A 115,343-nucleotide genomic window follows, 5' to 3' on the forward strand; every position below is an offset into this window, starting at 1 on the left:
AAAATAGCTAACCTCTCGCGCTTCAATTCACTACTCCTTGCAGTAGCGGGACAAACCGAACCGGCTCTAATCGACGTTTTTCGTACACACTGCCTACCCGGCGCACCTGGGTTAACCATTGGCTGCCAGTGCTTGCTTCAATCGGCGCAATCAGTACACCGCCATCCCGCAACTGTTCCAGCAACTCGCTTGATAACGTCTGGGCACAGGCGGTCAGCAGGATGACATCAAAAGGGGCAGCGTCTGGCCAGCCGTGGTTGCCATCCGCCACGGCAAGCTTGGCTGGCACCTTAAGCCGCGCCAGACGTTGCGCGGCGCGTTCGTGGAGTATCTGGATTCTTTCCAACGAGTAAAGTTCATCCACCAGGCTGGAGAGCACCAGAGTTTGATAGCCGGAACCGGTACCCAGCTCCAGCACTCGCTTTGGCGCTTCACGCAGGGTGAGTTCTGTCATCCGCGCCACGGTCAGAGGCTGCGAAAGGGTCTGGCCAAAGCCGATGGGCAGGGACGCATCTTCGTAGGCGTGATGCGCCAGAGCTTCATCAACAAACAGGTGGCGCGGCGCCTGAGCCATGACGCTGAGCACACGCTCATCGCGAATACCCTGGCGCGCCAGACGATCGACCATCCGGTCACGGGTACGCTGAGACGTCATCCCGCGGCCACGCAGTTCAAGGGGTGATATTTCAGGCTGTAAAGGCATCCAACCAGTCCTGTACATCACTGCACGCCGTATGGCGCGTCAGATCGGTCTGCAGAGGAGTAATCGAGACAAAACCGGCCTCAATAGCAGCAAAATCAGTATCTTCACCGTCGTCAGCGTTAGCCCCGACGGCGGCAATCCAATAGCGAGTACGCCCACGTGGGTCCTGCATGGCCAGTGGTTTTTCAGCCGGACCGCGATAGCCCATGCGAGTGACCCTGACGCCACGAATCTCGCTCCACGGCAAATCAGGCACGTTGACATTGAGCAGGGTACGCGGCGGAAGGGAAAGCTGATCCGCGGCGCCTACCAGTGTCGATGCGACGCGGGCCGCCGTGGCAAAGTGGCGCTCGCCACACAATGACATGGCAATTGCCGACATACCCAGATTGCGCCCTTCCATAGCCGCCGCTACCGTGCCGGAGTAGAGCACATCATCGCCCAGGTTGCTGCCGTGATTGATACCTGAGATCACTAGATCGGGTTTTTCATCCCAGACACCATTAACGCCAAGGTAAACGCAATCGGCCGGTGTGCCATCCACGCTGTAAAAACCGTTATCCAGCGCGCTGAGCAGCAGCGGACGCGAGAGCGTTAGCGAGTTACTGGCGCCACTGCGATCACGATCCGGTGCCACAACACGTAAATTGGCATGCGGCGTGAGCGCATCGTGCAAGGCTCTCAGCCCCGGGGCATGAACACCATCATCGTTAGAAAGCAGCAATCGCCGCATTGGTTTTCTCCTGATTAAATATTGTTAATACCTGCTAGCGTATCAGTATTTGTCGGCTGGGTGATCAACTCACTCAGCACTGCGGTAGCAAAGGCACCGCGTGGCAAGGAAAAGCTCACCACCACCTCGTCATTGCGCTGGCCGCGTTCTAGTAAAGGCGCGTCAAGGCATACGCGCAGCGCACGTCTTGCCGACTTGACACCGCTTTGCGCAAGCCCGGCAGTCAGGACAGGGTGGCGCTCGGCAAGGGCGGCTTCCAGACGCTGGGCCACTGAATCATCTGCACTGAAGTCAGCGCCCCAGAGCAGGCCAGTCGGGTGAATATCACGCTTTGCCGCCCGTTCATTCAGCGTGGCATCCGGCTGTTCAACCCGAAACAGGCTATGGGTTCCCTCAAGCATGACCGTATCGCCCTCAAGCAGCGTCTGCCAATCGTCGCTAGCCACCCGCTGGCCAAGCAACTCATTGAACAGAAAACTCCGCGCGCAGGACAGCAGCATGCCCTGACGATCGTCACGCTTGCGCCAGCCCCGCGCTAACAGGGCTTCAGCACGCTGCAGATTACGCCCATTGGCACCAAAACGCTGCGGCCCAAAGTAATTGGGCACCCCCTCAAGACAAAGCATTTCCCAGCGGGCCTGAAAGTCATCCTGTTCAACCGCTTCGCCCTGCAAGCGCAGGATGAAGCGGTTGGTACGATGTACGCCGCGCTTGAGCTTACGCGGATGACGCGCCTGCTCCAGCACAGTGATACCCAAGGTGGCCAGCTGTGCGGCCAGGTCATCCGGCGCATCTCGGCCAGGCAGTTGAACACTCAGCCACTGGCGCGTTACCGCCACACGATCCTTCATACCCGAATAACCCACCTCCTTGGGCGAGACATTGCACAGCCGGGCAAGCTGCCTGACCGCTTCCAAGGTGGTCTGGTTACGTTTTTCGATCCGCAGCCAGAGGTGTTCGCCCTGCCCTTCCGGCTTGAAATCAAGCTGTTCATCGACCCTGAAATCTTCGGGTGAGAGACGGAAGCTGGCGGGGCTGGGGGCGCCCAGGGTAGCGTCCAGATAACGTGGCCAGACGGGAAGAGCGGTCATTCAGAACTCCGGGGCAGCAACAGCACCACCGCTTCCGCGGCAATCCCTTCACTTCGCCCGGTAAACCCCAGGCGTTCCGTCGTTGTGGCCTTGACGCTGACCTGATCCAGCTCGACGTCAAGATCTTCTGCAATCACCGAACGCATGGCGTGGATATGTGGCGCCATCTTGGGCGCCTGGGCCATCAGGGTGGCATCCAGATTGCCCAGCTTCCAGCCCGCCTGGCTAACTAGTGCATTGACTTTGCGCAACAGAACCCGGCTATCCGCGCCCTGATAGGCGGGGTCGGTATCGGGGAAATGGTGACCAATATCCCCTAACGCGCAGGCGCCCAGCAGGGCATCAGCAATGGCATGCAGCAGTACATCACCGTCTGAATGGGCAACGAAGCCCGCCTCAAATGGCAGCTTTACGCCGCCGATCATCAAGTGATCTCCCGGCCCAAAACGATGAACATCAAAGCCGTGGCCGATGCGCATGACAGTCTCCTGAATACGTTGAAATGAGGGTCATTTTTTAAATATATGCATGCTTTTGAGCATTCAGAATGGCGCTTGCCAGAGCGAGGTCATCCGGGTGAGTGACCTTGATGTTATCGCGCCGCCCGCTAATCAACTGCGGAAATTCGCCCATGGCTTCAAGCGCCGAGGCTTCGTCAGTCACCTGAGTGGCATGGGCCCGAGCATGCTCGAGGGCGCGTCGAAGCGGGCCATAGCGAAACCCCTGGGGCGTCAGCGCATGCCAAAGGCCTTCACGCGACTCGGTATGGGCAATGCTGCCTGAGGCCGCTGCACGCTTCATGGTGTCCGCCACTGGCATCGCCAGCAAGGCGCCACTGGTGTTGTCACGGGCGGCTTTTTCCACGGCTTTAAGGTCTTCCACTGCTATACAGGGCCTGGCCACATCATGCACCAGCACCAGGTCATCTTCTGCGGCGTTCAATGTCTGCAAGGCGTTGAGCACGCTATCCATTCGCTCTGTACCGCCCGGCACCCGCTGCCAGTGCTCAAAGGGCACCCAACTCGGCGCAAACCAGTGATCCTGAGTATCCAGACACAGCACCAGCCGGGCATCCGGCAGCGCCGCGTACAGGCGTTGCAGGGTCAGCGCCAGAATCGGCGTTCCCTGCAAGGTAAGATACTGTTTGGGAATCTCTGCGCCCATGCGCTTGCCTTGGCCAGCGGCGGGCACCACAAGCCAGGTGGTCTCGCTCACTCAGGGTTCCTCATCTGTGGAAAGTCATCCAGCGTCACGCCGGGCACCCAGAAAAACTGCTCATCAGAACGCACCATACCAATATCACTGCGCGCGCGTTCCTCAATGGCATCCAGGCCGGTTTTAAGATCCGCAATTTCGGCGCTCAGCCGCGCATTACGATCCCTTAGCGGCGCATTGAACGCTTCCTGATCGGCGACCCGCTGTTCGACCTTGTTAAGATCATACCAGCCACCCGTTCCCCACCAGAGCTGGTATTGCAGCAGCGCGAACACCACGAGAAGCACTACGACCAACCATTTTCGGGCTGGCCATCGGCGTATTTTTGTGTCTTCCTTTTCACCACTGTGCATATTGCCATCCACCTGATTATCAACTGCACCGCTTGATTGCCTGAATCACGCGGAGTCTTCGCCTAGTGGCCAGCATTATGCCACCAAGCAGGGCTAGCAGCGAGCCACCAACCCCTTTCAGCTGGCTTTTCAGGCACGCCATTATCCGGGTACTTTGAATGGCAAAGCATCCAGCGCCGCCTGGCGGTATGCCTTGACGTGCTGGGCTTCTTCCCGGCAGAACTGCGCCACACCAGCTTCAAGGCCAGGGTGCGCTACATAATGTAACGAGCACAGCCGCTGAGGGTGAAAGCCTCGCACCAGCTTGTGCTCGCCCTGGGTGCCCGGGTCAAACAAGCTCAGGCCGTTTTCCAGGCAATACTCGATACCCTGGTAATAACACGCTTCAAAGTGCAGACAGTCCGCTACCACTTCACTGCCCCAATAGCGCCCATACAGACTCTGGCTGCCTTTCAGATAAAGAGCGGCGGCTACCGGCCTTCCCTCCAGGCTGGCCTGTACCAGCATCAGGGCATCAGGCATGGCGTTATGCAGGCGTTGGAAAAAGTCCAGGTTCAGATACGGCGGGCGACCACGCTCATGGTAGGTAATCGAATAGCAGCGATAGAAGTGTACCAACGCTTGCGGCGTAATAGCCTCGCCTTCCAGCCGCTGCAGGGTAAGGCCCTGATCGGCGACCAGACGCCGTTCGCGCTTGATCATCTTGCGCCGTTTGGACGTCAGGGCCGCCAGAAAGCCATCAAAATCCCCATAATCCGCATCGTGCCACTGGAACTGCACGCCCTCACGGGCCATCAGCTCGGGCCACTGGCGCTGCCAGGCGCTGACATCCGACGCACTGCCAAACAGAAAGTGCCAGCTGGAAAGTACCTCTTCATCGCAGATGCGTTTCAGCTCACCGGCGAGCACCTCAACCACGCCGTCAACCGCAAGCTCTGACGCCACCAGAATGCGCTGCCCAGGTACCGGCGTGTAGGGAATGGCACTCAATGCCTTGGGATAATAACGCCCACCAGCACGCTCAAGAGCATCCGCCCATGCCCAGTCAAAGACATACTCCCCGTAGGAATGGTATTTACGATAAAAAGGCATGGCCCCGACAAGCGTCTGGCCCTGCCAGACAACCAGATGGGCAGGCACCCAGCCGGTCTTTTCACTAACCGAACCACTGGCTTCCAGCGCCTGCAGGTAGGCATGACGCAGAAACGGCTGGTCAGCATCTACCAGCGCGTCCCACTGACTGGCAGCTACATCGTTAATACTGGCCAGGGAAACGCATACCAGGGATTCTTCTGTCGCACCTGCCGTCAGGCGAGTGGTTGTCGACATCGGTAGCTCGCTGCCTTGTGACATAGATTGCCTCCGCCAAAATGGCGCCATGCTCAGATGAAATGATGCCGTCAGCATCGGTGAAAAACCATCAGACCCTTTCATCGTCGCCGCTGGCGCCATTTTTGACAAGACTCATACAGCCTATAATATTAGTTATACTTTTAAGCCAGACACACGTTCAAGTGCCCGCTTGATGATTAGCCCTTAGGCAGTTAACAACTTTTAATGAATTTATTCTAGAATACGAAATATTTCAGTATTGCCCGGCCGTCAGCGTTCAAAGGAAAAGTATGCAACCGCCCCCATTGCCCGACAATGAAGCACAACGCCTACAGGCATTACATCAGCTTCATGTGCTGGACACCCCGGCTAACGACGCCTTCGACCGCCTGACACAAATGGCGCGCGAGCTGTTCGAGGCCCCTATCGCCCTGATCTCTCTGGTAGATGACAGCCGCCAATGGTTTAAATCACACCCAGGGCTAGAAACCACCGAAACGTCGCGCCAGATATCTTTTTGTGCCCACGCCGTTGCCGCTAATCAGGCACTTATTGTTCATGATACGCGTGCAGATCCACGCTTTATTGATCACCCGCTGGTGGAGGCCTTCCCGAATATACGCTTCTACGCAGGCCACCCACTCAGGCCGAAAGACAACCTTCCGGTAGGTACGTTCTGTGTGATTGATAGTCAGCCGCGCACTTTTTCTGCCCGCGACCGACGTCTGCTGGAAAACCTCGCTGGCCAGGCCGAGGAACTGCTTCGCCAACATCAGCTAAGTAACGACCTGGCACGTATTGCCAACCGCTTTGAAGCACTGTTTTCCAGCAGTGCCGTCGGCAAGGTGCGCGTTGACCTTCAAGGCAAGATCATTGCCGTTAACAGTGCGGCACTTGATATGCTCGGCTACCGACAGGAAGACGTGGTAGGACACAATGTGGCCATGCTTACGCCGCCAGAAATTGCCCTTTACCATGACACCTTTATTGCCCAGTTTCTGGCAGGAGCAGCCCCCAAGGTGATAGGCAAAGGCCGTGAAGTCGAAGCGCTGCACAAGCAGGGGCATTGCGTCCCCGTTCACCTGGCTATCAATGCTATCCATGACGAACGAGGTGAAGTCGATGAGTTCCTCGGCGTCCTGACGGATTTGAGCGAGATTCACGCCACCCACCAAAAGATGCGTAAAGAACAGAGCCTACTGCGTATTCTGCATCAGGGGATTACCGACTATCAGGCGCTGATGTCCGGTGAGCAGCTATGGACCTTCCTGATGGAAGCTTTGCGCGAACTGACCGACAGCGACTACGCCCTGATTGGCGAAGTATTGCCCACCGAGACCACCAACGCGCTAAAGATACATGCCATTACCGACCTTTCCTGGAATGATCGCTCACGGGATCTGATGGTCAACCTGCGTACAGGTAATATGATGCTGACCAACCCGGACACCCTGCTCGGGCGGGTTTTTGCTTACGGCGAAGTGATCATGACCGATGATGTCAGCCATCACCCTCACAGCGGTGGCTTTCCCTCCGGGCACCCACTGCTGAGCAACTATCTGGGTGTGCCGATCACCAGCGGCGACAAACTGATAGGCATGTATGCAATATCCAATAGCCAGCAAACACTGGATCAGGAACTACTGCAATGGCTTCAGCCATTCACCGATACCTGCGCGCTGCTGATCAATCTTTATCGCCAGATGGCCGAACGTGAAACGGTAATGAACGAGCTGGCGCAAGCCAAGACACAAGCCGAAAAAGCTAACGCTGCCAAGAGTGAATTCCTGTCTTCAATGAGCCACGAGCTGCGTACGCCGCTGAACTCCATCCTGGGGTTTGCCCAGCTGCTTGCCAACGGCAAGCGTTATCCGCTAAGCGCAAAACAGTGCCGCCAGGTTAATCAGATTGAGAAAAGTGGCCAGCACTTGCTCAGCCTGATTAATGAGGTGCTGGATCTGGCTAAAATTGAAGCTGGGCACCTGCCGCTATCGCTGGAAACCTTATGCGCCGATAGCGTCATTAAGGATGCCTGCGATACGCTTGAAGCCAGCGCTGAAGCAGCGGGCATTACCTTAAACCACCCCCCTGTGCCAGAGCATTGGTGCATAAAAGCAGACTACACCCGTACCAAGCAGATCCTGCTCAATCTGGTGTCTAATGCGATTAAATATAATGTGGCGCAGGGGTCGGTGAGTGTTACCGCGCAGCGTCAGGACAACAGCCTGCGTATCAGTGTGGCCGATAGCGGCCCCGGCATTCCAGCAGACCGCCAGGGTGAACTGTTTGAGCCTTTTAACCGCCTGGACGCAGAGAACGGCGCTATCGAAGGAACCGGCATTGGCCTTGCGATTACCCGTGAACTGGTTCAGCGCATGGGCGGCGATATTGGCGTCGACAGTGAACCTGCAAAAGGCTCAACGTTCTGGTTTACTCTCCCACTGGCTGCACAAGCCCTGCCTGCGGTTCGGCCAGATCTACCGCGTGAGGAATCGCTGCCGAAGGCCAGCCGCCATTTGAACCTGCTGTATATCGAGGACAACCCGGCCAATCAGCGTCTGATGGAAGATATTATCGACGATATCGACAGCGTTGTGATGCAGATAGCCCCCAGCGCCGAAATTGGCCTGGACATGATGCGTAGCCGCCAGCCTGACCTTGTATTAATTGATATTCACTTGCCCGGCATGGACGGCTACCAGGCCCTCAATGCTATCCGCCATGACCCCAGACTATGTGATTTACCGATCATCGCACTGTCCGCCAACGCCATGCCCGGCGATGCAAAAAAAGGACGGCAGGCAGGCTTTAATGACTATCTCACCAAGCCACTGGAAATCACCAAACTGTTGGACATTTTTGAGCATTACACATTATCACTACCGCAAGGGAAGGCATCATGGACCTAGCCAACCAGCATCTTCTCATTGTCGACGATAACCCAGCCAACGTCGAAATGATGCTCGACCTTCTGGAAGATCAAGGGTTTACCCAGGTAGCAGGTCTCAGCGACTCTCGCGAGGTGCTCGGCTACTGCCAACAGAAACTGCCTGATTTACTGCTACTTGATATCCGCATGCCTCATCTTGATGGCTACGCAGTAATGGAACTACTCCACGAGCACTTTGCACAACACACGCCACCAGTGATTGTGTTGACCGCCCAGATTGACGATGCCACCCGCCAACGTGCCCTTGAAATGGGCGCACGCGACTTCCTCACCAAACCCTTTAAACATGATGAAGTACTCCAGCGCATCCGCACGACCCTGAACATCGAGCAGCGTTTCAAAGTGCGCGACCAGCAGGCCGATACGCTGGAACGCATGGTGGCAAGGCGCACCCGAGAACTCGACCACCAATCGCGCACCGACCCGGTCACTCAGCTGCCTAACCGGCGCGGACTTAATCAGATATTAAGAAAGGCAGCACTGGCCGCCAATGGAGTGGGGGTACTCTTTATTGCCATCGATGGGCTGGATGACATTGTGCGTCTGCACGGCTACCGGGTTGCCGAAAAATTATTGTCCCATCTGGGCAAGGTGCTTAACGGCTATTTGGATGAGCGTTACACGCTAGGGCTTTGGGGAGGCAATGAACTACTGGTCATCAGCTCAGCCCCACATCCAGAAGAACTCACTGCCACGGCGGAGAAGCTGCTCGACAGCCTTAGTGTCGATCAACAGCTTGATAAGCTACTACTCAATGTACACGCCCGTGTAGGTATCAGCTGGGCCGAAAGCACCTTTGATCCCGAGCGACTGGTGCATATGGCCGCAATCTCCTTGCCGCAAAACTATGCTCTGGCGATTCAGCATTACACCGCTGAGCTGGAGGAACAGCAACGCCACCGCCTGAATGTTCAACAGGCCCTGCGCGGCGCCTGCGAGCGGGGCGAAATGCTATTAGTCTACCAACCCAAGATAGGCCTTAAAAACCAGAATGTTATTGGTGCTGAAGCGCTACTGCGCTGGCATCATCCGGAGCTTGGCAATCTTTCACCGGGCCTTTTCATTCCCTTGGCTGAAGCCAGCGGTGATATTCTTGCCATCGGCGACTGGGTGATTGAAGAAGCCATTCAGCAGATCAGCGCTTGGCACAGGGATACACCTCAACATGCCAAAGCAACCTCTGGCTGGCTGAATGCTGACTTCCATATTGCCATCAATGTCGCGGCCCGCCAGCTAGGCCGTCGGGATTTCGCATTCAGATTGCTTCAGCGCCTGGAAGCCCATAACGTTCCCACTCGCCTGATCAGCATTGAAGTGACTGAATCCGGCTTGATGAGCGATATGAACAATGCACGCCACCAGCTTGCCCAACTGATACAGGCCGGCGTCAAGGTGGCGATTGATGATTTTGGCACCGGCCACTCATCACTCGCCTATCTGAAAACCCTGCCCATATCGACGCTGAAAATTGACCGTGCCTTTGTCATGGATCTTGAACAAAGCCCCACTGACAGGCACTTTTCACATACCATTACCCAATTGGCACAGGGAGTGGGGTGCGACGTCGTTGCAGAAGGCATTGAAACCGCTGGTCAAGCACACTATTTAAGTGCCATTGGCTGCGAGGTTGGCCAAGGCTACTATTACTCTCGCCCACTGCCTGCTGTAGAGTTTGCGCGATGGTGCGCGCAATGGACACCAACCATCACATTGAACGGAGACACACTGAATGGCTCACGACCTGATTGAGCGTTTACGCCAACGTCTGGAAGAACTTAACCGCTCCGAGCGCAAGGTCGCCAACGTAATTCTTGAAGACCCCGCCTCTGCCACCAGCCTGAGCATCGCAAGCCTTGCCCAGGCAGCCAGCGTCAGTGAGCCTACCGTCAACCGTTTTTGCCGTAACTTCGGGGCCAAGGGGTTTCCCGATTTCAAGATCAAACTGGCCCAGAGCCTGGCAGGCGGCACGCCGTATGTCACCCGTGCGGTTGAGCCTGATGACTCCGCCAGCCAATATACCGACAAGATTTTTGACGCCACCATTGCCGCCCTGGATGAAGCGCGTCGCGCTGTCGATATGCAAGCCATCGAACGTATGGTGGATTACCTGACCCAGGCCAAGCAGATCCACTTTTTTGGCCTGGGGGCATCAGGCGCCGTGGCTCAGGATGCCCAGCACAAGTTTTTCCGTTTCAACCTGCCAGTAATGGCCTATGTGGACGTGCTGATGCAACGTATGGTGGCGGCTGCCTGCCATACCGGCGATGTAGTGGTGGTGATTTCCTACACTGGGCGCACCCGTGAACTGGTCGATATTGCCCGCGTCGCCCGTGAAGCCGGTGCTGTAGTGCTAGGCATCACCGCCCCCGCCTCACCGCTGGCCAATGAATGCACCGCCACCCTGGAAGTGGCCACCCCGGAAGATACCGACCACTACCTGCCCATGACCTCAAGAATGATCCAGCTGACCCTGCTCGACGCCCTGGCAACCGGCGTCACCCTGCGCCGCGGCGAAGATTTCCTGCCCCACCTCAAGAAAATCAAGGACAGCCTGCGCGACACCCGCTTCCCGATCAAGAAAGCGGGTGGGTGATCAGCTGAAGGCTTCAGGCATTGACGGCGGTGGTAATGGTGACTTCCACCTTGAGCTCATCCGCCGGTAGCGGCGCGCATACACAGGTACGGGTTGGCGCATAACCTTCTGGCACCCAGGCGTCCCAGACGGCGTTCATGGCGGCAACATCATTACCGTCTTTCAGGTAAACGGTTGCACTAAGAAGTTGCTCACGGCTGGAGCCAATTTCCTTGAGCAGCGCATCGACCCGCGCCAGCATGCTTTGTGTCTGCTCGGTAATATCCCCTTCGCGGGCTTCCGGCCCTGCCACCTGGCCACATAGATAAGCCACACCATTATGGATAACCGCACGGCTCATACGTGCTTTGGTATCGTGACGCGTAATGACATTGGTTGCCGTTGACATAACTCTGACTCCTTGAAAAACATCGTAAATCACCAGCTTCCTGCTTATCAGAAATACCGGCGGCGCACCCAGAAACGCAACATAAAAATCTTACAGATACGAAAAAGCCCAGCGATGTAACGCTAGGCTCTTGAATTCGTTTGTATAACTCGTATCTAATTTGCTTTAGTTGGTGCCGGTGGCCAGACTCGAACTGGCACACCCGTAAAGGCGGCGGATTTTGAATCCGCTGCGTCTACCAATTCCGCCACACCGGCAACGAGGCGCATTATACGTTATCTGCCTTGCAGGTCAATCACATTGGCCGTTTTTTACCTGCCTGCTTTACTTTCCTGCCTGACTTTATAGGACTAAAGCGCTATCCTGTGCGCCCTGTTTTCATCGAAAGAGCTTCGTCATGCAGCGTGCCGATTTTTCCTACGAGCTTCCTGAAGAGCTGATTGCCCGCTATCCTTCCGAGCAGCGCAGCGACTGCCGCCTGTTGCATGTAGACGCTCAGGATGGTTGTTTGGCGCACCGTCGCTTTACAGATCTGCTGGAAATCCTTGAGCCTGGTGATCTGCTGGTCTTCAACGACACCCGGGTAATACCAGCAAGGCTACACGGCCAGAAAGCCAGCGGCGGCAAGGTCGAAATGCTACTCGAACGCCCGTTGGATGCCTACCGCGGCCTGGCCCATCTGCGCTCCAGCAAGTCTCCCAAACCGGGTACCGAGCTGATCTTTGAAGGCGATATTCATGCCGTGGTGGAAGGGCGTCGCGACGCCCTGTTTGAGCTGCGTTTTCTCGGTGAGACACCCATGATCGCCCTGCTGGAAAAGCACGGCCATATGCCGCTGCCGCCGTATATTACCCGCGAGGATGAGCTGAGCGACCGTGAGCGTTATCAAACCGTTTACGCTCGCCGTGATGGTGCCGTCGCCGCTCCCACAGCGGGGCTGCATTTTGACCAACCCCTGCTTGATGCTCTGGCTGAAAAAGGCATTCAGAGCGCCTTTGTCACCCTCCACGTTGGCGCTGGCACCTTCCAGCCGGTGCGGGTTGACGATATTCGCGAGCACCATATGCACAGCGAATGGGTTGACGTTTCTGAAGCCACCTGCCAGCAGGTTCGCGACGCACAGGCAGCGGGCAAACGGGTGATTGCCGTCGGCACCACTAGCGTGCGCTGCCTGGAAAGCGCCTGCGCACAAACGCCGGATGGCAGCATTGCGCCACTGACCGGTGATACTGATATTTTCATTTATCCCGGCTATCAATGGCGCTGTGTCGATGCCCTGATTACCAACTTTCACTTGCCTGAGTCTACCTTGATGATGCTGGTATCCGCCTTTACCGGTTATGACACCATCATGCGGGCTTACCGGGTCGCCGTTGACGAGCGCTACGCCTTTTTCAGCTACGGCGACGCCATGCTACTGACGCGCTGATCCTTGTTATCTCGTTCAGCCACGCCTATCGCCTTAACCGAGAATTTGACGAGTTACCTGATGCGAAATGAATGCTTTATGCGCTTTGAGCGCCTCGCCAGCGACGGCCGCGCTCGTCGCGGACGCCTACACTTCCCGCGTGGCACGGTAGAAACCCCAGCCTTTATGCCTGTGGGCACCTACGGTACCGTCAAGGGCATGACACCTGAGTCAGTCAAGCAGATTGGCGCGGAAATCATTCTCGGCAATACCTTCCACCTCTGGCTGCGCCCCGGCACTGATGTGATTGAAGCCCATGGCGACCTGCATGACTTTGCCCAATGGGACAAACCCATCCTGACCGACTCCGGCGGCTTTCAGGTATTTTCGCTGGGTGAAATGCGCAAGATTGCCGAGCAGGGCGTTCACTTTCGCTCGCCGGTCGATGGCGCCAAGGTGTTTATGGGGCCAGAAGAGTCCATGGCCGTGCAGCGCTCGCTGGGCTCGGATGTGGTGATGATCTTTGACGAATGCACTCCTTACCCGGCCACATTTGAGGAAGCTGAAAAATCCATGCAGCTATCGCTGCGCTGGGCCAAACGTTCGCGTGATGCCCACGGCGACTCACCCTCGGCGCTGTTCGGGATCATTCAGGGCGGCATGTACCCAGAACTGCGCGAGCGCTCACTGAAAGGCCTGCTGGACATCGGCTTTGATGGCCTGGCAATTGGCGGACTTTCGGTCGGCGAACCCAAGGAAGAAATGATCAAGGTGCTTGATTACCTGCCTGACTGGATGCCGGACGACAAACCCCGCTACCTGATGGGCGTCGGCAAGCCAGAAGACCTGGTAGAAGGCGTGCGGCGTGGCGTTGACATGTTTGATTGCGTGATGCCCACTCGTAACGCCCGCAACGGCCATCTGTTTACCCGTCATGGCACGGTCAAGATCCGCAACGCCAAGCATCGCTTTGCGACCGGGCCGCTTGAAGAGGGCTGTGATTGCCATACCTGTCAGCACTTTTCACGTGGTTACCTGCATCATCTGGATCGCTGCAACGAAATGCTGGGTTCCATGCTCAATACCATTCATAATTTGCGTTATTATCAGCGCGTCATGGCTGATTTGCGCGCGGCTATCGAAGCGGGTACATTGACGACCTTTGTGGAGCATTTTTACGCTGAACGTGGCTTACCAGTGCCTCCCAACCAGAATTAAGGCGCAGTGCGCATGTGGCGCACTACGCTTGGGCTTTCCCACTCACAGTGATTAATAAACTCAGGAGTTGCATTCATGCTGGATTTTTTTATCTCCCCAGCCCACGCTCAGGAAGCAGCCGCCGGCGGCGGTATTGCTCAGATCGTCATGCTGGTCGGCTTTGTGCTGATTTTCTATTTTCTGCTGTGGCGCCCTCAGGCAAAACGCGCCAAGCAGCATAAACAGCTGATCAACAGCATCGACAAAGGTGATGAGATCGTCATTGGCGGTGGTCTGGTGGGGCGTATCACCAAGGTAAGCGATGAGTTCGTTACCCTGGAAGTCTCTGAAGGCACCGAGGTCAATGTGCAAAAGAATGCCATTGCCGCTGTGCTACCCAAGGGAACCATTAAGTCCATCTGATCTTCCTTTTTGCCCCTGCCGAACAGGTGCCAGCCACCCCGGCAGGGGTGAGAGGGTCAGAAAGATGATGAACCATGCCGTGCGTTGCCCAGGTAATGCACGGCATTCCGTTTGACACTGAAGGCAGGGCTTGCATGCTCAACCGTTACCCCCTGTGGAAGTATCTTCTGATATTGGTCATTTTAGTGGCCGGCCTTATTTACTCGCTTCCCAATCTGTTTCCTGAAGATCCCGCCGTACAGATCAGCACTCGCCAAGCTGACAGCTCTCTGAACCAAGACGATATCGAACGCATTGAAGCCACACTTACCGACAACGATATCCGCGTCAAATCCACCGAAGCCAGCGGTGATCAGTGGTTAATCCGGCTAACCAACAGCAGCGATCAGCTAGCCGCCCGCGAGCTGATCAGCGAGCAGCTAGGTGATGACGTCACCGTCGCACTCAACCTGGCAGAAGCCACGCCTAGCTGGCTGCGCGCTTTTTCAGCGTCGCCCATGACGCTCGGGCTTGACCTGCGCGGTGGCGTCCACTTTCTGCTTGAAGTGGATATAGACGCAGCGGTAACCCAGCGCCTTGAAGTCAACGCCAGCGCCATGCGTGAGCTGCTGCGCGATGAGCGCATTCGCTACCGGGATACCGAGATTGACGGGCGCACGCTTTCCCTGGCATTTGTTAACGCCGAAGACCGCGCTCAGGCACGTACCCTGATCAGCCGTGAATTTCCGGAGTTCGAATACACCAGTGAAGGCGATGGGCGCGGCGCTCGCCTGCTCATGACCATGAGCGAGCAGGCCGTCACTGAGATTCAGGATTACGCCATCAACCAGAACCTGACCACCCTGCGCAACCGCGTCAATGAACTGGGGGTTGCCGAACCACTGGTGCAGCGCCAGGGGCCCAATCAGATTGTGGTCGAATTGCCTGGGGTTCAGGACACCACGGCCGCCAAGCGGATTGTCGGCGCCACCGCCAACCTTGAGTTCCGCCTTGAGGCGCGCCCAGATACCCCTGACCAGGAAACTGAAGAACATACGTTCCGTAATGATCCGAGCCGCACCGCTACCCTGATGCGCGATGTGATCATTACCGGCGACCGGGTATCCAGTGCCAACCACAGCTTTGATGAAAACGGCCGCCCTCAGGTCAACATCGACCTGGATGGCACCGGCGGCACCCTGATGAATCGTGCCACGCGCACCAATATCGGGCGCAACATGGCGGTGCTGTTCATTGAACACAAGAGCGAAGAACGCACAGTCACTGACCCGGAGACCGGTGAAGAAACCACGGTGCGCGACCCTTATGTTGAGCGCGGCCTGATCAGCCTGGCGACCATTCAGAGCGCGCTGGGTAACAGCTTCCGGATTACCGGGCTTGATTCTGCCAATGAAGCAGCTGACCTGGCGCTACTGCTGCGTTCAGGGTCATTGGCGGCGCCCATTTACTTCGCCCAGGAGCGCACTATTGGCCCAAGCCTTGGCCAGGAAAATATCGAGCGTGGGATTCTTTCCGTACAGATCGGCCTGCTGCTGGTGGTGCTGTTCATGCTGGTGCGTTACAAGATGTTTGGCGTGTTTGCCAACGTGGCACTGGCGCTCAACCTCACCCTGCTGGTGGCCGTCATGTCGATGCTTGGCGCTACTCTGACCCTACCCGGCATTGCCGGCATCGTACTGACACTCGGTATGGCCGTGGATGCCAACGTACTGATATTCGAACGTATACGCGAAGAATTGCGTAATGGCTTATCGGTACAGCAGGCGATCAACGCAGGTTATGAGCGCGCCTTCACCTCTATCGTGGATGCCAATATCACCACCCTGCTGGTGGCTATCATCCTGTTCTCAATCGGCACCGGGCCGGTCAAGGGCTTTGCCGTGACGCTTTCCATCGGCATCCTGACCTCACTGTTTACTGCGCTGCTGGTCACACGTGCCATGGTGAACCTGACCTACGGCGGCAAACCCGTTAAAAAGCTGTGGATCTGATCTCAGCGTTTGGCACAGATTTCAAGAGGTGATAATGAAACCCATCACGGATAGGCAGATCGACTTCATGGGACGCCGCAAACTGGCCTTTATTGTGTCAGCGGTGATGCTGGTGATCTCGGTCATTGCGACCTTTTCCCTACAGCTCAACCTGGGGCTGGACTTTACTGGCGGCACCCTGGTTGAAGTACGTTACGCAAGCGCTCCCTCACTGGACGCCATTCGCCAACTGCTCGAAGAACAGGGTTTTCGCGATGTTGCCGTACAGACCTTTGGTGCTTCCACTGAGGTGCTGATTCGCCTGCAGCAGGCGTTCGACCCGGACGTGGGCGATCAGGTAGTTAGCTTACTGCGCGACAGCGGCACACAGGTGGATCTTGTACGCGCTGAATTTGTCGGCGCCCAGGTGGGCGATCAACTGCGCGACCAGAGCGGCATGGGCATGCTGGTCGCTCTTGGCGTGGTAATGCTCTATGTGGCCTTTCGCTTTCAATACAAGTTTGCGATTGGCGCACTGATGGCGCTTTTGCATGACGTGATTATTGTTATCGGCATCTTTGCGCTCTTCAACATCGAGTTTGACCTGACCGTCCTGGCCGCCATCCTGGCAGTGATCGGCTATTCGCTGAACGACACCATTGTTGTCTATGACCGCATTCGTGAAGCCATCCGCACCTCGCAGATCGACGACATGCCGGCCATTTTCAACGAAGCGATCAACGCCACGCTATCGCGTACATTGGCCACGTCAGGCACCACCTTGCTGGTGTTGCTGGCCCTGCTGCTGTTGGGCGGCGACATGATCGAGAACTTTGCCCTGGCCCTGCTGATTGGCGTGGTGATTGGCACCTTCTCCTCCATCTACATTTCAGGTGCCTTGCTGCTGCCGTTGAAGCTCAAGCGCGAAGACCTGATCCCTGCGCGCAGGGATGTTGACGAGGAAGATGAACTGCCTTGAATCAGGCCTGACCTGATGCTTGATGGCAAGTAAAACGAGCCATCAAGCGCCCACAAAAAACGCCCTGCGGAGTAAGACTCCACAGGGCGTTTTTCATGGGCAGAAAGCTAACCCGCCAGACGGTTATCAGCAGCGTTTCAGAAGTGTGGCGCTAACTGCTTGATCAGTGCCTTGTAAAGGCGCGGGCCAGCGGCCATCAACAAACCTTCTGCACTGATTGTCGGCTTGCCGTCCGGGGTACCGATCAGTGCGCCGGTCTCTTTGAGCAGCAGAGTACCCACTTGCATATCCTGTTCTTCAATGCCCAGCACAAAGGCACTATCAACGCGACCGGTGGCTACTTCACAAATGTCCAGCAAACCACTGCCTGTGGCCACCAGGGTTTCCAATTGCGGCGCCAGCTGCTGGGTAAGCGTCAGGTAGGCGGGTAAATGACGCGAGCGCAGCCAGCTTTCCGGCAGGCTCATGGCGCTGCGCGTTCCAGCCACCGCTGTTGGCTTGCTGACCCGCATACGCTTACCGTTGTACTGAGCCCCCCGGCCACGGCTGGCGATGTATTCGTCATCAGCAAAGGGGGCGAGGATGACCGCATGCTCAGGGCGGTTCTTCACCAGACACACGACTGACAGCGCAAAACCTTTGCCCGCTACTGCCAGATTGGAATATCCGTGCATGGGCTCGATTTTCCAGACGACATCTGCGCCTTCATCCACGCCTTTCTTATGGTCAGTGTAACGGCCTACCAGGCCATGCTGCGGGTAACCGCGCTCAAGCTGCTGCACAATAGTGGCTTCAGCCTTGCGTGCGGCTTCCTCAAGCAAACGCTCAAGGTTGGCTTCATCGTGAGCGTTTTCGATGCGCTCACGGATTCGTAAAAATTGCTCGGCGGCACTACGCGCAGCACGCAGGGTAAACTGAACCATTGGATTCATGAGAGGGCCTTTATGCGAACTTCCGGCCTGCCCTTGAAAAGGGTTTTCAAGAGCGGCGCTAAAGAACAGAAATGTTAAAGAACGAATATCGTCAACGGCACACTACGCTGCCGTCGTGGGAGCGCATTCTAACAGAGCCCCCACCGGCTCGCCACGACCTTATGAATAACGCTGAACAACCCTCTTTTAAGCCCCTCCACAAACACCTCCACATAAGTCGAAGGGGCAAATGATTCTTAGAATGTTAATATCATTTAACCTTCGGCGTCAGACTGAAGGAATAAATCATTCAAGGGATCCCAATGAAAAAATCAATTGCCTTCATGGCACTTGGCGGCCTGCTGGTAGCAGGCTCGGCACAGGCATTCGAAAGCACACTGACTATCGGCGCGATGGCTGGCACAACAGGCATCGGGCCAGAAGCATCATGGCGTTTCCACGAGCGCTTCTCAGTCTCCGCCAACTACACCGACGGGCTGGATTACAGCGGTGATTACGAAACGGACGACGTCAACTATAGCGGTGATATCGGTCTTCAGGCAGGCATACTCAAGTTTGACTACTTCCCCTTTGCAGGCCGCTTTTACCTGACAGCGGGCGCCGCACTGCCGGATATGACGGCAGATGTAAACGGCACTTCCAACCTCTCGGGCGGCGAGTTCGAGTTCAATGGCAACCTCTACAATCAGGAAGACATTGGCTCACTCAATGGCTCCCTGGTCGTTGCCGACAGCGTTCAGCCTTATGTGGGGATTGGCTGGCGTTCGTCGCATCGTTCAGGCTTTGGGGTTTTCTCCGAGCTTGGCGTGATGACCACGGATGTTGATGTCAGCCTGAGCACTGCCAATGGCCTTGAGCAATCAAACGCTCAGTTGGCCTCGGATCTGCGCGAAGAAGAGCGCAAACTCCAGGAAGATGCCGATGAGCTGTCCGTCTTCCCGGTGGTGACTCTCGGGGTCAGCTACACCTTCTAACCCTGCATCAGGCAATACGGCCAGGCACGCTGCCTCGCCGTATTGTCATTTGAATTCCTCCCCCTTACCTTGTCTCACCGCATCCATGCTAGACTTTTGCGCTTTATAGCAGTGCGTGTGGCGGCGCTATACATGATGCGCTTATGTAGAGTTTCGCTTGCCGCGTGCTCGCTTTCCGTCACCTGCTCCTAACGCGGATCCTATTATGCTTGATCGTCTGCGCATTGTTCTGATTGGTACCAGCCACCCTGGCAATATCGGCGCCGTTGCCCGCGCCATGCACAATATGGGGCTAAGCGACCTTGCCCTTGTCGCCCCACGCTGCGAGGTGATTCATCAGGAGAGTATTTCACGCGCCTCTGGCGCGGATCACCTGCTGCATAATGCTCGTATTCACGCAGATCTCGAAGGCGCCGTGGCCGACTGCACCTTCACCGTGGGTGCCAGTGCCCGCTCGCGCACCCTGCCCTGGCCGATGGTATCTCCACGGGAGCTGGCGGAACGCCTGCCCTCAGAGTGCCAGCCGTCTGGTTCGCGGGTGGCATTGGTGTTCGGGCGCGAAGATAGCGGCCTGACCAACGCCGAGCTACAGCGCTGCAATGCCCATGTGCACATCCCCACCAACGCTGATTTCAGCTCACTCAACCTTGCCGCTGCCGTGCAGGTGGTGGCCTACGAATGCCGCCTAGCCTGGCTGGCAACACAAACCCAAGCGCCTGAGCTGTCGTCTGACGAGCACGATGACACCCTGGCCACTCACGCTGATCTGGAACGCTATTTTGAGCACCTGGAGCGCACCCTGATTGCCATCGAGTTTCATGATCCGGCAAAACCACGCCAGCTGATGGCACGTTTACGCAGGCTTTACCTACGCGCCCGTCCGGAACAGATAGAGCTGAATATCCTGCGTGGCATATTGACCGCCACCGAAAAGCAGGCAGCCAGGACAAAGGCTACCCCTGACAACCCATCGACACACGAATGAGCTGGCTTGAATAGCAGCGCCACTGCCCTCAACATTAACGTTCAAGTTTTTTAAAAACCCTTTTAACGACTGACATCGCGCTGTTTGCTCTGGCCGATGACATGTGTCGATAAACCACGATAGGACTACCGCATGTTTGAACGCCTGCGTGAAGATATCAACAGTGTGTTTGACCGCGACCCGGCGGCGCGTAATTTCATGGAGGTGCTTACCAACTATCCGGGTCTGCACGCTCTGTTATTGCATCGGTTGAACCATTGGCTGTGGAAAAAGAATGCCAAATGGCTGGCGCGGACACTTTCGACTTTTTCCCGCTGGCTGACAGGGGTCGAGATTCACCCTGGCGCCACCATAGGGCGGCGATTTTTTATTGACCATGGCATGGGCGTGGTGATTGGCGAAACAGCGATCATTGGCAATGACGTCACGCTTTACCACGGTGTGACCCTGGGCGGCACCAGCTGGAATAAAGGCAAACGCCACCCTACCCTTGAAAACGGCGTGATCGTTGGCGCTGGCGCCAAGATTCTCGGCCCTTTCACCGTCAGGGAAGGCGCCAAGATTGGCTCCAACGCCGTGGTCACCAAGGAAGTACCGGCCGGCGCAACCGTGGTCGGGATTCCCGGCAAGATCGTCAAGCGCGCTGACCCGGATGTCGAGGAAGAACTTGATATTGATCCTGCGCGCCGGGAAGCCATCCACAAGAAATTCGGCTTTGACGCCTACGGGGTCAGCCAGGATATGCCAGACCCGGTAGCACGCTCCATGCAGGCCATGCTTGACCATATGCATGCGGTGGATGAGCGGATCGAGCGGATGTGCTCAACGCTTTCCAAGCTGGACGCCAGCTACCGGGGTAGCCAGCTGCCGGAACTGCGCGATGAAGACTTTGCTGACATTCTTGACGAAGCCGATAATGGCTGCCCGCCGCTGTCAGCCCAAGGCAAGGCGACGCGTCACTCAAGCGGCGCTGACGCTCATGCAGCAGCAGACAAAGATACTGACACCGACACCACGCCCTCAAGTAAAGGTTGACCAAAGCAGTCGGGCTTTCCCATAATGGCACATCAATGTTATCCAAGGTGTCGCCATGCGATTAACGACCAAAGGCCGCTATGCGGTGACCGCCATGCTCGACCTGGCGATCAACGCGGGCATCAGCCCCACCAGCCTGGGTGATATTTCGCAACGCCAGGGAATTTCCCTGTCATATCTTGAGCAACTGTTTGCCCGCTTAAGACGCGCAGGCCTGGTTAAAAGCGTTCGCGGCCCCGGAGGCGGTTATCTGCTGGCACTACCGGCCAGCGAGATTACCGTTTCCCGGGTGATTGACGCGGTCAACGAAACCGTTGATGCCACCCGCTGTCACGGACTTTCCGATTGCCAGCAGGGCGACACCTGCCTGACCCATCATCTGTGGTGTGAACTATCCGGCCAGATTCGCCAGTTTCTAGACGACGTCACGCTGGAACAACTGCTACAGCGCAACGACGTCCAACAGGTGGCGTCCCGCCAGCAGGCGCGACTGGATGCCGGTATTTTTGCCTCAACGCCATAATCACAGCGTATTTATCACAGAGTGCTTCATGTCTTCCACGCCTACCCGCCCCATTTACCTTGATTACGCGGCCACTACCCCAGTGGATGAACGCGTGGCGACAGTAATGCAACGCTATCTGACCGTTGATCAGCTTTTTGCCAACCCGGCCTCACGCAGCCATATGTCTGGCTGGCAGGCGGAACAGGCGGTGGAACATGCGCGGCGCCAAGTGGCAGATACCATCAACGCCGACCCAAGAGAAATCGTCTGGACCAGCGGCGCGACCGAAGCCGACAACCTGGCGCTTACCGGCTTCATGCGGGCCAATCGGGCCCGTGGCCGCCATCTGATAACGTCAATTATCGAACACAAGGCCGTGGTGGATACCGCCAAGGCGCTGGAGTCCGAAGGCGTAGAAGTGACCTGGCTCAAACCAGGCAATGATGGCTGCATAACGCCTACGCAATTGCGTGAGGTCATGCGCGATGATACCGCTCTGGTTTCCTTGATGGCGGTCAATAACGAGCTTGGCAGCATCAACGATATCAAGTCGCTGGCTGAGGTTGCCCATCAGTTTGGTGCCGCCTTCCATACCGATGCGGCTCAGGCCGTTGGCCGCATTGAACTGGACGTCGTTGCCCAGTCGGTGGATCTGATGTCGCTTTCCGGCCATAAGGCCTATGGCCCTAAAGGCGTGGGCGCCTTGTATGTCAAGCGTGACCCCTCGTTGCGTATTGAAGCCTTGATTCACGGTGGTGGGCATGAACGCGGCATGCGCTCCGGCACCTTGCCCACTCACCAGATTGCCGCCATGGGGGAAGCCTTTGCCCTGGCGCAGCAGCACAGTGAAGAAGAGCAGTTGCGCATCACCCGTCTCAGGCAGGATTTTCTCAATGGCCTGCAGCAGATGGGCGGTGTCTTTCTTAATTCACCCGCTGACAATGCGGTACCCAACATTATCAACGTCGCGTTTGACGGCGTTGAGGCAGAACCCTTGTTGATGGCGCTGCGTGATATCGCCGTATCCACCGGCTCTGCCTGCAACTCAGCCAGCGTGGATCCTTCCTATGTGCTTCTGGGCGTAGGTATTCCGCGTCGGCTGGCATTGGCATCCCTGCGTTTCAGCCTCGGGCGTTACACCACCCAGGACGACATTGAGCATACCTTGCGCTTACTGGCTCACGCCGTCGACGGCTTACGCTAATATTTTCAGGAGAGACCCTCATGGCATCATTAACCATCACACCCGCCGCTGCCAAACAGATCCACCACGTTCTTGACGAGCGCGGCAAAGGGCTGGGGCTGAAGGTTTCAGTCAAGCCCAGCGGTTGCTCCGGCTTCAGCTATGTCCTCGATTTTGCAGATGAAGCTGACGCTGCAGATATCAGTTTCGAAGCCCACGGCGCCAAGGTATTTGTCGACCGTGAAGCGCTGGAGATGCTTGACGGCAGTGAGGTCGACTTCGTCAACGAAGGGCTCAACCGCTATTTCCGCTTCAATAACCCGAATATCAAGGATGAATGCGGCTGTGGCGAAAGCTTTACGGTTTAAAAGCGCCAGCGTCAAGACGCCCGTATTCATTACCGGCGGGAAACGCTATAATCGCCCCGCGCAGTTCGGGATTCCCGGCTGCTGACTTTTTTGACATGCCGCTCTGGTCATTCAGAGCGGCGATTTCTGTTATAGCCTTTTCAGGAGATCCACATGGCGACTGAACGCACGCTCTCTATTATCAAGCCCGACGCCGTAGCAAAAAACGCCATTGGCGACATCATTGCCCGCTTTGAAAAAGCTGGCCTCAAGGTAGTGGCCGCCAAAATGCTGCACCTGTCTGAAGAGAAAGCCGGTGGTTTCTATGCCGAACACAAAGAGCGTCCGTTCTTCAAGGATCTGGTTGGCTTCATGACCTCTGGCCCGGTCGTGGTTCAGGTACTTGAAGGTGATGATGCGATTAGCAAAAATCGCGAACTGATGGGCGCCACCAACCCGAAAGAAGCCGCTCCTGGCACCATTCGTGCGGATTTTGCGGAAACTATTGACGCCAACGCTGTCCATGGTTCTGATTCACCGGAAAGCGCCGAGCGTGAAATCGCCTATTTCTTCGGCAACGACGAAATCTGCCCGCGCTAAGCAGGCAGACCAGCGCCGTACCAACGCCTGTTGCCGGCCATTTTCGCGGGGGCCCAAGCCCCCGCCTCTTTTCTGAACGCTGACCATCATGACCACCACCGCTGCCCAATCAGTTCCTGCTGTATCGTCACACACGCCAGAGCAAACGCCGACGGCTGAATCCACCCCACAACGCCAGAATCTGCTCGGAATGTCCCGCGAGCAGATGGAAGCTTTCTTCCTGGCTATTGGCGAAAAGAAATTTCGCGCCAACCAGATGATGAAATGGATCCACCACGAAGGCTGTGACGACTTTGCAGCAATGACCAACCTTTCCAAGCCGCTGCGCGAAAAACTTGCCAAAGTGGCTGAGATTCGCGGCCCTGGGGTTGTCTACGAAGGCGCTTCCAACGACGGTACGCGCAAATGGGTGCTGGAAGTGGAAGATGGCAGCTATGTCGAAACCGTGCTGATTCCTGCGGATAACGGCAAGCGCCGGACTCTGTGCGTTTCTTCACAGGTGGGCTGTTCGCTTGACTGCAGCTTCTGCTCAACCGGTAAGCAGGGCTTCCAACGCAACCTGACCGCCGCTGAAATCATTGGCCAGGTATGGGTGGCTCAACGTAGTGTCGGCCCGCGCCGGGATTCAGGCAACCGCCCGGTAACCAACGTGGTAATGATGGGCATGGGCGAGCCGCTGCTCAACTACGATAACGTTGTACCCGCCATGAAGCTGATGCTTGATGATAACGGCTATGGCCTGTCAAAACGCCGAGTGACCCTGTCAACGTCTGGCGTTGTCCCGATGATCGACAAACTGGGCGACGACATAGACGTCAGCCTGGCGATCTCCCTGCATGCGGCCAACGATGAATTGCGCACCGAACTGGTGCCGCTCAACCGCAAGTATAATATCCGCTGCCTGATTGATGCCTGTCATCGCTATCTCTCAAAGTGCGCCGATAATCGCCTCATCACGATTGAGTACACCCTGATCAAGGACGTTAACGATCAGCAGCAGCATGCCGAAGAACTGGCAACACTGCTGGATGAACTGCCTTGCAAGATCAACCTGATTCCATTTAACCCGTTTCCCCATTCAGGTTATGAAAAGCCCTCACGCAATCAGTGCATGCGTTTCCAACAATGGCTTTACGATCTGAAACATACTGCTACCATTCGCACCACGCGCGGTGACGATATTGATGCAGCCTGCGGCCAACTGGTGGGCCAGGTCAAAGACCGCACCAAACGCCATGCTCGCTATATTCAGTCGATCCAGATCGATGCCGATTAAGCTGGCCATGATAGCCTCTACTGGAATACGTCATCAGGCAGAGGCTTGACTTACGCCTTACACGGCGCTTTGATGGACACATTTTGACGACTCACCCTGCACTGAGGATAGCGATGATCAATCAACGCAGATGTCACCTCCCCCGTTCAGGGGCATTGCTGACAGCGCTATTGATCACGCTGTGGTTGTCTGGCTGTGCCGCAAACACAGGCATGACAGCCCAGCAACGCCCTGAAGCTGTAGATGCCTACACACAACTGGGCGTTGCCTACTTTGAACGCAACAATCTGAGCCGCGCCCTGGATGCGTTGAGTCGCGCGCTGGAAATTGCGCCTGAGCATGCCGAAGCACTTCAGGCACTGGCCTTGGTCTATCAGCAACAGGGCGAAATGGCCCTTGCCAGAGAGCATTTTCAGGAAGCACTAGAGAATGCGCCGGATTTTACCCAGGCGCGCAATAACTTTGCTGCTTTTCTGTATGCACAGGGTGACTATCAGGCGGCTTGTGAACAGCTTGAAACAGCCTCTCAAGCCGCCAACTATCCACGCAGATCACAGCTTTTTACTAATTTAGGCCAGTGCTATATTGCACAAGATCAGATTGACCCGGCGCGTAATGCCTTACAGCGCGCCCAACAGATAGACCCGCGCTATGCGCGCAGTTATTACCTTTTAGCCGAGTTAGAGTTTTCACAGGGCAATGATTCCCAAGCCTGGCGATCCATGCAGACTTATTTGCAGCTGGCAAATCCAAACCGTGAGGCACTGCAGATGGCCATTGATATTGCTTACAGTCGTGGCGAAGATGCCATTGCCGCCGACTACCAGCGTCAGCTTGACCAGTTCGAATAATGTTGCCTAAAGCCCTGTTCACCGCTTATTTATTGAAGGATGCTCAGCCATGAGCGATACACACACCCCAGAACAATATAATCAAACGCCCACCGTTTCTCCCGGTGAGCAATTACAGCGTCAACGTGAACAACTTAACATTTCTGTTGAAGAGGCTGCCGAAGCGCTGCACCTGCGTCCTGCCGTTATTAACGGCCTTGAACACGACAATTACGACGAGATACCGGTACCTACCTATCGTCGTGGTTACCTGCGTGCCTATGCCAGGTATCTGAATATCGATGAAACGCTGGTGCTTGACGCCTATAAAGCGCGCAATGGCAGCCAGGAAACCACTGACCGCAAGGTATCGCCCGTATCAGTCAAAAAGCCGCCTTCACGCATCGGTGCCGTGCTGTTCAAACTGTTCACTCTGGCGGTAATCCTCGGCTTGATTGCGGTGACCGTGATGTGGTGGCAAAGCCGTGGTGGCAGCACTCCCCCAGGGTTGGAAGACTCCTCTCAGCTGAGCGCGGAAGATAGCAATATTGCAACCAGCAATTCGGCCGCCCGCAACGCCGATAACAACGCGGCGACAGCCATCACGGCTGATGACGACCAGCGCACAGACAACACCAGCACAGACAGCGCTGACCCAGAGGCGCCACTGAATGATTCCATGCCCCTCACCCAGACCGATGAATCTGCTGACACTACCGGCACTGTCAACAATTCCCTGCCAGACACGGATACTGCGCAGATCAGCGCTGACGCCGGCACGACGTTACAGGACGCTGACCCACAGACCAGCAATGGGCAGGCTGACGACCAACTTGACGAAGAACAGACAAGCGATGAACAGCTTGGCGAAGAAGCACCCGAAAACGTAGAAACCCTGGCTGCTTCCCAGGAAACATCAGATACGGATGCAGCAGCAGACGATAGCACGACCGAGGATGTTAGCAATCGCCTTGAACTCACCTTCAACCAGCAGTCCTGGACCGAGATATTCGATGCCAACAACCAGCGTGTCTTTGTTGGCCTTCAGGAGCCTGGCACGTCAGCAACCGTTGAAGGAGAGCCGCCCTATCGGCTGACAATCGGTAACTCCACTGGCGTTGAATTGCGCTACCAGGGTGAGGCCGTCGATCTTGGCGAGCGCGCCGGTGCCAACAACGTTGCCCGCTTCACTTTAGGAGAGTAAATCACCGTATGCATGCCCCATCCCCGATCAAACGTCGCCACTCGCGCCAGATTCATGTCGGTCATGTCGCTGTCGGTGGAGATGCGCCCATCTCAGTGCAGAGCATGACCAACACCAACACGCTGGATGTTGCGGCAACCGTGGCGCAGATCCGCCAGCTGGAAACCGCCGGTGCTGATATTGTGCGGGTTTCGGTGCCCGACATGGAGGCCGCCGAAGCCTTTGGCAAGATCAAGCGCGAAGTGCAGGTGCCCCTGGTGGCTGACATTCATTTCGATTACAAGATTGCCCTGCGCGTGGCTGAACTGGGCGTTGATTGCCTGCGCATCAACCCTGGCAATATTGGCCGTGAAGAGCGTGTCCGCGCGGTTGTCAGTGCCGCTCGTGATAACGGCATCCCGATTCGCATCGGGGTTAACGCCGGTTCGCTGGAAAAAGACCTGCAAAAGAAATACGGCGAACCCACCCCCGCGGCCCTGGTTGAATCCGCCATGCGCCATATCGATCACCTTGACCGGCTGGATTTCCAGGAATTCAAGGTCAGCGTCAAGGCCTCAGATGTGTTCATGGCCGTGGCTGCCTATCGTGATCTGGCCAGCCGCATTGAACAGCCTCTGCATCTGGGCATTACCGAAGCGGGCGGGTTGCGTTCCGGTACGGTCAAGTCCTCGATTGGCCTGGGCATGCTGCTGATGGATGGTATCGGTGACACTATCCGCGTCTCTCTGGCCGCTGATCCGGTAGAAGAAATCAAGGTCGGCTTTGATATGCTAAAAAGCCTGAAACTGCGCGCCAAGGGCATCAACTTTATTGCCTGCCCAAGCTGCTCGCGCCAGAACTTTGATGTGATCGATACCATGAACCAGCTTGAGGAACGTCTGGAAGATATCATGACGCCCCTTGATGTGTCGGTAATTGGCTGTGTGGTCAACGGCCCGGGGGAAGCCAAGGAAACCGATATCGGCCTGACTGGCGGTTCACCTGCCAACCTGGTTTATATCGACGGCAAGCCCGCTACCAAGCTGCGTAACGACCATCTGGTAGATGACCTTGAGCGAATGATTCGCGATAAAGTGCATGAAAAAGAGCAGCGCGAACAGAACACTATTGCCCGCAGCTGACAGCGGCTCCCACGCAATATTGTCTGCCCCGTCGCTAAAGGTTGCCGGTTGGCAACCTTTAGCCATTAAGCAGTGTCTGACAGTTTTATCCGGCTATCTGCACACAGCGGTATTTACTGAAGCGTCTTTGCAAAAGCGTCTTTGCAAATAAAGTCAAACAAGGAGTTATCATTGAGCCAGCCTGCTGCCAAGTCTGCCAAGAAAATCCAAGCCATCCGGGGCATGAATGATCTTCTGCCCGGTGACAGCCCTCGCTGGCAGTTCTTCGAAAGCAAGGTTCGCCAGCTAATGGCGCGTTACGGCTTCGACGAAATCCGCACGCCGATTGTTGAGCAGACAGCCTTGTTCGCTCGCTCGATTGGCGAAGTCACTGATATTGTCGAAAAAGAAATGTACACCTTCGAAGATCGTAATGGCGACAGCCTGACCCTGCGGCCTGAAGGCACCGCCAGCTGCGTCCGGGCAGCAATGGAGCACGGCCTGCTGCACAACCAGACGCAGCGGCTTTGGTATCAGGGGCCGATGTTTCGCCATGAACGCCCGCAGAAAGGTCGCTATCGTCAGTTCCATCAGGTCGGGGTGGAAACCTACGGCTTTGAAGGCCCGGATATTGACGCCGAAGTAATTCTGCTCTCAGCGCGTCTATGGCAGGAACTCGGGCTCACCCAGCACGTGACCCTGGAGCTTAACTCGCTTGGCTCGGCTGAGGCTCGCGCAGCCTATCGCGAAACACTGGTGAGTTACTTTGAGCAGCACCGTGAGATTCTCGACGAAGACTCGCTGCGGCGCCTTTCCAGCAACCCGCTGCGGATATTGGATTCCAAGAACCCGGCCATGGCCGAGATGCTGGAAAACGCGCCGCGCCTGATGGATCACCTGGATCAAGAATCCCGCGAGCACTTTGAACAGCTCAAGGCCATGCTTGATGCGGCGGGTATTCACTATGTGATTAATCCACGGCTGGTACGCGGCCTGGACTACTACTGCCGCACAGTGTTCGAGTGGACGACCCAAGCCCTGGGCAGCCAGGGTACGGTCTGTGCAGGTGGCCGCTACGATGGCCTGGTTGAACAGCTTGGCGGCAAGTCTACCCCAGCCGTTGGCTTTGCGATGGGCATTGAACGCCTGATTCTGTTGCTGGATACCCTACAACTGGTGCCTGAAGAGGCGCTGGGTGGCTGCGATGTCTACCTGCTCCCCATGGATGAGGCCGCGACCCTCACGGCTCTCACCCTGGCCGAGCAGTTACGCAGCCAATTGCCCGAACTACGTTTGCAGCTGCACTGCGGCGGCGGCAGTTTCAAAAGCCGCATGAAGAAAGCCGATAAAAGCGGAGCGACGATTGCCTTGCTGATTGGTGAGGACGAACGGCAAACCGATGCTGTTACGCTCAAGTTCCTACGCGAAGAGCGTGAACAGCAACGCCACCCCCAGGCAACACTGCCTGAACGGTTGCAAGATCTGATTGCCTGATATACCGATTTCCTGATCCATGCGCCCAAACGCCATGACAGAAGACAGATAAGGAGGCCGCCCATGGCGGAGCTGAGAACAGAAGAAGAGCAGCTGGAAGCCATCAAACGCTGGTGGAAGGACAATGGAGCCTCGCTCATTGCTGGCGTTGCCATTGCGGCCGCGGGCGTGTTTGGCTGGAACGCTTGGCAAAACTACCAGGACAATCGCGCTGAAGCCGCATCAATACGCTACCAGGAACTGGTCAACCTGACCGCCAGCAACTCAAATGATGACGCCATGCTGGCCCAGGCCCGCGAGCTGGTGACGGAAATCAACGACGAGTATGACGGCACTCTCTACGCCGAGCTTGCCCAGCTGCTGGACGCCCGTCTGGCGGTTCAGCAGCAAGACCTGGAAGGCGCTACCCGTGCCCTTGAGCAGGTGGTTGACAACTCTTCGCGCCTCTACGTACAGAGCCTGGCACGGCTGCGCCTGGCACGGCTGGCAATTGCCCGTGACGAACCACAAGAGGCGCTTGATCTATTGGATCAATCCATTGTTGATTCACTGGCAGCCCAGCGTGACGACCTGCGTGGTGATGCCCATTTTGCCCTTAACCAACATGATGATGCTCGCGATGCCTGGCAAAATGCCCTGACGCTGGCACAGGAACAGAGTCAACCGCTTTACGGCGTACAGCTGAAGCTAGATGACCTCGGCACCAAGGAGACTGCGCTATGAACGCCCCCTCTTGTCTACACCCGGGCACTTCACGCCCACGTTTGCCACGCGCCCTGCGCCTGGCGCTAGGTGCCAGTATCGTGGCACTGGTGGCCGGCTGTGCCAGTAAAAGTGAGCCTATCTATACACCCAAAGAATTGCAGGCGTTTGAAGCCAGCGCTGAACTGCAGGAACGCTGGAGCACCCGCGTAGGCGATGGCCTTGGCCGCGCCCGCTACCCGATTGCCCCTGCACGCGATGGCAACCGCCTGTTTGCCGCTGATGCTGACGGCGTCGTGGCTGCCTATAACGCAGACAACGGCCAGCGCCAATGGGAAGTTAACCTGGACGCAGACGTTTCCAGCGCCTTGAATGCCATTGCCGGTGAGCTTTATTTAGGCACCCGCAACGGCGAAGTGCTGGCACTTGACCAGGAGGACGGTAGCGTCCAGTGGCGTTCACGGGTATCCAGTGATGTTCTCGCTGCCCCGCAGGCCAATCAACAGCAATTGATCGTACAGAGTACCGACGGGCGGATTACCGCACTGAACCGGGCCACCGGTGATCAGTTATGGACCTATTCCAGTCAGCTGCCTGCCTTGACCCTGCGCGGCACGGGCACACCACAAACCATTGATCCGGTGACCTTTGCAGGCTTCTCCAACGGCCGCCTGGCCACCCTGGACAATCGCAATGGTCAGCCTCTGTGGGAACAGCAGATTGCCACACCCAGCGGGCGCAGCGATGTTGAACGCCTGGTTGATCTTGCGGGCCAGCCAGTGATCACTCCGGATGGCCGACTGTTTGTGACCAGCTATAACGGCGAAGTGGCGGCCCTTGAAGCCCTGCGCGGCGATGTCATGTGGTCACGTTCGCTGTCCAGCCGCCACACCCCTGTACTGGTGGGCGACCTGCTGTTTGTAGCCACGGATGAAAGTCACGTGGTTGCCCTGACCGCCGATAATGGCCAGGAAGTCTGGCGTAACCGCGACCTGGAAGGCCGCTGGATTACCGCCCCGGCCTTTGCCGATGGCAATCTGGTATTCGGTGATTATGAAGGTTACCTTCATCTTATTGATGCCCGCGACGGTGAACTGGCCGCACGCCATGAAGTCGACGATTCCGGCATCAGCGTTCGCCCGGTTACCGAAGGCAGCACCATTCATGTTCAAGCCGACAATGGTCGGTTGGAAACTCTGGAAGTCACTCAATGACACCTGTGATTGCCCTGGTTGGCCGCCCCAATGTGGGCAAGTCAACCTTGTTTAACCGCCTGACCCGCTCCCGCGATGCGCTGGTCGCTGATTTTCCTGGCCTGACCCGTGACCGCAAATACGGTAACGGCATGCTGGGCGGCAAGGCCTACACGGTGATTGATACCGGTGGCATCAGCGGTGACGAAGAAGGCATTGATGCGGCCATGGCCGAGCAGTCACTGGCCGCGATTGATGAAGCCGATATTGTCCTGTTTCTGGTTGATGCCCGTGCCGGTCTGAACGTGGCGGATGAAGCTATCGCCAACCACCTGCGCGTCAACCAGAAAAAAACCTGGCTGGTGGTCAACAAGACCGACGGCCTGGAAGAACATTCGGCCATGGCTGATTTCTGGGCCCTTGGGCTTGGCGACCCCTGGCCGATTGCCGCTGCCCATGGTCGTAACGTCTCGACCCTGATGGATGTGGTCCTGGCGCCCTTTCCGGAGCGTGATGAAAGCATCCCTGCTGATACCGGCACCAAGGGCATCCGCATTGGCGTCATTGGGCGCCCCAATGTGGGCAAGTCCACCCTGGTCAACCGCCTGCTGGGCGAAGATCGTGTTGTCGTCTTTGATGAAGCCGGCACCACTCGGGATGCCATCGAAATACCTTTCGAGCGGCGCGGCAAACCCTATGTGCTGGTCGATACCGCAGGCGTCAGGCGGCGCAAGAATGTCAGCGAAATCGCCGAAAAGTTCTCCATCATCAAGACCCTGGAAGCCATCAAGGAATGCCATGTAGCCATCATGGTGCTGGATGCGCGCAACGGCCTGGTAGAACAGGATCTGCACCTGCTTGACTATGTACTGACCACAGGGCGCGCCCTGGTATTGGCCGTTAACAAGTGGGATGGCCTGGAGCAGGATGCCCGGGAAAAGATTCGCGCCGACATCAAGCGCCGCCTGGGGTTTGCCGACTATGCCGAGCTGCACTTTATTTCAGCGCTGCACGGCACGGCCGTTGGTGATCTTTACCCTTCGATTGAACGCGCCTTCAATGCTGCTAATGCCCACTGGTCAACCAACCGGCTGACGACTCTGCTTCAGGATGCCGTCAGCCAGCACCCGCCGCCGATGATTCATGGCCGACGGATCAAGCTGCGCATGGCCCACCAGGGCGGCAGCAACCCGCCGATCATAGTGGTGCACGGCAACCAGACCGAATCACTGCCGGAGTCCTACCGGCGCTTTCTGATCAATACCTTCCGCAAGGTGCTCAAGGTACGCGGAACCCCCATGCGCTTTGAATTCCGTTCGGGCAATAACCCCTATGATCACATGGCAGGCGCCAGCGACAAGGAAAAGGCCAAGAAACGCGAACTCAACCGCACCAAGGAAGCTCGCCAGAAACGCCGTTAATCAGGCGCCAGAATGCAGCCGTTTGCGACCCACCCATTGGGTTGCAAACTGCCACGCTGCCCGCCCGCTGCGACCACCGCGCAGGGTGGCAAACCGCACCGCTTCAGCTCGCGCCTCGGCGTTCCAGTCGCTGGCCTTACCCAGCTGAGATACCCAGTGGCAACAGGCTTCCAGATAAACATCCTGATTGAAGGGATGAAAGCCCAGCCACAGCCCAAAGCGGTCTGACAGGGAGATTTTTTCCTCGACCGCATCGCCATGGTGCAACTCCTCCCCCACCAACCGCGACCCAGCGTTATCGTCCATTGATTCAGGCATCAAATGACGACGATTGGACGTGGCATAGAGTAGGACATTCTCTGGCGGCCCGGTCAGCGCCCCATCAAGCACGCTTTTCAGTGCCTTATAGGCATCATCATGGCCTTCAAAGGAAAGATCATCGCAATAGACGATAAAACGTTGTGGCATACTGCATAGCTCTTTGACCAGCATCGGCAGGCTGCTTAAGTCATGGCGATCAACCTGAATCATGCGCAACCCTTCACCGGCCAGAGAGTTGAGCAGTGCTCGCATCAGTGACGACTTGCCGCTCCCCCGTGAGCCCCACAACAGCGTATGGTTGGCAGGATACCCCTGCAAGAATGCCTGGGTATTATCCACCAGGGCCAGCTTCTGGCGCTCAATACCCAGCAGATCGTCCAGGCCAAGCGCGTCTCTCGGCGGCACAGGCACCAGACGGCCACCCAGTGGATGAGGTTGCCATAAGGCAGCCACATGGGTGTTCCAGTCAACCTGCTCAGGCACTGGCGGCAACCAATGCTCAACCCTATCCAGCAACAGCGCCAGACGGCGCCCTAACTCAGCATCCATACAGCCCCCTTCTTAATGATTATTCATCCTTCAACACTCGCCCTATGATACCCATTGCGTTCTGGTGCAAGGAAGCTGACAATTCAGAAGGAAATTCACACAAGTGTGACCCTGTTTCGACTACAAGGAAATGTTTATGCGCTGGCTTCGCTTGATATCCATTATCACAGTCTGTGTATCACTTACCGCCTGTTCGACATCACCTACCGGCCGCTCCCAACTGTTGCTGTTGTCAGAAGATCAGCTCAATCAGATGGGGCAACAGGCATTCAACCAATACCAGTCTGACCTGCCCGCCGCCAACGCGGCCAGTCAGCGCTATGTGCAGTGTATTACCCGCGCGATTGTGGCAGAGCTACCGGCTGAACAGCAGCAGATGGACTGGCAGGCCAAGGTGTTCGAATCCGAACAGCCCAATGCCTTTGCATTGCCGGGGGGCTACATGGGCGTGAACAGCGGCATGCTCAAGGTGGCCAGCTCCCAGGATCAGCTCGCGTCTGTGGTCGGTCACGAAATTGCCCACGTTCTGGCACGTCACGCTAATGAGCGTGCTTCCACCAAGAGCGCCACCCAGATGGGGTTGTCGATTCTGGCCAGCACCTCCGGCATGCAAACACCGGGTGGCCAGCAGCTGATGGGCGTACTGGGAATGGGCGCCGAATACGGCATTATTCTGCCCTTCTCACGCAAGCATGAAAGCGAAGCGGATGTCATCGGGCTGGAGTTGATGGCCAGGGCCGGTTTTGACCCCCGCGCCAGCATTACCCTGTGGGAGAATATGCAGCAGGCCTCTGGCGGCGGCCAGCCACCGGCCTGGATGTCGACTCACCCAAGCCATGGCCAGCGAGTGGATGAGCTGGATGCCAACATGCAAAGCGCCCTGGCAATCTATGAACAGGCGCGTCAGCAAGGCCGCACACCTAACTGCCCACGCCCCTGACAGGGGCCTTAACCACACACTGATAACGGGAGCGCCATGATTCGCCTCGGGTTGTTACTACTGATTCTGCCACTGTTTGTGCTGATGGGCGTCTACTTCTGGGAGCTCAACGACGTTCGCGCCTGCCAATTGGACGGCGGCCACTGGCACTACCTGACGGAAACCTGCCGTGAAACGCCTCAGCCCTTTGTGCCCTGGGTAGATCGCGCGCCGTTACTGGTTAACGGCGGTATGCTGCTGTCGGTGCTCGGGCTGGTACTGTGCATGATCGGGTTCTATCAAAAGCGGCGCTAAGCCGCTTTTGTACTGACAGCCTATTAGGGTCTGTTGACGTTTCATCGCGAACCGCGTTGCTGCGCCAAAGGGCGTCAGGCAAGGCGCGACACGACGGCAATGGTGGTGCCCTTACCGAGTGGCGCAACGCCGCATGGCGTCCTTTGGCGCGCAACCCGGAGGGACAGGGCCCTTTTGGCACAGCCCTGCGTTGTTCGTCGCTGATTGGGAACCACCCAACCACGCTCCTCACGCCTTGCTCTGCACCAAAAGGGCCTCTGTCGCGGCCGTGATGAAACGTCAACAGACCCTAATCGCATCTAATCGCATCGTACAGTCAATCAGTAGTTAAGCGATTGACGCAGCGCTTCCCTGACAGAGGCGGTCTCAGGGCGCACATTGCGCCACAGAAAGAAGGATTCCGCCGCCTGCTCAACCAGCATCCCCAGGCCGTCCAGCAGCCTGGCGCCACGTGGGCCTGCCCACAGCAGAAACGCCGTCGGGTCAGCGCCATACATCATGTCGTAGGCCCAGGCGCCTTTGGCAAACAGATTCTCCGGTAGCGGTGGCACTTCTCCTGCGATACTGGCGCTGGTACCGTTGATGACCAGATCAAATTGCCCGCTGATCGCCTCAAAGCCACCGCCTTCAATCTTACCCAGATCCGTAAAGTCACTGGCCAGTGCAGTGGCTTTCTCGGCCGTGCGATTAGCGATCACTACTTCACTGGGAGAAGAAGCCAGTAGGGGTTCAAGAACACCGCGCACAGCCCCGCCTGCCCCGACGACCAATATCCGTTTGCCTGCCAGCGTCAGGCGATGATAGGCCAGATCCCGCACCAGGCCGATGCCGTCGGTGGTGTCACCATAAAGGCGCCCGTTACCGCCTACAATTAGCGTATTCACCGCCTTGGCCCGCTGCGCCCGATGGCTTAGCGTATCGCAGAGCGCAAAGGCTTCCTCCTTGAAAGGCAGGGTGACATTGGCACCGCGCCCACCTTCAGCCACAAAGGCCTGCCAGGCCTTGGCAAAACCGTCCAGCGGCGCTTCAATGGCGGTGTAGTCCAGTTTCTCGCCGGTATGATGAGCAAACTCGGCATGAATCATCGGCGATTTAGAATGACTCACTGGGTTACCAAATACGGCATAACGATCCGTCATCACAAGACTCCTGGCTTAGGGGTTAGGGATTAGGGGTTGGCAGAGGCTTCGCCCAACCAGTCACGCGGGCGAAGAAATTCATCGGTGAGACGCGCTTCCGGGCTACCAGGCACGGGCGTATAGCCATATTCCCAGCGCGCCAGCGGCGGCATCGACATCAGAATCGATTCGGTGCGCCCGCCACTTTGCAGCCCAAACAGGGTGCCTCTGTCCCACACCAGATTGAACTCTACATAGCGGCCGCGCCGATAGAGCTGAAAGTCGCGCTCCTGGGCATTCCAGCTATCATCTCGACGGCGCTCCACAATCGGCACATAGGCCTCCAGAAAGCTGTCTCCGACGGCACGCTGGAAAGCAAAGCACTCCTCAAAGCTGCCTGCATTCAGATCGTCAAAGAAGAGCCCGCCAACACCACGGGTTTCGTCGCGATGCTTGAGATAGAAGTAGTCATCACACCACTTTTTGTAGCGTGGGTAGACGTCTTCGCCAAACGGCTGACAGGCAGCCTTGGCGACGCTGTGCCAATGCACCACATCCTCCATCACCGGGTAGAAAGGGGTGAGATCGTAGCCGCCGCCAAACCACCAGACCGGCGGCTCTCCAGTTTTTTCAGCAATAAAGAAACGCACATTGCCGTGGCTGGTAGGCACATGAGGGTTTTCCGGATGCAGCACCCAGGAAACGCCCACCGCATGAAAGGCCCGACCCGAAAGCTCAGGGCGTGCAGCCGTGGCGGACGGCGGCAGTTCAGCACCGTAGACGTGGGAATAATTTACTCCGCCTTTTTCAAAGACAGCGCCACTTTCAATCACCCTGGAGCGCCCGCCACCACCTTCTTCGCGCGACCAGCTTTCTTCCTTGAAGCTTGCCTGGCCATCGGCCTTGGCAAGGCCTTCGCAGAGGCGATCCTGAAGGTCCAGCAGGTAATGTTTTACGTTATCTAGGTGCTCGTGAGCCAAGATATGCTCCTCGCATTATGTCGTTGATTCGGGAGTGGGTGATAAACGGCCTTGATCAGGGGCGTAGTACCTGGCCGCTGGCCAGATCGCGAATGGTGCTGGGGCGCGGGTTATCGCCCAACTCGCCGTGGATAACAGCGCCCAGCTCATCACCAAATAGCGCTGACACTTCATAAGCCGTCATGGCCGGTGGCTCATTGGCAAGATTGGCCGAGGTAGACACCACAGGGCCACCAAAGGCGTTGCATAGTGCTTGCATAACAGGGTGTGCGGTGACCCGCAGAGCAACGCTCTGATGCGCGCCACGCACTAAAGCATGGCTACGCCCGTTGTCGGGCACCAACCAGGTATTCGGGCCAGGCCAGCTGGCCACCAGAGGCGCGTGAAGCTCCAATGGCAGACCGGCAAGCCAGGGCTGCAGCTGATCTATCGAGGCAGCGACCACAATCACCCCTTTGGCAGGGTCTCGCTGTTTCAGGCGCATCAGATGCGCCAGCGCTTCATCATTATCCGGGTCACAGCTCAGCCCCCAGACCGCTTCCGTGGGGCATGCCACAATTTGCCCCTGACGCAGGGCGTGAACCGCTGATTGTATATCGAACGCCATCGACATGAATCTCCTGACGATACGGTGGGCAGGTACAGATGTTTAACCGCTATCCTATCATGGCCTCGGCAGCCGCACCCATCCTCCTGAGCGCTGTTCTACCCGGTTATCCAGCTCCAGCATCAAAAGCCGCCGTTGGCACTCGCTTACCGCTATGTCCGCCAGTTGCACCAGACGATCAATAGGCGTGGGTGTCTCACTCAGCAGTCTCAGCAGTTCATCGGGCAGGTCTTCTTCGAGTAACGACAAAGGCTCAGGTGGGGAACCATCATTAGCGGAAGCAGCCGCTTGTTTCGGCTGCCCATTAACAGGCACGGGCGGCATGAAGTTCTCTGCCCAGTGCTGTAGCTCATCAAGAATATCCTGGCTACTGCGTGCCAGGGTCGCGCCGTTGCGTAACAGGCGCAGGCAACCATGAGCCTGAAGGTTATGTACCGAACTGGGAATGGCAAACAGCTCGCGCCCCTGCTCCAGGGCCAAGCGGGCACTGACCAGGGAACCACTCTTTTCAGCCGCTTCCACCACCAGAGTCCCCAGGGACAGCCCGGTGACAATGCGATTGCGACGCGGGAAAAACGCCGGCCGAGCCTGAGTGCCCAAAGGATGCTCAGCCAGCACCAGACCACCATCAGACTCGCTTAGACGCTGGTAGAGATCGCGATGGCGGGCGGGGTAAATAGTATCAATACCGCTGGCCAAGACGGCAATGCTGGCGCCGCCTGCGTCCAGGGCAGCGCGCTGCGCCAGGGCATCCACGCCCAATGCCATACCGCTGACCACGCACCAGCCACGGCTTGCAAAATCCCGGGCGAAGGCCTGGGCGTTCTGCGCGCCTTCCGATGTCGGGTGACGCGTGCCGACCATGGCAAGCCCAGGCAATGCCAGCGTACTCAGGTCGCCTTGTGCCCACAGCACCGGAGGCGGGTCAGCAATTTCCCCCAGCAGCCCAGGCCAGGCCGAATGCCCAGGATGCAAAATAGCACGCCGAGGGCTGGCCGCTTCCCAGGCCAGGTTGTTTTCCAGCATGGTTTGCAGCGGGCTGCGATTGGGGTGATCCAACCACAGGCGCAGCTCGGAGGCTGCTTGCCCCGGCAGCAATGCCAACCAGCCATGGGGCCATTCAGGGGATTGCTCCGCCAGCTTGGCAATCAGCTGAGCACCCAGCCCCGGTAGGGCATTCAACACCAACCATTCACTCGCTTGCATATCACCTCCTTGTTCTGAAGAGCCGCTATCCTTGCGTGATCTTACCCTCACTTCAGCGCGGCGTACGTACCGGATCACCGACTTCAAGCGTCCGCGATGCCTCCATGACCAGAGCATAGCTGACATGGTCATAAGGCTTGAAAACCATCAACAAACCGGCTTCTTCCGCGGGCATCTGGAGCACTTCCTGGGTGCGCGGATCATTCACCCGCTCACCTGCATGATCAATGCTTAGCACATGCCCCGGTTGCAAGCCATCGCGGCTGCCCAGATCAATGGCAACCACCTGCAGGCGGCCAATAAAACGCACCCCTCCAGGAACTGCCAGAATCGTACCGGAAAGCTCAGCTCGCGGCGCACGGGGCATGAAGTTGTCATCCAGTACGGCCTCTTCCCTCGGCAATATCAGGTCGTCGTTGCGTACTTCCTGATTGGCGCGGCGAACTTCCAGCTGAATAATCTCGCCTTCGCGACGCGCAACATAGGCTTCCCCGATCTTGATCAACTCCAACCCCAGCATTTTACCGCTGGCACTCTGGTAGGGTTCGCCATGTCGATAGATCTCGACTGGATCTCCGCGTACGATGCGGTTTTGGCCCGCATCAGCGTCAGTCGAGCGGGCAAAGATCAGGTCACCGGCACCGCTGATCAGGCGCTGGTTATCGCCGGCGACCACATAAGCCAACTCCTCCAGCTCCTCTTTGTTATCGATAATACGGTGATCACGCAAAAAAGCCCTGACCGTTTCCAGAGGAAGCGGTGTAATGGCTTCGCGATGGGGCAAGGTGCGTACCTGAGGAGATAGCTTGACGGTCTGCTTGCCACGCTCCATGACAATGCAAGGGCTTCCCCGGCAGTCATCAAGATTCAGATTATCACCAGGATAAATAAGGTGCGGATTCTCGATCTGCGGATTGGCACGCCATAGCTCGGGCCACTGCCAGGGGGCATACAGAAATTCCCCGGCGATATCCCATAAGGTATCCCCCTTCCTGACGGTATATTGGGAAGGCGCATCATCGCGCACACGCTCCCAGGCCTGAACCGGCAACGCTGCCAACAGCAGGCCAACAACACTGAAAATACCCAGAGCGCGGGGCGCTCCGTGAACGCTTGAGAAAAGGTTACAGCTATGCGGCTTCACCGTGATGCTCCCGATTTATCCAAGACGACAATGGCGCCCCATGCTCAGTGGTTGTTGGCATGCTATAGTGGCCAGTAAATGGAACATCGCCAGTAAAAACTGTGTGGCATGTTCACTTCAAAGATTCAGCATAACGGTAATTGTAACGCTATGGCCAAACTTGTGATTCTAGAATTTCCTGATGAGCGCCTGCGCACCAAGGCAGCAGAGGTTGAAAAGGTCGACGACGAAGTGCGTCAACTGGTCGATGACATGCTGGAAACCATGTATGACGCCAGTGGCATCGGCCTGGCAGCCACCCAGATTGATGTTCACCGCCGTGTGGTGGTCATGGATGTCAGCGATAATGGCAGCCAGCCGCTGGTATTGATTAACCCAAGCTATACGCCCATTGGGGATGACAAAGACTTCCTGTCTGAAGGTTGTCTCTCCATCCCTGAGTATTATGCTGAAGTGCCGCGCTATCTCAAGGTCAAACTCAATGCCCTCGACCGCAACGGCGACGCCTATGAGCTTGAAGCCGATGGCCTTCTGGCTCATTGTATCCAGCATGAGCTGGACCATCTGGAAGGCGTGCTGTTTGTCGACTACCTCTCCCCCCTGAAACGCAACCGGGTCGCCAAGAAAATGCAAAAACGCCATAAACAGATACAGGGTGCCTGATTGATGTCTCCACTGCGCGTTGTGTTTGCCGGCACCCCCGACTTTGCCGCCACCAGCCTGGCGGCGCTGCTTGAAAGCCCGCACCAGGTGGTGGGAGTCTTCACCCAGCCTGACCGCCCTGCTGGCAGGGGCAGAAAACTGGTACCTGGGCCGGTAAAACAGCTGGCGCTGGATAACAGCCTGCCCGTTTACCAGCCCACCTCGCTGAAAGCGGCGGATAGCCAGGCGGAGCTGGCCGCCCTGCAGGCAGATGTCATGGTGGTGGTTGCTTACGGCCTGCTGCTGCCGCAGGCAGTGCTGGACATTCCTCGCCTGGGCTGCGTTAACGTGCATGGCTCACTGCTGCCCCGCTGGCGCGGCGCGGCCCCGGTTCAGCGTGCAATAGAAGCCGGTGACAGCGAATCTGGCGTGGCCATCATGCAGATGGATGCAGGGCTTGATACCGGCGCCGTCTTCAGTAAAGCGCGTACGCCGATTACACCGACCACTACCGGCGGTGAACTGCATGACACCCTGGCTGAACTGGGCGCGGCGCTGCTGGTGGATACCCTCAATGCCCTGGCCAAGGGCGAGGCCACCGCTACGCCCCAGCCTGAAGCCGGGGTTACCTACGCGGCCAAGCTCACCAAGGCCGAGGCAGAACTCGACTTTACTCAACCGGCTGCCGTTTTGGCTGCCAGGATCCGCGCCTTCAACCCCTGGCCGGTGGCCTGGTGCGCTGCTGAAGACAAGCGCCTGCGTCTGTGGATGGCCACTGCTGGTGATGACGCCGATCAACCCGCAGCGCCCGGCACCCTGCTTTCCCCTGGCACCGACCATTTACGCATTGCCTGCGGGGCTGATGGGCGGCAGGTTCTTAATATCTATCAGGCGCAACTGCCCGGTGGCAAGGCGCTCTCTGCACGTGAACTGCTCAACGCTCAGCATGCGTTGCTGACACCGGGCAAACGGCTGGGTCAGCCGCTATCAGGAGGCCTCTCATGAAATCCACGCCATCCGCCCCTAGCGGTAGCGGTCAGGAAGTGCGCGCTGCGGCTGCACGCGCACTGTTGCCAGTATTAACCGACCAGGGGTCACTGGCTGGCCTTGATGAGCACAGCGTCATCGCGCGTGATCGTGCGCTGCTCAAGGAGCTGTGTTTTGGCACCTGCCGCCGCTTGCCGCGCCTTGAAGCGTTGGCGCGGCTGTTACTCAAGCAGCCGCTGAAAAAGCGCGACCAGGATATACAGGCACTGCTGCTCTTGGGCATTTATCAGTTGCTGTATATGCGCATTCCCGCCCATGCGGCAGTAGGTGAAACAGCCGGTGCGGCGCGCCTTTTGGGCAAGGAATGGGCCACGCGGGTACTCAACGGCTGCCTGCGGCGCCTACAGCGGGAGTCAGAGGCTCTTCAGGCACAGGTTGATCAGGAAGTGCATATTGCCCTGGAACACCCCGCATGGCTGCTAGCGGAATTGCGCGAAGCCTGGCCGGATCACTGGCAGGCGATTGCCACCGCCAACAACCAGCCTGGCCCCATGACACTGCGCGTCAACCAGCGCCATAACGACCGTGAAGCCTATATGGCCAAGCTTGATGAACAGGGCATACAGAGCCACCTCTGCCCCCACGCAGCGGATGGCATCACCCTGCAGACACCGTGTGATATCAGCATTCTGCCAGGCTTTGACCACGGTGATGTCAGCGTTCAGGATGAAGCGGCACAGATCAGCGCGGCGCTGCTCGGGCCAGCGATTGCCCCGCGCCCCGGCGCCCACGTGCTGGATGCCTGCTGCGCGCCGGGTGGCAAGACAGCGCATCTACTGGAGCAGTTCGATATTGCTCTCACCGCCGTCGATAGCGATAACGAACGCCTGGCACGGGTGGAAGACACCCTTAGCCGCTTGAAGCTGAAAGCCGATCTGCATCACGGCGATGCCACTGACCACCAATGGTGGCAAGGCACCGCCTTTGACGCCATTCTGCTGGATGCCCCCTGCTCGGGCACCGGCGTGATACGCCGCCACCCGGATATCAAGAAGCTACGCCGCAAGGAAGATATCCGCCAGCTGGCAAAACTTCAGGCACGCCTGCTTGATAACCTCTGGCCGCTGCTCAACCCGGGCGGTACCCTGCTGTATGCCACCTGCTCCGTACTGCCTGAGGAAAATGCCCAGCAGATTGACAGCTTTCTCAAGCGTACCCCGGATGCCCGGGTGACCACGCCGAAAGCGCTTGCCTGGGGCATCGAAAGTGGCGCAGGAAGACAACTTTTCCCGCAGCCGGACAGTCACGACGGCTTTTTTTATGCGAGACTGGAAAAGCAGTCGGGCATCTAAGCGATGTGACGTCGGCTATTTAATCACTAACGACTTTCTGAGGAGTCATTCATGAGCCATCATACCTACAAGCATATCGAACTTACCGGTTCGTCTCCCGCAGGTATCGAAGAAGCCGTGCAGAACGCCTTGGCCAAGGCCGCAGAAACCGTCAAGAACATGCGCTGGCTTGAAGTCACTGACACCCGTGGCCACATCGAAGATGGTCAGGTAGCCCACTGGCAGGTCACTATCAAGGTAGGCTTTACCCTCGAATGATGTGACCCTGCATTCTGGCGGCGACTGTTCATACGAGTCGCCGCTTTTTATTGCAATGTAACGTCTGCGCATTGAGATAACCGCAAACCATGAAAATTATCATCCTCGGTGCTGGCCAGGTGGGCGGCACGCTGGCAGAACATCTCGCGCGTGAAGAAAATGACATCACCGTGATTGATACCGACGCAGACAGGCTGCGCGAGCTGCACACCAAGCTGGATATTCGCACCGTGACAGGGCCGGGCTCCTACCCCATGGTATTGCGCCAGGCCGGCTGTGAAGACGCCGATATGCTGATCGCCGTGACCAGCGCCGATGAAATCAACATGATTGCCTGTCAGGTCGCTCACACCCTGTTTCGCACCCCGACCAAGATTGCTCGAGTGCGCGCCACCGCCTACCTGACGCGTAAAGGGTTATTTGCCCACGAAGCCATTCCGATTGATGTACTGATCAGCCCCGAGCAGGTGGTGACCGACCATGTGCGCCGCCTGATTGAACACCCTGGTGCCCTTCAGGTGCTGGAGTTTGCCGGCGGTCTGGTGCAATTGGTGGCCGTCAAAGCCTTTTATGGTGGCCCTCTGGTCGGCCAGGATCTGGCTTTTCTGCGCCGCCATATGCCCAATGTGGACACTCGGGTAGCGGCCATCTATCGGCGGAACCGCCCTATTATTCCCCGTGGGGATACCGTCATCGAGGCAGATGACGAAGTGTTTTTTATCGCCGCCCGCCGTGATATCCGTGCGGTAATGAGCGAACTGCGCCGCGTTGAGCGTGACTTCAGACGCGTGGTGATTGCTGGCGGTGGCAATATCGGTGAGCGCCTGGCCGAACACCTTGAGCATAGCCACCAGGTCAAGATTATCGAACATAGCCTGGAGCGTTGCACCACCCTTTCCGAGCGGCTCGACCGCACTGTGGTGCTGCATGGGAGTGCCACCAGCAAGCGCCTGTTGGAAGAAGAAAATATCGAAGACTGCGATATTTTCTGTGCGCTGACCAATGATGACGAAGTCAATATCATGTCGTCACTGCTGGCCAAACGTCTGGGCGCCAAGAAAGTCCTGACCCTGATCAACAATGCTGCTTATGTGGATCTGGTGCAGGGGGGCGACATTGATATCGCCATTTCGCCCCAGCAGGCCACTATTGGCAGCCTTTTGACCCACGTGCGACGTGGCGATATTGTCAATGTCCACTCCCTGCGGCGTGGCGCCGCTGAGGCCATTGAAGCCATCGCCCATGGTGACAAGCAGTCTTCTCGGGTGGTGGGCCGGACCATTGGCGATATCGACCTGCCTGAAGGCACCACCATCGGTGCCATTGTGCGCGGCAAGGACGTACTGATTGCCCACGATAACGTCATGGTCGAATCCGGTGATCACGTCATTCTGTTTGTCATCGACAAACGCCGCATCCGCGACGTGGAACGCCTGTTCCAGGTTGGCCTGACGTTCTTCTGAACCGCCCTTGGGCAGTCAAACTAGGAGTAAACGCTTACCATGAGCCTAAGGGTGATATTGCGGATTCTGGGGCTGTTGCTGATGCTATTCAGCCTGACCATGCTGCCGCCCATACTGATTTCGTTATGGTTTCGCGATGGCGTCTGGGAAGCCTTCCTGATTGGCATTGCCATCACGGTGCTGACGGGCCTGATACTTTATTTGCCCAACCGCCGCGCCCATAAGGAACTGCGTATTCGCGACGGTTTTATTATCGCCGCCATGTTCTGGACGGTACTGGCGCTGTTTGGTTCGCTGCCGCTGATGCTGTTCGGCGCTGATTCGCTATCGATTACCGATGCGGTGTTCGAGTCCTTTTCCGGGCTGACCACCACGGGCGCTACGGTGATCACCGGTATCGACTTTCTGCCTGAATCGATTCTCTATTATCGCCAGCAGCTGCAATGGCTGGGCGGAATGGGGATTGTGGTGCTTGCCGTTGCGATTCTGCCAACGCTGGGCGTGGGTGGCATGGCGCTCTACCGCACAGAAATCCCCGGGCCGCTGAAAGACTCCAAGCTGACCCCGCGCATTACCGAAACCGCCAAGGCGCTATGGTATATCTACGCAGCGCTGACCGTGACCTGCATGGTGGCCTATATGGCGGCCGGCATGAACTGGTTTGACGCCCTGGGGCACAGCTTCTCGACCGTGGCGATTGGCGGTTTTTCCACCTACGATGCCAGCATCGGGCATTTTGACAGCGCGACCATTGAGCTGATCTGCGTCGCCTTCATGCTGATTTCCGCCTTGAGTTTCAGCCTGCACTTTATGGCCTGGCGAGAAAAAAGCCTAAGCCACTATTTTCAGGATCCGGAAGCACGTTTTTTACTGCTCTTCCTGCTGGGTCTGACGACGATCACTGTGGTGTCTCTCTGGCTAACCGGCACTTACGATACTCAACTCGGCCTGCGCCACGGCTTGTTCGAAGTGGTTTCTGTGGCGACGACCGCCGGTTTTGCAGTGGCTGATTTTTCTGCCTGGCCAGGCGCTCTGCCCTTTCTGCTGTTTATGGCCGCCTTTGTGGGCGGCTGCTCCGGCTCTACCGGCGGCGGCATGAAGGTGATCCGCATCATTCTGATTATCAAGCAGGGTATGCGTGAGGTCATGCGCCTGATTCACCCTAATGCGGTCATTGCCGTCAAGGTTGGCAAGGTCAGCGTGCCTGATGGCATTGCCCAGGCCGTCTGGGGATTTTTCTCGGCCTACGTCATGCTGTTTTTCCTGATGCTGGTAGGCGTCATGGCCACCGGAGTGGATCAGGTAACCGCCTGGTCGACGGTTGGCTCAGCGCTTAACAACCTCGGCCCTGCACTGGGAGAGGCCAGCGGCCACTACGGCAACCTGCCGACCCTGGCCAAGTGGATTCTGGTCTTGGCCATGCTGCTGGGTCGCCTGGAGATTTTCACTATTCTGGTGCTGTTTACCCCGGCTTTCTGGCGGCGTTGATCGCAGGGTTAACGCCTTGATCAATGCCCTGATTAACGCCTGCCTGCCTTTTACTTTTTTACTGAGAATACTGCATGAGTCTCACTGATTCCTTATCAAATTCCGATTCAAGTACCTTGCCCGCGACCAGCGGGCCGCTCAAGACCCTGACCGTTGGCAATACTCGGTACACCTTGCTGGGCACCGCCCATGTGTCGGCGGAAAGTGCCGATGATGTCACCAAACTGATCGACACCGGCGCCTTTGATGCAGTAGCCATCGAGCTATGTGATGCCCGCCACCACAATATGGCCAACCCCGAGGCCATGGGCGAGCAGGATCTGTTTCAGGTGTTCAAGCAGGGCAAGGCTGGCATGGTCGCGGCCAGCCTTGCCCTGGGGGCTTTCCAGCAACGTATTGCCGACCAGTCAGGCATTGAGCCAGGGGCTGAAATGCGTGCCGCCGTTGAACAGGCACAGCGCCGCAAGCTGCCTCTGCTGCTGATCGACCGGGATGTAGGTATCACCCTCAAGCGTATCTACCGCAACGTGCCCTGGTGGCAGCGTTTTTCACTGTTTTCTGGCCTGCTGGGCAGCGTCCTGTCACGTCAGGATGTCTCTCATGAGGATATCGAGAAGCTCAAGGAAGGCGATATGCTGGAGGCCACCTTCAGTGAGTTCGCCGCCCAGTCAGAAGCCCTTTATACGCCCCTGATCCGCGAGCGTGACCGCTATATGGCGCTGCGCCTGGCCGAGGATGCACCGCCGGGACGCTACCAGCATGTACTGGTGGTGCTGGGGGCAGGCCACTTGAAGGGCACGGGTGAGCACCTGGAAGCACCGCTTCCCGAACAGCCGTCCACCGAGCGTCAGGCGCTGGAGCATTCCCCCCCGCCGGGAAAATTCTGGAAACTGCTGCCCTGGCTGATTACCGCTCTGGTACTGACCGGTTTTGCGATTGGTTTTTCGCGCAATACGGATCTCGGCTGGCAACTGGTGCTGGAATGGTTTCTGATCAACGGCGTCTTGTCCGGTGCGGCAACCATTGCCGCCCTGGCGCATCCGGTCACTGTGATTGCCACCTTCTTCGCGGCCCCGTTGACCTCGCTTAACCCGACCATTGGCGCAGGCTTTGTGGCCGCAGGCGTTGAGCTTTACATGCGCAAGCCCAAGGTGCGTGATTTCTCAACCCTGCGCCATGATGTCACCCAGCTCAAAGGTTGGTGGAAAAACCGCGTCTCTCGCACACTGCTGGTGTTTATCATGGCCACCTTAGGCTCAGCGGCGGGCACCTGGATTGCAGGCTTTCGTATTGCAGGCACCCTGTTTGGCCAACCTACCTAAACGCTGGCGCTACCCCTTGCGATCTAACAACCGCTGCATGGCAGCGGTTGGTTGAGCAATTTTGCGATAGTAGCGGCTCTCTGCATAGCTATCGTTAAAGACATCAAAGTAATCGTCTAGCACATCAGCAGCATTCTCATCGCCACTTTGGCGCAGCAGCTCAATAGCCACTTCTGCCGTACACAGGTGCGCTTTAGAGGCAGGTTTGCGGAGCCGATAGCGAGTCTCCCGCTCGGTGCGCAGCGGCAATACCGGCAGCGCATCCAAATAAGGGCTTTTGCGAAACATCCGCCGCGCCTGGCGCCACGTGCCATCTAAAATCACAAACACCGGAATACGTGCTTGCTGCTTCACCGCATGCACGGCGTTAATATCGACCACGCGTTCTGCGTAATCAGGCTGGTCATCAGGAAATATCACAAAAGGCGCGTAGCGTGGGTCTTCAAGCAGCGCTGCCAATTCTTCGTCCGGCGCGGTGCGATACCAGGTAAACACTCTGGTTTGCGTCAACACATCCCCAATTAACCGTCCCGTATTGGTGGGTTTGAAATGCTCAATAGAGTGAGTCAATAGCCATACCTGGGCGATGCTATCCGCTTTTACTTGGTAAGGGCACAGGCAGTTGAGCTCAGGAAGATTACACCCTTCGCAACGTGTGACAAAACTGCCTCGCGCCTTGAATTCACGCCGCGGTGGACGTGGATGCCCGGTAGCGGGGTCACGTTCGCCATTCTCTGAATCAGACATTAACGCCTTCACCTCTGGCAAAATCGGGCAAAAGGCGAGCAGTATACGGCAACGCGCCAGTGCCCACCATTAACGCAGGCATGGCGGATTGTCGTTAGCGGTCTTCAAGGCAGCATCAGGCTGCCCTGGCGCTGCCACTGACTGACCAGCGCGGGCACGCCTTCACCTGCTGTCGTGTTGATGGCCAGCACCCCGGGCGGGCTGAGGGCATCTGCATCAGGGTCAACAACGACACAGGGCGTTTCCATGGCCACATGGTTCAAAAGCGATGCCGCTGGCATGACCGCCAGCGAGGTGCCGACCACCAGCAAAAAATCAGCCTCACTGACAATATCGCAGGCCTCTGGAAACAGCGGTACCGATTCGCCGAACCACACCACATCCGGGCGCAGTTGGCTGCCCATATCGCAAAGATCCCCCATCCGGATGCCGCCTTTGGGCAGTGGGTAACGCATACGGTTATCCACCGACGAGCGGGCATTGAGAATCTCGCCATGCAGATGCAGCACATGGCGCGAGCCTGCCCGTTCATGCAGATCGTCGATATTCTGGGTAATCACGCTGACCTGAAACCCTGCCTGCTCCAGCGCAGCCAGCGCTTTATGAGCGGCATTGGGGCGAGACTTGCGCACCTGTTCACGGCGCTGATTGTAAAAATCCAGCACCCGCTGCGGGTCGCGCCGCCAGCCACCCGGCGTTGCCACGTCTTCAACAGGATGGTTATCCCACAGGCCATCGCTGGCGCGAAACGTCTTGATGCCGCTTTCAGCACTAATGCCCGAACCGGTAAATACCACCAGGTGCGGTGCTGCCATACCCACCTCATCGCTGTTATGTTGGAAACATCAATATACTAGCTGCCCCACACTGCCCGCAAAACGCTGCTTGTTTCGGTAGGGGTAGACATCAATCACACGCCCGTCGCGAATGGTCTGCTGCAACCCCTGCCAATAGTCTGCGTCCAGAAGCTCCGGGTGCAGTTCGAGGAAGCGTTCACGCAGTTTTGGGTTAGCAAACAGGAAGGGGCCGAATTCTTCCGGGAAAATATCGTTAGGCCCCACCGAAAACCCGGTATCACCGTCCAGATAGGATGACTTGGGAATATGGCGGAAGTTGCATTCGGTCAAGTAGCAGATCTCATCATAATCGTAGAAAATCACCCGCTTTTGGCGGGTCACACCAAAATTTTTCAATAACATATCACCGGGAAAGATATTCGCCGCAGCCAACTGCTTGATAGCATTGCCGTAATCCTTGAGCACCATCAGCGTCTCTTCTTCGCTGCACTCCTCCAGATAGATATTCAGAGGCGTCATCATCCGCTCGGTATAACAGTGTTTGATGATGACCTTATCCCCTTTCAGGTACACCGTTGACGCACACACCTCCAGCAGATGTTCCAGACACTCTGGGTCAAAGTGATCCTGACGGGCAATGAAATTGGAGAACTCCTGGGTATCCGCCATGCGCCCCACCCGATCGTGGCGTTTGACCAGACGATATTTTTCGCGCACATCCTCACGGCTCATTTCCTTGACCGGATCAAACTGGTCCTTGATGATCTTGAACACCGTTCTGGATGACGGCAAGACAAACACCGCCATCACCATGCCACGCACCCCAGGAGCAATAATGAACTGGTCTTCACGCTTGGCTACCTGATGATTCAGGGCACGGAAAAATTCTGTCTTACCGTGCTTGAAAAAACCAATCGCCGCATACAGCTCACCTTCCGGCTTATGTGGCATCAGCTGCTGAAGATAGTTGACGAATTCACCCGGCACCGGCACATCCACCTGAAAGTAGGCGCGGGTGAATGAGAAGATGATCGAGACCTCATCGGTTTCGATCAACACCGTATCCAGGTGCAGGCGGGAATCAGCGCCCTCCTGTTCGCCATACCCCTCACCGTGCAACACCGGCAGCACCAGCGGCACCTGCTCGCCGCCGCCCAGGATGCGCCCGACCAGATACGCCCCCTTGTTACGATAGAAAACCGGCATCAACAGCTCAACCTGGCTGTCATCGGCATCTAAAATCGCCTTGGGGAGATGATTTTCCAGAAAATTTGCGCCCAAGGCAGTATCACTGTCCAGGTCGGCAAACGGATTATTAAAGCCAGCGCCTTCCAGCGCCCATGCCAGGGCACCCTGCCAATCTCCATGAACTGCGCGGCGCCGACACAGCTCAATGCCCGAATGATGCGCGGCGTCTTCCCGGGAGCTATAGACGAACATCCAGTCATTACGGATATGGCGGTGATGGAAAATCGAACAGAACAGCGAGTTGAAAAAGGTTTCCGCCAGCTCGTAATCCAGCCGTTGGCTGATCAGCTGTGCATAGTGGTTGCGTGCCTCGCGCCAGCATTCGCAGTGCGCCATGACTTCATGAGGGAAAGTACGCTGCATGCGCGCCAGCGTATCCCCTACTTTTTCTTCGTACAGGTTGATACGCTCAGCCGACGCCTGCTGGGCTTCTCGCCAGGCCGCTTCACAAAAACGCCGACTGGCATCCCGGGTGATTTCCTTGAAACGTGCCCGGTATTCATCAAAACCGTGCAGAATAGTCGTAGCCAAGCGATAGGCGGGGGATAATTTCACGGCACATCTCCTAAGGTTTTTGTTCAGCTTCCCTGACGGTGGCGCTGGATGCGAGGCGAACCTGATGAAGGTCAGCCACTCACTTTAGCAATACCCGGTTGGCGTGTAACGGGGACTTTGGCTTAGACTCATGTCTTATGGGCCAGCTTCAATCACCCGCCCATTGACTGCGGGAGTCACCATGCTCAACTCAACCGATTGGAACCGTTTGCGCTATACGGCTTATGCGCCCCTCTATGATGCCGTTGCCGAACGCGCACTGCGTCGCCCAAGGCGGATTTCCGTTGGCCAGATAGACTGGCAGCCGGGCATGCGGGTGCTGTTGATCGGGGCGGGTACGGGCCTGGATATACCCTTCATCCCCCCGGATATTGAGCTGCATGCCACCGATCTATGCCCGGCCATGGTCAGGCGCAGCCAGCAGCGCGCTCAAGCGTTGCGCCGCGACGTGGCCTGTCAGGTAATGGATGCTGAAGCGCTGGCCTATCCGGATGGCCATTTTGATGTAGTGATCATGCACCTGATTATCGCCGTTATGCCCGACCCGGTGCGGGGCCTGGCGGAAGCTCACCGCGTGCTCAGCGATGACGGCCAACTAGGTGTGATGGACAAATTTCAGCCCGACGACCACCCTGCCGGAGCGCTGCGTCGCGGCTTCAACGTGGTAACCTCGGCACTGGCCACTGATATCACCCGCCAGGCGACCCCACTGCTAAACAACGCCGGTTTCAACATCCGTCACGACGAACCCGTGATGATGAACGGCCTGTTCCGCGCCCTGCTGGCCGCTAAGCAAGCAACGCCTGACGCCACTCACTGAATCAACAAGGAAACATCTTTATGCCCTCAGCGGCCATCAAGCACTTTCGTCGGCTACCGGAAGATGAACAATCCCGGATCATTGAAATGGCCTGGGAAGACCGCACCCCCTTTGAAGCCATCGAAAGCCTCTTCGGGCTAGGCGAGCCGGACGTGATCAAGATCATGCGTCACCAGCTCAAACCCAACTCGTTCAAGCTCTGGCGCCAACGGGTCAGCGGGCGCAACACCAAACACAAGGCACTGCGCTCACCAGAAGTCAGCCGCGCCTACTGCCCCACCCAGTATAAGCGTTGAGCAATGCTCAGCTTGCTTCCAGAAACCCCGACGCCCATTTACGCACATCGCGGTAGCCGCGCTGCTCAAACACGCCAAAACCGTTAATGCTGCGAGCTTTGAGCGGGGTAAACACCGGCATGCTCAGGCCGCATAGAAAGTGGGCCAGCCGCTGGGCGTTGGGTGGCTGGCCCAACTGGGTCGTGTGGCGTTCAATAAAAGTGGCCGCGTAGCGGTTGACATCAGCCTCGGTTAAACCGGGCAGAGGTGGCGCTTCGGGCAGCCGAGCGGGTTGGCCGTTACATACCGAACAATGGCCGCAGCGGCCCTGGGCGGTATCTGGTGGCGCATCAAAGGTAGTGTCGCCAAAGTGCTCCGCCAGGCGCCGCGTCAGGCAGGTATCAAATTCAAACAGCGCCAGCATGGCATTAAGCCGTTCGATCTCGGCGCGCTCGCGCATCAGGCAGTCATCGTATAGCTGACGGGCAAGCGTCTCGATGGAAAAATCAGGCTGGCGGATGTCATAAACATCGGTCATCCGTTTGCCTTCCAGGGTCAGCCAGCCTTTTTCCTGGAAGTATTCAAGGGCGGTAATCACCCGGGCGTGGGAGGCGTCAATCTGGCCTGCCTGCCCGGCCTGGTGCAGGCGATCAAAATCCACGGTTCCCCAGGTGCGGGCAATCGGAATGTTATCGACCAGCAGGCGCACAAAGACCGCTCGCTCACCTTCAAAGCGGTTGATCAGCGCTTCGGGTGCCACATGGTAGCGCAGCCGGTATTCCGCCAGGAACGCAAAGCGCGGGGCAATGATGGCGTGCATTTCCAGACGCACCAACAGGGTTTTCAGCGGCAGCAGGCGGATATTGGTATCCCGCGAAAGGGTATTCAGCAGCACTTCCCATTGGCGATCCGGCGTTCGCGCCGCTGACTGTATCTCTTCCAGCAGGCGGCAAATACCGGCGTACTCAGGGGTATCGCCGTATACAAAGTTCTCCAGCACGCGCAAGCCATCACGCCCGGCGAGGGTCAGGCAGATCGCTGGCTGGCCATCGCGCCCAGCCCGACCAATTTCCTGGCTGTAGTTTTCGATCGATTTGGGCAGATCAAAATGTACCACGTTGCGGATGTTGCCTTTATCAATACCCATACCAAAGGCAATAGTGGCCACAATGCAGGGCGATTCCCCCTGCATGAACTGGTGCTGAATAGCCTCTCGGCGAGCAGAATCCAGCCCCGCATGGTAGGCCTGGGCTGCAATCCCCTGGGCACTAAGCGCCTTGGCCAGCTGCTCGGCCGTTTGTTGCAGGGTCACGTAAATAATGGTGGGCGCTTGATTACCTGGCTGCATCTGCGGCGCTAGCCACTCAATCAACTGCTGCTGGCGGTTTTCCATGGCTGGCGTCACCCACAGCGTCAGGTTGGGCCGGTAAAAACCGGTGGTGGTGACGTGCTCCTCGGCAATGGCAAATTTTTCGCGCATATCGGCAATGACTGCAGGCGTTGCCGTGGCGGTGAGCAGCAATACCTGGGGAATCGCAAACTCTTGTTGATAAACCGCCAGCTTGAGGTAATCCGGGCGAAAGTTATGCCCCCATTCAGATAAGCAGTGAGCTTCATCCACCACCATCAGGGAAATACGCACCTGGCGCAAAAAGTGGCGAAAACGCTCGTTTTTCAGCCGTTCTACCGAGATCATCAGAATTTTCAGCTCGCCACGCCGGGCGCGCTCCATCACATCACGCGCCGTGTCGCGATCCTGAGTAGAATCAATACTGGCCGCCGCAATGCCCAGGCGTTGGAGGAAGGCGAGCTGATCCTGCATCAGCGCCAACAGTGGCGACACCACCAGGGTCAGATGCGGCAGGTGCAGCGCAGGCAACTGATAACACAGTGACTTACCCGCACCGGTGGCAAAAATGGCCGCCGCCGAATGCCCATTCAGAATATTCTCGACCACCGCCTGCTGGCCGCCGCGAAAGTCATCAAACCCGAATACATTTTTCAGCGTCTGCTGCGGTGTCGTCATCGTCATGTCGCTCCCCTTCCCTGTGGGTATTGGTGCAGGCTTAAAATGGCTTCTCAAGAGCAAAACGCGGCTGGGGTTGACCGTCCCTGGTCACGCTTTCGGTAAACATATCAAGCGGACGTACCCAGAGGCCGTAATCGCCGTAGAGCGCCCGATAAACCACCAGCGGCTCTTCACTTTCGCTATGCTGCGCCGTTCCCAGCACTTCGTAAAGTGCGCCTTTATAGTGGCGGTAGATCCCTGGAGCTGGGAGTGTCATAGTCATTTCCTCTCGTGTGAAGTGGCTTTACGGGCCAGCCGCGCCAACACCCGTGAAGCGGCGACAAAGCCAAAGGTGCCGGTCACAAAGGTAGCGGCACCGAACCCCGAGGCACAATCCAGCCGGGTGGCGTCTGCGTTGGCTGGTTTCTGCGCGCAGACTTCGCCATCCGCGCCCGGATACATCAGCTGCTCATCCGAATAGACGCACTCCACCGCAAAGCGCCGCTTGGGGTTGCGCGAAAAACCATGGTCGCGACGCAGGCGCGAGCGCACCTTGGCCAGCAGAGGGTCCTGCTCGGTGCGGGTGATATCCGCCACCTGAATACGCGTCGGGTCGCTTTGCCCTCCGGCCGCTCCGGTAACGGTAATCGCTATCTTGCGCCGCTTGCACCAGGCGATCAGCGCCGCCTTGGCCACGACGCTGTCAATCGCATCCACCACATGGTCGGCGCTATCGGGAATGCGTTCAGCCAGATTCGTCGGCGTGACAAAGGCACTGTCAGCGATCACCTCCATCTCCGGGGCAATCAGCCGGCAGCGCTCGGCCAACACCTCTACCTTGGGGCGGCCAATGGTGCCATCCAGTGCATGCAGTTGGCGGTTAACATTGGAGACACACACATCATCCAGGTCAATCAGGGTCAAGCGGCCAATACCGGAACGCGCCAATGCCTCAGCGGCCCAACTGCCAACCCCACCAACACCTACCACCACTACATGCGCCGTGCGAAAGGCCTCTGCTGCACGGCGGCCATACAAGCGCCGGATGCCGCCAAAACGCAACTCATAATCCTGATCAGCTAGTTCACGCACAGGGCTTTCTTGCACCGCCATGAAAACTCCACAAAGATAATCAACCAGCGATATTCACACTGGAGAAATGGATGAACGGCCTTCACTGCAGGGCGGCGTCCGCACGCTATCCAGCGGCAGGTGCCCTGCCCAGCCGAGGTGTTCAAACAGTGCCGTCATGGTGTCATCCAAAGCACAACTGAGTTGAACGCGCTTGGCCTGTTGCGGGTGATCAAACGCCAGCCAGGTCGCTGCCAGCAGCAAGCGTGGGGCCGCAAAACGCTCGGCAAAAAAGCGGTTATGGATACTTTTGCCATGTTTGGCATCACCGATGATCGGGTAGCCACGCCGGGAAAGATGACGGCGTATCTGGTGGCGTCGCCCGGTCAGCGGCCGTGCTTCAACCAGCGAATAGCGGGCCACCGGATAACGATCCACCTGCACCGGCAATTCTACGCTGTCCAGACGACGGATATCGGTCATGGCGGGCATTGCCGGCATTTGTGCCTTGGGGCGGGTGCCGTCTTCCTCGCGCAGCGGGTAATCCAGCCGCTCCTGCTCGGGGGCCACGCCACGCACCACCGCCAGGTAGCGTTTTTCTACCTGACGTTCCGAAAAGGAGGCACTTAGACGTGCCGCAACCTCGGACGAGAACCCAAACACCATCACCCCTGAGGTCGGGCGATCCAACCGATGCACCGGATACACCCGCCTGTTCAGCTGGTTACGCAAACGCTGGAGCAGAAACTCTCGCTCTCCCCGAGCCAGTTGCGAACGGTGAACCAGAAGCCCAGCCGGTTTGTGAACCGCCACCAGATCATCATCCTGATAAAGTATTGTCAGTGGCAACATCCTACTCTCCGCCAGCGTTCAGCTGATCATCGTTAATCCTGATAGGGGTCAGGCAACCATTGTCGCGGCTTGCGGGAAGAATGTCATCCAGCTGTCAGATAAAGCATAACGGGCAGCCGCTTGGCTGCCCGTTATGCTTGTGAATACTTGCTGTATGGATCACTCTTCGTCGGAGGCCAGCTGCATGTGCTTTTGCAGGTAGTTCTGGATACCGATTTTTTCAATCAGGCCAAGCTGGGTCTCGATATGGTCAATGTGGCCTTCTTCATCGGCGAGGATATCGCGCAGCAGATCGCGGGTGACATAATCCTTGACGCTTTCGCAGTAGGTAATGGCTTCGATGTAATCCTTGCGGCCGTCATGTTCAATCTTGAGATCGCACTCAAGCATCTCCTGAACATTTTCGCCGATATGCAGTTTGCCCAGATCCTGCAGATTGGGAATGCCTTCCAGAAAGAGAATACGCTCGATCAGCTTATCGGCGTGCTGCATTTCTTCGATGGACTCGTCGTACTCCCACTTGGCAAGCTCCTTGAAACCCCAGTCCTTGTACATCTTGGCATGCAGGAAATACTGATTGATGGCAACAAGCTCATTACCAAGAGCGATATTCAGATGCTGGATAACTTTCGGATCACCTTTCATGACGTCACCTTTATTGAGGTTAGTTTGCCCGCAGACAGAACGACTTAATTAAGAGTATAGATCATAAAAAGCATACTCCCAACGTCCTGAGAGTAACAAGCTGAAGGTGAAAAACACAATAAAATCAAACCATTGATATCAGACTGCGTAAGCAAGCCCCGCATTGGCTTCATAGCGCGCATCCTGCACCGCTTCGCGGGTCACGGACTTGGCAAAACAGGCGCACTTGCCGCATTGGGTGGCGCAACCCGTGGCTTCACGCACTTCACGCCAACTGCGCGCTCCGTCGCTGACCTGCTGGCGGATCTGATGGTCGGTTACTCCCTTGCAGACACAAACGTACATGGCGACACCTCATGAAAGTCATGAAGTGAATGTAAATGATTCGCATGTATTTTTGCAAGTAGTTTCTGACTCGTCGTTATCGGCTATTGCTTAGCCTTATCCTTTCTGGATGCTGGCTTGGGCTGTACCACCGTCCGGGTGCCGGAGACAATATCCGGCCAGCTGCGCCGTTCACCATCAAACAGTACCCACCAGTAGCCCAATCCGAAAACGGCTAGCGAAACCCAGGCGGTCAAGCAGCGCACGGCACTTTGCAGCCAGGTAATCGAATACCCCTCTGGCGTTTGTACGCGTAATCGCCAGGCCTGCATGCCCAACGTCATGCCGCCTCGAGTCCAGGAGTAGGCAAAGAAGAAAAATGCCGACAGCACCAGCAAAAGCCGCAGCGAGATAACCGCAAAAAGCGTCGGCCCGGCTTCTTCAAGGTTCTGTCCCAATACGAAGCGAAATAACGCAAGATGCGCTACCGTCACGCCAATCCAGATGGCAACGACCAGAAAGCCATCATAAATCATCGCCCCCAATCGTCGCCCCAGGGCGGAAGGCCATACGCTATCCAGTTGATCAAAACGTCGTTGCATGATGCCTCTCTTGTGAATCAGTTTAGAGCGCTAACCATTGCGGCGCAGAAAGTAAACACCCACCAGCGCACAGGCCAGCGTGGGCACCAGCACCGCCCAGACTGGTGAAAAACCAAACAGCGTCGACGCAGGCGCCAGCAAATCCTGGGTGTATTTGAACAGCAAACCGGTAATCACGCCGTAAAACACTCGGGTGCCTGCCGCCACACTGCGCAAAGGGCCAAACACAAAGGAAGCGGCAATCAGTACCAGTGACCCCATGGTCAACGGCATCAGCATCTTTTGCCAGAAATGCAGTAAGGGTTCATCCGCCTGCTGCCCCTGGGCGCGCAGAAAGCCGGCATAGGCATAGAGCTCACTGGGTGCCTGGCTATCAATATCGCGCAGTAGACGCTCCAGTTGCACAGGGGTCAGGTTGGTTTCCCAGCGCTGGGTGGCATGCTGTTCGGCTTCGGTGCGCTCCTCATACAGCCGAGTAGTGGCAACATTTTCCAACTGCCACTGATTACCTTCCCAGCGAGCCCGTTGGGCATAGGAGATTTCCACCAGCTGGCGATCATCAAAGCGATAGCGGGTAAGGTCCAGCACGACATTATCGGCGCGGATGGCGCCAAACCGGTAGATGCTGTCATTCTCGATCTGCCAGCCGCTGCGGCTGGTCAGAACAGCGCCTGAGCCCTGGCGTTTTTCCAGCTTCCAGGCTTCGGCAAACTGCTCGGTACGCGGGCTGACATATTCTGCCACCAGCAGTACCACCACAATCACCAGCAGTACCGGTTTCATAACACCCCAGACAATACGGGCCAGCGAGCGCCCAGATGCGCGCATCACCGTCAGCTCATTGCTGGAGGCCATACTGCCCAGGCCAATCAGGGCACCGATCAATACCGCTACCGGCGCATACTGATAAAACCGCCAGGGTACGCGCATCAACAGATACATCAGTGCATCCAGAGCGGTGTAACCCTGCTGCACATCGCCCAAATCATCGATATAGGCAATGGTGATATCCAGCCCCAAGAGTACAACCTGTACCACGACAATGGCGGCCAGCACGTTGCGGGCAATGTAACGGTCCAGCTGATCCAGCAGCATTAGCGCATCCCCTTGCGTTGTGAATGCCACAGTAACATCAGCCCCAGCACCAGGAATAACCCGTGAACCGGCCAGACGCCCAGCGTTGAAGGCCAGCTACCACTGCCGATCATGTCAACGGCTGCCAAGAGCAGACTAAGATAGGCCACGTAGAGAAAAACCGCGGGCAGGAGTTTGGCAAAGCGCCCCTGACGCGGGTTAACCCGGGATAACGGCTGGGCCATCAGGGCGAGAATAAAGACCATCAACGGCAACCCGGCTCGCCACTGCCATTGGGCCTGAGCGCGTGGGTCAGGGTTGGCCAGCAGGGCAGGCGTGGTGGCGTACTCCAGCGATTCCACCGCTTCGACCCGCCCGGTAGCGCCAAGCCGCAGGGTATAGCGCTCAAACATGAGTTTTTCTGCGCCAAAGCGGCCCGGGGTTACTCCGTAGCGTTCACCGTTTTCCAACACCAGAAAGCGGCTGCCAGTGTCATCACGCAACTCCTGATAGCCTCGGGCGGCACGGGTAACGTAATGATGTTCGCCTTCAGCCGTATTGCCCATTTCGTTAACGAAAACATTTTCCATCTCGGTGCCGTCGCTGGAAAAACCGCTGATATAGGCCGTGCGGCCCTGGCCAAACTCCTGAAAACGCCCGGGCGCCAGGATCGACACATCCAGGCGGCTGCGCTGCTCTTCCAGCATGGTTTCAGTATTGAACGCGCCCAGCGGCGTCAGCCACAGACTGCACACGCCCACCAGTACGGCCACCACGATCGCAGGCAACAGCGTTACCTTCAGCAAGCGCGTCGGGCTGACGCCGCAGGCCACCATTACGGTGATCTCGCTGTTCATATATAGCTGACCATAGGCGAGCAGGATGCCCAGAAAAAAGGCCAGCGGCAGAATCAGCTCCATAAAGCCGGGCAGATGAAAAAGCATCAGGCTACCCAGAATATTTAACGGAATATCGCCTTCGGCAGCGCTGGAAAAATAACGGATAAACCGGCTGCCCATGATCACCAGCAGCAGAATACCCGCCACTGCGGTCATGGTTAGTAGCACTTCGCGGGTTAAATAGCGAAATAAAATCAACGCGTTCTCCAGCCAATCGTGCAGGATGCCATGCAATGCGCCCAAGGCTTGGGTACACTTGCTTCAGAGGGCACAATAACAGCTCACTTTTGGGGCATTATCCCGAATCCTGCGATGCTTGTCTTGTTGGAGACGTCATGGAATTTTCCGTTCATACCGCTAATCCGGCGAAAGCCGAAACCGCTTGTCTTGCTGTACCGGTGTTTAACGATAGTGAACTCCTTCCCGCGGTTGCGAAACTCGATGACGCCAGCGAGCGTCTGATCAGCCAGCTGGTTGAAAGCGGCGACTTCGACGCGGCACTGGGCAGCACCCTGATGTTGCCCTTTGCCCCCGGGCTTGGCACTGAGCGCTTGCTGCTGGTAGGGCTGGGAGCGCGCGAAAAATGCAAGGATGCCGCCTTTTTGAAAGCGCTGGACGCCGCTGCCAGCGCGCTTATCAAGCTTCCTATTGACGAGGCCTGCCTGGCGTTTACCGATGTGCCGCTGGAAGGCCGCGACTCAGCATGGAAAGCGCGCAAGATCATGGAAGCAGGCGAGCGCGCGCTTTACCGCTTTGATACCTTTAAATCGCAACCCGCCCCGCTTTCTTCCCTGCAGCGCTTTACTCTGCTGCTCAGCGATAGCGATGAAGCCGAGCAGGCACGGGAAGGTGCCCACATTGGTGTGGCGATCGGCCAGGGCATCAACGCCGCCCGCACCCTGGGCAACCTGCCGGGTAATGTCTGCACGCCGCGCTATCTGGCGGAGCAAGCTGAAAAGCTGGCCGCCGGTTCCGAAGGCCGCCTGACCACCGAAATTCTGGATGAAGACGCCCTAGAAACCCTTGGCGCCCATTCGCTACTGTCAGTCGGCCATGGCAGCCGCGAACCTTCACACCTGATTGTAATGCGCTATCAGGGCGCAGAAGACGCCGCAGACGCCCCCCATGTGCTGGTAGGCAAGGGTATCACCTTTGACACTGGCGGTATCTCGCTCAAGCCCGGCGAGGCCATGGACGAAATGAAGTTCGATATGTGCGGCGCCGCCAGCGTGTTTGGCACCGTTAATGCCGTTCTAGCCATCAAACCCAGGCTCAATCTGGTGTTTATTGTAGCGGCGGCGGAAAACATGCCGGACGGCGCGGCCACCAAGCCGGGGGATATCATCAACACCCTCAAGGGCTTGACGGTTGAAGTCCTCAACACCGATGCCGAAGGCCGTCTGGTGCTGTGCGATGCACTCACCTACGCCGAGCGTTTTGAACCCGCCAGCGTGGTGGATATTGCTACCCTGACTGGTGCCTGCATCATTGGGCTTGGCCACCACGCGACGGGGCTTTTATCCAACGATGATGACCTGGCGCTGGATATTCTCGATGCGGGCGATACCGCCTGGGATCGCGCCTGGCACCTGCCGCTGTGGGATGAGTATCAGGAGCAGCTGGATTCCAACTTTGCCGACCTGGCTAACATTGGTGGGCGCCCAGCAGGCACCATCACCGCCGCCTGCTTTCTATCGCGCTTTGCGGATCACTTCCCCTGGGCACACCTGGATATCGCTGGCACCGCCTGGCATTCCGGCAAGCAGAAAGGCGCCACTGGCCGCCCGGTTGGGCTGCTAACTCAATACCTGCTGGACCGTGAAACCGATGTCCAGGTAGAAAATAGCGACGACTAACTTCAAAATCAAGCACCTGACGGTTGCCTTTCACTGACGCAACCGTTACATCTTGGGGCAGTGATACGTCGTGTAGGCACCGGGCTGGCCGGTGCCTCTATCTGGTTAACAAGATTAAAAGCGTTTTAACGCTAGCTGTGGAGAATCATCGTGCCCACCGACCGCTTTACCCTGCTGCCATCCAATCAGCCGACGGCAGACAACATCCGCGATAACATCCTGCAAAACCCCGGGTTTGGCAGCCACTTTACCGATCATATGGCCCATGTACGCTGGACCCTTGATACCGGCTGGCATGCCCATGAAGTTCGCCCCTACGGCCCTTTGACCCTGGACCCGGCGGCTTCTGTGCTGCACTACGGCCAGGAAATTTTCGAGGGTATCAAGGCTTACCGGCATGCCGATGGTTCCGTATGGACATTCCGCCCGGAAAAGAATGCCGAGCGCTTTCGTCGTAGTGCCCGCCGTCTGGCCCTGCCGGAGCTGTCCGATGAAGACTTTATCGGCTCGCTGAAAGCCCTGCTGGCTCAGGATCATGCCTGGGTGCCCACGCCTGCCAGCGATTCCGACGAGTGCAGCCTCTATCTGCGCCCCTTCATGATTGCCTCAGAAGCTTTCCTGGGCGTACGCCCCGCTCACGAGGTCGATTATTACGTGATCGCTTCGCCTGCAGCGGCCTACTTCAAGGGCGGCATTGACCCAGTATCGATCTGGCTATCCACCCACTACAACCGCGCGGCCCCAGGTGGCACCGGTTTTGCCAAGTGCGGCGGCAACTACGCCGCCTCACTGGCCGCCCAGAAAGAAGCCTCCGCTAACAGTTGCAGCCAGGTGGCGTTTCTGGACGCGGCGGAAGGCAAATGGATCGAAGAGCTTGGCGGTATGAATCTGTTCTTCGTGTTCAAGGATGGCCGCGTCGTCACTCCGCGCCTGACTGACACCATTCTGGAAGGCGTCACCCGTAACTCAGTGCTGACCCTGGCCAAGGACGAAGGCCTGACGCCGGAAGAGCGCCCCATCAGCATCGATGAATGGCGCGAAGGCGCAGCTTCCGGCGAGATTACCGAAGTCTTTGCCTGCGGCACGGCAGCGGTGATTACCCCGGTAGGTGAGCTGGTCACCGACAACGAACGCATTACCCTGACCGCTGGCGGCAACAACGAGATTGCCAAGCGCATTCGCACCAAGCTGCTTGACCTGCAGTACGGCCGCAGCGAAGACAAGTACGGCTGGCTGACCCGGCTGGTCTGACCCTCGCAAACGCCTGCTACCCAGATTGCGGGTGGCAGGCGCTGGAAACCGCCATGGCCCGCATTGATTTCTACATCCTGCCAGACACCACTCTGGACGCCCGCCTACAGTTTGCCTGCAAATTGGCAGAGACCATCTGGCACAAGGGCTACCGGCTTCACCTGCACTGCGAGGACGAAGCCCTGGCCAGGCAGGCCGATGACGCCCTATGGAATTTTCGCCCAGACGCCTACCTGCCCCACGCCTTGGAAGACAGCGACCTGGCCGCCCAGGTGCCGGTCACCCTCGGCTGGAAGGCCCTCCCCGCCCCGGCACAAGACGCCGCCCTGCTCAACCTGCACCCGGAAATCCCCGACGGCTTCGACGCCTACGCCCGCGTTGCAGAAATCATCAACCAGCACCAGGACGTACTCATCGCCAAACGCGCCTGCTGGAAACGCTACAAGGAAATGGGCCACGAAGTCGTGCCGCATCAACTGGGGTGAAGAGCAAGGAAGCATAACCATGGATCAGAACCAACTGCTAAAAACACTCACCCGCGGCGAAGACAGCCGCCACCAGTTCAAACGCGATGCTACCAATGCAGATGGTCTTGCAGCTGAGCTGGCGGCCTTTGCCAACAGTGGTGGCGGCTGGCTATTTCTGGGTGTTAATGATGACGGCTCGATTGCCGGACTGGATGGCACTGCGGTTCGGCGGCTAAACCAGCTGCTTAGTAACGCCGCCTCACAGCATGTGCGCCCGCCAGTGCATCCGCTGACCGAGAATGTACAGACGGATCACGGCATCGTGATAGCGATGGAAATACCCGATGGGTTGGCCAAACCGTATCTTGATAATCAAGGTCGCATTTGGGTCAAGCAGGGCTCGGACAAGCGACATGTGACCTCCCGCGAAGAAATGCAGCGCATGTTCCAGCGCTCCGGCCTGGTGTATGCCGATGTGGTGCCGGTAGCGGGCACCTCGGTAGAGGATATCGACGACAAAGCATTTACCACCTATTTTAACCGCCGTTATGGTGAGGCCAGCGAATACGCTGGCCTGACACGGGAACAGCTGCTGCAAAACATAGGGCTGGGCGATGGGCAGGAGCTGAACCTGGCAGGACTGATGCTGTTCGGTCGCAATCCGCAGCGTTGGCGCCCTGCCTTTGAAATAAAGGCGGTGGCCTTTCCCGGCACGGCTCTGCACGATACTCGCTACCTGGACAGCGAAGACATCAAGGGTTCTCTGCTGGAGCAGTTCCGGGGTGCCTTCGCCTTTATCAAGCGCAACCTGCACCATGTACAGCACGGGCGCAGTTTCAACACCCTAGGCGAGCTGGAAATTCCTGAGACAGCGCTGGAAGAGTTGCTGGTCAATGCCTTGATCCACCGCGACTACTTCACCAGCGCCTCTGTCCGCCTGATGGTGTTTGCCGACCGGGTGGAAATCGTCAGCCCTGGCCACCTGCCGGATAGCCTGACCTCCGAGGACATTAGCCGAGGAAAATCCATCCGCCGCAATCCAACGCTCACTGAGCATGCATCCCATATTCTGCCTTATCGCGGCATGGGCAGTGGCATTCCTCGAGCACTTGAGGCGTGGCACCAAGTTGACTTGGTGAATGATTCTTCGGGTAATCAATTCAGCGTGATCGCCTGGCGTCCTGAAACAGAGTGGCGATCTGAGGCAAGCACCCCACAAGTCACCGACCAAGTCACCGACCAAGTCACCGACCAAGTCACCGACCAAGTTAGCAGGGAAGTATTCCGCCTGCTTGAATCTTTGAAGGGAGAAATGACGCGGTCCGAGCTACAGGATATTTTGGGTCTCAAACATCAGCCCCATTTCAGAAAAGCGTACCTAAGACCGGCATTGAACGCTGGCTTGATTGAGCAAACGATTCCGGAAAAGCCCAATAGCCGCTTACAAAGATACCGTTTGACGGCTGCCGGTCAGCAGTGGGTAAAACATCAAGGAAGGCAGACTTGAAATATGGCTCTTCGTCATTTCATGTGGATTTGGCCTGATCAAGCAGGCGGCCCACCGGGCTACCAATCAGGTAAATCATAGCAATGAAATTAGCTTCATTTCGGTAGCCCCGTGCACGTGAACGAGCCGCCTGAAACAGGCCGTTCATTCCTTCTAGTCGCGCGTTTGTCAGCCCCGAGTGCCAGCGCCTGACTACCGCTTTAGCGTGTCGCTCAAGTGTCTCCAGCGCTTTCCCCATCGGCTTCAGTAGAGGCTTCTCAGAAACTGCTGCTTTCATGATTTTTAGGTAGTTCGTGATCCGCCAACGCGCTGCCCTGGGCGTTGACGCTTTCTGGATCCAGCTTAACTTTTCCTTGATCACCCAAGCATCGGCCGTGGCGCTCTGATCGGCAACCAGCTCCTGAAGTGCCGATATCTGTTTAGGTGTGTGGTTCTCATTTTCCAGGCTCTTCAACAGTGCCCAGCGCAGCGACTTGGGGTGTTTCTGCTCGCGGCGTTCTTTCTTGCGCACCTCGTCCAGTCGCTTGGTGAAGGTCTGCACGATATGGAACCAGTCGACCGTTACCTCCGCCTTGGGAAGAGACTCGGTGACGCCACTAAGGAAAGCAGGTGACATGTCACAGACAACCTCGACCACATTGTCCACATCGCCACCATGAGCCGCCAGGAAGGCACTGAACGCCTTGATGGTGTCCTTGCCGCAGCCTGGAACAGCGAAAATCACCGGTTCCTGCTTGCGCTGCATATCGAGGAACACGGTGACGTAACGATGCCCGCGTCGGGACGCGGTTTCGTCCACGCCAACCATGGTCACATTGGACAGATCCAGCTCTCCCAGCATGCGGTTCACGTAGTGGTGCACGATGCGCCATAGTCGTTTGTCGGAAATCTCCAACTGCCGGGAGACAGCCAGCACTGGCATCTCCTTGACGAGCGACATGGCCGCCTGCTCGAACAACAGGGTAAAGTCACTGCCGGGCCGCGCCCAGGGCACCTTTATGCGTTTGACGCCATGTTCAGGACACTTTGTACGAGGGACGCGAGCATGCAAGTAACAATGGTGCTGAAAGAAGTTCAGATGTCGCCAGGTTTTGTCAGCAAAGTCGTGAGCTTGGCAGGCCTTACCGCACTCTGGACAGGGATAGAGGCTGCCACGCTCCGCCTCGACATACAGCTCCAGGCGGTGAGGCGACACAGCGGTATCCAGGTGCTGATCCTTGAGAATCCAGGGCGCTTCCAGGCCAAGGCCGAGTGTTAAAATCTGGGTGCCGTCCATGTCGTACCTCCTGCTAATATGGAGGCAATATTCTGGCTCAGCTCAGGGGGCGAATTCCACACCCAACGACGAAGAGCCTGAAATATTATCCTAATCAACAGATTGTGCAGACACTGTCTGCACAATTGTCCTGGAGCCATTTTAATGAATAACACCAAAACATGGCTGACTCTCTTCTTCACCATGGCATTATCGGCCTGCTCGACGCTGGATGAAAATAAGACACCAAGAGTTACCCCGCTAAGCGAGCAGGATCAGTATGCGCTGGAGTTAGGGCATAAGGTGCTTGCTATTCAAGCTGCGCTGGAAAAACCCGAGCAGCCAGCTTCCATTGAAGCCGTTAAAGCACTTGGGCTGGATTCAAGGCATTATGTGATGGTCAGAGGCTGGCTGATTCAGGAGCTGCGTTCAGCCGAAAGTTGGCAAGAGACCTCCACTTACCAGACTTCCGTCGCCTATAAAAACACCACCGATAAGCGGATTAGCGCTTTGCGCCGTATGATACGCGCCATTGACCTGGAGTAGCGCCACCATGCTCAAACGCCACCCGCTGATCACTATCGTGATTGCCCAGTTATTCGGCACGTCGCTGTGGTTCAGCGTCAATGGCGTGGGCACTGCTCTGCAGCAGTCTGCCGGACTGAGCGGCGCGGATCTCGGTCTGCTGACCATGGCAGTGCAGGCGGGGTTTATCAGCGGTACTCTGGTGATTGCCACTAGCGGCCTGGCCGACCGTCTGCTTGCCAGCCAGTTGTTTGCCATGGCTGCCGTCTGCGGGGCAATCATCAATGCGGCGTTTATTTTCAGCCTGGAAAGCCTGACGGGCGCCATCCTGCTGCGCTTTATGACTGGGCTTTGCCTGGCCGGTATTTACCCATTGGGCATGAAACTGGTGGTCAGCTGGACACCACATCAGGCGGGTGCAGCGCTGGGCTGGCTGGTGGGTATGCTGACCTTGGGCACCGCCTCACCGCATCTGTTGCGCGGGGTAACCCTATACATGCCCTGGCAGACGCCCCTGCTGCTGTCCTCCTTGCTGGCGCTGGTGGCCGCCGCCATGATCTACCGTCTGGGGGTTGGCCCCCACCTGCCGCCGACGGCGGCAGGTGGTCGCCCCTGGGCGGGGCTGGCGGCCTTTCGTCGCCGTGACTTTCGCGCGGCAGCACTGGGTTATTTCGGCCACTGCTGGGAGCTTTATGCTTTCTGGACGCTCACCCCTTTTCTGGTCGCCCGGGAGTTGGCTCGCCTGGACGCGCCGGTCACCCGTATTGCCTGGCTGAGCTTTGCGGTGATTGCCATCGGTATGCCCGGCTGCGTGCTGGCAGGCCGTGCCAGCCGACGCTTCGGCAGTGCCCGGGTAGCCTTTGTTGCCCTGGCCACCTCCGGCGCCCTTTGCTTCTTTTACCCCTGGCTGGGTAGCGCGCCGCCTTTAATGTTGCTGGCCTTACTGCTGCTGTGGGGCTTTAGCGTCATCGCCGATTCGGCACAGTTTTCTGCGCTTGCTTCAGTCTCGGCACCCAGCGACCGGTTGGGTGCCGCATTGGCGATGATGAATGCCATCGGCTTCAGCCTGACCCTGCCAGCCATTGCGCTGGTCACCTCGCTGTGGAGCACCCAGGGGCTGATGGTGATCTGGTGGCTGCTGCCCGGGCCGCTGCTTGGCTTGCTGGCCATGCGGCGGCTAACGCTCAAGGCCTGACGTCAGCGCCTGTGACGCGCTATACTAACGGCCATTTTGCGAACCCAATCAATGCATTCGCTGCCCGGTAACGCTGGGCACCGCCGCTGTGAGCCAATCCATGGAAAAGACCTACCAACCCGAACAGATCGAAACCCGCTGGTACGCGCGCTGGGAAGCCGATAACCGCTTTGCCCCTTCCGGCCAGGGCGAGCCTTACGCCATCATGATTCCGCCGCCCAACGTGACCGGCAGCCTGCATATGGGCCATGCGTTTCAGGATACCATCATGGATACCCTGATCCGCTTCAAGCGCATGCAGGGCAACAATACCCTCTGGCAGATCGGCACCGATCACGCCGGTATCGCCACCCAGATGCTGGTGGAGCGCAAGGTGGCCGCTGAGGAAGGCAAGACCCGCCATGAGCTGGGCCGCGATGCGTTTATCGACAAGGTGTGGGAGTGGAAGGAAGAATCCGGCGGCCATATTACCCGCCAGCTGCGCCGCATGGGTGCCAGCGTGGATTGGTCGCGGGAACGTTTCACCATGGATGACGGCTTCTACAAGGCCGTGCAGGAAGTTTTCGTGCGCCTGCATGAAGACAACCTTATCTATCGCGGCAAGCGGTTGGTCAACTGGGACCCAACCCTGCACACTGCCATTTCCGACCTGGAAGTGGAAAACAAGGACCAGCAAGGCAGCTTCTGGCATTTCCGCTACCCGCTGGCTGATGGCGTGACCACCGCCGATGGCAAGGATTATCTGGTCGTGGCGACCACTCGCCCGGAAACCCTGCTGGGGGATACCGGCGTGGCGGTCAACCCGGACGACGAACGCTATGCCTCACTGGTCGGCAAGTTTATCGAGCTGCCGCTGGTCGGTCGGCGTATTCCTATCGTCGCCGATGAGCATGCCGATAGGGAAAAAGGCTCCGGCTGCGTCAAGATTACCCCGGCCCACGACTTTAACGACTACGAAGTCGGCAAGCGCCAGAATCACCTGCTGATCAATGTGTTCAGCAAGGATGCCACTATTCTTGAGCGCGCCGAGATTTTTGACCTCAAGGGACAGCCACAGCCTGAAGAAGACGCCACCCTGCCCGTCAAATACGCAGGGCTTGACCGCTTCGAGGCACGCAAGCAGATCGTCGCCGATATGGACGCCCTGGGTTTGCTGGCGCAGGTCGAAACGGTCAACAACACCCTGCCCTATGGCGACCGTTCCGGCGATGTGATTGAGCCACTGCTCACTGATCAGTGGTTTGTCGCGGTGGAAGAGCTGGCCAAACCCGCCATTGCCGCGGTGGAAAACGGCGATATCCAGTTCGTGCCCAAGAACTACGAAAACATGTACTTCGCCTGGATGCGCGACCTCCAGGACTGGTGTATCTCCCGCCAGCTGTGGTGGGGCCACCGTATTCCCGCCTGGTACGATGCGGACGGTAATGTCTATGTGGCGCGCAGCGAAGAAGAAGCCCGCGAAAAGCACAAGCTGTCGGCAGACATCACCCTGACCCAGGACGAAGATGTTCTCGATACCTGGTTCAGCTCAGGCCTGTGGACCTTTGGCACCCTGGGCTGGCCGGAAAAGACCCCGGAACTGGAAACCTTTCACCCCACCAGCGTGCTGGTCACCGGTTTTGACATCATCTTCTTCTGGGTCGCCCGGATGATCATGATGACGCTGAAGTTCATGGACGAAGTACCGTTCAAGACCGTCTATGTGCATGGCCTGGTGCGCGATGGCCAGGGCCAGAAGATGTCCAAATCCAAGGGCAACGTGCTGGACCCCATCGACCTGATTGACGGCATCAGCCTGGAAGATCTGGTTGAAAAACGCACCGGCAACATGATGCAGCCGCAGAAAGCCAAGGCGATTGCCAAAGCGACCAAGGATGAGTTCAAGGACGGCATTGAAGCCCACGGCACCGATGCATTGCGCTTCACCTTCCTTTCCCAGGCCACCACCGGGCGGGATATCAAGTTTGATATGAACCGCCTGGACGGCTACCGCAACTTCTGCAACAAGCTCTGGAATGCCTCGCGCTACGTGCTGATGAACGCCGAAGGCGAGGATTGCGGCGCAGAAGGCGGCGAGGTGAGCCTCTCCCTGGCGGATCGCTGGATCATTTCTCAGCTGCAGAAGACCGAAACCCAGGTGACCAAGGCGCTGGACGAATATCGCTTCGACCATGCCTCCCAGGCGCTGTATGAGTTTGTCTGGAACGAATATTGCGACTGGTACCTGGAGCTATCCAAGCCGGTACTCTGGGACGAAAATGCCAGCGAATCCGCTAAACGCGGCACGCGGCGAACCCTGGTGCGGGTGCTGGAAGTGATTCTGCGCCTTGCCCATCCGATGATGCCGTATATCTCCGAAGAGATCTGGCAGCGGGTTGCGCCACTGGCGGGCACCTACGCCGGTGATAACCCTTCTATCATGAACCAGCCCTGGCCACAGGCCGATGAAAACCGCATTGACGAGCAGGCCACCCGGGATATCGAATGGCTGAAGGGCGTGATTATCGCGGTGCGTAATATCCGCGCTGAGATGAACATTGCCCCCGGCAAGCCGCTGGATATCCTCCTCACCAAAGGCAAGCCGGAAGATGCCGAACGTCTTGAAAGCAATCGCCACTTTCTGGCCAAACTGGCCAAGCTGGAAAGCGCCACCTGGCTGGCCAACCCAGACGACGCACCGCTGTCAGCCACCCAGCTGGTGGGTGATATGGAAGTCCTGGTGCCCATGGCGGATCTGATTGATAAAGACGCCGAACTCAAGCGGCTGGCCAAGGAAATCGACAAGCAGGACAAGCTGATCAGCGGCATTGAGAAAAAACTCGGCAACGAAGGCTTTATCGCCAAAGCCCCGAAAGCCGTGGTGGAAAAGGAACGCGGCAAACTCGCCGAATTCCAGGCCGCTAAAAAACTCTTGGAAGAACAGCAAACTAAAATCTCCGCTTTATAAAGCGGCTACGTCAAAACAGCAACGGCACCATTAGGTGCCGTTGCTGTTTATTATTATTAATGATTGGCGTTAACGCTTGGCGACTAGGCCGCGTTTTTCATTGATGCCATGTCGATGACAAAGCGGTAACGCACGTCGCCTTTTTGCATGCGCTCAAACGCGGTGTTGATGGTTTGCATATCAATCATTTCCACGTCGCAGGTGATCTTGTGCTCAGCGCAGAAATCCAGAAGCTCTTGGGTTTCGGCAATACCGCCGATCAGCGAACCTGCCAGAACACGACGTTTGAAAATCAGGTTGGCGCCTTGAACAGCCGGTTCAATTGGGTCCATCAGGCCAACCATGATATGGGTGCCATCGTAGCGCAGCGCGGCGAGGTAAGGATTGATATCGTGCTGCACCGGCACGGTATCCAGCATGAAGTCAAAGGTTTCGGCAACGGCTTCCATCTGTGCCTCATCTGACGAGACCACCACATGGTCGGCACCATGCTGTTTGGCCTCTTCCACCTTGGCATCAGAACGGGTGAAGACCGTCACCTCGGCGCCCAGCGCTTTGGCAAGCTTCACGCCCATGTGGCCAAGACCACCCATGCCGATAACGCCCACCTTGTGGCCCTTACCCACACCATGATGGCGCAGCGGTGAATAGGTAGTAATACCCGCGCACAGAATTGGCGCAGCTGACGGCAGATCGATGCCTTCCGGCATGGTCAGCACAAAGTGCTCGCTGACCACAATAGATTCGGAATAACCCCCTTGGGTCATGGTACCATCATGACGGTCATCGCTGCCGTAGGTCATGGTGAAGCCGTTCAGGCAGTATTGCTCCACATCATCCTGGCAGGCAGAACAGGTGCGGCAAGAATCTACCATACAGCCCACGCCCACCACATCGCCGGGCTTGAAACGCGTGACATCGCTGCCAACACCGGTCACCCGGCCAACAATTTCATGGCCTGGCACAACAGGGTAGCGGGTTAAGCCCCAGTCATTTTTAGCGAAGTGCAGATCACTATGACAAACGCCGCAGTACAGAATCTCAATGGCCACGTCATCGGGACGCGGGTTGCGGCGGTCAATTGACAGGGGCGCCAGTGGTTGATCATCAGCATGGGCAGCAAAGGCTTTAACTTCAGTCATTATATTCTCCGTTAAATTCGCTAATGATGGTGCGCTTCAGAATGTTTAACTGTCAAGGAAGGGCTGGTTCGAGGTGCTTGTTCAAGATACCTGTTTGCCGTGTCCATCCAAGTCAGTTAATTAACCCAACACTAAATTAGTTAATGAAATATCTATTTCTTATTCTCACGCCGCTGCGTGGAAATGCATACAAAATTAATATAATACAATTAGCCTTAGATATAATACGTAAATTATACCTGTCTTTTAAATAGGTTCTGGACGGCAGCTATCAACCTCGGCACAGTAAGCAGGCTGACCAACCTGAAAAGGGTCGAGGCACCAACCAAAGCACGGGTCTGGCCGCATCGTCGATGCCAGGCAGTTATGTATTTTTGTCGAAACCCTATTAATAGAACTTCGGCCATTCTTTGAGGACTCATCATGGATGACTCAGCTATTGCATCTATTGATCAATTCCCAGTGGGCTGCCTGGTTTCAGACATTAATCGCCAGATTCACTACAGTAACCAGTATTTTGAAAAACGTTACGGCTATGCACACAATGAACTCCTTGGCTGCGACATTTTTGTTTTGCTCAGCAAGGCATCACAAATAATGTACGACAGCTTCATCATGCCAATGATTGTTTATGAAGGCTGCTGTGACGAAATACGGGTAACCTTGACAACAAAGGCCGGAAACCCAATTCCCGCCGTAGTTAGCGCTTATCGCGACCCGGAAAAAAATGAGCGGATTTTCTGGAGCATCGGTAGTGCCGCGCGCTCTGAACAACTGTTTCAGGAACTGAATGAAACCAAGGAGCTGCTTAGCAAGAAAGTCTCACTTTTGCGGTCATTATCGGAAACAGATCCGTTAACCGGCTTACCTAATCGCAGTGCCTTGACACAGCACCTGGATCACGAAATGACATATCGTGATCCTGAAAAGCTGGCGTTTACGCTGGCCTTCATTGATCTTGATGGCTTCAAGGAAGTCAACGATACCTATGGTCATGATATGGGCGACGAAGTGCTGCGCTGCTCAGCCAACCGCCTGGTCAAAAACCTTAAGAAAGAGGATGTGGTGGCCCGATTTGGCGGCGATGAATTTGTTGTTTTTCTGGATACCCTGGATAACGTTGCCTCGGCGAAAAAGGTTTTCAATCGCCTGATCAAAAAACTGTCTGAGCCGTTTGAAGTTGACTCAGTGACGATTCAAGTCTCTGCCAGCATTGGTATTACGTTTTATCCTCAGGCGGAAAACGTCGATACCGGCCAGCTGCTGCGCCAGGCAGACCAGGCTATGTATCAGGCCAAGATTGCAGGGCGCAACCGGCTCAGCGTTTTCGACACAGCGACCGAACAGCATCAGAAATATACACTTAAAAGCCGCAACGTGGTTCAAACCGCGATGCTGAATAACCAGTTTGAACTTTATTACCAACCCAAAGTTAATATGCGCACTGGCACCGTCCTCGGGGTTGAAGCACTTCTGCGCTGGAATCACCCCGATGAGGGAGTGAAGAGCCCGGCCACTTTTCTGCCTGCAATAAGCGGCACCACCACAGGGTTGAGCCTGGGCAGGTGGGTGCTCATTACGGCACTGACTCAGCTTCAGCAATGGCTCGATCAAGGACTGGACATGTCTGTCAGCATCAATATTGATGGCTATCATCTGCAGCATCCTGAATTTCTTAACGACCTGACCACAGCGCTATCCGGCTTCCCAGACCTCCCTCTCCAACGGCTTGAACTGGAAGTGATTGAAACCAGCGCCATTGAGGATATCAACCGCGTTGCAACGGTGGTTACCTCGTGCCGTAAAATCGGTATCCGGGTTTCTCTGGACGATTTTGGAACCGGCTATTCGACGTTAGGGCATCTGAGAGACCTGTCAGTCGATGTATTGAAAATTGATCGCAGCTTTGTCCAGAACATGCTGGACAGCAGTGGCGACCTGGCCATTATCAAAGGCGTAGTCGGTTTTGCATCCGCTTTCGAATGCAGCCTGATCGCTGAAGGTGTTGAAACCTTACAGCATGCCCAGAGCCTAATGGAACTGGGCTGCGAAGGTGGTCAAGGCTTTTATATTGCGCGCCCCATGCCCGCCCATAAGCTTGGGAGCTGGGTAGAAAACTGGCAGCAACAAGGATTCACCCGACAATTTCACTACCTAAGCCCTAATATCCCAATACAGCTAGAGCACAGAACCAGATGATACTGACGAAAGAAAAAGTCATTGCCCGCAATAACATAGAAATTTTTGGCTCAGGAAATACGACCTTACTGATGGCCCATGGTTTTGGCTGCAACCAGACCATGTGGTATCGCCTGACGCCGGAATTGCAAAGCCGCTATACGCTTGTCCTATTCGATTATGTCGGCTCTGGCCAGTCCCAGTTGTCTGCCTACAGTGAAGCCCGCTACAGCTCGCTGGAAGGTTACGCTGCGGATATCAACGAGATCTGCACCACCCTTGACCTGACACAGGTTCATCTGGTTGGCCATTCGGTCAGCTGTACCATTGGCATGCTCGCGGCCAATAACGACCCGGAACGCTTTGCCAGCCAGATCATGGTGTGCCCATCGCCGTGCTTTTTGAACCTGCCACCTGATTACCATGGCGGTTTTGAGCGCTCAGACCTGGAAGAACTGGTTCAACTGATGGATCGTAACCATATGGGCTGGGCCAGCTATCTCGCCCCGCTGGTAATGGGCAGCGCCAGCCCGGACTTAATGGTGGGTGAACTTTCCGACAGCTTCTGCTCAACGGACCCTCTGGTGGCCAAGACCTTTGCCCAGGCGACGTTCTTTTCTGACTATCGCCACCTGCTGCCCAACAACCAACACCCTACCCTGCTGCTGCAAAGCCAGGTTGATGCCCTTGCCAGTGAAAGCATTGGCCATTATATGCAGGCACATATGCCCAAGAGCACGCTTCATGTACTGCCCACCGAAGGCCATTGTATTCACATGACACACCCGGACCTGATCAGCCAGGAAATGATCACCTGGCTGGATAGGGCGGCTTGAACGTTCACTAAGGACTGCATTCAAAAAAGCTAAATTAAAAAGCATTTACTTATACAATAGTATTGATTTGAATAAATTCTGTATAACTTCTTGAAGTTCAGCTCCAGCAGGACTAGTCTCACTTAAGTTATCCAGCACTTGAATGCTGAATAACTTCTGTAACGGATTATCTGTCGGCAGTTCACCGCTTGCGTGCTTACATGCATCACAAAGTGCGTATTCGGTGCCTGCTTGCATAACCAACGCTGCTGGAGACAAACTCATGGAAATTGAAGCTTTATCCCTAGGGCAATATTCATTCGTACAGAATGGCTATTCGTTCGGCTTTGCTGTCATGGCAGCTGCCACCCTGTTCTTCTGGTTGATGAAATCAGAAATCGCACCATCTTACCGCCTCGCCATTACTATTACCGGTCTGGTAACCGCGGTAGCGGCCTATCACTACCTGCAGATCATGCTGTCGTGGAATGCCGCCGCTGACGTCACCACAGGTGAAGTACTGGCGACCGGCAAGCCCTTTAACCAGGCTTACCGATATGTCGACTGGTTATTGACCGTACCACTTCTGCTCATTGAGCTGATTCTGGTCATGCGCCTATCCAAGGCAGAAACCATCAAGAAATCAACCGTTCTGGGTGGTGCTGCAGCATTGATGATCGTCCTGGGCTATCCGGGCGAAGTATCCAGCGTAGGCGGTCTGCGCTTTGTATTCTGGGTACTTTCCATGATCCCGTTCGTATTTATCGTGTACCAGCTGGTAGTGGGCCTGAAGGAGTCCATCTCCAAGCAGCCTGAAAGCGTCCAGAACCTTGTACAGATCTCTATTTACCTGGTCATCGGTTCCTGGTTGTTCTACCCGATCGTCTACCTCTTCCCGTTGGTAGGCCTGGACGGTGGCGCCGCCATCACAGCTGTCGAAATCGGCTACACAGTGGCAGATATCGTGGCGAAAGCAGTCTTCGGTGTATTCATCTTCGTCATTGCGATGCGCAAGTCGCAGGCCGAAAGTGAAGAAGCCAACGGCGCGACTGCCACACTGGCAGACGATAACGCTGAAGGCGAAGAAACGTCGAAACTCTCGTAAGCCTCGGCCTTTCATAACAGGAGTTTTACCGGCCATGGATGGCCATGATCAAAAGGACGTTGGTATGGTCACTGCAACACTAAATCAAACTGCCATGTTCAATGTCACAGGTGCTGTCAGCATCGATCAGCCATTGTCGGAGCACGCCGACGTTTCTGTTACCGACAGCATTGATGTCGACATTGATAGTGAACTTGTCCGCGTCGGGGAACTGATGCGCAGCAGTCTGAATGCACCTGTCAGCTGGCCTGCAACTGCCGCCAGCCTTTATCATCTGAATACCCAAGGTAGCCAATTACGTGCACGTCTGGCGCTCTTGAGCGGCATGGCGTTTGGCGCTTCAATCAGCCACCGCACCGCGGCTGCAGCTGCCGCAGAACTGATTCATAACGCTTCACTGGTTCACGATGACCTGTGCGATGGTGATGCTCAGCGTCGTGGGCAAGCGTCCGTCTGGAAACGCTACAACCCCAATGTGGCGCTATGCACTGGAGATATGATGCTGACTGCGGCTTTTCGGGCTGCTCTGGCAAGTGACTCCTCTAAACACCAGTTAGCACTTGTACAACTATTAACTGACCGCACTAGTCAGGTGATTGCCGGGCAAAGCATTGAAATTGCCAACCCTACAACATTCACTGAGAAGTCTTCTGAAAGCACTCCTCAGTTTTCCAATAAGCATCAGAAAAAAGTCTGTTTGACCGACTACCTGCAGGCGACATTAGCAAAGACAGCTCCCCTGATTGCTCTGCCCCTTGAGGCTGGCGCATTGGGCGGTAAGTTGACTAGCGGGGAACATGACCAGATCCGCTATTTTGCCAATGCCGTCGGGCTGGCCTATCAGATTATTGATGACCTTGACGATGTCGATGTCACCCATCTGAGCGATTGCCAGCCAGATAACTTTCATGACTATCACGCCTGGCCGCAACACTGGCCGCCCGGTTCCACACACTCTGGTTCCACGCACTCTGGTTTCACATACCCTGGCGGCCCAATAGCAAGCACCATGCAACGCGCCGTGCGTCATGCCTCAGCGGCACTGTCACGCGCTGAAAGGCTGATTGAGCATTTCCCTGACCAGCTGGCAAGCGCCTTAGCCGCCATACTTGCCAAACTTCGCCAGCAGCTTGTGGAACATCGCCAGTCAATCGCGAGCCACCTTCATCATTACCCAGGGAAATCGGCCTCATGAATACATCCGACGCCTTTGCAGCGCACTCATCCGCCGACTCGGTCAGCCACACGAACAAGGCGGTTGTCATTGGTTCAGGCTTTGGCGGGCTGGCCATTGCTCTGCGTCTCTTGTCAGACGGCTGGAATGTGGAGCTGCTGGAGCGTCATGGTGACCTTGGTGGCCGGGCCCGGGTATTCCATCTTGATGGGGTGGCTTTTGATGCCGGCCCCACCGTCATTACCGCCCCATTTCTCTTTGAAGAATTATTTGAGCGTTTTGGGGAAAAATTTGATCAACATGTAACGCTTTTGCCAGTCGAGCCTTTCTATCGGATGGATTATTCCGATGGCAGTTATTTTGATTATAAAAGCACTACCGATGAGATCATGGCTGAAATTGAGCGCCTGGCACCTGGCACCAGCAACCGCTATAACGACTTCTTGACGGCCACAGAGAAGATGTATCAGCGCGGCTTTGTTGATCTGGCCGAGCAGCCGTTCACCAAGGTTACCGATATGCTCAAGGTGCTGCCGGATCTGGTGCGCCTGCGGGCAGATAAAAGTTTGTACACCTTTGTCTCGCGCTTTTTTGATGACGAACGCCTGAGGCGGGCGTTTTCCGTGCCTTCCCTGCTGGTTGGAGGACATCCGTTTCGCACCTCTTCGCTGTATGGCTTGATCCATGCATTGGAACGCCGCGGTGGCGTCTGGTTTCCCAAAGGCGGTACAGGCGCCCTGGTCACGGCACTTGCCGAGCTTTTCCAGCGCCACGGCGGTGTTATCCGCACCCATCAGGAAGTGACTGCTCTGAGCGTTGAGGAAAACCGCGTGACCGGCGTTGAAGTCAGTGGCCGTCAACACTACCCGGCCGATATTGTGGTCAGCAATGCTGACCCTTTGCATGTCTATGAAAACTGGCTGCCCATGAAGCGCTGGGGCAAGCTCCTGAATGGTTTTCGGCGGCGCATGAAACAATCCATGGGGCTCTTGGTTGTGTACTTTGTCACCAAGCGCCGCTACACCGAGCTTGAGCACCACACCATCGTATTTGGCGACACCTTCAAGGAAATCCTCGATACCATTTTTGATGATTACGAAGTACCTGAAGATCTGAGCCTATATCTGCACAGGCCCAGCGCCACCGACCCGGAGATGGCGCCGCCAGAGGGCGATGCCTTCTATGTTCTGGCGCCGGTGCCTAACCTTCAGGGCCGTCAGGACTGGGAGACACTCGAACCGCAGATGACTCAGAATATCCTGTCGACCTTGCAGCAGCGCCTGATGCCGGATCTATTTGAACAGCTTGGCGCGACCCACACGGTGTCGCCGCGCTATTTCCACGACGCACTTTCCAGCCCGTTCGGCAGCGGCTTTTCCATCGCCCCGACGCTGACCCAGTCAGCGGGTTTTCGCTACCATAACCGCTCACCGCATTATCAGAACCTCTATTTTGTCGGCGCGGGCACTCACCCTGGCGCCGGGGTGCCTGGTGTGGTGTCGTCGGCCGGCGTGGTGGAAAAGCTGGTCAGGGAAGATCACGCCGTCAGCCGTGAACAACTCACTGCGGTTCAGGACAAGACTGCCGTATGACCACAGCAGCCGCGACCTCCCAGGCCACCCTGCGCCAGCATGGGAAAAGCTTTCACTGGGCAGGATTTTTTCTGCCCCGCGAGCAGCTACAGGATGGCGCGCGGCTGTATCACGTCTGCCGCCAGGTGGATGATATTGCCGATAATGCCGCAACCGATGCAGAGCGCCAGCGCGCTCTAAAAATGCTTACCTGCCTGCAATCCAGGCTAAATGCCCGACCGCAACCCCAGCTGACAGCCGCGGAAACCGGCACTAAGCCAAGCACCGAGTCCAGGCTGTCAAACAGCGAGCAACAACTTGTTAGTGCTCTCGAAGCCGATATTGTTGCGCTGTTTGCGCAGGATTCACGCTGCCTGCACGCCATGCAGGATCTGGTGGCCACCATGGTCATTGACCTCTCCCCCGTTCAGCTTGAGGATGAGCAGGCCCTGCTGGGCTATGCCTACGGCGCTGCGGGTACTGTCGGGGTGATGATGTGCCAGCTGATGGGCGCGCGTGAGCCGGATCACTCCCTGGCCTTTGCGATTGATCTGGGGGTGGCGATGCAGATGACCAATATCGCTCGAGATGTGCTGGAAGATGCCCAACGCGGTCGGGTTTACCTGCCGCAAACTTGGCTGAAGCAGCCGATAACAGCTGACGCTATTGCCCATGGCGAACCACAGGCGCGCCACCAGGCCTGGCAAGCAGTTGGTCAGCTGATTGAACGGGCGGAAGCCTATTACACCAGCGGCTGGCAGGGGCTGGCGTATCTACCCCCGCGTACCCGGCTAGCCATCGGCATTGCCCTGCGGGTGTATCGTCAGATCGGGCGGCGCATTCAAGGTTTAAGCGCAGAGGACTACTGGGCTCAGCGGGTGGTGGTGCCCAAAAGCCGCAAGCTGCAGCAAAGCCTGCTGGCGCTGCCAGCGCTGTTTAACACCTCAGCCGCCTGGCACGATGCGGCCTTGCATCAGCCGCTGGAAGCCCAACTGTCAGGCTATGCGCTGACTCCCAGAACCCTTGACAATACTGCTGCTCCCCAGCCAGAAGCTCATTCGCCTGGAAGGGAACAGCGCCATTCAGGGAAGGCATGACCATGAGCCTGCCAAAGGAAACTGACATTGCCATTCTCGGCGCTGGACTGGCGGGGTTGAGTATTGCCAGCTGGCTGGATGAGCTGGCACCCAAAAACGCAGTAATGCCACGCCTGCATCTGCTTGAAGCCCGCGAAGAAGATACTCACGACCGCACCTGGTGTTTCTGGGATCAAGCTCCTCACCCCTTTGGGGATGCCATCAGCCACCGCTGGCCAAACTGGCAGGTCAGCCATGCAGGTAAAAAGGTGGAATATAGCGATCCCGACCATCCTTACGCCATGCTACCCGCCGATGCCATGCGCCGCTCGGCCTACAACAGGATAGCAATACGCGATGAATTCTCGCTGGTGCGAGGCGTCAAGGTTAATGCCATCGCGCCGCAAAGTGAGTCACTGCGCATCACCACTTCCCAGGGCCAGCTCAACGCCAAGGTGGTGATTGATACTCGCCCGCCGCCATTGAACACGCTGGCAGAATCACAGGGCGTCTGGCAGGTGTTCCACGGCGTGGAAGTTCATCAGCCCCACCACGGCCATGATCTGTCAAAAGTCTGCCTGATGGATTTTCAGGCCGGGCACAGCGGCATCCATTTTGTCTATCTGCTTCCACTGGATGAGCACCACCTGCTGGTAGAGTGGACCTGCTTTGCGGCTGACAGACACAGTGAGGTATGCCAGACCCTGCTGGCGGCCGAGTTACCCTGGATGTTGGCAAGCTGGCTGGATGATCATCTCGGCAAGGGGTGGGTTGTACAGCGCAGCGAAACCGGCTGCCTGCCCATGATGCCGGTCACCCCTCCCAGCCTGAATTCACGCTATCTGTCTGCAGGGATTCGCGGCGGTTGGATGCGCCCGGCGACCGGCTATATGTTTGCCAGCTGCCAGCAGGGGGCCGCCGATGTGGCCAGACAGCTACTCAATGCGCATACTCACAACCGCTGGTATCTGACCCCACCACGCCTGCGCTCACCGGCGCTTGGCTGGATGGACAAGGTCTTTCTACAGGCAATTCGACAGCACCCGGACGCGGCTTCCGGCTGGTTTCTACGCCTGTTCGCCAACACCACGGCAGCTCAGCAGCGGCGTTTTCTGGGTGACCAGCCCAGCGCTGGCGACCTGCTGGCTATCATGCAGGCCTTGCCCCCTGGCCCCTTCATGCGCGCTGCATTGCCGCGTTTTTCAACATCAGGAGGGCACTGATATGCAGGCGACTGACCGTCCACCCGCTTTCTGGCTGTTTCCCATTGGCTTGGTCGTTGCTCTGGGCGTTTCGGCACTGCCCGGCGAATGGCCGCTGTATGCCATCCTTGCGATCAGTACCGCAGTGCTCGGCCTGCCCCATGGCAGCCTGGATACCGCTGTGGCCAAGCAGCATCTACCGCTGAAAGGCCCCTTGCAGTTGGTCGGGTTCCATCTGGGGTATCTGGCACTGGGCGGAGTGGTGCTGGCGATCTGGTGGCAGGCGCCCAATGCGGCATTGGCAGCTTTTCTGCTCTATTCAGCGGTACATTTTGCCGATGATATTGCCGTGCGGATTGGCCATATAGGCGGTACCGCCTATGGGCTTGGGGTGCTGTCACTTCCAGTCACCTTTCACCCTGAACAGGTGCAGCCGCTGTTTGAAATGCTCGGCGCTGATCAGGCCGCTCAGATTGTCGCAGTGGCGCCTTATACCCTGGCACTTGGCGGTGGGGTGTTAGCCATCTGCCTGGCGCTGCGCCCCCAGCGGGCAACCAGCGACTGGCGTGACCCCTTGCTGCTGGCAGCCGGAGCCGCCCTGCTTCACCCGCTGGCCTATTTCATTGCCTACTGGTGTTTTCTGCACAGCCCGCGCCACCTTGAGCTGGCCGCGCGAGATCTGGGCATCTACGGCTGGCGTGAGCGCCTCAAGGCGGTCGCGCCCATCACCCTGGCGACCTACGCCCTGGCTCTGGCCGCCCTACCGTTCCTGATGGAACTGCCCAGTGATGCCGCCCTGATGCGCATCGTTTTTATCGGGCTGGCCGCCTTGACGGTGCCCCACATGGTGTTGGAGCTGATTGCTAGCCCGCGTCGTGCGGGCTAGCTTCATTAGACCAATTTATTGGTAACTCTATAAAATATCGCCGCTGGCCACTTCACACAATAATTCGTCGCGCCAGCGTTCCGCCTGTTCACGTGGAATCCAGGGCAGAATGATCCGCCCTCCGGCGGCGCGCACATCCAGGCTGGCCAGCCCCAGGCGGCGCTGCCAAAGGGGCTGCAGCAGCGACACAGACTGCACACGTGCGGTCGGCACCCAGCGCACAGTGCGCCCAAACACCCCCTGACTAAGCCCCACCCAGCTCGCGTCACGGCACAGTCGCAGGCGCCACCAGCCGAGGGCGGAAACCATGCTGATCACAAGCGCCACCGCCGCCAACGAGACCAGTAAAGAACCCGGCGCCCCTTGCAGCATCAAGGCGCCGATCAAGAGTGCACCCAGCACCCACCAGCGTCCTCCCCCCGTCAACATGGCGCCGATATGCGGACGCTGCCAGTCAGGGCGATGCGGCAAGTGCAGCTCCTGCGCCAGCGCTTCCAGGGCAGGCCTGTTCAGTACCGGCACCACAAAACGCTCGGTGTCCTGACCTGCCTGCCGATCACCGGCCTTGCTGATCACCAGCGAATGACGCCCCAGCAGTCGTCCCATCCAGCTAAGGCGTACCGTCACCATCTGAATGCGCTGCCTGCGCACACTGCGGGTCAACACAGTCGTCAAACCGGCGCGATAGCGGAACTGCTCACCATGGCGCTCCAGCCGATAGCCGTGATAGCGCACCAGCCCCAGCACCACCGAAACCAGCGCCAGTAGCAGCAGCATGCCGAGCAGCAACCCACCAACCGCCAGGAACCGCTGCCCTCCGGCCAAGGACTCGGCGGTCAGCCAGTTCGGCGCGATCACGGCGATGACTTCTTCGAGACGGCGCAGCAGCATCTCTGAAAAAGGCGCCAGCACCGGCAGGATGACCAGCAAGGTATTGTGCATCAGGCCATAGCGCAGCACTTCAGAACGGGGCAGAAAAAGGGTGAAGTCGGCGCTGGCATCGGGCTCTTGCGTCTCTGTTGCCGCGGGGCCCGCCTGGGCACGCACGATCAGAATCTGCTCGCGCAGGGCTTCGGCGCGCGCCGCTGGAATGCCGGACAAATGCAGCGTCTCACCGCTGGCGCCAGCGCTGTCAAGGCTTAGCACGGCCAGCCCAAAGGGCCGATAATACCAGGGCACTTGCACATCGGCCTGCTGAACGCGCTGAAAATCCAGCGTCAGCGTGCGACGTCGAAAGACGCCCTGACGCAACAGGATTCGCTCGTCGCTGACGGCATACAGAAAGGTCAGGTACCAGGCCAGCGCTCCGCCTGACAGCAACACCAGTGCTGCCAGTGGCCCATAATTGATGGCCAGCTGGCGCAGGGTGTCATTGAAAAGCACCACCACCAACAAGGGCGCCAGGTTGGCCGATGCGCCCACCAGCCGACGCAGCCCGTGCAAGGCGAAGAACACAACGGCAACCGGTGACACCCGCTGCCAGTGAACGGGCTGGCAAGAATCGTCGTCAGGCTTCATGCGTCGCCCTCCGCTGCCTCCCGCTCCCCTGCTTCAGGCTCACCCAGTTGCTGTAGCACATGCAGCCTTAGCTGGTCAGCACGCGCCTTTGCCAAGCCTGGAATGGCCAGATCCTGGCCACTGCCACCAGCGGTGTAAACCAGCAGGCGGGCAATACCCAACAAGCGCTCCAGCGGCCCTTGGCTGACTTCCAGATGCTGGATGCGGTTCAGGGTAACCGAGGTGGTACGCCGCCACAGCGCGCCGGTACGCAGGTGCAAGTCATGCTGTCGCAGGCAATAACCGGTCAGCCGATAACGCCTGGGCGCCCAGAACAGGGCCATCAGGATTACAACAACGCCGGGTAGCAGCAGAGCCAGGCTAGCAACCAGCGGCAGGCTGATGGGTAGCTGGTACAGCTGCCACCCAAGGGGCGCAGCCAGTAGCAGGACAGGTAGCAGTGTTAGCCGCAATTGCTTCAGGTAGGCGGGATCTACAGGCTGGAAATCCGCCTCCTGCAGAGGCGTAAAACGGTCTGGTTCAAGTACAGGGTTTGCCTGCTCAGTCATCAGCGATTCTGCCATTTCGTGACTATTTGTGGGCTGTCGCACCCAGGTCATCAGGTGCTGGAACTGATCGCCAGCGGGCAGGCTAGCTCAGGGGTTAACCGGGTTGACGCTTTCTACCTGCAGCAGGCGGCCCGTTTCCCGCGAGAAGCTGAAGTGGCCTTCTACTTCCACTTCCTTGCCCAGATGCGGGGCAATCAGTTCGTGCGGTTTGATTTCCACCCGGTTGAGATCAACATCTTCGATCCAGTAATGCAGCGGCTCATCAAATGAACGCACCCGGCCTTCAGTGACCACCTTTTGCTCGTCATGGGCACTACTATTGGCGACCAGTACGGCGAGTGTGACCTCCCGCGGCTTGTCAGCGTCACTGCCGCATCCAGTCATCAGCAGGGCCATTACCAGCCCAGCGGCCAGTGCCGCCGGGGCAGCGGTGAGTTTTATCCTCATGACGTCCCTCGCATCAGGTGGGCTTGTGCGCTGTTAACGCGCTGGCATCCGCCAGGGGCGGCCGCCACAGGTGGCAAAGTTCTTGCAGTCAGCGGTGCAGCCCCGGCAAGGCAGGCGAGTAGGCTGAGCGGTATTGGGTGTGGTAGGCGTCGTCATGGCAGTCTCTTTTGTGAATCGTGAATCGTGAATCGTGAATCGTGAATCGTGAATCGTGAATCGTGAATCGTGAATCGTGAATCGTGAATCGTGAATCGTGAATTAATAGTAGCCTGATAGCAATCAGGCGTTTCAACCCTTTTGCGGCTGCATTCTCTCGCGGGCATTTTCCAGCCAGGACAACAAGGCGGGAATCACCAACAGCACCAGAAAAGTCGAGCCCCCCAACCCAAAGGCAATCGAGGTGGCCATCGGGATCAGGAACTGGGCCTGCAGCGAGGTTTCAAACAGCAGCGGCAAGAGGCCACCGATAGTGGTCAATGAGGTCAGCAGCACCGCCCTGACCCGCTGAACCACCGCCTCGTTGAGGGCAGCGGTAATATCCAGCCCCTTGCCGCGCTGCTGGCGGTAGAAGCTGACCAGAATAATGGCGTTGTTCACCACGATACCGGAGAGCCCGAACAGGCCAAACAGCGACAGTATCGTCAGGTCGATCCCCAGCGCCCAATGGCCCAGCAAGGCTCCTACCAGTGAGAACGGTATAATCGCCATCACAATCAATGGCAGGCTCCAGGACGCAAACACCCAGGTCAGAACCCCGTACATCAGCCCCAGCCCGATCACCAGGCCAGTGCGCATATCCGCCAGGGTTTCACGCTGGTCAGCGGCGCGCCCTTCAAAGCTGGCCTGGAGGAAATACTCGCGCTCCAACTGAGGGATCAGCTCGGCGGAAAGGCTATCAAGCACCTCCTCGGCTGACGTCACCTCGCCGTTGATTTCCGCCGTGACCTCAACCGCCAGCTGGCCTTCTGCGTGGCGCAGGGTCTCAAAGCCCTGGCGATGGGAGAATTCCACCACCTGGGCAAGCGGTACCTTGCGACCATCGGCCAGATTGACCGCCAGCTGCGACAGGGTCGAAAGGCTTTCGCGCTGCTCTCTGGGCAGCTGGACACGCACTTCGATTTCATCCGCGCCAGACTGGTGAATCTGCACAATCTGGCCATCAAAAGCAGTACGCAGCTGGCTGCCCAGGTCTTCAGTGGTCAAGCCCAGCGCCTCACCGTAGGCGTTAACCCGATAGATCAGCTGCTCGCGCCCCCAGGGCATATCATCTGCGGTGCTCAACACCCCAGGCAACCCGGCCATTCCTTGGCCCAGGCGGTCAGCCGCTTCTCGTAGCCCTTCGGCGTCTTCGCCGGTCAGGCGCACATTAACATCCTTGCCCGGCGGGCCTGCCGCGCGTTCGTTGATATTCAGGCTATCCAGTCCAGCGGGCCGCCGGATGCGCTCCCGCCAGGCCTCGATAAAGGCGGCATTGCGCACCTCGCGGGCATCCGGCGAGATCATTTCCACCATCACTGAGCCCACCCCATCACCGCTGCGGGCAGACCCGTCGCCAGACTGGCTGGTGCCGTAGTGAGAGACCGCCGTACGCACCAGGCCGCCGCCCATTGCCGCGTCGGTTTCTTCCAGCGTGGTTTGCAGGTGGTCAACAAAGTCTTCCATGCGGGAACGCTCGGTACCCGCCACAAAGCTGGCGTTCGCGTAGATAATGCTCGATTCGGGCGATGGAAAGAAGTTGAAGCCCACGCGCCCACCGGCCAGAAGCCCAGCGGTGACCAGGGTCACCGCCAGTGCAGACGCGACAGTGGCGCCACGGTGACGCAGAGTAAACATCGAAAAGCGCCGGAAAGGCCCTTCGCGGAACGCATCAAAGCGCGCTTCGAAGCCTTCTCGCAGCCGCTCCACGCTGAATGTTGAACGGCGGGGTTGCTTGGCAGGTGTCTTTTTCGGCAGAAAGGCGTTGCGCAGGTGGGCGGGCAGAACAATAAAGCATTCCATCAGGGACGCGATCAGCACGCAGATCATGATGACCGGAATATCACCGAGGATATTGCCGATCACCCCGCCCACCATCAACAGCGGCATAAACGCCGCTACCGTGGTCAGCGAGGACGCCACCACCGGCCACAGCATGCGCCGCGCGGCCCCTGCGGAGGCCAGCCTGGGATCTTCCCCCATACGATGATGGGCATCGGCGTCTTCACCCACCACAATGGCGTCATCGACAATCACCCCCAGCGCCATGATCAGCGCAAACAGCGACAGCATATTGATCGAACCGCCAATCAACCAGAACACACCCAGGGATGCCATAAACGCGGTCGGAATCCCCACCGCCACCCAGAACGCCACCTGAGCAGGCAAAAAGAAATACAACAGCACCACCACCAGCAGCAGACCGGTCAGGCCGTTCACCAGCAGCAGCGAAATACGTTCGTCAATCAGCTGCCAGGACTCATCAAACACCTTAAGCTCGACCCCAGGCGGCAAGGTCGGGCGCGCTTGCTTTAACCAGTTATCCAGACGCTTTGCAGCTTCCAGCGAATCGCCGCTTTCAGCGCGCTGAAGTATCATCTCCGCGGCGGGCTCGCCACCATAGGAAAGGGTCACTTCCCCTTCGCGTGCTTCCTGATGGATGATGGCAATATCCCCCAGGCGCAGCTGCAGACGATCACTGCTCATCACCGTAACATCTTCAAACCCCAGCGCATCGCGGCGCTGCTCCAGCGAGCGCAGTTCGCGGGTGCTGTCCTGCTGGCCAAGCAGCCCGGCAGGCAGATCCCGAGACATGCCCTGCACCCGGGAGGCAATTTCCTCAAGCGAAAGCCCCAGCGTCTGCAGGCGCTCAGAAGGCACTTCAATACTGATTTGCTGAGCAGGCAGGCCATTGATTTCAACCCGGTCAATGCCGTTCATCAGCAGTTCGTCTTCAAAGCGCTGAGTTACCTGGCGCAGTTCCTGAGGCGCCATATTGCCATGCACCAGCAAGCGGGCCACCGGCTCATAGCGGGCCAGGCGCGACACTTCCGGGGCTTCGGCATCCGCCGGCAGGTTGGTAAAGCTATCCACCTGCTGGCGCACGTCATCCAGCACCAGGACAGGATCGCTGCCTTCCTCAAACTCCAGGGTGATGTTGGAAACCCCCTGGGCCGAGGTCGAGGTCATGCGTTTCAGGCTATCCAGGCTGCGCAGGCGCTGCTCAAGGGGATTGGTGATGCCCTGTTCAATGTCTTCGGCAGAGGCACCGCTCCACACCACTCGCACGTTGACCACATCCAGCGCAAAGGTGGGGAAAAACTGGATATTCATACGCGCAATGCCCAGCGCACCGCCCAGCAGCATCACCAGCATTATCAGGTTGGCGGCCACCCTGTGGTGGACAAAAAAACCGATCAGGCCACCGCGTTGCATCATGAATCCTGCCCTGTTTGTGCTGGCCCGTTAGTCACTTCCACACGCAGGCCCTGCACCGCATTGGGCAAATGGGTCGACATGATACGCTCGCCGTCATTCAACGCCTCAGCGCGTACCAGCAGCCAGCGCCCACCATCACGCTGGCGAACTTCACCCAAGCGCTTGACCCGCTGGCGCTCAAGGCGATTATCGGCGTTGATACGGTAAATGAGGTCAGCGCCATGCAGAGCGGCATAAGGCACCGCCAGGGCATCTTCCACCGCTGGGCGGCGCAGCTGCAGCGTGACCATGGCCCCTGGGCGTAGCCCGCTGGTCTCGTCCTCCACTGCAAAAATGGCTTCGATACCGATGGGGTCACTTTCTCCCGCCAGGCGTTCCAGCCTGAAGCGCTGACCGTCTTCACCCACGGCCACCAGGGGCGTGCCCGCATCGAGCGCGGCTTCCAGCTCTGCCTGAAAACGGCGTGGAATACGTGCGCGCACTTCCAGGCCATCCAGAGGGAAGAATGACAAGAGCGATGCCCGGGCGGCGACATCATCACCGGGGGCCACGTCAACACGGGTGACCCGGCCATCAAAAGGCGCTTCTACGCGGCCACGGGCCAGATCTCGGCGGGCGTTTTCCTCCACCACTTGGGCACGGGACAGGCGCGCTTCCAGGCTTGCTCGCCGCGAAGGGTACTCGGCAATGGCACTTTCCCGGTTGGCAACATTCAGCTGTGCGCGGGCCACGGCATCCCGGGCAGCATCCACATCGGCCTGAGATGTCAGGTTACGCCCTGCCAGCGAGCGGCTGCGCTCAAGCTGGCGGTTGGCGCTGGCCAGAATGTTGCGCTCCTGGGTTAATAGCTGGCGATTGTTCTCATGGCGAATACGTTCATTTTCCAGCTGAGCTTCCAGGTCAGCTACCTCGGCCTCAGCCTGGCGCACCGGTGATAGAAGGTCCTCATCATCCAGCGCCACCAGCAGCTCACCCTCAGCCACCCGCTGGCCATCGCTGACCGGACGGGCCGTCACGCGGGCGGCAATGGGTGCCACCAGATTGACCATCTCAGGCGCCACCACTTCACCATAAAGCGGCAGTAGCGGCACATGCTCGCCCAGCGAGACTTCCAACGCTTCCACCGGCCAGGTTCGCTCCTGGGCCTCAACGGGAACCGGCTCGGGGCGCGTCAGGCGCAGCGCCATAAAACCGCCCACCCCAAGGGCCAGAATGATAACGGGAATTAAACGTTTAAGCATAAGGATATCTATGTATAGAATAAGTCGAAGCCATCATAACGCATTGTCGCACTTAAGGTCTGTACCGCTGTTAAAGGTTGTACAATACAGCCTGCGACACACCCGCGCAGCACAAAAAGGCCGCCTATGAGTCAACGCCCGAACCACCGTGTACTGTTCAGATTATTAAGCCTGCTGCGCCCTTATCGGCTGCGCCTTGCCCTGGCGGGCCTGGCCCTGCTGCTGGCGTCCGGCAGCGTGCTGGCGCTGGGCAACGGGCTACGGCTAGTGATTGATAATGGCTTTCTCGCTGAAGACGCCCAGGCGCTGGGCAAGACCCTGGGCCTGATGCTGGGCGTGGTCAGCGTGCTGGCCATGGCATCGGCGCTGCGCTACTACCAAGTCAGCTGGATTGGCGAACGCCTCGCCGCTGATTTGCGCCAGCAGGTATTCGATCACCTGCTGAGCCTGGAGCCAAGCTTTTTTGAAAGCGCCAGCGAAGGGCGCTCAGCCGGGGATATCGCCTCGCGGCTGACCGCCGATACCAGCGTGTTGCAGAGTCTGTTTGGTTCTTCCATTTCCATGGCGCTGCGCAATCTGGTCATGCTGATGGGCGCTGTTGTGCTGATGCTGATCACCCAGCCGTGGCTTTCGGCCATGGTACTCATCGGCATCCCCACGACCCTTTTGCCGATTGTCTGGTACGGGCGCCGGGTGCGTCGGCTGTCACGCACCAGCCAGGACAGGGTGGCCGAGCTTGGCCGCTATGCCGAAGAAGCGCTGCGCGGCATTCAGACCCTGCAGGCGTTTTCCCATGAAGCGCAGGACAAGCGCCACTACCGCCAGCGGGTTGAGCAGGCGTTTAGCTCAGCGGTGGCACGCACCCTCCAGCGCGCCTGGCTTACCGGCATCGCCTTACTGGTGATCTTCAGCGCAGTGGGCCTGATGCTCTGGCAAGGCGGGCAGGCGGTGCTGGCAGGCACCTTGAGTCCCGGCGAGCTGTCGGCGTTTATCTTTTACGCCATACTGGCCGCCGGGGCGGTGGCTACCCTGGCGGAAGTCGCCGGTGATGTGCAACGCGCCGCCGGTGCCGCCGAGCGGCTGCTGGAACTGCTCGATACCCAACCCAGCATCCAGACACCCAAGGCGCCCGCCACCCTGAAACAGCCCGCCCAGGGCACCCTCACTCTCAGCAACATCCACTTCACCTATCCGGGCCGCACGGTTGCGGCGTTGAATGGTATCGACATTACTATTCAGGCTGGAGAACAAGTGGCCGTGGTAGGCCCCTCCGGAGCGGGCAAAAGCACCCTACTGGGGTTACTGCTGCGCTTTTACGACCCGGTGGCAGGCCGTGTGCTGCTTGATGGTGTGGATATCCGCACGCTTGATCTCACCCAGCTGCGCGCCACCATGGGCTTGGTGGCTCAGGAGCCGGTGCTGTTCAGCGGCTCGGTGGCGGACAACCTGCGCTATGGCGACCCCCATGCCGATCTCGACAGGTTGCGCCGCGCCGCCCAGGATGCCAGTGCCCTAGGGTTTATTGACGCCCTGCCCAATGGCTTTGACACCCCGCTTGGCCCAGGCGGCGTGCAGCTTTCCGGCGGCCAGCGCCAGCGTCTGGCGATTGCCCGGGCTCTGCTCAAGGACCCGGCTGTACTACTGCTGGATGAAGCCACCAGCGCCCTGGATGCCGAGAGCGAACGCCTGGTACAGCAGGCGCTGGATCGCCTGATGCAGGGGCGCACCAGCATCGTGATTGCCCATCGCCTGGCCACCGTGGTCAACGCTGACCGCCTGCTGGTACTCAAGGATGGTCAGCTGGTGGCCTCAGGCACCCATAGCGAGCTGATTCAGAGTAGCGACCTGTACCGCCACCTGGCCGCCCTGCAGTTTGGCGCTGAGGCGCCTGTTGCTCAAGCTCATTGAACACGGCCACTCAACTCATCAAGTGCTCAACTCATCAGGAGGTTGACGACCATGCCACCCCGTCTACGTGACCGCCGCGTCTGGTTCTCGCTGCTGCTTGGCCTGCTGGGGGTTATCTACCTGTTCAGCATGTCCCAAAACGGCCTGGCCGAATTCCCCCACCTGATGGCAGGCCTGACAGTACTCATCCCCTTGACCCTGTTCGGCGTGGTGCTGCGCAGCCCCTGGCCCGCCGTCGGCGCCCTAATGATGCTGGTGGTGATCAATATAACCCTGGGGTAACGGCCTGTGGACAAGTTTTCACTGCAAGCCTATGACACACCACCCCGGTTAAGGCAGGAGCAAGCAAAACGCAATATGTCATTGATGACAGTGAGGTATTAGCCTATCGTTAAGTAACTTGCGCTTCAATTGAGGCCCTTTATGAAACCATCTATTGCCTATCAACAGCACCGTGATGCGATACGCCAGATCGTGAAGCGACACCATGCCCAAAATCCGCGTATTTTCGGCTCCGTGCTTCACGGGCAGGACACAGATACAAGCGACTTGGATATTCTCATCGATACCACCGATGAAACCACCCTCTTCGATATAGGGGCTATCCGCTCAGAGTTGACGGAACTGCTGGGTGTCGAAGTTGATGTGCTGACGCCAAACTCACTGCCTGACCGCTGGAAAAGGGATATTTTCAATGAGGCTCAGACGGTATGAGTCGCCGAGATGAGTTTGCTCTGCAAGACTACCTTGAACACATACAACAGGCTATCAGTCGTATTCAAAGTTACCTTCAGGATATTGACCATGCCAGCTTCCTCGCAAACGAAGAAAAGCAGGACGCAGTTATCCGTAATCTTGAGGTTCTAGGGGAGGCAGCGGGCAATATTCAACGCTATTTTCCTGATTTTTCTGCGAAGCATCCAGACTTCCCTCTAAAGGCGGCTTACGGCACACGAAATGCTTTGGCACATGGATACTTCAAGGTGGATCTGGATATTGTCTGGAGGACAGTTGAAAGAGATTTGCCGGATATGGAAGTGCAAGTTGAAAACATAATCCAGTCTCTTAATTTAGGCACTCGCAACTTGTAGGCAACTATCATGGCACTTGCTTCGCCGGACCCTCAGACGCTGGACATACTTCAAACCCTGCTGGCAAGGTTTCCGCAGGTTCAGCTGGCGGTGCTGTTTGGTTCCATGGCCAGCGGTAGCGAAACACCAGACAGCGATATTGATATTGCCGTACAGATGCCACGCCCCATGAGCGCAGCTGAGCGCATCGCCTTAACAGAAGCCATTGCACTGGCCTTCAAACGCCCGGTAGATCTGATCGACCTGCGTACCGTTGGCCAGCCTCTGCTTGACCAGATTGTCGGCAGCGGCAAGCAAGTGGCAGGCACTCGCCACCTGTGGGGGGATCTTATCTATCGCAACATCATGGAAAACGAAGATTTTGTTCCCTATCAGAAACGCATACTTGAAGGACGCCGCCGCCAATGGATGAAGGACTAGTTGCCCAAAAGCTCGAATCACTCAGGCGCTGCATCCAGCGGGTTGAAGCAAAGCTTCCAGCCGACCTGGTCAGCCTGCAGCAAGACCTTGACGCACAGGACATCGTCTCGCTCAACCTGACACGGGCTGTTCAGATGTGTGTTGATATTGCCGCCCACTGGCTGGCAGAGCATGGTGACTCCAGCGCTCCGAAAAATATGGGTCAATCCTTTCAGGCGCTGGCAGATACAGGCGTGATCGATCAGGCACTGGCTGAACGCATGATCAAGTCAGTGGGGTTCCGCAATGTCATGGTGCATCAATATGATGACGTCAACTGGGAAATCGTCTTTTCAATCTGCCATCACCATTTAGGGGATTTCCGTGCTTTCGTCCAGGTGTTTGCTGAGCGCATGGGTTCATAACACTTATTCCACATCTCTTAGTGTTCCGCGCCCACCTTCTGCCTGACGTGCTAACATCCTTTCCAGACTACAACCTGCCGGAAAGGATGCTTGCTGCTGTTTGACCCAACCGCTGCCGTTGCCAATCCCAGCAGGAAGGCGAACAATGGCGACTGGTGAGGTGGGTGAGGTGATAGTGGAGAAAACTCAAATACCTTTAGTTAAAACAGAAGCATCGACAAGATGAACCAGCACTACTACAACTACGCCATCATCCGCTATTTGCCTTTTATAGACAGAGGCGAATTTATCAATATCGGCATTATTGCTCATGGAAGCGACAAGCACTTTATGGCGAAGATTGTTGAGTCTGACTATCCACGTATTCACGCTATGTTTCCTTTTCTGCCGAGCAACCTACTTATCCCACAATTCGAGATATTAGCAGCCGAACTGGCTCGTCTGGAAACACTGGCAAACAACAGCGATGCTGAGATGCAAAAGCGATTATTCAACCAGTTTGTTGAGCCCACTGAAGGCGCTTTCACATGCAGCAAGCCAGGCACCTTGGCTGCAACCAGTCCAGATGACGCCATTGATGAGCTTTTTAACCGCTATGTCCGTATTATGTCCTAATGCTTTAGCATCCACTCACAACAGGAATATCTCTTTTTGCCCATAGACCTCAAAACCCTGGGCTTATTTCTAGTCACCGCCTTGATGGAGATTCTGGGCTGTTACCTGCCTTATCTTTGGCTGCGTGAAGGCAAAACCATCTGGCTGCTGGTGCCGGGCGCATTGTGTCTGGCGGCCTTTGCGTGGTTGCTATCGCTGCACCCTACTGCATCGGGGCGGGTGTATGCCGCCTATGGTGGGGTGTATATCTTTATGGCCATTGTATGGCTGTGGGCGGTGGATGGCGTGCGCCCTACCGGCTGGGACCTGCTCGGCTCAGCGGTGGCGCTTACCGGCATGGCGATTATCATGTTTGCGCCCCGAGCAGCTTGATGCACAGCGTTCAAAGGCACCGGGGGACGCTCATTTATGGTTTAACCGCCGCCCAGTGAACGGCGGTGTTTTTATCGACTTGCTGTTATTTAAACCTCAACCGGCGTTACCAACCCTTGGCGGTAAAGCCCCTGAAACATATCCATAAGGCTTGTATGCAAAGTGCTGGCGACTTGCTGCGGTTCCTTGGCAAGCTCACTGGGTTTGCCGTTGGACAGCAAGGTGATCTCGCCTTTTTCGAGTGCCTCTGCGGCGGCTGTTTGCAGTTGTTCGAAAGTCACCGGGGTTTGCAGGCAGCTGCCTAGCACTCGGGCCAGTGGTGTCAAGGCGGCTATCTCATGCCAGGGCGAGGTGGCCCAACCGTTCGGGTGGCGCAGGGTTCGCGGGTGCCATTGCCACTTGAACCTGTCAGGTGCCTCTGCGGCGGCCGGGTTGATAGCAAAATCTGCCATGGCCTCTTCACCCTGGGCGCGAATGCGTACATGGCTGCGAATCACATAGGTTTCCACCAGCGCCAGGGTAGCGGCTCGGGCATCCTGCCCTTTCGCCAGTTCACCGCTGGCTTCAAGTACACCGACAAGTTGCTCAAACGTCAGCGTGGCGGGGTAAGCCTTTGAAAGTGCCTCTACAAAGGCATATTCCAGGGCATTTGGGGCAATTTGGCCGCCCCGCCAGTCGGTGTAGAGCGTTGGCTGGCGGGTGTCGCCTGCCATCTTGTTCTCAAAGAAGATACCGGCTACCTGCAGCTGCTCAAGGCGCTTGGCATCCAGGCCGTAGCGGATCTTTGCTTGGTTGGCCTTGGGTATCAGCAGCGTCTGGCGGAAAGCCCGATTGGTCACGAAATCGAGATATTGCTCAAGTTGTTCCTGCTGTTTGACTTCCTTGCTTAACGGCTCGGCAATGGAGGCTGCGTAATTGTTCAGGAACATGATGTGAGGCTCTGCCTCAGCCAGATACCACAGGTTGTACTCGCCTGCCAGAGCCACAAAATCCTTGAAGTACATAGGTTGGTTGCAGGGTTCAAGAAACTCATGCAACAGGTAGCTGGCTTTACCCTGGCGTATCTTGTCAGCATTTTCATCCAGCACTTTACGCATCACGCTTTGTTCAGGGCTGACCTGCTGGAGAAAATCGATCATTCCTATCGCGTAGGAGAGTTTTTCGTCCCCTGTGGTGCGCTTGGCGCCGCGCAGCAGCATGGCATCGCGGATGATCTCCTTGGTTTTCCAACCGGGATAGGTGTTATAGCTGATATAGGCAATGCCATTGTCACTGAGGTTTTCTGAGCAGACCCGCAAAATGGCCTGCTGGACGGAGGCGGGCACCCAGCTGAACACCCCGTGGCAGATGATGTAATCGTAGGGTGTGTCTGCCTTGCCAACCTCTTCAATACTGGCCGCCTGCAGGCGAACATTGGTCAGGCCGAGCTCATCCAGCCGCGCCTGACCTTGCTGGATCTGCACCTCGGAAAGGTCGATTCCGACGACCTGAGCTTGTGGGTGGCGGGCAGCAAAGGGGAAAATATTTTCCCCTGCCGAACAGCCGATTTCCAGCACCCTGGCGGTGGCTGGGTCGGGCGCTGCCAGACCGAACAGAAAGGCCAGGGCGTGCAAATGCTCAGGCGCCGTTTGAGCAAAGGGGTGCGATTCATAAGGAACGCTGTCATAGCTTTGCTGCAGCTGGGAAACGAGTTCTGTGGTCATAGTCCATTACTGTGTTGTCAGTGCGCCAAAAGCCTTCTTGGCACACCGGGTTGAACATGGATAAACGCACCGCTGAAGAACCTTGGCCGAAGAACCTTGGCTGATGATTCAGGCCGCCACGCTGGCAAGCTCGATCACCCGGTTCCATAGCGCATCGGGCACCTCAATCAGCGTTTTCTCCTCTCGCACCGCGCCGGGCAGGCGGGCTTCTGGCTGTTCGTTCACGGCTTCTGCCAAGCGGGCAAAGCGTTCATCGAAATGATCCCCGAAGGTGCTGGGGTCAAGCAGCAGGTAGCATTGCCCCAGATCGTGAGGGGCGCCTTCCGGTGCTTTGAGCGCTTTGACATCCAGCGAGTTCACCCCTCCGGCAATCCCCGCCGCCAGCAGTTCGGCCAGCAGGCCAAAGCCCCAGCCTTTATAGCCGCCCGCGCTTACCAGGGAACCGCCCAGCGCCGCTTCGGGGTCAGTGGTCGGGTTGCCTTCTGCGTCAATCGCCCAGCCTTCAGGAATCGGCTCGCCCGCTGCTTTAGCCATGGTGATCTTGCCAAGGGCAACCGCTGAGGTTGAAAAATCAAAATGCAGGCGCAGCGGGTCACCAGCCTGGCTGCCTGGCACGCTCAGAGCAATCGGGTTGGTACCAATAGCCGCTTTTGTGCCACCGGGGGGTGCCACTATCGGTGAGGCATTGGTAAAGCCAAGGCCTATCAGGCCGTGGGCGGCTATCTGTTCGGTGAAGTAACCCAATGAGGTGCAGGTGTGCGCGTGGCGAACTGCCAGCATGGCTATCCCCTGCGCCTGGGCAGCGGCAACCGCTACCGGTAGCGCCTCGGCAAAGGCGGGCTGGGCAAAACCGTAGCTGGCATTTGCCAGCACAGAGGCTGGTCGGGGCTGGCTGATCGCCGGTTTGGCATCACCCTTCACCCGCCCGGATACCAACTGCAGGCAATAGCTTTCCAGATAATACAGACCACAGATCACGTTGCCCACGGCCTCTGCCCGGCGCACCGCATGGGCCACGGCGGCGGCAGGCGTTGGCTCGGCACCATGGGCAATTAACGCACGGTGGGTAGCTGCTTCAATCTCGTCTAGAGTGACCTGCATGGGCACCTCATCATTATCAGTTGTTATTACAGTCAGCCATGTTTCTTATCTGACATTATCAGTCACTTTATCAGCTATGCATTATATAGCGCTCATTTTATGTTCGCAGCGGCAGTGCGGCACCAATGATCATAAAAACGCCACCGCAGGTGCGGTTAAAGCCGCGGCCAACCTTCTTCAGCCAGTGGCGAATGCGGTTAGCCATGTTGGCCAGCAAGCCTTCCACCAGGCATTCAATCGCCACAAAGGTGCTCGCCAGGATAAAGAATTGCACCACCAGGCTGCGCTGCGGATCAATAAACTGGGGCAGAAAAGCGCTGAAAAACAGCAGCACCTTGGGATTGGTAATGGAAGAAAGCGCGCCTTGGCGATAGAGCTGCCAGCCGTTGGTCAGGTGCGTATTGACGACCAGATCGCCGCTGATCGGCGGTGACCGCCAGACCTGAATCCCTAGCCAGACCAAGTAAGCCCCGCCGACCCACTTGAGCACCGTCAGCCAGACGATCGAGGATTTGACCAGTGCCCCGATACCGAAAAGGCACAGGGCGATAATCAGGAAAAACCCGGTGGCCCCCCCAGCAATGGTAAACAGGGTTTTACGGCTGCCGTGGAGTGCCCCATGGGTCAGGGCCAGCAGACTGTTTGGCCCCGGCGAAAGTGACAAACCGATGCAGGCCACCAGGTACAGCAGCCAGGTGTTGAACAGCATGAGGGTGCCTCATCAATGGGGGAGTTTAGTCAAGATAGCGCTGCACGAAGCGTGCCAACTGGTCATCCTCCAGTTCACCGGCGTGCTGATCAACCAGGCGACCGTCGGCATCATAGAAGAGAGTGGTCGGAACACCGCGCACTTGCAAGGCCTGCTGGGCGGTGTAAACAGGGTCCAGCAGGGTATGTTCAAAGCGAATCTTGGTGCTTTGCATGTAATCGTTAATGACCTGAAGCGTTTCACCCTGATTGACCAACACCATGGTCAGGCCGTCGTATTGTGCATACTTTTCGAGCATCGGCATTTCACGTCGGCAAAAGGTGCACCAGCTTGCCCAGAAGTTGATCACCAGCGGCTGGCCCTGAAAGTCTTTCAGGTTAACCGTTTGGCCATCCAGGGTGGTGAGGGTCAGCGAATCCGGCAGGCGGGGGGCCGGCTTGAAATAGTAGGCGCCCCAGCCTGCGGCGGCACCCAATATCAGCACCGTGGCGATGACAATAGCGATGGATGAGCGCCGCATAAGGATCCCTCAAGTGATTAGCCCATCAGGGCCAGATAATGGTCCAGCAGCAACCAGCCAAACAGATACATGATGTAGCGGATGGAAAACCAGAAGGCGCCCAGCGGAGCCTTCGGGTCATCGCCGCGCCAGACTTTCCAGTTCCAGTACATGAACCGGCCGTTGAGCCCTATGACCCCAAGCAGATAGACCCAGCCACTCATGCCCGTTGCAAATGGCAGAAGCGTGGCGGCCACCGTCAACCAGCCGTACAGCCAAAGCTGCAGGCGGGTGAAGCTGTTACCGTGGGTGACCGGCAGCATTGGCACACCGGCAGCGGCGTATTCTTCGCGCTTGTGGATGGCCAATGCCCAGAAATGCGGGGGCGTCCAGGCAAAGATGATCAGCACCAGCAGCAAGGCATCCGGGCTTAGCTGGCCGGTCATGGCCGTCCAGCCCAGCAGGGGCGGTGATGCCCCGGCCAGCCCGCCAATGGTGATGTTCTGCGGCGTGGCGTGTTTCAGAAAAGCGGTGTATATCACCGCGTAGCCCAAGAGTGCTGATGCGGTCAGTATGGCGGTCAGCGGATTGACTTCACTCCACAAAAACCCCAGGCCCGCTAACGACAGCAGACAGGCATAGGCTGCCGCCTGCCAATCACCAATCCGGCCTTCTGCCACCGGGCGCCGGGAGGTTCTCAGCATCAGCTTGTCCAGACGCCGATCCAGCAGGTGGTTGAAGGCCGCCGCGCCCATTGCCGCCAGGCCAATCCCCACCAGCCCGGTCATGGCCAGCCAGATATCCGGCAGCCCCGGTACGGCCAGCGCCATGCCAACGGCGGCACATACCAGCATTACCAGCACCACGCGAGGCTTACCCAGTTCAAAGTAGTCTCTGACCAGGTTTAAGTACACTGCCAGTTCCTGCTTTGGATCTATTACCAGTCCTGTATTACGCATGAACCACCTTCCTGTCAGCAAAGACCTGCGGTGTGGATTGACGATTACCGAGCGCCCAGCCGCTATGCAGCAACAGCAGCATCAATACGGCAGCGCCCGCGGTATGCAGCAGCGCCACCGAGAGCGGCAGGGCATTCAACACCAGAATGATGCCCAGTGAGATCTGCAGCAGATAGGCGCCCAGCGCCACGCCTAACCAGTGGCGCGCCTGGGCGTGGTTTTTATAGCGCAGCGCCAGGGCCAAAAGCCCCACCCCCAGCAGCAGCGCCCCAAGGCGATGAGTGTAATGAATGGCGGTGCGTGCCCCGGCGTGCAGTTGGCCGTACAGATAATTGGGGCCGACCTCCTGTGTCAGGTGGAAGCCTTCATTGAAATCCATATACTCAGGCCACCACTGGTGATTACAGGTAGGAAACCCGCTGCAGGCCACGCCGGCGTAATTGCTGGACGTCCACCCCCCGAGCGCCACCTGCAAGGCTAACAACACCACCACCAGCCACCAGAGGCCAGGCAGCCTCAAGCTGGGCTGGTGGCTGTCGCGGCAGGCTTTGAGGCGGCGATATAGCCAGAAAAAAGTGGCCAGGACACTAAAGCCGCCCATCAGGTGCAGGGTAACGACCTGGGGCCAGAGCTGGAGAGTGACCGTCCAGGCGCCAAAAGCCCCCTGCAGGCAGATAAGGCCAAGCAATACAAAGCTTGCCAGCAGCGGATAGCCGGGGATATGTCGATTGCGCCACCCCAGCCAGGCCAGCGCCAGGGCTACCAGCCCCAGGCCAGAGGCAATATAGCGGTGGAACATTTCAACCCAGGCTTTGAAGGCATCCAGCGGCGCATCCGGGGCGAACCCGGCGGCACGCTCGGCATCCGGCACCACCAGGGCGCCATAGCAACCAGGCCAGTCCGGGCAGCCCAGCCCGGCATCCACCAGGCGCGTCCAGACGCCAACCAGAATGACCACAAAGGTAAAACCCACACCAAGCCCGGCCAGCTGCAAGGCCCGTTGAACAGTATGGCGATCACGTTCCTGAAGATTGCCGTCAGCTATCATCATAGCGACCCCTTGTTATTGTTATCCGGGTATATCTTTTTCCGGGTCATATGGTTTTCCGGGTATATGGTTTTCCGGCCGGTTACTCCGGATTGCGTTTCAGCAAACGCGCCAGATCCTTATGCACATCCTCTATGTCAGGGAGCGCCGCATAGCGGGTCACCACGAGGCCCTGAGGGTCGACCAGCCAGACCTGAAAGTCCTCCACCCATGACGGCGGGCTGCCTTGCCATTGCAGGTTGGCCTCTCCCGGCAACACCTTCTGTTGCTGCTCACTCAGGCGCAGGCGCTCTACCCGGATTGCTTTGCGCCCCAAGGCTCTGTGCATCCGCCACCATTGGTCCGCCTGAGCCTGGCAGTCGGTGGCACAGGCTTGCGGTGCGCTCCACACCAGTGACCAGCGCTCATTGCTGGCCTGCCATTCCAGCGGCCACTGGTTCAAGGGCGGCAGCTGATGATCCAGCTCCCCCCGGGCCACATCGCTCTGCGGGATACCGACCTGCCAGTGCAGCATCGCCCAGGCAACCGGCACGGGCGCCCCCAGCACCACTATCAACACAATAAGCTGCAGTTTGGCTTTCATAGTCTCTCCCCTCATGCTCTCTCCTCACGGCGGTTGTGAGGCTTGTCTTGATAAAGCACCCGGTGCCCGACCACGCCCATCACCAACGCCAAAAGCGCCAGCAAGAGCCACTGAACGGCATAGCCAATGTGCCGCTCGGGAGGCATCTGGCTGGGCTTCCACCAGCTGGCCAGCTTGCCCTCGCCGGCATTCTGGTGCAGCACGCCCTGAAAATGCGCTTGCGTCAGCGCTTGCCAGGGGCTTAGCGCAATCGATTGCAGGCGGTTACCTTCGCGGTTCTCCCCCAACACCAGATTGCCTGACTGGAGATGCTGCCAGACACCGCTGATTTCCTGTGGCCCCTGCGGTGTGCTGACCTCCGGCTCGACACTGCGATCCACCACGGTGGGCATAAAACCACGCTGAACAAGCCACCAGTGGCCGCTATCCGCCACGAAGGGCGTCAGTACCGCGACTCCGACCTGCCCTTCCAGCACCCGGTTATCCAGCCATAGGGTCTGTTCGCCCAGAAAGTAGCCAGAGAGCGTTACCTTGGCCAGATTGGCGGGGGCCGCCTGGGGGTTGTGCAGCCTTTCAGTAGCGGCTTGCTGAGCGATCAACTGGGTTTTCTCTGCGGCCCGCTGCCACTGCCAGTGAGCCAGCAAGAGCCCCACCACCGTCAGGCTCACCCAGAGCGCCCACCAGCCCGTCAGGCTGACAAGGCGTTTGACCTGGCGGCGGTTATTTGGTCGACTGAATGCCCTGCCATTTCTGCGCTTCAGCGCTGTGGAGTTGAACATGCTAAAGCTCCTGATCGCCCTTACCTTTATCGCCATGCTGGCCAGCCTGGCTGCAGGCGCCGGTTTTCTGCTCAAGGATGCCTCCAGTTCCAGGCGGACGCTGACCTCTCTGAAACTGCGCATCACCCTGGCCGTGGTGCTGATGCTGCTGTTGATCTATGGGTTTTCCCAGGGCCAGCTCAGCTAGGCGAGCGGCTTTAGAAAACCGATCTCAGAAAACCTATTTCAAAAAACATAGACAAACAGGAAGAGGCCAATCCAGACCACATCCACAAAGTGCCAGTACCAGGCACCGGCTTCGAAGGCAAAGTGGTTGTCCGCACTGAAATGGCCTTTCAGCACGCGGACCAGCAGTACCGCAAGGACAATGGCACCAATGGTGACGTGCAGGCCATGAAACCCTGTCAGCATGAAAAAGGTCGAGCCGTAGATACCCGCTTGCAGCGTCAGGCCAAGATGATTCCAGGCTTCCACGTACTCGACGCCCTGAACCACCAGAAACACCAACCCCAACAGCAAGGTGACGATCAGCCATTGGCGCAGCCTGGGCCGGTCGCCCGCTTTCAGCGCATGATGGGCAATGGTGAGCGTCACACTGGAGGTCACCAGGATCAGGGTGTTGATCAGCGGTAACTTCCAGGGGTTAACGACTTCCCACGGGCCACCAATGCTCGGGTCCGGGGTATCCATCAAGGGCCAGCTGGCGGTGAACTCCGGCCACAGCAGCGCAGTAACGCCCTTGGCGCCCTCGCCATCCAGCCAGGGCACGGCAAATACCCGGACGTAGAAAAGCGCCCCGAAAAAGGCCGCAAAGAACATCACTTCCGAGAAGATGAACCAGGCCATTCCCTGGCGGAAGGAGCGATCCATCTGGCTATCGTAGAGCCCGCCCATGGATTCATTGACCACATCCCTGAACCAGCCCGCCATCACCAGAGCAATCCCCACCAGCCCTACCACCAAAAACGGCAGGCCCGTTCCATAGCTCATCAGGGAACCGGCACCAATGGCGGTACTGCCAATCACTACCACGGCAATGATGGGCCACTTACTGGTAGGGGGAACATAATACTGACTAGTCATACGCGCCTCCCAGTGCGACCACTTCATCTTCATCGCTTGGATAAAGCGAATAGGCCAGCGTTAATGTCTTGATATGCTCAGGCAGATCCGGGGCAATCTGGAAAACCAGCGGCAACTGAAGTGTTTCGCCCGCCATCAGCGATTGCTGCTGGAAACAGAAACATTCCATCTTGCGGAAATGTTCTGCCCCTGCCGACGGCGTGATACTCGGCACCGCCTTGCCTGAACTGGTGATATCGCCCAGATTGGTAAACCGGAACATGGCCTGAGAGATTTCCCCAGGATGCACGGTGATCACAGGGTCCAGCGCCTGCAGCTGCCAGGAAAGCCCGGTGCCGGTGCGGGTGACCAGCTGAACCCGCACCTCACGGGATTCATCCACGTCACCTGCGCTGACCACCTGAGCCGAACTGGCCGTCTTGCCGTTCAGGCCGGTGATTTCACAAAAGACGTCGTACAGCGGTATTAACGCCAGGGTAAAACCCACCATACCCACCAGAACGCAGAGCGTCTTGATCACGGTTCGCCTGACTCCGGCACGTGCTTGTGTTGTGCTCATGGCAACCTCCAGAAGCGGCTAGTGACGACTCGGTGATTCAGTCAGCGGGTCGAAAGGAGGCGGCGTATCAAAGGTATGCAATGGCGCTGGGCTGGGTACCGTCCACTCCAGGCCATCAGCACCTTCCCAGGCATGGGCATGGGCTTTTTCTCCGCTGCCACGAATGGCTTTGATCAGCACCCAGACAAAAATCAGCTGGGAGAAACCAAACAGGAAGCCACCTATCGAGGACAGCATGTTGAAATCGGCAAACTGCAGGGCGTAATCAGGAATGCGTCGCGGCATACCGGCCAGGCCGGAAAAATGCATGGGGAAGAAGGTCAGGTTGACGCCGATCACCGACAGCCAGAAATGCCACTTGCCCAGGGTTTCACTGGCGTAATACCCGGTCCACTTGGGCATCCAGTAATAGGCGGCTGCCATGATCGCAAACAGCGCCCCCGGTACCAGCACATAGTGAAAATGCGCCACCACAAAATAGGTATCGTGATACTGGAAGTCCGCAGGCACGATGGCCAACATGACCCCCGACAGGCCGCCAATGGTGAACATCACAATAAAGCCCAGGGCAAACAGCATGGGGACTTCAAAGGAAATCGACCCTCTGAACAGGGTGGCGATCCAGTTGAAGATTTTCACCCCTGTGGGTACCGCAATCAGCATGGTGGAGTACATGAAAAACAGCTCCCCCACCAGCGGTATGCCTACCGTAAACATATGGTGTGCCCACACCATGAAAGACAGTAAGGCAATGGCCGCCGTGGCATAGACCATGGAGGCATAGCCAAACAGGCGCTTGCGGGCAAAGGTTGGCACGATCAGTGAAACAATACCAAAGGCCGGCAGGATCATGATGTACACTTCCGGGTGCCCAAAGAACCAGAAAAGGTGCTGGAATAGCACCGGGTCACCGCCCCCGGCGGCATTGAAGAAGCTGGTACCAAAGTTGATATCCATCAACATCATGGTCACCACCCCTGCCAGCACCGGCATCACCGCAATCAGCAGGAAGGCAGTAATCAGCCAGGTCCAGACAAACAGCGACATATCCATCAGGCGCATCCCCGGCGTACGCAGATTGAAGATGGTGGCGATGATATTGATCGCGCCCAGAATCGAACTGATGCCTGCCAGGTGAATCGACATAATGAAGAAGCTGGTAGAAGGCGGCGCATAGGTGGTCGACAGCGGCGCGTAGAAGGTCCAGCCAAAGTTTGGCCCGCCGCCTTCCATGAACAGAGTGGATAGCAGAATGCCGAACGCTACCGGCAGCAGCCAGAAGCTGAAGTTGTTCAGCCGGGGCAAGGCCATATCCGGCGCGCCGATCTGCATCGGGATCATCCAGTTCGCCAGGCCGACAAAGGCAGGCATGATGGCGCCAAACACCATGATCAGCCCATGCATGGTGGTCATCTGGTTAAAGAATTCCGGCTGGATAAACTGTAGGCCGGGCTGAAACAGCTCGGTTCGGATCACCAGCGCCATACTGCCGCCGATAAACAGCATCACCAGTGAGAACAGCAGATACAGAGAGCCGATTTCTTTATGGTTGGTGGTGACGACCCAGCGCAGTATGCCAGTCGGCCCGTGCGATGCGTGCGCGGCACCGCCATGTGCGACACCGCTCGTACTCGCCTGCACGGTCGCTTGCGACGTATCAGATGCCATAACATTAGCCTCTTGTTTTTACGCTCTTTTATACGCTTTCCGTATTTCTTGTTATGAGCGTTGTTAAGAGCAGTTTATGATTGTTGTTATCAGCGCTACGCTATTCAGATTCCAGCATGGCCTGAATTTCCGCTGGCTGTACCTCATCACCCGTCTCATTCCCCCAGGCATTACGCTCGTAGGTAATCACTGCCGCAATTTCGGAAGGTGAGAGGTTTTCACCGAAGGCAGCCATCGCCGTACCCGACCTGCCGTGCAGAACGATTTGCTTGTGGTCTTCCAGCGCATCCGGGTCAACCGAGATGCCTTCGCCTGCCAGGGCGGGGAAAGCCGGCGGCACCCCTTTACCGTTCGGTTGATGACAGGCAGCACAGTAGGTGGCGTAGGTCGCCTCGCCGCGCTCCATCAGCTCATCCATTGACCACTCACGCCCTGCACCTGCGGCTTCAGCAGCGGCGGCATCGCGTTTACTTTCCAACCAGACGGCATAGTCTTCCGGGGTCACAGCCCGTACCTCAATAGGCATCATGGCGTGGCCACTGCCACATAGCTCGGCACACTGGCCACGGTAAACGCCGGGTTCATCCACTTCGAACCAGGTCTCGTTGACAAAGCCGGGGATGGCATCCTTCTTGACCGCCAGATCAGGCACCCACCAGGAGTGAATGACATCGTTGGCGGTCAGCAGCAGGCGGATTTTCTGGCCCGTGGGCACCACCATGGCTTCATCCACTTCCACCAGATAGTTGTTACCCTTGGCTTGGGTTCCGTGGATCTGTTCTCTGGGCGTGGCCAGATTACTGAAAAACTCGACGTCATTTTCAAGATACTCATAGCGCCAGCGCCATTGATAGCCGGTCACCAGGATGTCGATATCGGCCTGTGAAGTGTCGTACATCTTTTTCAGGGTGGCGGTTGCCGGCACTGCCATCAGCACCAGTATCACCATGGGAACAGCTGTCCAGAGTATTTCAACGACGGTATTTTCATGGAAATGCGCGGCGCTGGCGCCTTTGGATTTGCGGTAGGCAATCAGCGAGTAGAACATGACGCCAAAAACCACGACGGCAATGGCGACGCAGATCCAGAAGATGGTCATATGCAGCCCGAACACTTCCCGGCTGATCTCGGTGACCCCAGCCGGCATATTCCATCCGGATGATGTATTGATAGATGATGCCTGTACGGTAGCCGTTAAAAACGGCTGAGTCGCGGCGCCCAGGGCGGCCCAGGTAAGTCGGCTCATCAATTCCCCCTCTTGTTGTTATCAGTCAGGAAGTGCAGCCAGAAAATAAATAGCGTTAAGGTTTTTGCAGGTCTCCCCAGAGTTTTCAGTCAATCACCCAGGGGGGCGCTCCCTACGCCCCCTGGATGTCTGTTTCAGGATTTTGCAGGTTCGTCAAAGCGCACCAGGTCTTCATAAGCATGCCAGCTGGCATAGCCGAGCACAGGCAGCACCAGTGCCAGCCCGATATAAAAGGTCAGCACACCCGCGACCACACAGCCTGTCAGGATGGCGGCCCACAGCAGCATCGGGCGGAAATTATGGGCAACACTGCGGATACTGGCTTCAATGCCTTCCATAAAGGTGAGGTCGCGATCCATCAGAGTAGGAATGGCCACCACGCTGATGGTAAAGGCGCCAAAAGCCAGGACGCCGCCAATGGCCGTTCCCACCGCCAGCATGGTCAGCCCCTGCAGGGTAGTAAACAGCGCCAGGTAGATCGTATCGACGTTGGGCACGTTCATGCCAAAGAACAGCGCGAACAAAAGCGTTGCCAGCCGAATCCAGGCCAGAAAGAAGATCGTCATCATCAGGCCCATCATCGCCAGCTGGCCAGCATGTGGCCGCCAGCAACCCAGGGCGTGCCCGAGATGAGGCGTTTGCCCGCGCTCAATTGCCTGGCTGACCCCATAGGTGCCTACCGCCACCAGCGGGCCGATGAACATAAAACCAGCGATCAGCGGCAGCAGAACGTGCCAGAACCCCATGGTCACCGCCCCCGCAGTAACGGCTAAACTCAGCCCCACCCAGAAGATCCCGTAAGCCAGGCTGACAACCGGCGCCCGGCGGAAATCTTCCACACCTGCCAACAACCAGGATTTAGGTCGATCCATACTGACTGAGTTGATATAGATCTTGGTTATCGGCGGTTGTTGAGAGGCGGCGGAGGTAGTTTCTTCGCCATGCCCGCCAGTGTCGGATGCCCCCCCTGTTGGCGAGTTAGCTGTTTCTGGCGAATCTGTTGCAGAGCTGTTCACGTTAGAGCTGTTCATCGCATAACCATCTATGGAAGAACTATTCATGGCAGAACTCCTTTTATTGTTATTGACCCCTGACCTTGCCAAGTCGATACCGTCTTTCAACACCACTTCAATAAGCGGCTAACAAGTCAGCCAACCAACAAAATACTCACATTAAGGTTTTATTAAGCATTCTAGATTCACTATAGATGATTCCTCAGATGTCATAGGCATCCCACGGCAACGAGTACAAAAAGTACACGGAACAGCCTTCCAGCGTCGAAAAAATTGGCGGGCAGGCTCTGTGAATAACATTGTTTCTTGATAGCAGCGCTAACTCACCTACTACCCACCGAGCGCAGAAACGCCAACCCCCTCAATTGAGGGGGTTGGCGATGACAGCCGCTGTGTTTAAAGCCAAAACCTTACTGAGGCGCTTCAGCCTCCATCAGATAATGTGCAACGGCATTAAAGGCGGGTAACGTGGTGGCATCGTTGGCGGCATTGGCTGATACCGGGTGGCTGGCAAAACGGGCAATCACCATCTCTGCCGTGGGGTCGATATACAGCGCCTGACCATGAACGCCCCGGGCCATAAAGGCACCCTGCGGGTTGTGAGCTACCCACCACATGTTGCGGTAACTCCAGCCATCCAGCTGGGCGTAGCCCGCCTTGGCAAAGGCCTCTTGACTGCCTCCGGCGCGAATATCCTCAACCACTTCGGGGGCGAGGATCTGCTGGCCGTTATAGCGGCCCTGCTGGCGCACCATCTCACCAAAACGCGCCAGATCCCGCAGGCCAAGGTTAAGCCCACCGCCAGCAAAAGGAGTGCCGGTGGAGTCAACGCTCATGTAGGCATCCTGCTCGGTACCCAGATGACGCCAGATTTTCTCGCTGAGCAGCTCAGCCACCGTGCGCCCCGTAACGCGGGCCAACACCCAGCCCAGGGCATCGGTGTTAGCTGTACGATAGTGGAAAGCCTCGCCGTGCTCGCCTTCAGGCTGCACCGTTTGCAGAAATTCATAGTAGGAGCGCGGGCCAGTATAGCCTTCGGGTTTAGGCAGCGGATTACCCGCCGCCGCGTGGGCCCAGACGTCGGCATTGGGGTCGGCGTAATCTTCACTGAAGCGGATACCCGTGGTCATATCCATCAGCTGGCGCAGCGTGGCCGAGCCAAAGGCGGACGCAGCCAGTTCAGGCACATAGCTTGCCACACTGCGCATCGGGTCAAGCTTACCTTCTGCCACCAGTTGAGCGGCAAGGGTGCCGATAAAGGTTTTGGTCACCGACATGGCGCCATGCTGGCCTTCCGGTTTCATAACGCCAAAATAGCGTTCATAGACAATATCGCCCTTATGTAGCACGACAATACCATCGGTATAATTTTCCTGCAGGGATTGCGCCCAGGTCATGGAGGTATCTGATTGCGTCGGCGTAAACGTCAGGCCATCGATACCTTCATCCAGCCGGTCATCCAGGCTGCCCGGCGCTGACAGCCCACGGGATATATTGACGGTAGGCATCAGCTGGCGAAAGTTGGCGACGCTCCAGCGCATGGCAGGAAACTGGAAATAACTGCCATCCTCAAAGCGGATCATACGCTCTTCAGGAGGCGGTGAGCCGACCATCCAGCCCAGGCGCGCCGGGTCACTTTCCGCTGCACTGGGGAAGTCCGCTGCCAAAGCGGTGGTGCTCATAGCTGACAGACACAGGGCGACAGCGGCGAAAGGTTTATTCCATTGCATACTCATATTAACTCCTTTTAATAGCTCTTTTTATCAAACAAACAATAGCGTTAATTTAGGGTCTGTTGACGTTTCATCACGGCCGCGACAGAGGCCCTTTTGGTGCAGAACAAGGCGTGAGGAGCGTGGTTGGGTGGTTCCCAATTAGCGACGAACAACGCAGGGCTGTGCCAAAAGGGCCCTGTCCCTTCGGGTTGCGCACCAAAGAACGCCATGCGGCGTTGCGCCACTCGGTAAGGGCACAACCATTGCCGTCGTGTCGCGCCTTGCCTGACGCCCTTTAGCGCAGCAACGCGGTTCGCGATGAAACGTCAACAGACCCTAGCGCTGGTCTTTATAGATGCGCCCTCCTTTCATGATCATGGTTAGGTTGCCTTCAGGGTCATGCAGGAAGTCCAGATTCTGGCTTGGATCGCCATCCACCAGCAGAAGGTCAGCCAGTGCACCTTCTTCTATCTTGCCCAGCACTCCGGGGTAAGGGTTACGCGGGCCGGAAAGCGCTAGCAGTTCGCCATTGCGCCCGGTGGCCATGGCCAGCGCCGTCAGCGGGTCGTAAAAGCGCGTCAGCTTGGCCAGGTGGCGCAGCTGGTTAGGGGTGTTCTTGGGATTAAAGAGAATATCGGTTCCCCAGGCGGTCTTGACGTTGAAACGCTGGGCCATTTCGTAGGCGCGCAGCGTGCCTTCCGCCACCTGGCGCTGGGATTCGCGGCGCGCGGCATCCGGGTAGACATTGGAATCTTCATCCTGCAGAAAGGGCTGCAGGCTCCACCAGGCATCGTGGTCGGCCATCATGCGCACACTGTCTTCATCCGCCAGTTGGCCATGCTCGATCGACTTGACGCCCGCCCGCAGCGAACGCTGAATCCCCTTGGAGGTATACACATGCACCATGACGTAGGTGCCCCAGTCGTCTGCCGCTTCTACCGCTGCGCGCAGTTCGCGCTCGGTAAACTGGGTGCTGTCCAGGGGGTCATAGGATGACGCCACGCCGCCACCGGCCATCAGTTTGATCTGCGAGGCCCCGAGCATCAGCTGCTCACGGGTACGGCGTAATACCTCCACTTCACCATCGGCAATCATGGCAACGCCCTGACGCTCGGCTTCGCTCAGCGGCGTGGTAGTGCCACGGGGTACTTCATGGCGCATACGGAAATCGCCATGCCCGGAAGTCTGGGAGATCATCGCACCGGCCGGAAAGATACGCGGCCCAACCGCCACGCCGTTATCTATGGCGCGCTTAAGCGCAAAGGAAGGCCCGCCCACATCACGCACCGAAGTCACCCCGCGCATCAGGGTGCGCTCAGCTTCCCGAGCCGCCACCAGATGCACATAGCCGATATCAGCCGTCATGGCTTCCACCTGGGAAATCGCCGCTAGCGTGGTATGCCAATGGGCATCAATCAGGCCGGGCATCAATACCCGCCCACCGCAGTCAATCACATCAGCCTCTCCGGCTTCCCCCCCGGCGGGCAGAATGGCGGTGATCTTGCCACCTTCCACCCTGACCGCCATGCCTTCCTGCAAGGCGCCGCCGGTGCCGTCAAACAGCTTCAGATTGGTCAACAGCATGGGGCCATCACGCTGCTCAGGCTGCTGACCCACCGCAAAGGGCGTGTGCAACCCTGCGAACATGGCCATGACCGCAGCCGTCCCACCCAGCATCTGCCGCCGGGTGATCTCTGCCATCACCCGGTTATGAAACTGCTGCAACACAGGCGAACCACAGCAGCAGGCCCCATGATGATGCCCTGGAGCTGGCTGACTTTGGGAGAGTGGGGTAAACACTGAGCGGGCGTGGGGCATGAAAGCATCCTTTCCGTGAATAAAATATTTATAAGTGAAGTCTGAACAACTCAATCTCAAATGCAGGAAATGACCTCATAATTACAATAGGTCATATGTTTTCACTATAAACCAAGATACGGATTTCTCTAGGCCAACAGGAATATACATTTTGCTTACATAAGCGGGACGCTATGGTCTAAGCTAAAAAAAGATAACTGCTCAAAACAGGAAAAACGCGTGAAAAACACCGCCAGTGGAATAGGGATATCCCTGCTGTTTGTCTTGTCTGCCGTGCCTCTTCAGGCCTCTGCGTTAACCTTGGAACAGGCTTGGCAGCAGGTGCGCACCCTCAACGACGAGGTCGCGGCGGGGCAGGCGGCTCAGGAGCGGGCAGCCGCCTTGCTATCAACCCGCGACAACCTGCTGATGCCACAGCTTGACCTGATTGGCTCCTACACCTATCTGGACAGTGAGATTGAGCTCGACGCTCTGGCGCTCAACCCGCTGAGCAGCGTATCCAACACCCTGCCCGGGCAAGCCCTGGTTGGCCTGGCAGGCGGCCCTGACGCCTTCACCACACCGGTCACTGAGAGACATATTGCACGCAGTTCACTGGCCATGTTCTGGCCCGTTTACACCGGCGGTAAGATTACCGCCGCCAGGGATTTACTGAGCCTGGAAGAACGCAAAGCCGACCTGCTGCTTGAAGAGATTTACCGTGAACGCTTTATCGAGCTGGTCAGCGTGTATTACGGCCTGGTGATGGCCCAGCGGGCACTGGCCACCCAGCAGCAGGCGGAAGAAACCCTTGGCCAGCACTTTCACTCCGCCCGCTCGCTGGAAAACCAGTACCAGATTGCCCGGGTTGAACGCCTGGCCGCTGAGGCCGCTTACGACCGTTCGCGCATCACCACCCGTGCCGTGCAGGAACAGCGGGATAGCGCTCAACAGGCGCTTGGCTCGCTAGTTCATTACCAGGGCACATCGTCGCCCTCACCTGCATCGCTGCTGTTCACTCTGGAATCACTGCCGCCTATTGAGCACTTTCAGACAGGGCTTGCCGACCATCCCGTACTGCGCCTGCTGGCCACCACCCAGGCACAGGCCGAAAGCGTGGTAGACGCCCGGCGCAGTGAGTACCAACCAAATGTGTTTGTCTACGGTAGCGTTAACCTGTACGAAAACGACTCATTAGCCAGCGACCTAACCCCCGACTGGTTGGTAGGTGTGGGGGTTCGCATGCCGTTACTCGACCGCAGTGGCCGCAGCGGCAAGCTTCAGGCAGCGGTCAGCACAGTTTCCGAGTTGGGCTATCGTCAACGCGGCGCAGCGCGCAAGCTCGGGCTGCTGCTGGATCAGCAGTACCGCGAGGCCCATCAGGCATTGGCTGAATATCAGGATCTGGCCAGCACCGTCAATCTGGCGAAAGAAAGCCTGCGCCTGCAGCAACTGGCATTTTCAGAAGGCCTGGGGCGCGCGCTCGATGTGATTGATGCCCAGACCTTTCTCTCGACAACCCATACCCGTCGCGATGCCGCCGCGTTCCGGTTTGTCCTCTCCTTTGCCCGCCTTTTGAACCTTTCCGGCCAGCAGGATGCGTTTTTTACCTATCTCAATGAAGGAGATCAGATTCCGTGACCCAACGTTCAGTAACCCCGCGCAGGCTGCTCATTCTGGCTGTACTGGCGATTGTCGCTGTCACGGTAGCCGTGGTGTTCTGGCGCACTTATAGTTCTCCACCTTTGCGCCTGCAGGGGCAGGTGGAAGCCCATCAGTATATGGTTGGCTCCAAAGTGCCGGGGCGGCTGGCCGAGATAGAGGTACGCCGTGGCGACCGTGTTCAGGTTGGCGATGTGGTGTTTCGGATTGATAGCCCGGAGCTTGAAGCCAAGCTGACCCAGGTGGATGCCCTGGACACCATCAGCCGCTCGATTGCCCAGGCGGTGGAAGGCGGTACCCGTGAAGAAAAGATCGCTGCTGCCCGCAGTGAGTTCGAAAAAGCCAGGAGCGCCGAAGCCATGGCGCGCACCACCTATGAGCGCCTGCGGGTACTGGTAGAAGAAGGCGTAGTGGCTCGCCAGCGTCTGGATGAAAGCTTCACCCTGCTGCGCGTGGCCGAGCAGACCCGCATCACCGCCGGTGAAATTCTGCGTCTGGCCGAAGCCGGCCCTCGTGAAGAAGCGCGTACCGCCACTCAGGCAGGCACAGAGATCACCACCAGCCTGCGCGATGAAATCAATGAGCTGCTGGAAGACACCAAGGGCTATGCCCATCACGCCGGGGTCGTCAGCAATGTGCTGCTGAACAGCGGCGAACTGGTGCCCCAGGGCTTTCCCGTGGTGATGATTACTGACCTGGAAGAAGCCTGGGCACTGTTCCATGTGCGCGAAGACTTGTTACAGCGCTTTCAGGAGGGCGCTGAATTTACCCTGTATATTCCCGCCCTTGACCGGCAGGCCCGCTTTGAAGTTCGCCATATCGCCGCTCTGGGAGATTACGCCACCTGGCGGGCCACCGTGCCGGGGCGTGGGTTTGATATGCGCACCTTTGAGGTGGAAATGCACCCGCTCGAGCCTGTGGACGGCTTGCGCGCAGGCATGAGCCTGCTGTTAGAGCTGCCGGAAGCTAACGGATGAAGCCCACCCGACTTGATGGCTGGCAGGCGTTACGCTGCCAGCCCTGGTTACTGGCTCTGGTAGTATGGTTACCGCCGTTGCTGACGCTGATGTTTATCGCCCTGTTTGCCTCCGGCACCCCTAAATCGCTGCCGGTGGGCGTGGTGGATCTTGACCACAGCACGGAATCACGCGCCTATCTTCGCCATCTGGACGCCAGCCCCGCATTGGCGCTGGATCACCCTTACCCTTCTGCTTACGAGGGCTCAGCGGCGTTGCAGCGCGGTGATATTCTGGCGCTGGTGATTGTGCCGCCGGAATTTGGCCGCGAGCTGCGTCTTTCGATCAGCCCGGAAAGCGTGGCTTTCTACAACAGCCAGTACCTGCTGGCAGGCAAATTTATTGCCTCAGCATTGACTCAGGCCAATTTCAGCTTTTCGGCTAAGGCAGGCGTAGCGCTGCGCCTGGGGCGCGGCTACTCGCTGCCGGATGCCATTGCCGCAGCGGCGCCAGTGCGCCCGCAGATCACCGCGCTTTACAATGCCGGCATGAGCTATGCGCTGTTTCTGGTGACCTCTATCATGCCCGCGCTCTGGCAGATCCTGATTGTGGTGGCCACTGTACTGACGCTGTCCTGGCGCTTGGAGCAGGCCAGTTTGCCAGCCGGTTTTGCCGCGCGCAGCCGAGCCCTCTGGCAGTTGATGGCCCCTCTTTCACTGATCCTCTGGCTCCAGGGGCTGATCATGCTGGGAATGTTTTCAGTCTTTCTCGGTTGGCGGCCGGAAGGCAATATTCTCTGGCTGGTGGCCGGTATGGCGCTAATGGTAATGGCGGTGCAAAGCATGGCCACGCTGATTCTCTCCCTGGTGGCCAACAAGGTGCGGGCGCTGAGTCTGTGTGCCGCCTACCTCGCCCCGGCCTTTGCCTTTATGGGCATGACCTTCCCGCGTGGCGACATGAACATGCTGGCCCGCTGGTGGGGCAACCTGATGCCGTCAACCCACTATATGGAATTGCAGGTAGCTGTCGCGGATCACGGTGCTTCCCTGCAGACTCTGGCGCTGCCATTAGCCGCTTTGCTGGTGTTTCTGGTTCCGCTGGCGCTGGCTATTCCTGCCCTGCCCCAACAGATGGTGATAGACCCTGCTGAAGAGGTGCCTTCATGAAACGGGCGCCTACTCCACCACAGTCTCTCTGGCAGGCCTTTCAGGCAGAACTGGCCAATATCTTCACCGACCGCGCCGTGCTGCTGGTAATTGTTGGTGGTCTATTGTTCTATGCGGTGCTCTACCCGCTACCGTATCAGAAGAACGTACCCGGCGAGCAGGCCATCGCCGTCATCGACCACGACCGTACCCATTTGGCGCGCAAACTGTTACGTATGGCAGATGCCACGCCCCAGATCCGGGTGGCGGCGCGGCCAGACAGCATGCTGGAAGCTGAAACCCTGCTGGCCAATAATGCGGTACACGGCCTGCTGGTGATTCCCAGCAACTTCGAGCGTGACGTGTATCGCGGCCGCCCGACCAGTTTGTCCTTTGCCGGAGATGCCAGCTACTTCCTGATTTACGGTAACGTGGTCGAGGGCCTGTTGACGGCGGCGACCACGCTCAGCGTTGAAACCCAGATAGTGGCCAGCCTGATGAAGGGCGAAAGCGCGGCGCAGATCCCCGGCCAGGTCATGCCGGTACGGCTGATCAACAAACCGGCCTTTAATCCGACCTCCGGCTATATCAACTATATTGTTCCGGCGGTATTTGTATTGATTCTGCACCAGACGTTACTGATTGCGGCGGGCAGCGTGACCATCAAGGATCGTGCCCGGCGCCTTCTCGGCAGACCAGCAGCGCCGTTACATCTGGCGCTGCCCCTCAGGGTGATGACCTTTGTGCTGATCTACCTGCTGTTTGCCATGCTTTACTTTGGTTTCTTCTTCCAGCTGTACGGCATACCCCATCAGGCATCGCCTTGGACGCTGTTGCTGTTCAGCCTGCTATTCTTTACCACCACCAGCCTGTTTGCTCTCTGGCTGGGCGCCCTGTTACCCCGGCCAGAGCTGGTGACCGTCATTGTGCTGGTAAGCTCACTGCCCATCGTATTTACCGCCGGCTTTGCCTGGCCAGCTGAAAACCTGCCGGCCTGGCTTGACTACCTGACCCTGCTGATACCAGCCAAGCCCGGCATCCAGGGGTTTCTGGCACTTAATCAGCTGGGCACACCGCTGACCAGCCTCGGCCGCGAAGTCGCCATACTCGTCGGGCTATGCCTGCTTTATGGCGGCGGCCTGATCTATCTGATGCGCAATCAGGCCAGACGACGTGCTCGTAACGCCGCTTATGACCACCCCGCGCCATCATCGGCGTGGGGTACGGCTGTTGATGAATGAAGCCTAACCAGTATCGGGTTCAGCCCAGCTCCATTAGGGTCTG

The 115,343-nt window shown here is 57.5% G+C and carries 113 protein-coding genes and 1 tRNA gene (1 of these 114 only partly in view); 62 read left to right on the top strand and 52 right to left on the bottom strand.

The annotated features are described in order from the left end of the window. The 8 genes from OR573_12755 to OR573_12790 form a co-directional block, all read right to left on the bottom strand. Positions 1-26, bottom strand: the beginning of a protein-coding gene (locus OR573_12755; protein ID XGA79358.1) for a DUF368 domain-containing protein. It extends 943 nt beyond the left edge of the window; 26 of the gene's 969 nt are visible here — the first part of the coding sequence; the start codon lies at positions 24-26; its stop codon lies beyond the left edge, outside the window. Next, on the bottom strand, positions 23-703 hold the full coding sequence (locus OR573_12760) for a protein-L-isoaspartate(D-aspartate) O-methyltransferase (GenBank protein ID XGA79359.1): 681 nt from the start codon (positions 701-703) through the stop codon (positions 23-25). The genes OR573_12755 and OR573_12760 overlap by 4 nt, the downstream gene beginning before the upstream one ends. Next, entirely contained in the window at positions 687-1,436 is a 750-nt protein-coding gene (gene surE, locus OR573_12765) for a 5'/3'-nucleotidase SurE (GenBank protein ID XGA79360.1), read from the bottom strand. The genes OR573_12760 and surE overlap by 17 nt, the downstream gene beginning before the upstream one ends. Before the next feature lie 14 nt (positions 1,437-1,450). Further along, positions 1,451-2,527 (bottom strand): tRNA pseudouridine(13) synthase TruD, encoded by a 1,077-nt coding sequence (locus tag OR573_12770; GenBank protein ID XGA79361.1) that lies wholly within the window; start codon positions 2,525-2,527, stop codon positions 1,451-1,453. Continuing rightward, positions 2,524-3,006 (bottom strand): 2-C-methyl-D-erythritol 2,4-cyclodiphosphate synthase, encoded by a 483-nt coding sequence (ispF, locus tag OR573_12775; protein ID XGA79362.1) that lies wholly within the window; start codon positions 3,004-3,006, stop codon positions 2,524-2,526. The genes OR573_12770 and ispF overlap by 4 nt, the downstream gene beginning before the upstream one ends. Before the next feature lie 37 nt (positions 3,007-3,043). Then, positions 3,044-3,742: a 2-C-methyl-D-erythritol 4-phosphate cytidylyltransferase gene (gene ispD, locus OR573_12780; GenBank protein ID XGA79363.1), complete on the bottom strand. Its 699-nt coding sequence runs from the start codon at positions 3,740-3,742 to the stop codon at positions 3,044-3,046. Beyond that, positions 3,739-4,095, bottom strand: a complete 357-nt coding sequence (ftsB, locus tag OR573_12785) for a cell division protein FtsB (GenBank protein XGA79364.1) — start codon at positions 4,093-4,095, stop codon at positions 3,739-3,741. Before ftsB ends, ispD begins: the two co-directional genes overlap by 4 nt. Positions 4,096-4,236: 141 nt before the next feature. Further along, positions 4,237-5,424, bottom strand: coding sequence for a GNAT family N-acetyltransferase (locus OR573_12790; protein ID XGA81745.1), 1,188 nt, complete (start codon positions 5,422-5,424; stop codon positions 4,237-4,239). 293 nt (positions 5,425-5,717) lie between these two features. Between OR573_12790 and OR573_12795 the strand changes: the two genes are divergently transcribed. From OR573_12795 to OR573_12805, 3 genes are read left to right on the top strand one after another with little or no spacing between them, the layout of a single operon-like run. Next, positions 5,718-8,336, top strand: a complete 2,619-nt coding sequence (locus OR573_12795) for an ATP-binding protein (protein ID XGA79365.1) — start codon at positions 5,718-5,720, stop codon at positions 8,334-8,336. Beyond that, entirely contained in the window at positions 8,327-10,126 is a 1,800-nt protein-coding gene (locus tag OR573_12800; protein XGA79366.1) for an EAL domain-containing protein, read from the top strand. Before OR573_12795 ends, OR573_12800 begins: the two co-directional genes overlap by 10 nt. Further along, positions 10,107-10,970, top strand: coding sequence for a MurR/RpiR family transcriptional regulator (locus tag OR573_12805; protein ID XGA79367.1), 864 nt, complete (start codon positions 10,107-10,109; stop codon positions 10,968-10,970). Before OR573_12800 ends, OR573_12805 begins: the two co-directional genes overlap by 20 nt. A gap of 13 nt (positions 10,971-10,983) precedes the next feature. Here the strand turns inward: OR573_12805 and OR573_12810 are convergent, their stop codons facing one another. Together OR573_12810 and OR573_12815 are read right to left on the bottom strand one after the other, a co-directional pair. Beyond that, positions 10,984-11,358, bottom strand: a complete 375-nt coding sequence (locus tag OR573_12810) for a RidA family protein (GenBank protein XGA79368.1) — start codon at positions 11,356-11,358, stop codon at positions 10,984-10,986. 170 nt (positions 11,359-11,528) lie between these two features. Further along, positions 11,529-11,615, bottom strand: a tRNA-Leu gene (locus OR573_12815). Positions 11,616-11,755: 140 nt separating this feature from the next. Here OR573_12815 and queA point away from each other — a divergent pair. From queA to secF, 5 genes are all read left to right on the top strand, one after another. Continuing rightward, positions 11,756-12,787 (top strand): tRNA preQ1(34) S-adenosylmethionine ribosyltransferase-isomerase QueA, encoded by a 1,032-nt coding sequence (gene queA / locus OR573_12820; GenBank protein XGA79369.1) that lies wholly within the window; start codon positions 11,756-11,758, stop codon positions 12,785-12,787. 60 nt (positions 12,788-12,847) lie between these two features. Next, positions 12,848-13,984, top strand: coding sequence for a tRNA guanosine(34) transglycosylase Tgt (gene tgt, locus OR573_12825; protein XGA79370.1), 1,137 nt, complete (start codon positions 12,848-12,850; stop codon positions 13,982-13,984). Between the two features lie 75 nt (positions 13,985-14,059). Beyond that, on the top strand, positions 14,060-14,386 hold the full coding sequence (gene yajC / locus OR573_12830) for a preprotein translocase subunit YajC (protein ID XGA79371.1): 327 nt from the start codon (positions 14,060-14,062) through the stop codon (positions 14,384-14,386). Positions 14,387-14,520: 134 nt separating this feature from the next. Then, complete coding sequence (gene secD / locus OR573_12835; protein ID XGA81746.1) at positions 14,521-16,377, top strand: protein translocase subunit SecD; 1,857 nt, start codon at positions 14,521-14,523, stop codon at positions 16,375-16,377. Positions 16,378-16,411: 34 nt separating this feature from the next. Then, positions 16,412-17,335 (top strand): protein translocase subunit SecF, encoded by a 924-nt coding sequence (gene secF / locus OR573_12840; GenBank protein ID XGA79372.1) that lies wholly within the window; start codon positions 16,412-16,414, stop codon positions 17,333-17,335. A 137-nt stretch (positions 17,336-17,472) separates the two neighbouring features. Here secF and OR573_12845 read toward each other — a convergent pair whose 3' ends face one another. Continuing rightward, positions 17,473-18,267: an inositol monophosphatase gene (locus OR573_12845; GenBank protein XGA79373.1), complete on the bottom strand. Its 795-nt coding sequence runs from the start codon at positions 18,265-18,267 to the stop codon at positions 17,473-17,475. Between the two features lie 302 nt (positions 18,268-18,569). Between OR573_12845 and OR573_12850 the strand changes: the two genes are divergently transcribed. The 15 genes from OR573_12850 to der all read left to right on the top strand — a co-directional run bounded on the left by OR573_12850 (position 18,570) and on the right by der (position 33,116). Then, on the top strand, positions 18,570-19,241 hold the full coding sequence (locus tag OR573_12850; GenBank protein ID XGA79374.1) for a hypothetical protein: 672 nt from the start codon (positions 18,570-18,572) through the stop codon (positions 19,239-19,241). A gap of 205 nt (positions 19,242-19,446) precedes the next feature. Continuing rightward, positions 19,447-20,226 (top strand): RNA methyltransferase, encoded by a 780-nt coding sequence (locus OR573_12855; GenBank protein XGA79375.1) that lies wholly within the window; start codon positions 19,447-19,449, stop codon positions 20,224-20,226. A gap of 132 nt (positions 20,227-20,358) precedes the next feature. Then, complete coding sequence (gene cysE / locus OR573_12860; protein ID XGA79376.1) at positions 20,359-21,261, top strand: serine O-acetyltransferase; 903 nt, start codon at positions 20,359-20,361, stop codon at positions 21,259-21,261. Positions 21,262-21,316: 55 nt separating this feature from the next. Beyond that, positions 21,317-21,784 (top strand): Fe-S cluster assembly transcription factor, encoded by a 468-nt coding sequence (locus OR573_12865; GenBank protein XGA79377.1) that lies wholly within the window; start codon positions 21,317-21,319, stop codon positions 21,782-21,784. A 28-nt stretch (positions 21,785-21,812) separates the two neighbouring features. After that, a complete protein-coding gene (locus OR573_12870) occupies positions 21,813-22,970 on the top strand; it encodes an aminotransferase class V-fold PLP-dependent enzyme (protein ID XGA79378.1) in 1,158 nt (385 codons plus the stop codon). A gap of 20 nt (positions 22,971-22,990) precedes the next feature. Next, entirely contained in the window at positions 22,991-23,317 is a 327-nt protein-coding gene (locus OR573_12875) for an iron-sulfur cluster assembly accessory protein (GenBank protein ID XGA79379.1), read from the top strand. 153 nt (positions 23,318-23,470) lie between these two features. Beyond that, positions 23,471-23,896 carry a nucleoside-diphosphate kinase gene (ndk, locus tag OR573_12880; GenBank protein XGA79380.1) on the top strand — a complete coding sequence of 142 codons (426 nt, stop codon included), beginning with the start codon at positions 23,471-23,473 and terminating at the stop codon, positions 23,894-23,896. 88 nt (positions 23,897-23,984) lie between these two features. Beyond that, entirely contained in the window at positions 23,985-25,172 is a 1,188-nt protein-coding gene (rlmN, locus tag OR573_12885) for a 23S rRNA (adenine(2503)-C(2))-methyltransferase RlmN (protein ID XGA79381.1), read from the top strand. 113 nt (positions 25,173-25,285) lie between these two features. Then, positions 25,286-26,023: a type IV pilus biogenesis/stability protein PilW gene (gene pilW / locus OR573_12890; GenBank protein ID XGA79382.1), complete on the top strand. Its 738-nt coding sequence runs from the start codon at positions 25,286-25,288 to the stop codon at positions 26,021-26,023. A 49-nt stretch (positions 26,024-26,072) separates the two neighbouring features. Beyond that, positions 26,073-27,206: a DUF4115 domain-containing protein gene (locus OR573_12895; protein ID XGA79383.1), complete on the top strand. Its 1,134-nt coding sequence runs from the start codon at positions 26,073-26,075 to the stop codon at positions 27,204-27,206. A gap of 8 nt (positions 27,207-27,214) precedes the next feature. Beyond that, a complete protein-coding gene (gene ispG, locus OR573_12900; GenBank protein ID XGA79384.1) occupies positions 27,215-28,327 on the top strand; it encodes a flavodoxin-dependent (E)-4-hydroxy-3-methylbut-2-enyl-diphosphate synthase in 1,113 nt (370 codons plus the stop codon). A 171-nt stretch (positions 28,328-28,498) separates the two neighbouring features. Further along, positions 28,499-29,800: a histidine--tRNA ligase gene (hisS, locus tag OR573_12905; GenBank protein ID XGA79385.1), complete on the top strand. Its 1,302-nt coding sequence runs from the start codon at positions 28,499-28,501 to the stop codon at positions 29,798-29,800. Positions 29,801-29,863: 63 nt separating this feature from the next. Next, positions 29,864-30,523 carry a tetratricopeptide repeat protein gene (locus OR573_12910; GenBank protein ID XGA79386.1) on the top strand — a complete coding sequence of 220 codons (660 nt, stop codon included), beginning with the start codon at positions 29,864-29,866 and terminating at the stop codon, positions 30,521-30,523. After that, complete coding sequence (gene bamB, locus OR573_12915; protein ID XGA79387.1) at positions 30,520-31,716, top strand: outer membrane protein assembly factor BamB; 1,197 nt, start codon at positions 30,520-30,522, stop codon at positions 31,714-31,716. The genes OR573_12910 and bamB overlap by 4 nt, the downstream gene beginning before the upstream one ends. Beyond that, positions 31,713-33,116, top strand: coding sequence for a ribosome biogenesis GTPase Der (der, locus tag OR573_12920; GenBank protein ID XGA79388.1), 1,404 nt, complete (start codon positions 31,713-31,715; stop codon positions 33,114-33,116). The genes bamB and der overlap by 4 nt, the downstream gene beginning before the upstream one ends. On the opposite strand, the gene OR573_12925 is transcribed toward der, so the two are convergent. Beyond that, on the bottom strand, positions 33,117-33,986 hold the full coding sequence (locus tag OR573_12925) for an ATP-binding protein (GenBank protein ID XGA79389.1): 870 nt from the start codon (positions 33,984-33,986) through the stop codon (positions 33,117-33,119). It abuts the gene before it with no gap. Positions 33,987-34,122: 136 nt separating this feature from the next. Between OR573_12925 and OR573_12930 the strand changes: the two genes are divergently transcribed. After that, positions 34,123-34,926 (top strand): M48 family metallopeptidase, encoded by an 804-nt coding sequence (locus OR573_12930; protein XGA79390.1) that lies wholly within the window; start codon positions 34,123-34,125, stop codon positions 34,924-34,926. Positions 34,927-34,962: 36 nt separating this feature from the next. Further along, positions 34,963-35,220 (top strand): hypothetical protein, encoded by a 258-nt coding sequence (locus OR573_12935; protein ID XGA79391.1) that lies wholly within the window; start codon positions 34,963-34,965, stop codon positions 35,218-35,220. A 320-nt stretch (positions 35,221-35,540) separates the two neighbouring features. Here the strand turns inward: OR573_12935 and aroE are convergent, their stop codons facing one another. From aroE to OR573_12960, 5 genes are read right to left on the bottom strand one after another with little or no spacing between them, the layout of a single operon-like run. Beyond that, on the bottom strand, positions 35,541-36,359 hold the full coding sequence (gene aroE, locus OR573_12940; GenBank protein ID XGA79392.1) for a shikimate dehydrogenase: 819 nt from the start codon (positions 36,357-36,359) through the stop codon (positions 35,541-35,543). A gap of 29 nt (positions 36,360-36,388) precedes the next feature. Beyond that, complete coding sequence (gene hemF / locus OR573_12945) at positions 36,389-37,318, bottom strand: oxygen-dependent coproporphyrinogen oxidase (GenBank protein XGA79393.1); 930 nt, start codon at positions 37,316-37,318, stop codon at positions 36,389-36,391. Positions 37,319-37,373: 55 nt separating this feature from the next. After that, positions 37,374-37,931 carry an L-threonylcarbamoyladenylate synthase gene (locus OR573_12950; GenBank protein XGA79394.1) on the bottom strand — a complete coding sequence of 186 codons (558 nt, stop codon included), beginning with the start codon at positions 37,929-37,931 and terminating at the stop codon, positions 37,374-37,376. A gap of 51 nt (positions 37,932-37,982) precedes the next feature. Next, positions 37,983-39,131, bottom strand: a complete 1,149-nt coding sequence (gene dprA, locus OR573_12955) for a DNA-processing protein DprA (protein XGA79395.1) — start codon at positions 39,129-39,131, stop codon at positions 37,983-37,985. A 52-nt stretch (positions 39,132-39,183) separates the two neighbouring features. Beyond that, on the bottom strand, positions 39,184-40,275 hold the full coding sequence (locus OR573_12960; protein XGA79396.1) for a LysM domain-containing protein: 1,092 nt from the start codon (positions 40,273-40,275) through the stop codon (positions 39,184-39,186). A gap of 150 nt (positions 40,276-40,425) precedes the next feature. On the opposite strand from OR573_12960, the gene def reads away from it, so the two are divergent. From def to OR573_12995, 7 genes are all read left to right on the top strand, one after another. Then, positions 40,426-40,938 carry a peptide deformylase gene (gene def, locus OR573_12965; protein ID XGA79397.1) on the top strand — a complete coding sequence of 171 codons (513 nt, stop codon included), beginning with the start codon at positions 40,426-40,428 and terminating at the stop codon, positions 40,936-40,938. Positions 40,939-40,941: 3 nt separating this feature from the next. Then, positions 40,942-41,922, top strand: coding sequence for a methionyl-tRNA formyltransferase (fmt, locus tag OR573_12970; protein XGA79398.1), 981 nt, complete (start codon positions 40,942-40,944; stop codon positions 41,920-41,922). After that, entirely contained in the window at positions 41,919-43,256 is a 1,338-nt protein-coding gene (gene rsmB, locus OR573_12975) for a 16S rRNA (cytosine(967)-C(5))-methyltransferase RsmB (GenBank protein ID XGA79399.1), read from the top strand. Before fmt ends, rsmB begins: the two co-directional genes overlap by 4 nt. Positions 43,257-43,307: 51 nt before the next feature. Then, entirely contained in the window at positions 43,308-43,514 is a 207-nt protein-coding gene (locus OR573_12980; GenBank protein ID XGA79400.1) for a dodecin family protein, read from the top strand. Between the two features lie 89 nt (positions 43,515-43,603). Continuing rightward, positions 43,604-44,977 (top strand): Trk system potassium transporter TrkA, encoded by a 1,374-nt coding sequence (trkA, locus tag OR573_12985; GenBank protein ID XGA79401.1) that lies wholly within the window; start codon positions 43,604-43,606, stop codon positions 44,975-44,977. 39 nt (positions 44,978-45,016) lie between these two features. Next, positions 45,017-46,465, top strand: coding sequence for a TrkH family potassium uptake protein (locus OR573_12990; GenBank protein XGA79402.1), 1,449 nt, complete (start codon positions 45,017-45,019; stop codon positions 46,463-46,465). A gap of 74 nt (positions 46,466-46,539) precedes the next feature. Further along, positions 46,540-47,787 (top strand): TraB/GumN family protein, encoded by a 1,248-nt coding sequence (locus tag OR573_12995; protein ID XGA79403.1) that lies wholly within the window; start codon positions 46,540-46,542, stop codon positions 47,785-47,787. 9 nt (positions 47,788-47,796) lie between these two features. Here OR573_12995 and OR573_13000 read toward each other — a convergent pair whose 3' ends face one another. The 3 genes from OR573_13000 to aceK all read right to left on the bottom strand — a co-directional run bounded on the left by OR573_13000 (position 47,797) and on the right by aceK (position 51,134). After that, positions 47,797-48,534, bottom strand: a complete 738-nt coding sequence (locus tag OR573_13000; GenBank protein XGA79404.1) for a DTW domain-containing protein — start codon at positions 48,532-48,534, stop codon at positions 47,797-47,799. 104 nt (positions 48,535-48,638) lie between these two features. Then, on the bottom strand, positions 48,639-49,349 hold the full coding sequence (locus tag OR573_13005) for an NAD-dependent deacylase (protein XGA79405.1): 711 nt from the start codon (positions 49,347-49,349) through the stop codon (positions 48,639-48,641). Positions 49,350-49,379: 30 nt separating this feature from the next. Beyond that, positions 49,380-51,134, bottom strand: coding sequence for a bifunctional isocitrate dehydrogenase kinase/phosphatase (gene aceK / locus OR573_13010; protein XGA79406.1), 1,755 nt, complete (start codon positions 51,132-51,134; stop codon positions 49,380-49,382). 181 nt (positions 51,135-51,315) lie between these two features. On the opposite strand from aceK, the gene OR573_13015 reads away from it, so the two are divergent. Together OR573_13015 and OR573_13020 are read left to right on the top strand one after the other, a co-directional pair. After that, complete coding sequence (locus tag OR573_13015; protein XGA79407.1) at positions 51,316-51,954, top strand: class I SAM-dependent methyltransferase; 639 nt, start codon at positions 51,316-51,318, stop codon at positions 51,952-51,954. 20 nt (positions 51,955-51,974) lie between these two features. Then, entirely contained in the window at positions 51,975-52,250 is a 276-nt protein-coding gene (locus tag OR573_13020; protein XGA79408.1) for a TIGR03643 family protein, read from the top strand. 7 nt (positions 52,251-52,257) lie between these two features. On the opposite strand, the gene OR573_13025 is transcribed toward OR573_13020, so the two are convergent. The 9 genes from OR573_13025 to lptF form a co-directional block, all read right to left on the bottom strand. Beyond that, on the bottom strand, positions 52,258-54,261 hold the full coding sequence (locus tag OR573_13025) for a RecQ family ATP-dependent DNA helicase (protein ID XGA79409.1): 2,004 nt from the start codon (positions 54,259-54,261) through the stop codon (positions 52,258-52,260). A 34-nt stretch (positions 54,262-54,295) separates the two neighbouring features. After that, a complete protein-coding gene (locus OR573_13030; GenBank protein XGA79410.1) occupies positions 54,296-54,514 on the bottom strand; it encodes a DUF1653 domain-containing protein in 219 nt (72 codons plus the stop codon). A gap of 2 nt (positions 54,515-54,516) precedes the next feature. Beyond that, positions 54,517-55,350 (bottom strand): tRNA cyclic N6-threonylcarbamoyladenosine(37) synthase TcdA, encoded by an 834-nt coding sequence (gene tcdA / locus OR573_13035; protein ID XGA79411.1) that lies wholly within the window; start codon positions 55,348-55,350, stop codon positions 54,517-54,519. A 33-nt stretch (positions 55,351-55,383) separates the two neighbouring features. Beyond that, complete coding sequence (locus tag OR573_13040; protein ID XGA79412.1) at positions 55,384-56,160, bottom strand: pseudouridine synthase; 777 nt, start codon at positions 56,158-56,160, stop codon at positions 55,384-55,386. 159 nt (positions 56,161-56,319) lie between these two features. Further along, positions 56,320-56,805: a bacterioferritin gene (bfr, locus tag OR573_13045; GenBank protein XGA79413.1), complete on the bottom strand. Its 486-nt coding sequence runs from the start codon at positions 56,803-56,805 to the stop codon at positions 56,320-56,322. A gap of 138 nt (positions 56,806-56,943) precedes the next feature. Then, positions 56,944-57,150 carry a bacterioferritin-associated ferredoxin gene (locus OR573_13050; GenBank protein XGA79414.1) on the bottom strand — a complete coding sequence of 69 codons (207 nt, stop codon included), beginning with the start codon at positions 57,148-57,150 and terminating at the stop codon, positions 56,944-56,946. 83 nt (positions 57,151-57,233) lie between these two features. Further along, positions 57,234-57,731: an RDD family protein gene (locus tag OR573_13055; GenBank protein ID XGA79415.1), complete on the bottom strand. Its 498-nt coding sequence runs from the start codon at positions 57,729-57,731 to the stop codon at positions 57,234-57,236. A 30-nt stretch (positions 57,732-57,761) separates the two neighbouring features. Next, positions 57,762-58,826, bottom strand: a complete 1,065-nt coding sequence (gene lptG, locus OR573_13060) for an LPS export ABC transporter permease LptG (protein ID XGA79416.1) — start codon at positions 58,824-58,826, stop codon at positions 57,762-57,764. After that, positions 58,826-59,902, bottom strand: coding sequence for an LPS export ABC transporter permease LptF (gene lptF / locus OR573_13065; GenBank protein XGA79417.1), 1,077 nt, complete (start codon positions 59,900-59,902; stop codon positions 58,826-58,828). Before lptF ends, lptG begins: the two co-directional genes overlap by 1 nt. 137 nt (positions 59,903-60,039) lie before the next feature. On the opposite strand from lptF, the gene OR573_13070 reads away from it, so the two are divergent. The 4 genes from OR573_13070 to OR573_13085 all read left to right on the top strand — a co-directional run bounded on the left by OR573_13070 (position 60,040) and on the right by OR573_13085 (position 64,785). Next, positions 60,040-61,560 (top strand): leucyl aminopeptidase, encoded by a 1,521-nt coding sequence (locus tag OR573_13070; GenBank protein ID XGA79418.1) that lies wholly within the window; start codon positions 60,040-60,042, stop codon positions 61,558-61,560. A gap of 150 nt (positions 61,561-61,710) precedes the next feature. Continuing rightward, a complete protein-coding gene (locus OR573_13075) occupies positions 61,711-62,811 on the top strand; it encodes a branched-chain amino acid aminotransferase (GenBank protein XGA79419.1) in 1,101 nt (366 codons plus the stop codon). A gap of 53 nt (positions 62,812-62,864) precedes the next feature. Beyond that, positions 62,865-63,296 (top strand): DNA polymerase III subunit chi, encoded by a 432-nt coding sequence (locus tag OR573_13080; GenBank protein ID XGA79420.1) that lies wholly within the window; start codon positions 62,865-62,867, stop codon positions 63,294-63,296. A 19-nt stretch (positions 63,297-63,315) separates the two neighbouring features. Then, a complete protein-coding gene (locus OR573_13085; GenBank protein XGA79421.1) occupies positions 63,316-64,785 on the top strand; it encodes a putative DNA binding domain-containing protein in 1,470 nt (489 codons plus the stop codon). Positions 64,786-64,804: 19 nt separating this feature from the next. Here OR573_13085 and OR573_13090 read toward each other — a convergent pair whose 3' ends face one another. Next, positions 64,805-66,061, bottom strand: coding sequence for an ISL3 family transposase (locus OR573_13090; GenBank protein ID XGA79422.1), 1,257 nt, complete (start codon positions 66,059-66,061; stop codon positions 64,805-64,807). 144 nt (positions 66,062-66,205) lie between these two features. Between OR573_13090 and OR573_13095 the strand changes: the two genes are divergently transcribed. From OR573_13095 to OR573_13105, 3 genes are all read left to right on the top strand, one after another. Further along, on the top strand, positions 66,206-66,586 hold the full coding sequence (locus tag OR573_13095) for a hypothetical protein (GenBank protein XGA79423.1): 381 nt from the start codon (positions 66,206-66,208) through the stop codon (positions 66,584-66,586). Positions 66,587-66,593: 7 nt separating this feature from the next. Next, the gene (locus OR573_13100; GenBank protein XGA79424.1) at positions 66,594-67,760 is read left to right on the top strand and encodes an MFS transporter; all 1,167 of its coding nucleotides are present in this window, start codon (positions 66,594-66,596) and stop codon (positions 67,758-67,760) included. A gap of 100 nt (positions 67,761-67,860) precedes the next feature. Further along, a complete protein-coding gene (locus tag OR573_13105; GenBank protein XGA79425.1) occupies positions 67,861-70,707 on the top strand; it encodes a valine--tRNA ligase in 2,847 nt (948 codons plus the stop codon). Between the two features lie 83 nt (positions 70,708-70,790). Here the strand turns inward: OR573_13105 and OR573_13110 are convergent, their stop codons facing one another. Next, positions 70,791-71,849 (bottom strand): NAD(P)-dependent alcohol dehydrogenase, encoded by a 1,059-nt coding sequence (locus OR573_13110; protein XGA79426.1) that lies wholly within the window; start codon positions 71,847-71,849, stop codon positions 70,791-70,793. A 423-nt stretch (positions 71,850-72,272) separates the two neighbouring features. Between OR573_13110 and OR573_13115 the strand changes: the two genes are divergently transcribed. From OR573_13115 to OR573_13150, 8 genes are all read left to right on the top strand, one after another. Continuing rightward, positions 72,273-74,048, top strand: a complete 1,776-nt coding sequence (locus OR573_13115) for an EAL domain-containing protein (GenBank protein ID XGA79427.1) — start codon at positions 72,273-72,275, stop codon at positions 74,046-74,048. After that, positions 74,045-74,863, top strand: coding sequence for an alpha/beta hydrolase (locus OR573_13120; GenBank protein ID XGA79428.1), 819 nt, complete (start codon positions 74,045-74,047; stop codon positions 74,861-74,863). Before OR573_13115 ends, OR573_13120 begins: the two co-directional genes overlap by 4 nt. 262 nt (positions 74,864-75,125) lie before the next feature. Next, complete coding sequence (locus OR573_13125) at positions 75,126-75,947, top strand: bacteriorhodopsin-like (protein XGA79429.1); 822 nt, start codon at positions 75,126-75,128, stop codon at positions 75,945-75,947. Positions 75,948-75,981: 34 nt separating this feature from the next. Next, on the top strand, positions 75,982-77,142 hold the full coding sequence (locus OR573_13130) for a polyprenyl synthetase family protein (GenBank protein XGA79430.1): 1,161 nt from the start codon (positions 75,982-75,984) through the stop codon (positions 77,140-77,142). Further along, complete coding sequence (gene crtI / locus OR573_13135; protein ID XGA79431.1) at positions 77,139-78,713, top strand: phytoene desaturase family protein; 1,575 nt, start codon at positions 77,139-77,141, stop codon at positions 78,711-78,713. Before OR573_13130 ends, crtI begins: the two co-directional genes overlap by 4 nt. Beyond that, positions 78,710-79,789 (top strand): phytoene/squalene synthase family protein, encoded by a 1,080-nt coding sequence (locus tag OR573_13140; GenBank protein ID XGA79432.1) that lies wholly within the window; start codon positions 78,710-78,712, stop codon positions 79,787-79,789. The genes crtI and OR573_13140 overlap by 4 nt, the downstream gene beginning before the upstream one ends. Positions 79,790-79,791: 2 nt before the next feature. After that, positions 79,792-80,991, top strand: coding sequence for a lycopene cyclase family protein (locus OR573_13145; protein XGA79433.1), 1,200 nt, complete (start codon positions 79,792-79,794; stop codon positions 80,989-80,991). 1 nt (position 80,992) lies between these two features. Next, complete coding sequence (locus OR573_13150) at positions 80,993-81,856, top strand: Brp/Blh family beta-carotene 15,15'-dioxygenase (GenBank protein XGA79434.1); 864 nt, start codon at positions 80,993-80,995, stop codon at positions 81,854-81,856. Between the two features lie 27 nt (positions 81,857-81,883). On the opposite strand, the gene OR573_13155 is transcribed toward OR573_13150, so the two are convergent. The 6 genes from OR573_13155 to OR573_13180 form a co-directional block, all read right to left on the bottom strand. Then, the gene (locus OR573_13155; protein ID XGA79435.1) at positions 81,884-83,374 is read right to left on the bottom strand and encodes a PH domain-containing protein; all 1,491 of its coding nucleotides are present in this window, start codon (positions 83,372-83,374) and stop codon (positions 81,884-81,886) included. After that, on the bottom strand, positions 83,371-83,922 hold the full coding sequence (locus OR573_13160) for a PH domain-containing protein (protein XGA79436.1): 552 nt from the start codon (positions 83,920-83,922) through the stop codon (positions 83,371-83,373). The genes OR573_13155 and OR573_13160 overlap by 4 nt, the downstream gene beginning before the upstream one ends. Before the next feature lie 87 nt (positions 83,923-84,009). Continuing rightward, positions 84,010-84,369, bottom strand: a complete 360-nt coding sequence (locus OR573_13165) for a glucose-inhibited division protein B (protein XGA79437.1) — start codon at positions 84,367-84,369, stop codon at positions 84,010-84,012. 33 nt (positions 84,370-84,402) lie between these two features. Then, complete coding sequence (locus tag OR573_13170; GenBank protein ID XGA79438.1) at positions 84,403-84,525, bottom strand: hypothetical protein; 123 nt, start codon at positions 84,523-84,525, stop codon at positions 84,403-84,405. A 132-nt stretch (positions 84,526-84,657) separates the two neighbouring features. After that, positions 84,658-87,783, bottom strand: a complete 3,126-nt coding sequence (locus OR573_13175) for an efflux RND transporter permease subunit (GenBank protein XGA79439.1) — start codon at positions 87,781-87,783, stop codon at positions 84,658-84,660. Next, positions 87,780-89,024 carry a biotin/lipoyl-binding protein gene (locus tag OR573_13180; protein XGA79440.1) on the bottom strand — a complete coding sequence of 415 codons (1,245 nt, stop codon included), beginning with the start codon at positions 89,022-89,024 and terminating at the stop codon, positions 87,780-87,782. The genes OR573_13175 and OR573_13180 overlap by 4 nt, the downstream gene beginning before the upstream one ends. Before the next feature lie 126 nt (positions 89,025-89,150). Between OR573_13180 and OR573_13185 the strand changes: the two genes are divergently transcribed. The 8 genes from OR573_13185 to OR573_13220 all read left to right on the top strand — a co-directional run bounded on the left by OR573_13185 (position 89,151) and on the right by OR573_13220 (position 93,834). Further along, on the top strand, positions 89,151-90,932 hold the full coding sequence (locus OR573_13185; protein ID XGA79441.1) for an ABC transporter transmembrane domain-containing protein: 1,782 nt from the start codon (positions 89,151-89,153) through the stop codon (positions 90,930-90,932). 51 nt (positions 90,933-90,983) lie between these two features. Further along, complete coding sequence (locus tag OR573_13190; protein XGA79442.1) at positions 90,984-91,214, top strand: hypothetical protein; 231 nt, start codon at positions 90,984-90,986, stop codon at positions 91,212-91,214. A 141-nt stretch (positions 91,215-91,355) separates the two neighbouring features. Beyond that, positions 91,356-91,646 carry a nucleotidyltransferase family protein gene (locus OR573_13195; protein XGA79443.1) on the top strand — a complete coding sequence of 97 codons (291 nt, stop codon included), beginning with the start codon at positions 91,356-91,358 and terminating at the stop codon, positions 91,644-91,646. Next, the gene (locus tag OR573_13200) at positions 91,643-92,023 is read left to right on the top strand and encodes a DUF86 domain-containing protein (GenBank protein XGA79444.1); all 381 of its coding nucleotides are present in this window, start codon (positions 91,643-91,645) and stop codon (positions 92,021-92,023) included. The genes OR573_13195 and OR573_13200 overlap by 4 nt, the downstream gene beginning before the upstream one ends. 9 nt (positions 92,024-92,032) lie before the next feature. Continuing rightward, a complete protein-coding gene (locus tag OR573_13205) occupies positions 92,033-92,443 on the top strand; it encodes a nucleotidyltransferase domain-containing protein (protein XGA79445.1) in 411 nt (136 codons plus the stop codon). Then, entirely contained in the window at positions 92,428-92,847 is a 420-nt protein-coding gene (locus OR573_13210) for a DUF86 domain-containing protein (protein XGA79446.1), read from the top strand. The genes OR573_13205 and OR573_13210 overlap by 16 nt, the downstream gene beginning before the upstream one ends. A 222-nt stretch (positions 92,848-93,069) precedes the next feature. Next, positions 93,070-93,462: a DUF3037 domain-containing protein gene (locus OR573_13215; protein XGA79447.1), complete on the top strand. Its 393-nt coding sequence runs from the start codon at positions 93,070-93,072 to the stop codon at positions 93,460-93,462. Positions 93,463-93,498: 36 nt separating this feature from the next. Then, complete coding sequence (locus OR573_13220; protein ID XGA79448.1) at positions 93,499-93,834, top strand: YnfA family protein; 336 nt, start codon at positions 93,499-93,501, stop codon at positions 93,832-93,834. Between the two features lie 89 nt (positions 93,835-93,923). On the opposite strand, the gene OR573_13225 is transcribed toward OR573_13220, so the two are convergent. The 8 genes from OR573_13225 to OR573_13260 all read right to left on the bottom strand — a co-directional run bounded on the left by OR573_13225 (position 93,924) and on the right by OR573_13260 (position 101,215). Continuing rightward, a complete protein-coding gene (locus tag OR573_13225; GenBank protein ID XGA79449.1) occupies positions 93,924-95,537 on the bottom strand; it encodes a class I SAM-dependent methyltransferase in 1,614 nt (537 codons plus the stop codon). A gap of 108 nt (positions 95,538-95,645) precedes the next feature. Next, positions 95,646-96,638: an Ldh family oxidoreductase gene (locus tag OR573_13230; protein XGA79450.1), complete on the bottom strand. Its 993-nt coding sequence runs from the start codon at positions 96,636-96,638 to the stop codon at positions 95,646-95,648. A gap of 97 nt (positions 96,639-96,735) precedes the next feature. Continuing rightward, complete coding sequence (locus tag OR573_13235) at positions 96,736-97,347, bottom strand: LysE family transporter (GenBank protein XGA79451.1); 612 nt, start codon at positions 97,345-97,347, stop codon at positions 96,736-96,738. Between the two features lie 25 nt (positions 97,348-97,372). Next, positions 97,373-97,867 (bottom strand): TlpA disulfide reductase family protein, encoded by a 495-nt coding sequence (locus tag OR573_13240; GenBank protein ID XGA79452.1) that lies wholly within the window; start codon positions 97,865-97,867, stop codon positions 97,373-97,375. Between the two features lie 17 nt (positions 97,868-97,884). Next, positions 97,885-98,805 carry a heme o synthase gene (locus OR573_13245; protein XGA79453.1) on the bottom strand — a complete coding sequence of 307 codons (921 nt, stop codon included), beginning with the start codon at positions 98,803-98,805 and terminating at the stop codon, positions 97,885-97,887. Next, positions 98,798-99,856 carry a COX15/CtaA family protein gene (locus OR573_13250; protein ID XGA79454.1) on the bottom strand — a complete coding sequence of 353 codons (1,059 nt, stop codon included), beginning with the start codon at positions 99,854-99,856 and terminating at the stop codon, positions 98,798-98,800. The genes OR573_13245 and OR573_13250 overlap by 8 nt, the downstream gene beginning before the upstream one ends. Positions 99,857-99,935: 79 nt before the next feature. Further along, a complete protein-coding gene (locus tag OR573_13255; protein XGA79455.1) occupies positions 99,936-100,436 on the bottom strand; it encodes a hypothetical protein in 501 nt (166 codons plus the stop codon). Positions 100,437-100,447: 11 nt separating this feature from the next. Next, the gene (locus tag OR573_13260; GenBank protein ID XGA79456.1) at positions 100,448-101,215 is read right to left on the bottom strand and encodes an SURF1 family protein; all 768 of its coding nucleotides are present in this window, start codon (positions 101,213-101,215) and stop codon (positions 100,448-100,450) included. Between OR573_13260 and OR573_13265 the strand changes: the two genes are divergently transcribed. After that, a complete protein-coding gene (locus tag OR573_13265; GenBank protein ID XGA79457.1) occupies positions 101,214-101,402 on the top strand; it encodes a DUF2909 domain-containing protein in 189 nt (62 codons plus the stop codon). The genes OR573_13260 and OR573_13265 overlap by 2 nt on opposite strands. A gap of 38 nt (positions 101,403-101,440) precedes the next feature. On the opposite strand, the gene OR573_13270 is transcribed toward OR573_13265, so the two are convergent. The 7 genes from OR573_13270 to OR573_13300 form a co-directional block, all read right to left on the bottom strand. After that, positions 101,441-102,298, bottom strand: a complete 858-nt coding sequence (locus tag OR573_13270; protein ID XGA79458.1) for a cytochrome c oxidase subunit 3 — start codon at positions 102,296-102,298, stop codon at positions 101,441-101,443. Beyond that, on the bottom strand, positions 102,291-102,857 hold the full coding sequence (locus OR573_13275; protein XGA79459.1) for a cytochrome c oxidase assembly protein: 567 nt from the start codon (positions 102,855-102,857) through the stop codon (positions 102,291-102,293). Before OR573_13275 ends, OR573_13270 begins: the two co-directional genes overlap by 8 nt. A gap of 18 nt (positions 102,858-102,875) precedes the next feature. Continuing rightward, positions 102,876-104,525, bottom strand: coding sequence for a cytochrome c oxidase subunit I (gene ctaD / locus OR573_13280; protein ID XGA79460.1), 1,650 nt, complete (start codon positions 104,523-104,525; stop codon positions 102,876-102,878). 100 nt (positions 104,526-104,625) lie between these two features. Then, positions 104,626-105,771, bottom strand: a complete 1,146-nt coding sequence (gene coxB, locus OR573_13285; protein ID XGA79461.1) for a cytochrome c oxidase subunit II — start codon at positions 105,769-105,771, stop codon at positions 104,626-104,628. A gap of 134 nt (positions 105,772-105,905) precedes the next feature. Continuing rightward, positions 105,906-106,643, bottom strand: a complete 738-nt coding sequence (locus tag OR573_13290; GenBank protein ID XGA81747.1) for a DUF2189 domain-containing protein — start codon at positions 106,641-106,643, stop codon at positions 105,906-105,908. Between the two features lie 551 nt (positions 106,644-107,194). Then, positions 107,195-108,520: a serine hydrolase gene (locus tag OR573_13295; protein ID XGA79462.1), complete on the bottom strand. Its 1,326-nt coding sequence runs from the start codon at positions 108,518-108,520 to the stop codon at positions 107,195-107,197. A 315-nt stretch (positions 108,521-108,835) separates the two neighbouring features. Next, the gene (locus OR573_13300; GenBank protein ID XGA79463.1) at positions 108,836-110,317 is read right to left on the bottom strand and encodes an amidohydrolase family protein; all 1,482 of its coding nucleotides are present in this window, start codon (positions 110,315-110,317) and stop codon (positions 108,836-108,838) included. 219 nt (positions 110,318-110,536) lie between these two features. Between OR573_13300 and OR573_13305 the strand changes: the two genes are divergently transcribed. The 4 genes from OR573_13305 to OR573_13320 are packed head-to-tail and all read left to right on the top strand — an operon-like array spanning position 110,537 to position 115,300. Continuing rightward, complete coding sequence (locus OR573_13305) at positions 110,537-111,937, top strand: TolC family protein (protein XGA79464.1); 1,401 nt, start codon at positions 110,537-110,539, stop codon at positions 111,935-111,937. After that, on the top strand, positions 111,934-112,935 hold the full coding sequence (locus tag OR573_13310) for a biotin/lipoyl-binding protein (GenBank protein ID XGA79465.1): 1,002 nt from the start codon (positions 111,934-111,936) through the stop codon (positions 112,933-112,935). The genes OR573_13305 and OR573_13310 overlap by 4 nt, the downstream gene beginning before the upstream one ends. Continuing rightward, positions 112,932-114,080, top strand: coding sequence for an ABC transporter permease (locus OR573_13315; GenBank protein ID XGA79466.1), 1,149 nt, complete (start codon positions 112,932-112,934; stop codon positions 114,078-114,080). The genes OR573_13310 and OR573_13315 overlap by 4 nt, the downstream gene beginning before the upstream one ends. Beyond that, complete coding sequence (locus tag OR573_13320; GenBank protein ID XGA79467.1) at positions 114,077-115,300, top strand: ABC transporter permease; 1,224 nt, start codon at positions 114,077-114,079, stop codon at positions 115,298-115,300. The genes OR573_13315 and OR573_13320 overlap by 4 nt, the downstream gene beginning before the upstream one ends. Positions 115,301-115,343: the final 43 nt, after the last annotated feature.

Origin of the sequence: Halomonas sp. CH40 (genome assembly GCA_041875495.1) — a bacterium.
Lineage (GTDB): Bacteria > Pseudomonadota > Gammaproteobacteria > Pseudomonadales > Halomonadaceae > Vreelandella.

Bases quoted from the DNA above. Each gene is read 5' to 3' on its own strand.
- OR573_12760 (XGA79359.1), bottom strand. From the start codon at position 703: ATGCCTTTACAGCCTGAAATATCACCCCTTGAACTGCGTGGCCGCGGG.
- surE (XGA79360.1), bottom strand. From the start codon at position 1,436: ATGCGGCGATTGCTGCTTTCTAACGATGATGGTGTTCATGCCCCGGGG.
- OR573_12770 (XGA79361.1), bottom strand. From the start codon at position 2,527: ATGACCGCTCTTCCCGTCTGGCCACGTTATCTGGACGCTACCCTGGGC.
- ispF (XGA79362.1), bottom strand. From the start codon at position 3,006: ATGCGCATCGGCCACGGCTTTGATGTTCATCGTTTTGGGCCGGGAGAT.
- ftsB (XGA79364.1), bottom strand. From the start codon at position 4,095: ATGCACAGTGGTGAAAAGGAAGACACAAAAATACGCCGATGGCCAGCC.
- OR573_12790 (XGA81745.1), bottom strand. From the start codon at position 5,424: ATGTCGACAACCACTCGCCTGACGGCAGGTGCGACAGAAGAATCCCTG.
- OR573_12795 (XGA79365.1), top strand. From the start codon at position 5,718: ATGCAACCGCCCCCATTGCCCGACAATGAAGCACAACGCCTACAGGCA.
- OR573_12800 (XGA79366.1), top strand. From the start codon at position 8,327: ATGGACCTAGCCAACCAGCATCTTCTCATTGTCGACGATAACCCAGCC.
- OR573_12805 (XGA79367.1), top strand. From the start codon at position 10,107: ATGGCTCACGACCTGATTGAGCGTTTACGCCAACGTCTGGAAGAACTT.
- OR573_12810 (XGA79368.1), bottom strand. From the start codon at position 11,358: ATGTCAACGGCAACCAATGTCATTACGCGTCACGATACCAAAGCACGT.
- queA (XGA79369.1), top strand. From the start codon at position 11,756: ATGCAGCGTGCCGATTTTTCCTACGAGCTTCCTGAAGAGCTGATTGCC.
- tgt (XGA79370.1), top strand. From the start codon at position 12,848: ATGCGAAATGAATGCTTTATGCGCTTTGAGCGCCTCGCCAGCGACGGC.
- yajC (XGA79371.1), top strand. From the start codon at position 14,060: ATGCTGGATTTTTTTATCTCCCCAGCCCACGCTCAGGAAGCAGCCGCC.
- secD (XGA81746.1), top strand. From the start codon at position 14,521: ATGCTCAACCGTTACCCCCTGTGGAAGTATCTTCTGATATTGGTCATT.
- secF (XGA79372.1), top strand. From the start codon at position 16,412: ATGAAACCCATCACGGATAGGCAGATCGACTTCATGGGACGCCGCAAA.
- OR573_12845 (XGA79373.1), bottom strand. From the start codon at position 18,267: ATGAATCCAATGGTTCAGTTTACCCTGCGTGCTGCGCGTAGTGCCGCC.
- OR573_12850 (XGA79374.1), top strand. From the start codon at position 18,570: ATGAAAAAATCAATTGCCTTCATGGCACTTGGCGGCCTGCTGGTAGCA.
- OR573_12855 (XGA79375.1), top strand. From the start codon at position 19,447: ATGCTTGATCGTCTGCGCATTGTTCTGATTGGTACCAGCCACCCTGGC.
- cysE (XGA79376.1), top strand. From the start codon at position 20,359: ATGTTTGAACGCCTGCGTGAAGATATCAACAGTGTGTTTGACCGCGAC.
- OR573_12865 (XGA79377.1), top strand. From the start codon at position 21,317: ATGCGATTAACGACCAAAGGCCGCTATGCGGTGACCGCCATGCTCGAC.
- OR573_12870 (XGA79378.1), top strand. From the start codon at position 21,813: ATGTCTTCCACGCCTACCCGCCCCATTTACCTTGATTACGCGGCCACT.
- OR573_12875 (XGA79379.1), top strand. From the start codon at position 22,991: ATGGCATCATTAACCATCACACCCGCCGCTGCCAAACAGATCCACCAC.
- ndk (XGA79380.1), top strand. From the start codon at position 23,471: ATGGCGACTGAACGCACGCTCTCTATTATCAAGCCCGACGCCGTAGCA.
- rlmN (XGA79381.1), top strand. From the start codon at position 23,985: ATGACCACCACCGCTGCCCAATCAGTTCCTGCTGTATCGTCACACACG.
- pilW (XGA79382.1), top strand. From the start codon at position 25,286: ATGATCAATCAACGCAGATGTCACCTCCCCCGTTCAGGGGCATTGCTG.
- OR573_12895 (XGA79383.1), top strand. From the start codon at position 26,073: ATGAGCGATACACACACCCCAGAACAATATAATCAAACGCCCACCGTT.
- ispG (XGA79384.1), top strand. From the start codon at position 27,215: ATGCATGCCCCATCCCCGATCAAACGTCGCCACTCGCGCCAGATTCAT.
- OR573_12910 (XGA79386.1), top strand. From the start codon at position 29,864: ATGGCGGAGCTGAGAACAGAAGAAGAGCAGCTGGAAGCCATCAAACGC.
- bamB (XGA79387.1), top strand. From the start codon at position 30,520: ATGAACGCCCCCTCTTGTCTACACCCGGGCACTTCACGCCCACGTTTG.
- der (XGA79388.1), top strand. From the start codon at position 31,713: ATGACACCTGTGATTGCCCTGGTTGGCCGCCCCAATGTGGGCAAGTCA.
- OR573_12925 (XGA79389.1), bottom strand. From the start codon at position 33,986: ATGGATGCTGAGTTAGGGCGCCGTCTGGCGCTGTTGCTGGATAGGGTT.
- OR573_12930 (XGA79390.1), top strand. From the start codon at position 34,123: ATGCGCTGGCTTCGCTTGATATCCATTATCACAGTCTGTGTATCACTT.
- OR573_12935 (XGA79391.1), top strand. From the start codon at position 34,963: ATGATTCGCCTCGGGTTGTTACTACTGATTCTGCCACTGTTTGTGCTG.
- aroE (XGA79392.1), bottom strand. From the start codon at position 36,359: ATGACGGATCGTTATGCCGTATTTGGTAACCCAGTGAGTCATTCTAAA.
- OR573_12950 (XGA79394.1), bottom strand. From the start codon at position 37,931: ATGTCGATGGCGTTCGATATACAATCAGCGGTTCACGCCCTGCGTCAG.
- dprA (XGA79395.1), bottom strand. From the start codon at position 39,131: ATGCAAGCGAGTGAATGGTTGGTGTTGAATGCCCTACCGGGGCTGGGT.
- def (XGA79397.1), top strand. From the start codon at position 40,426: ATGGCCAAACTTGTGATTCTAGAATTTCCTGATGAGCGCCTGCGCACC.
- fmt (XGA79398.1), top strand. From the start codon at position 40,942: ATGTCTCCACTGCGCGTTGTGTTTGCCGGCACCCCCGACTTTGCCGCC.
- rsmB (XGA79399.1), top strand. From the start codon at position 41,919: ATGAAATCCACGCCATCCGCCCCTAGCGGTAGCGGTCAGGAAGTGCGC.
- OR573_12980 (XGA79400.1), top strand. From the start codon at position 43,308: ATGAGCCATCATACCTACAAGCATATCGAACTTACCGGTTCGTCTCCC.
- trkA (XGA79401.1), top strand. From the start codon at position 43,604: ATGAAAATTATCATCCTCGGTGCTGGCCAGGTGGGCGGCACGCTGGCA.
- OR573_12990 (XGA79402.1), top strand. From the start codon at position 45,017: ATGAGCCTAAGGGTGATATTGCGGATTCTGGGGCTGTTGCTGATGCTA.
- OR573_12995 (XGA79403.1), top strand. From the start codon at position 46,540: ATGAGTCTCACTGATTCCTTATCAAATTCCGATTCAAGTACCTTGCCC.
- OR573_13000 (XGA79404.1), bottom strand. From the start codon at position 48,534: ATGTCTGATTCAGAGAATGGCGAACGTGACCCCGCTACCGGGCATCCA.
- OR573_13005 (XGA79405.1), bottom strand. From the start codon at position 49,349: ATGGCAGCACCGCACCTGGTGGTATTTACCGGTTCGGGCATTAGTGCT.
- OR573_13015 (XGA79407.1), top strand. From the start codon at position 51,316: ATGCTCAACTCAACCGATTGGAACCGTTTGCGCTATACGGCTTATGCG.
- OR573_13020 (XGA79408.1), top strand. From the start codon at position 51,975: ATGCCCTCAGCGGCCATCAAGCACTTTCGTCGGCTACCGGAAGATGAA.
- OR573_13025 (XGA79409.1), bottom strand. From the start codon at position 54,261: ATGACGATGACGACACCGCAGCAGACGCTGAAAAATGTATTCGGGTTT.
- OR573_13030 (XGA79410.1), bottom strand. From the start codon at position 54,514: ATGACACTCCCAGCTCCAGGGATCTACCGCCACTATAAAGGCGCACTT.
- tcdA (XGA79411.1), bottom strand. From the start codon at position 55,350: ATGGCGGTGCAAGAAAGCCCTGTGCGTGAACTAGCTGATCAGGATTAT.
- OR573_13040 (XGA79412.1), bottom strand. From the start codon at position 56,160: ATGTTGCCACTGACAATACTTTATCAGGATGATGATCTGGTGGCGGTT.
- bfr (XGA79413.1), bottom strand. From the start codon at position 56,805: ATGAAAGGTGATCCGAAAGTTATCCAGCATCTGAATATCGCTCTTGGT.
- OR573_13050 (XGA79414.1), bottom strand. From the start codon at position 57,150: ATGTACGTTTGTGTCTGCAAGGGAGTAACCGACCATCAGATCCGCCAG.
- OR573_13055 (XGA79415.1), bottom strand. From the start codon at position 57,731: ATGCAACGACGTTTTGATCAACTGGATAGCGTATGGCCTTCCGCCCTG.
- lptG (XGA79416.1), bottom strand. From the start codon at position 58,826: ATGCTGCTGGATCAGCTGGACCGTTACATTGCCCGCAACGTGCTGGCC.
- OR573_13070 (XGA79418.1), top strand. From the start codon at position 60,040: ATGGAATTTTCCGTTCATACCGCTAATCCGGCGAAAGCCGAAACCGCT.
- OR573_13080 (XGA79420.1), top strand. From the start codon at position 62,865: ATGGCCCGCATTGATTTCTACATCCTGCCAGACACCACTCTGGACGCC.
- OR573_13085 (XGA79421.1), top strand. From the start codon at position 63,316: ATGGATCAGAACCAACTGCTAAAAACACTCACCCGCGGCGAAGACAGC.
- OR573_13090 (XGA79422.1), bottom strand. From the start codon at position 66,061: ATGGACGGCACCCAGATTTTAACACTCGGCCTTGGCCTGGAAGCGCCC.
- OR573_13095 (XGA79423.1), top strand. From the start codon at position 66,206: ATGAATAACACCAAAACATGGCTGACTCTCTTCTTCACCATGGCATTA.
- OR573_13100 (XGA79424.1), top strand. From the start codon at position 66,594: ATGCTCAAACGCCACCCGCTGATCACTATCGTGATTGCCCAGTTATTC.
- OR573_13105 (XGA79425.1), top strand. From the start codon at position 67,861: ATGGAAAAGACCTACCAACCCGAACAGATCGAAACCCGCTGGTACGCG.
- OR573_13110 (XGA79426.1), bottom strand. From the start codon at position 71,849: ATGACTGAAGTTAAAGCCTTTGCTGCCCATGCTGATGATCAACCACTG.
- OR573_13115 (XGA79427.1), top strand. From the start codon at position 72,273: ATGGATGACTCAGCTATTGCATCTATTGATCAATTCCCAGTGGGCTGC.
- OR573_13120 (XGA79428.1), top strand. From the start codon at position 74,045: ATGATACTGACGAAAGAAAAAGTCATTGCCCGCAATAACATAGAAATT.
- OR573_13125 (XGA79429.1), top strand. From the start codon at position 75,126: ATGGAAATTGAAGCTTTATCCCTAGGGCAATATTCATTCGTACAGAAT.
- OR573_13130 (XGA79430.1), top strand. From the start codon at position 75,982: ATGGATGGCCATGATCAAAAGGACGTTGGTATGGTCACTGCAACACTA.
- crtI (XGA79431.1), top strand. From the start codon at position 77,139: ATGAATACATCCGACGCCTTTGCAGCGCACTCATCCGCCGACTCGGTC.
- OR573_13140 (XGA79432.1), top strand. From the start codon at position 78,710: ATGACCACAGCAGCCGCGACCTCCCAGGCCACCCTGCGCCAGCATGGG.
- OR573_13145 (XGA79433.1), top strand. From the start codon at position 79,792: ATGAGCCTGCCAAAGGAAACTGACATTGCCATTCTCGGCGCTGGACTG.
- OR573_13150 (XGA79434.1), top strand. From the start codon at position 80,993: ATGCAGGCGACTGACCGTCCACCCGCTTTCTGGCTGTTTCCCATTGGC.
- OR573_13155 (XGA79435.1), bottom strand. From the start codon at position 83,374: ATGAAGCCTGACGACGATTCTTGCCAGCCCGTTCACTGGCAGCGGGTG.
- OR573_13160 (XGA79436.1), bottom strand. From the start codon at position 83,922: ATGACTGAGCAGGCAAACCCTGTACTTGAACCAGACCGTTTTACGCCT.
- OR573_13165 (XGA79437.1), bottom strand. From the start codon at position 84,369: ATGAGGATAAAACTCACCGCTGCCCCGGCGGCACTGGCCGCTGGGCTG.
- OR573_13170 (XGA79438.1), bottom strand. From the start codon at position 84,525: ATGACGACGCCTACCACACCCAATACCGCTCAGCCTACTCGCCTGCCT.
- OR573_13175 (XGA79439.1), bottom strand. From the start codon at position 87,783: ATGATGCAACGCGGTGGCCTGATCGGTTTTTTTGTCCACCACAGGGTG.
- OR573_13180 (XGA79440.1), bottom strand. From the start codon at position 89,024: ATGCTTAAACGTTTAATTCCCGTTATCATTCTGGCCCTTGGGGTGGGC.
- OR573_13185 (XGA79441.1), top strand. From the start codon at position 89,151: ATGAGTCAACGCCCGAACCACCGTGTACTGTTCAGATTATTAAGCCTG.
- OR573_13190 (XGA79442.1), top strand. From the start codon at position 90,984: ATGCCACCCCGTCTACGTGACCGCCGCGTCTGGTTCTCGCTGCTGCTT.
- OR573_13195 (XGA79443.1), top strand. From the start codon at position 91,356: ATGAAACCATCTATTGCCTATCAACAGCACCGTGATGCGATACGCCAG.
- OR573_13200 (XGA79444.1), top strand. From the start codon at position 91,643: ATGAGTCGCCGAGATGAGTTTGCTCTGCAAGACTACCTTGAACACATA.
- OR573_13205 (XGA79445.1), top strand. From the start codon at position 92,033: ATGGCACTTGCTTCGCCGGACCCTCAGACGCTGGACATACTTCAAACC.
- OR573_13210 (XGA79446.1), top strand. From the start codon at position 92,428: ATGGATGAAGGACTAGTTGCCCAAAAGCTCGAATCACTCAGGCGCTGC.
- OR573_13215 (XGA79447.1), top strand. From the start codon at position 93,070: ATGAACCAGCACTACTACAACTACGCCATCATCCGCTATTTGCCTTTT.
- OR573_13225 (XGA79449.1), bottom strand. From the start codon at position 95,537: ATGACCACAGAACTCGTTTCCCAGCTGCAGCAAAGCTATGACAGCGTT.
- OR573_13230 (XGA79450.1), bottom strand. From the start codon at position 96,638: ATGCAGGTCACTCTAGACGAGATTGAAGCAGCTACCCACCGTGCGTTA.
- OR573_13235 (XGA79451.1), bottom strand. From the start codon at position 97,347: ATGCTGTTCAACACCTGGCTGCTGTACCTGGTGGCCTGCATCGGTTTG.
- OR573_13240 (XGA79452.1), bottom strand. From the start codon at position 97,867: ATGCGGCGCTCATCCATCGCTATTGTCATCGCCACGGTGCTGATATTG.
- OR573_13245 (XGA79453.1), bottom strand. From the start codon at position 98,805: ATGCGTAATACAGGACTGGTAATAGATCCAAAGCAGGAACTGGCAGTG.
- OR573_13250 (XGA79454.1), bottom strand. From the start codon at position 99,856: ATGATGATAGCTGACGGCAATCTTCAGGAACGTGATCGCCATACTGTT.
- OR573_13255 (XGA79455.1), bottom strand. From the start codon at position 100,436: ATGAAAGCCAAACTGCAGCTTATTGTGTTGATAGTGGTGCTGGGGGCG.
- OR573_13265 (XGA79457.1), top strand. From the start codon at position 101,214: ATGCTAAAGCTCCTGATCGCCCTTACCTTTATCGCCATGCTGGCCAGC.
- OR573_13260 (XGA79456.1), bottom strand. From the start codon at position 101,215: ATGTTCAACTCCACAGCGCTGAAGCGCAGAAATGGCAGGGCATTCAGT.
- OR573_13270 (XGA79458.1), bottom strand. From the start codon at position 102,298: ATGACTAGTCAGTATTATGTTCCCCCTACCAGTAAGTGGCCCATCATT.
- OR573_13275 (XGA79459.1), bottom strand. From the start codon at position 102,857: ATGAGCACAACACAAGCACGTGCCGGAGTCAGGCGAACCGTGATCAAG.
- ctaD (XGA79460.1), bottom strand. From the start codon at position 104,525: ATGGCATCTGATACGTCGCAAGCGACCGTGCAGGCGAGTACGAGCGGT.
- coxB (XGA79461.1), bottom strand. From the start codon at position 105,771: ATGAGCCGACTTACCTGGGCCGCCCTGGGCGCCGCGACTCAGCCGTTT.
- OR573_13290 (XGA81747.1), bottom strand. From the start codon at position 106,643: ATGGATCGACCTAAATCCTGGTTGTTGGCAGGTGTGGAAGATTTCCGC.
- OR573_13295 (XGA79462.1), bottom strand. From the start codon at position 108,520: ATGAGTATGCAATGGAATAAACCTTTCGCCGCTGTCGCCCTGTGTCTG.
- OR573_13300 (XGA79463.1), bottom strand. From the start codon at position 110,317: ATGCCCCACGCCCGCTCAGTGTTTACCCCACTCTCCCAAAGTCAGCCA.
- OR573_13315 (XGA79466.1), top strand. From the start codon at position 112,932: ATGAAGCCCACCCGACTTGATGGCTGGCAGGCGTTACGCTGCCAGCCC.
- OR573_13320 (XGA79467.1), top strand. From the start codon at position 114,077: ATGAAACGGGCGCCTACTCCACCACAGTCTCTCTGGCAGGCCTTTCAG.